The following is a 112,980-nucleotide window of genomic DNA, read 5'->3' on the forward strand; positions in this document are numbered from 1 at the left end:
TGGCCATATCTTTGGTGGCCTGATCCATCGAGCCGGATACGTCCATCAGGCAGAACATCACGGCCTGGCTGGAAGGGTCAGGGCGCTTTTCATAATTTTTGTAGCGTAAATCAAAGGTGTCGATAAAGGGGACACGGTCGATTTTTGCCCGCAGTTCGGCAATCTCTTTACGTAGCCGCTCCTCTTCCAGCAACTGCGCGGGTTCGCTTTTGGTGATGATGTCCAGGTCGTCCTCAAGCGCGCGCAGCTCCCGACGTTTACCCGCAGTCATCGCCGTGCGGCGCGCCAGAGAGTTTTGCAGGGAACGCACCACGCTGATGTTGGCCGGAACGCCGTTGGAGGTAAAACCCGCGCGGTGGGTTTTATACTCAGTAAGCTGCCGTTGCTGATTTTTTTTCAGATTAGGCAGCGCTAAATCTTCAAAGAGCAGATCCAGATACTCATCTTTGGAAATCTGAAAGACGAATTCATCCTGACCCTCACCATCCTGACTGGCCTGGCCTTGCCCACTCCCGGAACCACCGCCGCCACCTTGTGGACGCTCAATGCGATCGTTCTGTACGAAATGATCGTTGCCGGGGTGTACGCGATGGCGCAAGCCGCCCCGTCCCTGATGAAACATCGGTTCGCTGATGTCATCCGTCGGGATTGAAACGGACTCGCCGCTCTCTACATCGGTCACCGAACGTTTATTAATGGCCTCGGAGATCGACTGTTTAATTTGCGCTTTATAACGGCGTAAGAAGCGCTGGCGGTTCACCATGCTCTTGTTTTTACCGTTAAGACGCCGGTCAATAAACCAGGTCATAAGCCCCCCGTACTGCATTTGCCAACTTACGCTTCATCCTTCAAGTTGTCTCTGCGTTGGCTGTATTCGCTCACCCCAGTCACGTACTTATGTACGCTCCTGGGGATTCACTCATTTGCCGCCTTGATACCTCTTGAATGATTTCGCGTACAAAAGAATTGTTGGCCCGGTAAACGGATAAAATTTTCCGGGCCATTTATGCTGTTAAGACGATTTACGTACGCGCAGATACCATTCGCACAGCAGGCGAACCTGCTTACGGGTATAACCTTTCTCCATCATGCGGTCGACAAAATCGTCGTGTTTTTTCTGCTCGTCGGTTGAGGTTTTCGCGTTAAACGAAATCACCGGCAGCAGCTCCTCGGTATTCGAGAACATTTTCTTCTCAATAACCGTGCGCAGTTTTTCGTAACTGGTCCAGTTTGGATTGCGACCGCTGTTATTCGCTCTGGCACGCAGAACGAAGTTGACGATCTCGTTACGGAAATCTTTCGGGTTGCTGATGCCCGCCGGTTTTTCGATTTTCTCCAGTTCAGCGTTCAGTGACTCGCGGTCAAAGAGCTGGCCGGTATCCGGGTCGCGATATTCCTGATCCTGAATCCAGAAATCCGCATAGGTGACATAACGATCAAAAATGTTCTGTCCGTACTCGGAATAGGATTCCAGATAGGCGGTCTGGATCTCTTTGCCAATAAACTCGGCGTATTTCGGGATCAGATAACCTTTCAGGAACTCCAGATAGCGCTCAGCCAGCTCCTGCGGGAACTGTTCGCGCTCGATTTGCTGCTCCAGTACGTAGAACAAATGCACCGGGTTGGCGGCCACTTCGGCATGGTCAAAGTTAAACACGCGGGAGAGGATCTTAAACGCGAAACGCGTGGACAGACCGTTCATCCCTTCATCGACGCCGGCGTAGTCCCGGTATTCCTGATAGGACTTCGCTTTCGGGTCGGTATCTTTCAGGCTTTCGCCATCATAGACGCGCATTTTCGAGTAGATGCTCGAGTTTTCCGGCTCTTTCAGACGAGAAAGAATCGAGAAGCGCGACAGGGTTTCCAGCGTACCCGGCGCGCATGGCGCATGAGTCAGCTCACTGTGATTCAGCAGCTTCTCGTAGATTTTGATCTCTTCGGAAATGCGTAAGCAATACGGCACCTTCACGATGTAAACACGGTCGAGGAAGGCTTCGTTATTTTTGTTGTTGCGGAAAGTCACCCATTCGGATTCGTTCGAGTGGGCAAGAATAATACCGTTAAACGGCAGGGCGGAGATACCTTCCGTCCCGTTGTAGTTACCTTCCTGAGTGGCGGTCAGCAGAGGATGCAGCACTTTAATCGGTGCTTTAAACATCTCGACGAACTCCATGATCCCCTGGTTAGCGCGGCACAGCGCGCCGGAATAGCCATAGGCATCCGGGTCGTTTTGCGCGTGGTGTTCGAGTTTACGAATATCCACCTTGCCGACCAGCGCGGAAATATCCTGGTTGTTTTCATCGCCGGGTTCTGTTTTGGCGATAGCAATCTGTTCCAGAATGGACGGCCAGACTTTGATGACGCGGAATTTGGTAATATCCCCGCCGAACTCATGCAGACGTTTCGCGGCCCACGGCGACATAATGGTGCCGAGATAGCGGCGCGGAATGCCGTACTCTTTTTCCAGAATCTGCGCGTCCTCCTGCGGATTAAACAGGCATAACGGGTGATCGTTTACCGGACTACGCTCACCGTTGGCGCTCAGAACATAAATAGGCACATGCTGCATCAAAGATTTCAGTCGCTCGGCCAGCGACGATTTACCGCCCCCTACAGGCCCCAACAGATACAGGATCTGTTTCTTCTCTTCCAGCCCCTGAGCCGCGTGTTTCAGATAAGAGACAATCTGTTCAATCGCGTCTTCCATGCCGTAAAACTCTTCGAATGCGGGATAGCGAGCGATGACCCGGTTCGAAAAGAGTCGAGAAAGTCGAGGTTCCTGGGCAGTATCGACCATGACAGGCTCACCAATAGCCATCAGTAGCCGCTCTGCCGCGTTGGCATAAGCACTGCGATCTTGCCGACAAGTGGTAAGAAACTCCTGCAGTGTGAACTCTTCGTCCTTGGCAGCTTCATAGCGCTGGCGATAGTGATCGAATATATTCATGGTATGCCGTCCTTTCGTTTTTTAGCACATGGTAAGAGCCGTTCATATGAATAGTAGAGGCTCCCGGAAGAGGTAACTGAACGACGTCTCTACTGATAAACAGCAACTCTCATGCCACAACGCAGAGCAAGAGATCAACGTGCCCGGTGATACACCTTCTTAAAATTAAGCGTAGATGGCATTTGCAAAACTTGCCTGTGCGCATAAATGAATTTCAATGGCATATCAATAACTCATCCGCTAAAAGTGCATGGTTATGTAAAGAAAAGAGATGAAAGTCATCCCGAGTTCATCCGACTGCAAGCAAACTGTCATCCACTATTGAGAAATTAACCGGTTACAGAGAGTGAAACGAATAAGTAAAATAGTTGGGTTGAAACGTATTGGCAGTTACACTTTTGGCGCTAAACATTTGAATAAGGAATATGGATTGTGACCAAACTCAAACTTCTGGCATTTGGCGTGCTTATCGCCACATCAGCTGGCGTAGCGCAAGCTGAAAACGACTTGACGCTGGGCGCTGGCGTTGGTGTGGTTGAACATCCTTACAAAGATTACGATGCTGATGTGTATCCGGTGCCGGTTATCAACTATGAAAGTGATAACTTCTGGTTCCGGGGACTGGGCGGCGGATACTACCTGTGGAACGACAAAGCGGATAAATTGTCGATTACCGCGTACTGGTCTCCGCTGTACTTTAAGCCAGGCGACAGCGACGATCGCCGACTGCGTGAACTCGACAAGCGTAAGAGCACCATGATGGCGGGCCTGTCTTACATCCACAATACCGAATACGGTTTCCTGCGCACCACGCTGGCGGGCGATACGCTGGATAACAGCAACGGCATCGTGTGGGATCTGGCCTGGTTGTACCGCTATACCAATGGCGCGCTGACGCTGACGCCGGGTATTGGCGTGCAGTGGAACAGCGAAAACCAGAACGAATACTACTATGGCGTTTCGCGCAAAGAGTCCTCGCGCAGCGGCCTGCGTAGCTACGATCCAGAAAGCGGCTGGAACCCGTACCTGGAAATCAGCGCTAACTACAACTTCCTCGGGGACTGGAGCGTTTACGGTACAGCGCGTTATACCCGTTTGTCGGATGAAGTGACCGACAGCCCGATGGTTGATAAATCCTGGACCGGCCTAATCTCAACCGGGATCACCTATAAGTTCTGATTGTGCATTTTTACAGTGCAATTCGTGCATCAAAACAGGGCGCTTGCGCTCTGTTTTGCTTTGCGGTGGTGCATTGATGGGGAGGATGCGATGACAGGACGTGGTACATGGGTGAGAATGCCAGCGCAGAGATGTACGCAGACAGCGGCGCCGACAGGTTGCAGGCCGGATAAGATGCGTCAGCATCGTTATCCGGCATCAGTCAACCCTTAACGTTTTGCGACGCGAATTGTTTGCACCAGGCGAGACGGTTTTTCTTCGCTGGCTTTTTGCGGCGCGGTGGCGTAAGCCGTTTCCACACAGACAAAGGTTTTGTAGCCATCATCCGGCATGTCGCCCATGCTGGCGGCGAGTGCCGGGCCAGGGTTCCATCCCACAACGTTAATGTTGTGATGGTGGATGACGTCAATGTTGCGGTTCAGCGCATCATCATGGATAACGCTACAGGCTTCCGGGTTCAGGTAAACGCGGTCAGTACGATCCGGGAACGTCTGGACGCCGTCTGCCAGCACATCTTCTTTGGCGTCGTTCACTTTATCAATGAAACGGTCGCCAAGGCCGCTGACCTTAACTGCGGCGATATCGCCGACGTTAAAGTAGGTGTGCAGGGCAGATGTGGTTTCGAATTCGCCGTGGGCTTCCAGTTCGATCTCACAGGTTTTACCCACTTTGAAGCGCGCAAGCAGGGTGAAATCGTGCGGCCAGTACTGGCGAGTCGCCTCACTGCTCTGTAGTTCAAATGTCAGTACCGCGCCGTTGTCGTCTTCGTTGTGGGCTTTCAGCGCCCACGGCAGGTTACGGGCAAAGCCGTGAGACGGCAGACCCTGCTGCGCAGAGGGGCCAAACCACGGCCAGCAGATCGGTACGCCGCCACGCAGCGCAACGCCTGTTTTAAACGGCGTGTTGTTGCTCAGCCACAGCACTTCTTCGGCGCCTGCTGGTTTCCAGGAGAGCAAATGTGCGCCCTGGAGTGCAAAAGACGCCCTAACTTGCGGGTGATCGACGACGATCACGTCAAGCTCGTCGAGCTGGCGGCGGGAGAGGACAGGGGTAATTTGTTCGATGACCGGGAGAGCGAAAATTGTGTTAATCATGATGCAATCCTTGGAGTTGAAAACTCTTAGCCATAAAAAAAGGCGACCGGAGGTCGCCTTTTGGGATCAATTTCTCATCTCAACTTATTTGGAGATGTGAGCAATCAGATCCAGAACTTTGTTGGAGTAGCCGGTTTCGTTGTCGTACCAGGAGACCAGTTTCACGAAGTTGTCGTTCAGCGCGATACCTGCTTTAGCATCGAACACGGAAGTGCATACTTCGCCGTTGAAATCGGTAGATACTACGTCGTCTTCGGTGTAACCCAGAACGCCTTTCATCGGGCCTTCGGAAGCAGCTTTGATCGCTTTCTTAATGTCTTCGTAAGAAGCCGCTTTTTCCAGACGAACGGTCAGGTCAACAACGGATACGTTCGGAGTCGGAACGCGGAACGCCATACCAGTCAGTTTGCCGTTCAGTTCCGGCAGCACTTTACCTACCGCTTTAGCAGCACCGGTAGAGGACGGGATGATGTTCTGAGCCGCGCCACGGCCGCCGCGCCAGTCTTTGTGAGACGGGCCGTCAACGGTTTTCTGAGTAGCGGTGGTCGCGTGAACGGTGGTCATCAGACCTTCGATGATACCGAAGTTGTCGTTGATAACTTTAGCCAGCGGCGCCAGGCAGTTGGTGGTGCAGGATGCGTTGGAAACGATGTCCTGGCCTTCGTATTTGTCAAAGTTAGCGCCTTTAACAAACATCGGAGTGTTGTCTTTGGACGGGCCCGTCAGAACCACTTTTTTCGCGCCAGCAGTGATGTGCTTACGTGCGGTTTCGTCAGTCAGGAAGATACCGGTAGCTTCAGCAACTACGTCAACACCAACTTCGTCCCATTTCAGGTTAGCCGGATCACGTTCAGCGGTAACACGGATTTTTTTACCGTTAACGATCAGATGACCGTCTTTCACTTCAACGGTGCCATCGAAACGACCGTGAGTGGAGTCATATTTCAGCATGTAAGCCATGTATTCAGCGTCTAACAGATCGTTGATTGCAACAATCTCAATGTCAGAACGTTTCTGAGCAGCACGGAAAACAATGCGACCGATACGGCCAAAACCGTTGATACCTACTTTGATAGTCATATATTCCACCAGCTATTTGTTAGTGAATAAAAGGTTGCCTGTAAAATTACAAAAACCTTACGCAGCGTCAAGCGGAATCGTGTCAATCATTGCGACAAATCAATCCTCTGTACAAGCTTTGCACGGCTGACTCGCCTCACTCTTCCTTTCGGCTTGAAACCACATGGGGGCGGCGCCCCGAATTTTAAAGGGCAACTGAGATAAAAACGTGATTCCGATCACGATTCATAAGCTGCCATTTCGCAAGGATCAAGTTTAGAACAAAAGTTCACACTGGGGTGTTAATGTTTTGTTAGAATCGGTCACGCAATGTGAGTATGGCTAAAGCGAGATGTGAGCAAATGGCTAATCAACCCTCTGCGGAAGATCTGAAAAAAAAGTTGTCCGAAATGCAATTCTACGTGACGCAGAATCACGGTACAGAACCGCCATTTACCGGGCGTTTACTGCATAATAAGCGTGATGGCGTCTACCACTGTCTGGTCTGCGACGCGCCGCTGTTTCATTCCCAAACCAAGTATGATTCCGGCTGCGGCTGGCCGAGCTTTTACGAGCCGGTCAGTGAAGAGTCTATCCGTTACATTAAGGACTTTTCCCACGGGATGCAGCGTATAGAAATTCGCTGCGGCAACTGTGATGCGCACCTGGGACATGTCTTTTCGGATGGCCCACAGCCGACGGGTGAGCGTTATTGCGTCAATTCGGCCTCATTAAGCTTCACCGATGATGAAAACGGCGAACAAACTAAGGGCTGAAAAAACGATTCAGCAAATTATTCCACAGGAGCGGACTTATCATGAATCTTGATGAGATGATCGACAGCATGACGCCGGAAGTTTATCAGCGCTTATCTACCGCCGTTGAGCTGGGAAAATGGCCGGACGGCGTTGCGCTGACGCCGGAGCAAAAAGAGAACAGCATGCAACTGGTGATGCTCTGGCAGGCGCGGCACAATACCGACGCGCAGCATATGACCATTGATACCAACGGTCAGATGGTGATGAAAAGTAAGCAGCAGTTGAAAGAGGATTTTGGCATTGCGCCAAAATCGATTGCGACGCTGAAACTGTAATGTAGCCTTTTTTGTTGGTAGCCTGATGGCGCTTCGCTTATCAGGCCTACAAAGCGATGACCAGTAGGCCTGATAAGCGAAGCGCCATCAGGTAGTAAGAACACCTAACCCTGCGTCTCTTCCCAGTCAGCCAGCGTATACAGCGTGGCGCCGGCGGCCGCCATCTCCATAAAGGCGTGCGCGCTGTCCTGCGGCTGAATATTCACGCCGCGACAGCCGTCGGTAATCACATTCACCGTATAACCCAGTTGCAGCGCATCCAGCACGGTAAACTTCACGCAGTAATCGGTCGCCAGCCCCATCACGATCAGCGTCTGTACGCCGTTCTCACGAAGCCAGGCGTCCAGGGCGGTTTTCTGGCGGCGTCCGTTATCAAAAAAGGCGCTGTAGCTGTCCACCTGCGGATTCTCGCCTTTATGGAAAACCGCATCGATGGCGTTCTGCCTGAGCAGGGGATGCAAGGCCGCGCCGTCGCTATTTTGTACGCAGTGATCGGGCCAGAAGGTTTGCGCTAAACCGTCCAGTTGTCCCTGGCTGTAGGGCTGCGCCTGATGCTGGCTGGCGAAACTGCCGTGTCCGGCAGGATGCCAGTCCTGGCTGGCGATCACCGCGTCGCCGCGCGCTTTACACCAGGCGATAAGACGGTTTGCTACGTCCACGGTGCTGTCGCCTTCAGGGACGGCCAGTGCGCCGCCGGCGCAAAAATCATTCTGCAAATCAACCAGCAGTAAGGCCCGGGTCGTCATGAAAAGCTCCTTATTCGTCTGGCGTCAGTTCACCGCGCAGATTTTGCGTCATCGCGGTACGAATGGTCTGTGTATCCAGATTCTGGCTTAACAAGTAGTGCAGCTTAGTCAGCGTTGCTTCAACGGTCATATCCGCGCCGCCGATCACGCCCGCATGCGCCAGCGCGTTGCCGGTGGCATACCCACCCATATTCACCTTGCCGGACATGCATTGCGTCAGGTTAACCACCACGATACCGCGTGAACTCGCATCCTCCAGTTCTTTGAGGAACTCTTTGTTCTGCGGCGCGTTGCCGACGCCGTAAGAACGCAGGATCAGCGCTTTTACCGGCTGGCGCAGGAAGTTACGTACCACTTCGGCAGAAATTCCCGGATAAATGGTGACGACGCCAATAGGCTGCGGCGTGATTGGGTGAACAATCAGCTCGCCTTCGCCGTGCGGTGCGGGCGGCGTACTTAAGCGACGGATATGAATTCCGGCTTCCAGCAGCGGCTGAAGGTTGGGGGAGGCGAACGCGTCAAAGCCATCGGCATGCGCTTTTGTCGTGCGGTTGCCGCGAAACAGCCGATTATTGAAAAAGAGGGTGACCTCATTGATGGGGTAATTCGCGGCGACATACAGGGCATTCAGCAGATTAATCTGCCCATCGGAGCGCAGCTCCGCCAGCGGGATTTGTGACCCTGTCACAATTACCGGCTTACCCAGATTCTCCAGCATGAAGGAGAGCGCCGAGGCGGTGAACGCCATCGTGTCCGTGCCGTGGAGGATGACAAAGCCGTCATAGTCGGCGTAACGCGCTTTGATGTCTTCTGCGATATGCTGCCAGTCTTCCGGCGTCATATCGGATGAGTCCATCAGCGGGGCATATTCATGAATGGTGAAGTCCGGCATTTCCGGGCGGTGAAATTCGGGCATCAGCGCCAGCTGGCGCTGGAGATGGCCTGATACCGGAATGTAACCCTGTTCCGAGCGCTGCATACCAATCGTACCGCCGGTATAGGCAACGTAAATCGATTTCTTCTGCATGGCAATGTTCTTACGAAGTGAAGTCTCTTATATTGCCGGAGGCGGTTGCGCCTTATCCGGCCTACAAATTACGCGAAACTCGTAGGCCGGATAAGACGCGATAGCATCGCCATCCGGCAATGGCAATTTAGCGCACGTTCGCGCAGGTCAGGCAGAACGCATAACGGTTTTGCGGATCGTTAAAGGCAGCCAGTTTATCACTCTCTGCTTTTACCGCGCTGGCGGCTGTCGCCAGCGGCGCCGGGAGCATCGCCTGAATGGCTTCCGGCAGCATTGCGCGCACGGAGCCGGACATGCTGTCCATGATTCTGTCGAAGAATGTCGGTTCATCCTGATAATACTCAAGATGCCATTGCTTCAGTTTAGCCAGCTCTGCGGCTTTGGCGATGGCGTCGTCAAAGTCACCCAGACTGTCTACCAGACCATTCGCTTTTGCATCCTGACCGGTCCAGACATGCCCCTGTGCGATTTTATCAATCTGCGCCGGGGTGCTCTTACGCGCATCGGCAACCAGCGTGATAAAGCGTTTGTAGCCATTCTCAATGCTGAGCTGCATCATCTGCTGCACTTCAGGCGGCAGCGATTTGGTGACAGAAACGTCCGCCAGCGGCGAGGTGGCGACGCCATCGGTATGCACGCCGATCGAATCCAGGCTGTTCTCAACGGTGTTGATAACGCCAAAGATGCCGATTGAGCCTGTCAGGGTGCTCGGGTTCGCCACAATGTAGCTTGCCGGGGTGGAGATCCAGTAACCGCCGGATGCCGCCATTCCGCCCATCGACACCACAACCGGCTTGCCTGCGGCTTTCGCAGCGGCCAGTTCGGCGCGAATGACTTCAGAGGCGCTGACGCTGCCGCCGGGGCTGTTTACGCGCAGCACAATCGCTTTCACTTTCGGGTCCAGGCGCGCATCGCGGATTTGCGACGCTGTCGTGTCGCCGCCAACGTTGCCCGGCGTCTCTTCACCGTCCATAATCGCGCCATTGGCGAACACGACGCCAATACCGTCGCCGGTATCGGCAGGCGTTTTCAGCGAATAATCGTAATAGCTGATGGCCCGATAGTTGTTTTCTGCTTTGCTCCAGCCAAACTGTTTGGTCAGCGCTTTTTCCACTTCGGCGTTAGACGCCAGCGCATCCACCAGTTTGTTGTCGAGCGCGTATTTCGCGGTATCGCCATCCACTTTGCTCAGCCCGTCGAGCATAGCCTGCGCGCCAGGGAAGACCTGCTGCGCGGGGATCTGACGGTTCGCAGCAACGGTGTTCAGGTAGTTTTGCCACAGCTCGCCAATCCAGCGGCTGTCCGCTTCGCGCGCGGCAGGCGACATATCATCGCGGATAAACGGTTCCACGGCGGATTTATAAGTGCCGACGCGGAAGACATGCGTGGAGACTTTCAGCTTATCCAGCAAGGATTTGTAATACAGTCCGTTGGTTGCGAAGCCGTGCAGATCGACCGTACCCTGCGGAGAAAGCCAGATTTTATTGGCGAAGCTCGCCAGGTAATATTGCCCCTGACTGTAGCTGTCGCCTACGGCAAAGACCGGCTTGCCGCTATCGCGAAATTCGCGCAGCGCTTTCCCGATGTACTGCATGGAAGGCTGATCGGCGCCCGCGAAGTTTTTCAGATCCATCACGATGCCGGTGATATTGCGATCGTCTTTCGCCTGACGAATGGTGTTGACGATATCAAACAGTGAGTTTTCTTGCAGGCGGTCAGAGCTGGCGCCAAACAGCTGTCGGCCAATGACGCCCAGGCGGTTGGTGCTGGACGGTTTATCGACGATCACGCCGGAAATATCCAACAGCAGCGCGCCGCGTGCAGTTTGTTGGCTGGTGTTGCCATCGCTAAGCTGCATCCAGATACCGACGCCCACCAGAACCAGAAAGATGAAGAACAGGTTGAGCACCAGTTCCCGGACGAAATTCAGCAGTCGCCATGTCCACTTAAAAAATCCGGCAATAAATCGCCACAGGGTTCGCATGTATTCTCCCTACCAGATTAACATTCCGCTATCTCCGTCATACTCAGAGAGAAAGCGTATAAGATGTGGGTATCGTAATGACCAGGCAGGCACTTGTCAGCAGGAATCACTGCCTGTGCTGTAACTAAATCCCCTCTCGTGTTAATTTTGTGAATAAATATCATTGCTGGAGTTAACCAAATGGACGCACTCGAATTACTTGTAAACCGTCGTAGCGCCTCTCGTCTGGCCGAACCCGCGCCTGCGGGTGAACAGTTACAAAATATTCTGCGCGCGGGCATGCGCGTACCCGATCACAAATCCCTGCAACCCTGGCGTTTTTTTGTGATTGAAGGTGAGGGGCGTGAGCGCTTCAGCGCTGTTCTGGAGCAGGGCGCCATTGCGGCGGAAGGCGATGAGAAAGCGATAGAGAAAGCGCGCACCGCGCCATTTCGCGCGCCGCTGATCATCACGGTGGTGGCGAAATGCGAGGAGAACCACAAAGTGCCGCTGTGGGAGCAGGAGATGTCAGCAGGATGTGCGGTTATGGCGATGCAGATGGCGGCGATTGCGCAAGGCTTCAACGGCATCTGGCGCAGCGGCGCGTTAACCGAAAGCCCGGTGGTTCGCGAGGCGTTCGGCTGTCGCGCACAGGATAAAATTGTGGGCTTCCTCTATCTGGGCACGCCGCAGCTGAAAGCGTCAACGGCCATCAGCGTACCGGACCCGACGCCTTTCGTGACGTATTTCTAAGCGTCATGGCCCCGGCAGGCGGCTTTTTCGATGAGCGCCTGCCGATTATTCGGCAAAACTGTCTGGATTATGAGCAAAGACGCCGGAATTCAGACACTCTCTCTTACCACGTCATGGAATGAGCGCTACCATAGCCCGATTGCAATGACAGGAGATGTCCATGAGCGAGCACGCTATTCGTTTAACGCAATACAGCCACGGAGCCGGTTGCGGTTGTAAAATTTCCCCTAAAGTGTTGGAAACCATCCTGCACAGCGAGCAGGCGAAGTTTGTCGACCCGAACCTGCTTGTGGGCAATGAAACCCGCGATGACGCGGCGGTATACGACCTGGGTAATGGCACCAGTATCATCAGCACCACCGACTTCTTTATGCCGATTGTCGATAATCCGTTTGATTTTGGCCGTATTGCGGCGACCAACGCCATCAGCGATATCTTCGCGATGGGCGGCAAACCGATTATGGCGATCGCCATTCTGGGCTGGCCCATCAACAAACTGTCGCCGGAAATTGCCCGGGAAGTCACCGAAGGCGGGCGTTTTGCCTGTCGTCAGGCGGGTATTGCGCTGGCGGGCGGGCACTCTATCGACGCGCCTGAGCCCATCTTCGGTCTGGCTGTCACCGGCGTGGTGCCGACCGAGCGCGTGAAGAAAAACAGCACCGCGCAGGCCGGATGCAAACTGTTCCTCACCAAGCCGCTGGGCATTGGCGTGTTGACCACCGCCGAGAAAAAATCACTGCTCAAGCCGGAACATCAGGGGCTGGCGACAGAAGTGATGTGCCGGATGAACATTGCGGGGGCGTCGTTTGCCCATATCGACGGCGTGAAAGCGATGACCGACGTGACCGGTTTTGGTCTGCTGGGGCACCTCAGCGAAATGTGCCAGGGCGCAGGCGTGCAGGCGCGGATCTGCTATCAGGACATTCCAAAACTGCCGGGCGTCGAAGAGTACATTAAACTTGGCGCAGTGCCGGGGGGGACGGAGCGTAATTTCGCCAGCTACGGTCATCTGATGGGCGACATGCCGCGCGAGGTGCGTGATCTGCTGTGCGATCCGCAAACGTCTGGCGGCCTGCTGCTGGCGGTGACGCCGGAAGCGGTAGAGGAAGTGAAAGTCACCGCGGCGGAGTTTGGTATTGAACTGACGGCGATTGGTGAACTGGTTGACGCCCGTGGCGGTCGCGCCATGGTAGAGATCCGTTAATTCGATGCGGTTGTTTATTGCCGAAAAGCCGAGTCTGGGCCGCGCCATTGCGGATGTGCTGCCAAAGCCGCACCGCAAAGGCGACGGCTTTATCGAATGCGGGAATGGACAGGTGGTGACCTGGTGCATCGGCCATCTGCTTGAACAGGCGCAGCCGGACGCGTATGACGGTCGTTATGCGCGCTGGAATCTGGCCGATCTGCCGATTGTGCCGGAAAAGTGGCAGCTCCAGCCGCGTCCTTCCGTGACGAAGCAGCTCAATGTCATTAAGCGCTTTTTACATGACGCAAGCGAAGTGATTCACGCGGGAGACCCGGATCGCGAAGGGCAACTGCTGGTGGACGAGGTGCTGGATTATCTGCAACTGTCCCCGGAAAAACGCCAGCAGGTGCAGCGTTGCCTGATCAACGATCTTAACCCGCAGGCGGTGGAGCGTGCGATTTCCCGGCTGCGCGCCAACAGTGAATTTGTGCCGCTGTGCGTCTCCGCGCTGGCGCGTGCGCGCGCCGACTGGCTGTACGGCATTAACATGACCCGCGCGTATACCCTTCTCGGGCGCAACGCGGGCTACCAGGGCGTGCTCTCGGTAGGGCGTGTTCAGACACCGGTTCTCGGGCTGGTGGTTCGCCGCGATGAAGAGATCGAGAACTTCGTCGCCAAAGATTTCTTTGAAGTGAAAGCGCATATCGTCACGCCAGCTGAGGAGCGGTTTACCGCCATCTGGCAACCCAGTGAAGCGTGCGAACCGTATCAGGATGAAGAGGGGCGTTTGCTGCATCGTCCGCTGGCGGAGCATGTGGTGAATCGTATTAACGGTCAGCCCGCGATCGTCACCAGCTATAACGATAAACGGGAATCAGAATCTGCCCCGCTGCCGTTTTCGCTGTCGGCGTTGCAGATTGAAGCGGCGAAACGCTTTGGCCTGAGCGCGCAGAACGTGCTTGATATCTGCCAGAAGTTGTACGAAACCCACAAATTAATTACTTATCCGCGTTCCGACTGCCGCTATCTGCCGGAAGAACATTTTGCCGGACGCCATGCGGTGATGAACGCCATTGGCGTGCATGCCGCGGATTTGTTGCCGCAGCCGGTGGTTGACCCGGACACGCGAAACCGCTGCTGGGATGATAAAAAAGTCGACGCTCACCACGCGATCATCCCGACTGCGCGCAGTTCATCAATTTCCCTCAGCGACAATGAAGCGAAGGTGTACAACCTGATCGCACGCCAGTACCTGATGCAATTCTGCCCGGACGCGGTATTTCGCAAATGCGTCATTGAACTGGAAATTGCGAAGGGGAAATTCGTCGCCAAAGCGCGTTTTCTGGCGGAGGCCGGATGGCGAACGCTGTTGGGTAATAAAGAGCGTGACGAAGAGAACGACGGTACGCCGTTACCGGTGGTGGCGAAAGACGACGAACTGCTGTGCGAAAAGGGCGAGGTCGTTGAGCGTCAGACCCAGCCGCCACGCCATTTTACCGATGCTACGCTGCTGTCCGCCATGACCGGGATTGCCCGTTTCGTGCAGGATAAAGATCTGAAAAAGATCCTGCGAGCGACCGACGGACTGGGAACCGAAGCGACGCGCGCGGGCATTATCGAACTGCTGTTCAGGCGCGGATTCCTGACCAAGAAAGGGCGTTACATTCATTCAACGGATGCCGGGAAAGCCCTGATTCACTCGTTACCGGAGATGGCTGCCCGACCGGATATGACGGCGCACTGGGAGTCTGTCCTGACGCAAATCAGTGAAAAGCAGTGCCGCTATCAGGATTTTATGCAGCCGCTGGTCGGCACGCTGTTTCAGTTGATCGATCAGGCTAAACGCACGCCGGTACGTCAGTTCCGGGGCATTGTCGCGCCAGGCGGTGGCGGCGAGAAGAAAAAGAGCGCGCCTCGTAAGCGAGCGGCGAAAAAAAGCCCGCCGTCAGAAGAGGCGAGCGTATAACGCACAGGCCGGATAAGGCACTTACGCCGCCATCTGGCAATGCCTGATGGCGCTGCGCTTATCAGGCCTACAACGCTTATCAGGCCTGCATGCCACGGAAAATCAAATCACACCCTGCGCCAGCATCGCGTCGGCCACTTTGACGAAGCCTGCGATATTCGCCCCGCGAACATAGTTGGTATGTTTGTTTTCGCCGCCGTATTCCACACAGGCATGATGAATATCCAGCATGATGTGGTGCAGACGCGCATCCACTTTCTCGGCTTTCCAGCTCATTCGCGCGGCGTTCTGCGCCATCTCCAGACCGGAGGTCGCCACGCCGCCTGCGTTGGCCGCTTTACCTGGCGCGAACAGCACGCCGGCTTCAAGGAACAGATCGGTGGCTTCAATGGTGGTTGGCATATTGGCGCCTTCCGCCACCGCTTTCACGCCGTTGGCGATCAGCACGCGCGCGGCGTCCACGTCGAGTTCGTTCTGCGTTGCGCACGGCAGGGCGATATCAACCGGCACTGACCACGGCTGTTTGCCTTCCATATAGGGCAGGCCAAACTCGCGGGCGTAATCCGCCACGCGACCGTCACGGCTGGCTTTGATTTCGCACAGGCGCGCCAGTTTTTCTTCGGTGAAGCCGCTCTCATCCACGACGGTGCCGCTGGAGTCCGAAGCCGTCACCACACGAGCGCCGAACGCCATTGCTTTCTCGATAGCGTACTGCGCCACGTTGCCGGAACCGGACACCGCCACACGCATACCCTCAAAACCCAGACCGTGGCGTTTGAGCATCGCTTCGGTAAAGTACACCAGGCCATAACCGGTGGCTTCCGGGCGAATCAGGCTACCGCCAAACGAGAGGCCTTTCCCGGTGAACACGCAGGCGCTGTTGTTGGAGAGCTTACGCATCATACCGGCCATAAAGCCCACTTCACGTCCGCCCACGCCGATATCGCCAGCAGGTACGTCAGTGTCTGGCCCTAAATGGCGATAGAGCTCCGTCATCAGCGCCTGACAGAAACGCATCACTTCGCCTTCGCTCTTGCCTTTAGGATCGAAATCGCTGCCGCCTTTACCGCCGCCCATCGGCAGCGTGGTCAGCGCATTTTTAAACGTCTGCTCGAAGCCGAGGAATTTCAGGATTGAGAGGTTAACGGAAGGATGAAAACGCATCCCGCCCTTATACGGGCCGATGGCAGAATTAAACTGTACGCGCCAGGCACGGTTAACCTGCACCTGGTTACGATCGTCCACCCACACCACGCGGAACTGGATCACGCGTTCTGGCTCAACCAAACGTTCCAGCAATGACATCTGACGATAACGAGGATTTTGCTCAAGGAAAGGCCACAACGTGGTCATTACTTCACGAACGGCCTGCGCGAACTCGGTCTGATTGGGGTCACGCTGTTGAACATGGTTTAGAAACGACTCCAGAGAACATGTCTGATCCATAGATATAAGAACCTCTTATGTATTGATATGGTTATATTTATAATGTTGTGTTTCGTGTTTATGCAGTTTTTGACTATACCACCAGCAGTGTGACGGTAAGCAAGAAAAAAAAATGGCGTGCCAGGGAAATTAATAACGGCGCGCGCGTCATAATAAAAAGCGATGAATGGAGTGGCTAAAGTTTCAGTCGCTTACGACCGTTATACTGAAGGTAGGCTTCATAACAAGGAAACGCTATGCATCGTTTATTTATCGCGGCAGCAGCGGCGATGGTCTCTTTTGCCGCGCTGGCGAATCAGCATTATCGCCCGGATGTGGAGGTTAACGTCCCGCCCGAAGTGTTCAGCTCCAGCGGGCAGCGTGCGCAGCCCTGCAATCAGTGCTGCGTCTACCAGGATCAAAACTATTCGGAAGGGGCGGTGATTAAAGCCGAAGGCGTGCTGCTGCAATGCCAGCGCGACGAAAAAACGCTCAGTACGAATCCGTTGGTCTGGCGTCGCGTAAAGCCATAAACGCCTCTAACAGCGGAATGTCCGCAGGCGCAAGCGGGTAACGCAGCGCCTCTTTTGGCGAACACCAGATCATGTTCTGGTGATAATGCGCGGTGACGGCGCCGGTAAACGCCGGGACGTGCCAGGCGTGCAGATGGATCTGCCGGCCAGAGACTTCGCGCTGATGGCTGGCGATATAGCACCCGACAACCGCCTCAATACCCAACTCTTCACGCAGTTCGCGAATCAACGCCTGAGGTTGCGTCTCACTGGACTCCACTTTGCCTCCGGCAAACTCCCACATACCCGGCTGATCGGCGTGTTCCGGGCGTTGAGCCAGCAATATTTTGTCGTCACGCTCAATGATTGCGGCGACGACATCAATGGTTTTCATCATATTCATCAAGGTTCAACAACGGAAAGTGACATACTATCCTTATCTTTGCGTGACCTAAAGTCTTCAGGAGCAAGCGTTGAACGATCCACAACCCTGGGTTAGCCCATTGACCCATATCCCTTCCAGTCTGAAACCTCTCGTCGCTACGCAGAAAAAACATTACGGCGACGTTCTGCACCCCACGCGCTGGTGGGGGCGAATGCCGTTTCTGTTCTGGCTGGTGGCGCTGTTTGTCGGGTTTCTGGAACGTAAGCGCGCGCGGGTAACGCCGGTGATGCGCGCGTTGTTGATGACGCGCGTTTCGCAGGTGTGCCATTGCGCCTTCTGTGTGGATGCCAACAGTTTACGCCTGGCCGAACGGTGTGGGGCGCTGGATAAAGTACAGGCCGTTGCCGGGTGGCAATCGTCCACGCTGTTCAGCGAGGAGGAGCGTGTCGCACTGGCTTATGCCGAGGCCGTGACCGCCACGCCGCCGCAGGTTGATGAGTCGCTCAAGGCGATGATGAAACGCTATTTTACTGACGATGCGATTACCGAAATGACGGCGCTGATCGCCTTTCAGAACCTGTCGGCGCGTTTTAATGCCGCGCTGGATATTCCTTCGCAAGGGCTGTGTGACGCATTGAAAGGGGTGCCACATGTTTGACCGGCATCTGCACCCACGGGTTAAACCGCTCCTGCACCGCTGTGCCGCGTATCTCGATAAACCGGCGATCACCCCGGACGGCCTGACGCTGTTCGGATTTGCCATTGGCGTGCTGGCGCTGCCGTTTCTGGCGCTGGGCTGGTATCTGGCCGCGCTGGCGGCCATTGTGCTGAATCGCCTGTTCGACGGGCTGGATGGCGCGCTGGCACGGCGCAGAGGGTTAACCGATGCGGGGGGATTTCTTGATATCACCCTCGACTTTCTGTTTTACGCGCTGGTTCCGTTTGGCTTTATCCTGGCCGCACCGGAACAAAATGCGCTGGCAGGGGGCTGGCTGCTGTTTGCGTTTATCGGTACGGGCAGCAGTTTTCTGGCGTTTGCGGCGCTGGCGGCGAAGCATCAGATTGATAATCCGGGCTATGCGCACAAATCGTTTTACTATCTGGGCGGGTTGACCGAAGGCACCGAGACGATATTGCTTTTTGTCCTGAGCTGCCTGTTTCCGCGTTATTTCCCCGTTCTGGCGTGGGTATTTGGCGCGTTGTGCTGGATGACCACCCTGACAAGGGTCTGGAGTGGCTACCTGACGCTGAAGGTTATCCGGCCTGGAAAAAGATCCTCCCTGTAGGCCTGATAAGCGTAGCGCCATCAGGCATCAGGCATCAGTATGGCACGACGCTTTCCCGTAGGCCTGATAAGCGCAGCGCCATCAGGCGCATTACGACTACTTACTGCTGTCCGGGCCGCGCTCGCCGGTGGACACCGGATTTTTCGGATCGCTGCTCCATTCGTACCAACCGCCGTCATACACGGCGACGTTTTTCCAGCCCATCGCCCGCGCGTACATAAACGTTTCGGAGGCGCGCCAGCCGGTGCCGCAATAGAAGGCAACGTGCTGATCCGGCAGGATATCCCACTGCTTCCACATGGCGGCGATATCCTCTGCGCTGCGCATGGTGCCGTCCGGGTTATGGAAATCCTCCATATGCGTGGAGTCGCTGCCCGCATGTCCCCAACGCGCGCCGGCAATTTCGCCTTTTGGCTTGATATAGCTGTATCCGCTGGTGGTGCCGATAAATTCCGGCCAGGAACGGATACTGACCAGCGATGCGTCCTGACGGTGCAGCAGGGCGCGGGCCTGTTCCATATCCAGCATTAACTGCGGCTGCGCCGGGATCGCCACGCCAAAGTCGGGTTCCTGCTTCACGTCAGCCGGCATGCCGCGTTCAACCGGCAGACCCGCATCGGACCAGGTTTGCCAGCCGCCGTCGAGCAGACGAACGTCCTTCACGCCCGCATAGAGCATAATCTGCGCAACGCGCGCCGCAGCGTATACGTCGCAGCCATACAGAATAACCGTCGTGTCATGGCGAATACCGTGTTTCGCCAGCATCGCTTTCAACTGCGCGTCAGAGACTTTATTCCACAGCGGTTCGCTTTCCACCTCATTGGTGTCGATGTATCCGGCGCCGGGAATATGGCTGAGCAGATAATATTTCGGCGCGCCCCAGCCTGCTTCAATCACCTTCCAGTCTCCCGCCGGTTTAGCCGTAACCGGCTGGTTTTGTTGAAGGGCGTGCAACCACTGTGGGTATGCTAATTGCTCGAAGTGAGGGAGCTTTTGCAGTCGGGAAGGATCGGTCAGCGCATCGCTCAGCGTAGCAATCTGGCTGAAGCCTGTCTTCTGTAAACGTGATTTCACAGCCTGTACGCCACTGTCATTGCCATACAGCGCCAGCGGGGCGTCTTTCCTGAGCTGATGCAGTTGCAGCCAGGCGGCGAGCTGCTCGTCGCTCATTTTATCGAGCCAGGAGGCTGACAGATTCAGTGCGGAAGGTTCGTGACCGGAAGGGCCATTAAGGGTTTGCGGCCAGCCGTTGTAGAAAGCGCTCTGGCGCGTATCAATTGCGGCGCCCTGTTTTTGCTGTAGCTGGCTGAAGGTAAGCGACTGCGCCATATCAGCAGCCCAGGAGGAAGCGCAGGCGAGTCCTGAAGCCAGTGCCAGCGCGGTCATTTGAGAAACACGTTTCATCGAATAGCCCGACGTTAAAATAAGAGGGCGCCATTCTCTGCTGGCTGGCAGGGAAAAACTTTGCGTTAACGCAGTTTGTCGGCATATTCACGCCCACGCCTCCATCTGGAGCACCGTGCCGCCGGGAGGAACATCCTGGATATCGTGCGTCACCTGTACCACCGGAATATTTTGTTGCCGTACTTCGGCAAAGACCCACCGGCGGAAGGCGTCGCGGCGCCCGGCGTCCAGTCGGCTGAACGGCTCATCCAGCAGTAATGCCTGCGGTTGTGCCAGCAGCGCGCGAAGCAGGGCCACCCTGGCGCGCTGGCCGCCGGACAATGACGCCGGATCGCGGCGGCTGAACCCGTCCAGCCCGGCGCGCTCAAGAGCATGCCGCACTTCCGTTTGTCTGGCCGCCCCTTTTATCGCGGCAGGCAGCGCCAGCAGTAGGTTCTGCCCGACGCTGAAATGGTCAAACAGCAGGGCATCCTGAAACAAAATACCGATTTGACGTTGCGCGGTGGGGAGCGTATCGATGCGTCGTTCGTTGAGCCAAAGCTCGCCGGAGGCCTGAAACTGAGACGGCAGTGCGCCGACCATCCACGAAAACAGCGAAGACTTTCCGCTACCGGAGGGTCCCATTAACGTGACAATGTCACCTTTTTTGACCTGAAAGGCGACCTGATTCAATAAGCGGTGATTGTCCTGGCGCAGCGTGAGATGTTGAACGATGAGCATTAGCGGAGTCCTTGACGATAGTGGCCAATGACGCGTGAACATAGCGCCGTCAGCGCGAAAACCAGCAGGGGTAACAGCAGTTGCCATAGCGCCTGCGACGCAAGAATTGTGGTACTGCCGCCGCTGCTGAGCGCCACGGCTTCTGTGGTGAGCGTAGGATAGCGTCCGGCGCCCAGCCAGAGTGTCGGCATGTATTGGGCGATGCTGACGGAAAAACCGACCGCGAAGGCAAACAATGCGGGGCGCAGTAAAAGTGGGCACTTGATGCGCCAGAAGATACGAGCCCGCGTCCAGCCCAGCGTTTGCGCGATCAGCACCAGCCGTGGGTCAATGCGCTGCCAGGCGGGTTTGAGGACGAATAACATCCACGGGATAACCCACAGCAGGTGTCCCCAGATAACGGTAGCGTACTGGCCGTCTTGCCCGGCGAGCAGCGCCAGAGTGTATTGCCCGGCGACCAACGGCAGCGCAGGCAGCAATATTGGCAGCCAGACCCAGCGATGCCCGGTTTGCGGCCCCCATTCCAGCCATAAGAACAGCGTCATCAACCCCAGCACGGCGGACGCCAGCCCCATTTGCAGGCTGTTCATCAGCGCTTCGCGGTTCACCGACGCGGGTTCAGCCATACAGGCCAGCAGCGCCACGCACAGCATGCCGCTTAACGGCAGCGTTAGCGCCAACGTTTTTCCGCTTCTGCCTGATAAGCGCTGGCGGCGAAGACCGTTGATGGCAGGAAGGGGGCGTTGCCATCCCCGCCAGATGAGATAGCCGAACAGAGCAAAAAGCATAAGCAACGCCACGAGCAGTAAACTGGCGAGAGCGCCTTTGGCCTGTTGGTCGGCGTCGCCCTGGCTCAGCCATTGCCAGCTTAACACTGCCAGCGTAGGTGGATTGCCCGGCCCCAGAATCATCGCGACATCCACTGCCGATAATGACCAGGCGACAATCGCCAGCATCACCGCGCCTAATCCTGGCGCAACGGCGGGTAACAGCAGCCAGCTCAGGCATTGCAGACGGCTGTAGCCCAGGGTATCCAGCACGATGACCTGCTGCGAAAGCTGTTTTTCACTTAATAATGCCGACAGAACCCAGAGCAGAAAGGCGCTCTCTTTGACGGCCAGCGTGAGCCCAAGCCCGATGCCATAGCGATCCATCTGCGGCGTGAGCGAGGGGAAAAGGCGATAAAGCATCCCGCCTTCGGCAAAAAGCAGCAGGGCGCTGGCGGCAAAGGCCACATGGGGAATGGCCAGTAGCCAGGGGAGGCGGGCGCAAAGACGCGCCCATTTTGCGCCAGGCCACAACGCGACGACGATCGTCAGCGCAATAGCCAGCGCGCCGGTTGCCGCCAGGGTGACGGAGACCAGCGTTGCCCGCAGCGCCTGCGGAAGCTGCGGATCGCTAAACAGCGCCAGCCAGTGCGTAGCGGAGAGCGCGGGCGTGATAAGCGTGAATGCGGCAGGAACCAGCGGCAGCCAGATGACCGCCATCACGCCCCAGACCAGCAGGGTTACTGCGTACCGTAGCGGCGTAGCCATGCCTGTTCCAGCGCGTTCACCCATGCGGAATGCGGTTCCGCCAGCGTAGGCGGCAACCCGTCAGGAATGCGCGACCGTAACGCTTCCCGCTGCCCGGCGGGCAGCTTATGCGGGTCAAGCACGGAAGGATCGCCCCAGAACGCCGGATCGGCTTTGCGCAACTGCGCGTCGGGGGAGAGCAGAAAATTGGCAACCACCTTTGCGCCTGCGCTGGCGCGGGCGTTCGCCGGGATCGTGACAAAATGCACGTTGCCAATCATGCCTTGTGAAAAACCGAAACTGTAGCTGGTTTTGGGCAGTTCGCCGCTGGCAACCTTTTGCTGCGCATGAGCGGGATTAAACGTCAGAGACAGGCGCAGCGAACCGGCTTGCAGCAGCGCGTCCATCCGGGCGGGAGAGGGAGGGAAGTCTTTTCCCTTCCGCCACAGGCTGGGATGCAGCGCATCGAGGTATGCCCATAGCGGCGCGGTGACGGAATTGAACGTCGCGTCATCCGGCGCGACCTTGAGCGCATCCGGTTGAGGGGTTAACGCCAGTAACAGCTGTTCCAGAAACGCCGTCCCGGTAAAATCCGGCGGCCGTGGGTAGGTGACAGTACCGGGATGGGCTTTCGCAAAAGCGAGTAGCGCCTGCGGGCTTTGCGGCGGCTGCGGCGTAATATCCCGGTTAGCAATGAAGGTTAACTGCGCGCCGCCCCAGGGTGACTCCGCCCCTTGCGTCGGCATGGAAAAATCCTCGCGTACCGGTTTGCGCGTATCGACATAGCGCCAGTTTGGCAGCGTTTCCGCCCAGTGGGTTTGCAGCAGTCCGGCTTCTTTCAGCGTGCGGAAGTTTTCGCCATTTACCCACAGCAGATCGACGGAACCATCGGTTTTACGCCCGGCAGCGGACTCAGTCTGAATGCGTTTCACGGCATCGGCGGCATCCGCAAGCCGGACAATCCTGAGGTTAATGGCGTAATGCGTTTTCATCTCGCCGCTGACCCAGTCGAGATACTGATTAACGGCATTGTCGCCGCCCCAGGCGTTAAACCAGACGGTCTGGCCTTTGGCTTCATCTTTCACCGCCTGCCAGTTTTCGACGGCTTGCACATGGCCCGTCAACAGCAGACCCGCCAGTAATAGAGTACGACGCATGATCGCTCCTGAAATTAGGATCGTAAAAAACGCTTAACCAGCCAACGGGAGGCCAGTGGTAACAGCCCCAGCAGGGCAAAGGCCGCCAGCATACCGGGGGAAATGATGTCGCGTATTGATGTCAACTGGCTGAGCTGGCGTCCGGCGTTGAGATAAATCACCGTTGCCGGAAACATGCCCGCCTGACTGATCCACCAGTATTGACGTACGCGGATTGACGTCAACCCGGCGAGTAAATTAACGAGAACAAAGGGAAACAGCGGCATTACGCGTAGCGCAAACAGATAAAAGGCGCCGTCGCGCGCCATACCATGATTTACGGTTTGCATCTGGCGTGCGAACCGGCGGGAGATCCACTCCCGCAGCAGGTAGCGGCTGGCCAGCATGGCGAGCGTAGCGCCGAGGGTTGACGCGAAGGAGACCAGCAGCGTTCCTTGCCAGAGTCCGAATAGCGCGCCGCCGAGTAGCGTCAGCAGCGCAGCGCCGGGAATCGATAAGGCCGCCACCAGCGTATAGACCAGAAAATAGAGACCGGCGCTCAGGAATGGCGACTGTTGCTGCCAGGCCGCCAGCATCGTGTGATAGCGTTTCAGGGTATCAAGGGAGAGAAAACCGGGAGGCAAAGCCCACACCACCCCGGCGATACAGATGATTAAAAAACCTGAGAGCAGTCGTTTTTTCGCGTTCACCTGCGTTTATCAGACCCGGAATTTTGCCCAGACGGGCGCATGGTCGGAGGGTTTTTCCATGCTGCGGATTTCATAGTCAATGCCGGTTTCAACGCAGTGTTCGGCCAGCGGATTACTCGCCAGCAGCAGGTCGATGCGCAGCCCCCGGTTGTCGTCGAAACCTTTTGAGCGGTAATCAAACCATGAAAATTTATCGACCGTTTCCGGGTGCGCGTGACGGAAGGTATCCACCAGCCCCCAGTTAATCAGGCGATCCATCCACTCGCGCTCTTCCGGCAGGAAGGAGCACTTACCGGTACGCAGCCAGCGTTTGCGGTTCTCTTCGCCAATGCCGATGTCCAGATCGGTTGGGCTGATATTCATATCCCCCATGATCAACACCGGATTGTCGCGTTTCAGTTCGTTGTCCAGGTAGTTTTGCAGGTTCTGATAAAACTGCGCTTTTGCCGGAAATTTCAGCGGGTGGTCACGGCTTTCGCCCTGCGGGAAATAGCCGTTAATGACGGTGATACTGCCCAGCGGCGACGGGATTTCCGCCATGATGATACGGCGCTGCGCCTCTTCGCCGTCGTCGGGAAAACCACGGCGCACAGAAACAGGCGTCTCTTTGGTCAGTAGCGCGACGCCGTAATGGCCTTTCTGTCCGTGATAGAAGACGTTATAGCCGAGCTTTGCTACCTCTTCGAGAGGGAACATATCGTCGTGAACTTTTGTCTCCTGCAAGCCGATCACGTCAGGCTGGTGCTTGTCGACAATGGCTGACAGTTGATGAGGACGGGCGCGCAGGCCGTTGATATTAAAAGAGACAAATTTCATAGTCGCTGCCACTTTGCAAGGTGAATAGTGCAAGGATGGTAGCAGAAATTAGACGGGCTGACTGCCACTTGTCGCGCGAATCAAACGATAACTGCCAATGGCCTTAACGATGGAGCAAAAACTGCACTGTTTCAGGGCGGAGTGCGTCATAACGATGCAATAATTTCCGATAAATTTCGTCTACGATCACAATTCCAGAATTATATTTGGCGACTGAATAATATTTCGATTTTTCCTCTTATTTGTTCTTTTCTTCGCAAATATATTCACTTTTTATGCAGCAATAGTGAATACCGGCGGGTTGTAACCCGTTGATTTTTCGTTTCCAAAACCGGTTTATGCATTTTTTCCTCTGGCTGGCACGAACAGTGCAATCTACATTTACAGCGCAAACACTCATTTTATTAACATATAAATAACTTTTTATTTACCGGAAGAGGTCGCTATGTCTCTGTCAATTACGCGTGAAAATTTTGATGAATGGATGATGCCGGTCTATGCCCCGGCACCTTTTATTCCGGTTCGTGGAGAAGGCTCACGCCTGTGGGATCAGCAGGGGAAAGAGTATATCGACTTCGCCGGGGGAATTGCGGTGAATGCGCTCGGCCATGCGCACCCGGCTTTACGCGAGGCGCTGAATGAGCAGGCGAGCAAATTCTGGCATACCGGAAATGGCTACACCAATGAGCCGGTGCTGCGACTGGCGAAGATGCTGATTGACGCCACCTTTGCTGAACGCGTCTTCTTCTGTAACTCCGGCGCGGAGGCCAACGAAGCGGCGCTGAAACTGGCGCGTAAGTATGCGCACGATCGTTTTGGCACGCATAAAAGCGGGATTGTGGCATTCAAAAATGCCTTTCATGGCCGCACGCTGTTTACCGTCAGCGCAGGCGGGCAGCCCGCGTATTCACAGGATTTCGCTCCGCTGCCGCCGGATATCCGCCATGCCGTGTATAACGATCTCAACGCGGCCAGCGAACTGATTGATGACACGACATGCGCGGTGATCGTGGAGCCCATGCAGGGCGAAGGGGGCGTGCTCCCGGCCACGAAAGCATTCTTACAGGGGCTGCGCGAATTGTGCGACCGACACAATGCCTTGCTGATTTTTGATGAAGTACAGACGGGGGTTGGGCGTACCGGCGAGCTGTATGCCTACATGCATTATGGCGTCACCCCTGATCTGCTCACTACTGCGAAAGCGCTGGGCGGCGGTTTCCCCATCGGGGCGCTGTTGGCCACTGAAAAATGCGCCAGCGTGATGACAGTAGGCACTCACGGAACCACCTACGGTGGCAACCCGCTGGCTTCTGCGGTGGCGGGAAAGCTGCTGGAAATCGTCAATACGCCGGAAATGCTGAACGGCGTTAAGCAACGCCATGACGGGTTTGTCGAACGCCTGAACGCCATAAATGAACGCTTCGGATTGTTCAGTGAAATTCGTGGACTGGGGCTGCTTATTGGCTGTGTTCTGGAGGCTGAGTTTGCCGGAAAAGCTAAACTTATTTCACAGGAAGCCGCAAAAGCCGGAGTGATGGTGTTGATTGCGGGCGCTAACGTGGTGCGTTTCGCACCTGCGTTAAACGTCAGCAAAGAGGAAGTGGCAACCGGGCTGGATCGCTTTGCGCTGGCCTGTGAACGCATCAAAGCAGGAGGTTCGTCATGATGGTGATCCGCCCCGTCGAACGACGTGATGTCAGTGCGTTGATGCAGCTTGCCAGTAAAACCGGCGGCGGCCTGACCTCTCTGCCAGCAGATGAAGCGACGCTGACGTCGCGTATTGAGCGCGCGCTAAAAACGTGGCGTGGCGAACTGCCGAAAAGCGAACAGGGTTACGTGTTCGTGCTGGAGGACAGCGATACGGGAAGCGTTGCGGGAATTTGTGCGATTGAGGTGGCCGTGGGGTTGAACGATCCCTGGTACAACTATCGCGTTGGCACGCTGGTGCATGCTTCTAAAGAGCTGAATGTCTATAACGCGCTGCCGACGCTGTTTCTCAGTAACGATCACACCGGGAGCAGCGAACTGTGCACGCTGTTCCTCGATCCCGACTGGCGTAAAGAGGGCAACGGCTATTTGCTCTCTAAATCACGCTTTATGTTTATGGCGGCGTTTCGCGACAAATTTAATGAAAAGGTTGTGGCGGAAATGCGCGGCGTGATCGACGAACACGGCTACTCGCCGTTCTGGGAAAGCCTGGGAGAACGCTTTTTTTCCATGGAATTCAGCCGGGCAGACTATTTATGCGGCACCGGACAGAAGGCGTTTATTGCTGAACTGATGCCGAAGCACCCTATTTACACCCATTTCTTATCGGAAGAAGCGCAGGCGGTGATTGGCGAAGTACATCCGCAAACGTCGCCAGCCAGAACGGTACTGGAGAAAGAAGGTTTCCGCTACCGCAACTATATCGACATTTTCGACGGCGGCCCGACGCTGGAGTGCGACATTGATCGGGTTCGGGCAATCCGTAAAAGCCGCCTGCTGGACGTGGTGGAGGGCCAGCCCGCGCCGGGCGAGTTTCCGGCGTGTCTGGTCGCCAATGAAAATTATCATCACTTTCGCGCCATGCTGATTCGCACCGACCCGGATACGCAACGTCTGGTGCTGACTGCGGCGCAACTTGATGCGCTCAAATGCCACGCGGGAGATCGCGTTCGTCTGGTACGTCTTTGCGCTGAGGAGAAAACCGCATGACTTTATGGATAAATGGCGACTGGGTAACTGGTCAGGGTGAGCGTCGGGTCAAAACGAATCCGGTGAATGGTGAAGTGCTCTGGCAGGGCAGCGACGCGGATGCGACACAGGTTGCTGAGGCAGGGCGTGCGGCGCGTGCAGCGTTTCCGGCCTGGGCCAGGCTGCCTTTCGCCGCGCGACAGGCCATCGTGGAAAAATTTGCCGCCTTGCTGGAGGTTCATAAAGCGGAGTTGACGGCAATCATTGCGCGAGAAACCGGGAAGCCTCGCTGGGAAGCGGCGACGGAAGTGACGGCGATGATCAATAAAATCGCTATCTCGGTGAAGGCATACCATGCCCGGACGGGAGAACAACAAAGCGAATTGCCGGACGGGGCGGCGACATTGCGCCATCGACCGCATGGCGTGCTGGCGGTGTTTGGCCCATACAATTTTCCCGGCCATTTACCCAACGGCCATATCGTTCCGGCGCTGCTGGCCGGAAATACCCTGATTTTTAAACCGAGCGAGCTGACGCCGTGGACTGGCGAAGCGGTGATGAAACTGTGGCAACAGGCGGGGTTGCCGCCTGGCGTACTCAACCTGGTGCAAGGAGGGCGCGAAACGGGACAGGCGCTCAGCGCGCTGGACGCGCTTGACGGCCTGCTCTTTACCGGCAGCGCGAATACGGGGTATCAGTTGCACCGTCAGTTATCCGGGCAACCGGAAAAAATCCTGGCGCTGGAAATGGGAGGGAATAACCCGCTCATTATTGAGAATCCAGAGGACATTGATGCGGCGGTACACCTCACGATTCAGTCGGCGTTTGTCACCGCCGGACAGCGCTGCACCTGCGCCCGCCGTTTGCTGGTGAAACGCGGGGAACAGGGCGACGCGTTTCTGGCGCGCCTGCTGGAGGTGAGTCAGCGTTTAACGCCGGGTGAGTGGGATGATGAACCGCAGCCGTTTATCGGCGGGCTGATTTCCGAACCGGCTGCGCGTCATGTGTATGAGGCCTGGCAGCGTCTTGAGGCGATGGGCGGACGAACGCTGCTGGCCCCACGTATGCTGAAAGCGGGAACGTCCTTGTTGACGCCGGGCATTATCGAAATGACCGGCGTGAAGCAGGTCCCTGATGACGAGGTGTTTGGCCCGTTACTGAGCGTCTGGCGCTATGAGCGCTTTGATGAAGCCATTCGTATGGCGAATAACACCCGCTTCGGTTTGTCGTGCGGGCTGGTGTCTCCCGATCGTAAGCAGTTCGACCAGCTACTGCTGGAGGCGCGTGCGGGTATTGTTAACTGGAACAAACCGCTGACCGGAGCGGCCAGCACGGCGCCGTTTGGCGGCGTTGGCGCGTCGGGGAACCATCGCCCCAGCGCCTGGTATGCGGCAGATTATTGCGCCTGGCCGATGGCGAGCCTGGAATCGCCGACGCTTGTACTGCCCGATTCGCTCAGTCCGGGGCTGGACTTCTCTCGCGAGGAACCGGTATGAAAGCGCATGAAGTGAATTTTGACGGTCTGGTGGGGTTAACCCACCACTATGCCGGGCTGTCCTTTGGTAACGAGGCGTCGATACAGCACCGCTTTCAGGTGTCGAATCCCCGCCTCGCGGCGAAGCAGGGCTTACTCAAGATGAAAGCGCTGGCGGATGCGGGATTCCCTCAGGCGGTCATCCCCCCGCACGAGCGGCCGTTTATTCCCGTGCTTCGTCAGCTAGGTTTTAGCGGGCAGGACGAGCAGGTGCTGGAGAAGGTGGCGCGCCAGGCACCTCACTGGCTCTCCAGCGTCAGCTCCGCTGCGCCGATGTGGGTGGCGAATGCGGCGACGGTATGTCCTTCAGCGGACGCGCTTGACGGCAAAGTGCATCTGACGGTGGCGAACCTGAACAACAAATTTCACCGCGCGCTGGAGGCGCCGACCACGGCGTCTTTGTTGCGGGCCATCTTCCGCGACGCGCAGTTTTTCGCAGTGCACGACGCGCTGCCGCAGGTGGCGCTGCTGGGGGATGAAGGCGCTGCCAACCATAACCGGCTCGGCGGTGATTATGGCGCGCCGGGCATTCAGCTGTTTGTCTATGGGCGAGAAGAGGGCGTCGATACGCGTCCGGTGCGCTATCCGGCGCGGCAAACCCGCGAGGCCAGTGAAGCGGTGGCGCGTCTTAACCAGGTGAATCCGCATCAGGTTATCTTTGCCCGGCAGAACCCAGACGTTATCGATCTCGGCGTATTCCACAATGATGTGATTGCGGTGTCGAACCGCCAGGTGCTGTTCTGCCATGAACAGGCGTTCGCAAAGCAGGGCGAGCTGATGCGCCAGCTCCGGTCGCGCGTGGCGGGATTTATGCCGCTTGAGGTGCCTGCCCGGGAGGTTTCCGTGCAGGATGCCGTCGCCACGTACCTGTTTAATAGCCAGCTTTTAAGCCGCGATGACGGCTCGATGGCGCTGGTTCTGCCGCAGGAGTGCCGGGAACATGCCGGTGTGTGGCGGTATCTGAACACGTTGCTGGCGGCTGATAACCCCATCAGCGATCTGCGCGTGTTCGACCTGCGCGAAAGTATGGCGAACGGCGGCGGCCCGGCCTGTTTACGCTTGCGCGTGGTATTGACCGAGGATGAGCTGCGGGCGGTGAATCCGGCGGTGATGATGAACGATACCCTGTTCAGCACGCTCAATGACTGGGTGGATCGTTATTATCGCGACCGCCTCACCGCCGCCGATCTGGCCGATCCGCAATTGCTGCGTGAAGGGCGGGAGGCGCTTGATACGCTGACGCAACTGCTTAACCTGGGGTCGGTGTATCCCTTCCAGCAGGAGGGCGCAGGGAATGGATAACTTTCTGGCGCAGACGCTGGCAGGAATATCCCCCGATATTACGCAAGGGGAAACGGAGAGCTTTCACTGGCGCTGGCAGATGCCTGGTGTGCTTGAACTTACGCCTGCCGTTGAGGTTGACCGCGCTCTGGTGCTCTCTGCGGGCATCCACGGCAATGAAACGGCGCCTGTGGAAATGCTGGACGCACTCCTTTCGGCGCTGTTTGAAGGGAAAATCCCCCTGCGCTGGCGATTGCTGGTGATTCTGGGGAATCCTCCGGCGCTGGCCGAGGGGGTACGCTATTGCCATAGCGATATGAACCGTATGTTCGGCGGGCGCTGGCAGATGTTCGAGGAGAGCGGGGAAACGCTGCGCGCCCGCGAGCTGGAACAGCTGCTGGAGGATTTTTATTCCCGCCGCAAAACGCGGATACGCTGGCATCTCGATCTGCATACTGCGATTCGCGGCTCTCGCCACGTTCGGTTTGGCGTCTTGCCGCAACGGCCGATCCCCTGGGATGAACACTTTTTGTCATGGCTGGGGGCAGCAGGGCTGGAGGCGCTGGTTTTTCATCAAACGCCGGGCGGCACCTTTACGCATTTTAGCTGTGAGCATTTTGGCGCGTTGTCCTGCACGCTGGAGTTGGGCAAAGCGCTGCCGTTTGGGCACAACGATCTGACGCAATTTACCCCTACCGCGCAGGCGCTGGCGACGTTGCTGGCGGGAGAAAAGCCGATGGAAGGGGGAACGAGGCCGATTCGCTATCGCGTGGTGGCGCAAATTACACGCCGCAGCGATGCGTTTGTTCTCTGTATGGATAACCAGACGCTGAATTTCACGCCGTTCAAAGAAGGAACGCTACTGGCGCAGGATGGCGATGAGCAGGTGATCGTTACCCATGATGTTGAATATGTTCTCTTTCCTAACCCTAATGTGGCCTGTGGTTTACGCGCTGGCCTGATGCTGGAAAAACTCGCGTAATTATTTCTCCCCTCAGGCGAACGTCTGAGGGTCTTATTTTTGTGTGCTATCGCGATTTATTACGGATTAATCCTGGTAAACTGCTTTATTAATAGTCATCGGTCAGGTATAGTTCTTCATATTTCCTGCAAAATCATCTGCTTGCAATAAAATATTGCAACTCTCCTCGATTTATTCTTTTTTTCTTCATAATTGACGAAAAATTGTTTTTTACACTTTCATTGTTTTACCGTTGCTCTGACTAATTGACGATTAAGGCGGTAAAGTTTATCTCGTCAACACGGCGCTACGCCGAAAGAATAACTGAAAGGAAGGACATAGATTATGCGTAAATTAACTGCACTGTTTGTTGCCTCTACCCTGGCGCTGGGCGCTGCGAACCTGGCTCACGCGGCTGATACCACTACCGCTGCTCCGGCAGATGCGAAGCCGATGATGCACCACAAAGGAAAATTCGGTCCGCATCATGACATGATGTTCAAAGATTTGAACCTGACCGACGCGCAGAAACAGCAAATCCGCGACATCATGAAAGGTCAGCGTGACCAGATGAAACGTCCGCCGCTGGAAGAGCGCCGCGCAATGCACGATATCATCGCCAGCGACAGCTTCGATAAGGCGAAAGCTGAAGCGCAGATTGCGAAGATGGAAGAACAGCGCAAAGCCAATATGCTGGCGCACATGGAAACGCAGAATAAGATCTACAACATTCTGACGCCGGAACAGAAAAAACAGTTTAATGCCAATTTTGAGAAGCGTCTGACAGAACGTCCGGCGCCGGAAGGTAAAATGCCAACACCCCCTGCTGAGTAATCCCTCAGCGTTACGCTAACGCATTCAAGACCGCCGGTCCTGTTCACAACATCTCTTCTCGATGTGGACAGGATCGGCGGTTTTTCTTTTCTTCTCGTTAAGGTAAATCTTCACTGCTGCCGATAACAACAATGTGCCATATTATGGCGCTGCGTCCTTCTCGGGAGTGATAATGGAATACTTTGATATCCGTAAAATGCCGGTAAACCTCTGGCGCAATGGTGCGGGCGAAACGCGCGAGATTTGTTGTTTTCCTCCGGCGACGCGGGATTTTCACTGGCGCGCCAGTATTGCGTCTATCGCCGGGAACGGGGAGTTTTCCCTTTTTCCTGGGGTTGAGCGCGTTATTACGTTACTGGAAGGCGGAGAGGTGATGCTGGAAGGCGTGAATGCGTTTACCCATACCCTCAAGCGACATCAGCCGTTCACGTTTGCAGGCGATAGCGTCGTGAAAGCCACGCTGTCGGAAGGGCAAATGTCGATGGATCTCAATATCATGACCCGACGCGATCGTTGTAAGGCGAAGGTCAGGGTTGCCGATCGCACGTTTACGACCTTCGGTTCGCGCGGTGGCGTTGTGTTTGTTATTAGCGGCGCCTGGCAACTGGGAGACAAGCTCCTGACTGCCGATCAGGGCGCCTGCTGGCATGACGGGAAACACACGTTACGGTTGTTGAAGCCAGAAGGACAGCTGTTGTTTAGCGAGATTACGTGGTTGCCGGGTTATACGCCGGACACCGTCCAGTAAGTGTAACAGGACGGCGCCCGATGGCGCTTCGCTTATCGGGCCTACGGGAGTTATGCAGCGATGTAGGCCGGATAAGACGGTACGTCGCCATCCGGCGATTATGATCTCTTCCAGAAATCGTCAAACACCGTAATGGGTGTGCGACGCTTGTGTTCCGTTCGGATATACCAACCTTCGATGATTTTCGCGACGCTGGCATCCAGCGTTTTCCCTTCCAGATAATCATCAATGTTGTCATAGGTGACGCCCAGCGCCGCTTCGTCCGGCAGAGAAGGGCGATCGTCTTCGAGATCCGCCGTTGGCGCTTTCTTATATAAATGTTCCGGGCAACCCAACGCGGCGAGCAGCTGTTTTCCCTGGCGCTTGTTCAGACGGAAAAGCGGGTTAATATCGGTACCGCCGTCGCCATATTTAGTGAAGAAGCCCGTCACCGCTTCGGCGGCATGATCGGTGCCGACCACCACACCGTTGGTCATTCCGGCGATACTGTACTGTGCCTTCATGCGTTCGCGGGCTTTTTCGTTGCCGCGAACAAAATCGCTTAATTCAATGCCTGCTTCACGCAACGCCTGCTCGCTGGCCAGAACGGCGCCTTTAATATTGACGGTCAGGACTCTGTCCGGCTGAATAAACGCGATCGCATCCTGACAATCCTGCTCGTCGGCCTGCACGCCGAATGGCAGACGCACGGCAATAAATTGCAGGGCGTCGTTCCCTGTCTCTTCACGCAGTTCAGTAATTGCGGTCTGGCACAATTTGCCCGTCAGCGTCGAATCCTGCCCTCCGCTGATACCCAGTACCAGGGATTTCAGGAAGGGATATGTTTTCAGGTACGCTTTCAGGAAATCTACGCTGCGGCGAATTTCCTCTTCTGCATTAATGTGTGGTTTTGCGCCAAGCGCCCGGATTATCTCTTGCTGTAGCGTCATTTAACCCCTCCGAAGATTTTCAGAATAAATATACTGCGTTAAAGCTAACGCTTTGCTCTCTAAACGACAAGACTCCACGGCCTGAGTGGCGCAATTTACGGCATTAAAACGACATCGTTTTGTTTAATTGGAATTTTCTGAAAGATTTGTTGCATCGATTGTGGGCTTGAAAAAAGCCCTGATGTATTCCAGGCTTATATAACACGCTGATAAACAAGAGGACGGAAAATGAACAAGAATATAGCAGGAATTCTGAGTGCAGCGGCGGTAATGACTATGCTGGCAGGGTGTACGGCGTACGATCGTACAAAAGACCAATTTGTCCAGCCTGTAGTAAAAGATGTGAAAAAAGGGATGAGCCGGTCGCAGGTTGAGCAGATTGCCGGTAAGCCTTCATCTGAAGTGAGCATGATTCACGCGCGCGGTACTTGCCAGACCTACATCCTGGGTCAACGTGATGGTAAAGCTGAAACCTATTTTGTCGCGCTGGATGATACTGGCCATGTGATTAACTCCGGCTACCAGAGCTGTGCAGAGTATGACACCGATCCGCAGGCTCCGAAGCAGTAACAACTGTATATTGCCTGAGCATATGTATGAACCGGCCTGTGTGCCGGTTTTTTTGTTCCTGGGATAATCTTATTTATTGTCGCGAAATATTTGCCTGAAATGTGAGAGGGGTCATAACACCAGGTCAATGAGAGACAATTTTGTTAGTCAAAGAAATACCATCCGCCAGTTCTATCCCGTATACTCATTTCAGCCACCTAAAAAAGTAAATTCGGTTACGCAAGTTGTCCAGTGCATGGATGCAGGTTAAGGCTTGCGGAATGGCTGGCTAACAGATAATCGCATATGAGGATCGTTTTTATGGAAAAGAAACACATTTATCTGTTTTGTTCTGCGGGCATGTCGACTTCTTTACTGGTATCGAAGATGCGCGCTCAGGCTGAGAAATATGAAGTGCCGGTTATTATTGAAGCATTTCCTGAGACGCTGGCAGGAGAAAAAGGTCTTTCAGCGGATGTCGTGTTATTAGGCCCACAAATTGCTTATATGTTACCCGAAATTCAACGTTTGTTACCCAACAAACCTGTGGAAGTGATTGACTCGCTGCTGTACGGCAAAGTCGATGGTTTAGGCGTGCTTAAGGCTGCTGTCGCAGCAATTAAAAAAGCCGCCGCAAATTAATTTTTTTTGTTTTAATTTTTCCCGTCAAAGAGTTATTTCATAAACATTCACCGCAATATTTTATTGCGGTATTTAAGGGTATTTTTCTATGAGTAACGTCATTGCTTCACTTGAAAAGGTACTCCTTCCTTTTGCTGTTAAAATAGGAAAGCAGCCGCACGTTAATGCAATCAAAAACGGCTTTATTCGCTTAATGCCGTTAACCCTTGCGGGGGCCATGTTTGTATTAATCAACAACGTTTTCCTGAGCTTTGGGGAGGGGTCGTTTTTTTATTCTTTAGGCATTCGGCTTGATGCTTCCACCATTGAAACATTGAATGGCTTAAAAGGTATTGGCGGAAACGTCTATAACGGTACGCTCGGTATTATGTCGTTAATGGCGCCGTTCTTTATCGGAATGGCGCTGGCGGAAGAGCGTAAAGTTGATGCGCTGGCGGCGGGGCTGTTATCCGTGGCGGCATTTATGACCGTTACGCCATATAGCGTAGGCGAAGCTTATGCGGTTGGCGCGAACTGGCTGGGCGGTGCGAATATTATCTCCGGTATTATTATTGGTCTGGTCGTGGCGGAAATGTTTACCTTTATTGTGCGCCGCAACTGGGTCATTAGATTACCGGACAGCGTCCCGGCGTCGGTTTCCCGTTCATTCTCGGCGTTAATTCCAGGCTTTATTATTCTCTCCATTATGGGGATCATTGCGTGGGCGCTGGCGAACTACGGTTCTAACTTCCACCAGATCATTATGGATACCATTTCTACGCCGCTGGCATCGCTGGGCAGCGTGGTTGGCTGGGCCTATGTGCTGTTTGTTCCGCTACTGTGGTTCTTTGGTATTCACGGCTCGTTGGCATTGACCGCGCTGGACAGCGGTATTATGACCCCGTGGGCGCTGGAAAACATCGCCATCTATCAGCAGTTTGGTTCCGTGGATGCGGCGCTGGAAGCCGGGAAGACGTTCCACGTCTGGGCGAAACCGATGCTCGATTCCTATATTTTCCTCGGAGGGAGTGGCGCGACGCTGGGTCTGATTATCGCCATCTTCCTGGCCTCGCGTCGTGCGGATTACCGCCAGGTAGCAAAACTGGCGCTGCCGTCCGGTATCTTCCAGATTAACGAACCGATTCTGTTCGGCCTGCCGATTATTATGAACCCGGTGATGTTTATCCCGTTCATTCTGGTTCAGCCGATTCTGGCCGCCATTACGCTGATTGCGTATTACCTGGGGATTATCCCGCCGATTACCAACATCGCGCCGTGGACGATGCCAACCGGTCTGGGAGCGTTCTTTAACACCAACGGCAGCGTTGCCGCTCTGCTGGTCGCACTGTTCAACCTGGGCGTCGCGACGCTGATTTATCTGCCTTTCGTGGTTGTCGCCAACAAAGCGCAGAATGCAATTGAGCAAGAAGAAAGCGAAGAAGAAATCGCTAACGCACTGAAATTTTAAATTTAATCCGGCATGGTCTCCCCATGCCGGGCTGAACCAGAGGAAAACGTATGTTGGATCTCGAAAACGTAGCGGGTACGCCGTCAGAGGCTGAAGAACTCGAAGAAGTGGTGATGGGGCTTATCATCAACTCCGGTCAGGCGCGTAGCCTGGCTTATGCGGCGCTGAAACAGGCCAAGCAGGGCGATTTTGCTGCGGCAAAAACGATGATGGAGCAGTCGCGGATGGCGCTCAATGAAGCGCATCTCGTGCAGACGAAACTGATTGAAGGCGATCAGGGCGAAGGTAAAATGAAAGTCAGCCTGGTGCTGGTTCATGCTCAGGATCACCTGATGACGTCGATGTTAGCGCGGGAACTGGTTACAGAGTTAATCGAGCTTCATGAGAAGCTGGAACAGTGAGGAATAAATGATGCAGCTACAGGTTAACGCACCGGAGATCGCTACTGCTCGTGAGCAACAGCTTTTTAACGGCAAGAATTTCCATGTGTTTATCTATAACAAAACTGAGAGCATCAGTGGGCTGCATCAGCATGATTATTATGAATTTACCCTGGTGTTAACGGGGCGCTACTATCAGGAAATCAACGGTAAACGTGTGCTGCTGGAGCGTGGTGATTTCGTGTTTATCCCGTTGGGATCGCACCACCAGAGTTTCTATGAGTTCGGCGCCACGCGTATTCTTAACGTTGGTATCAGTAAGCGTTTTTTTGAACAACACTATCATCCTTTATTACCGTTTTGTTTTGTTGCGTCTCAGGTATACCGGGTCAACAGCGCTTTTCTGACTTATATTGAAACGGTTATCGCGTCGCTGAACTTCCGGGGAAACGGGTTAGATGAGTTTGTAGAAGTGGTCACCTTCTACATCATTAACCGACTGCGCCATCACCGTGAAGAGCAGGTGATTGACGATATTCCGCAATGGCTGAAAGCGACCGTGGAGACAATGCACGACAAAACGCAGTTTGGTGAAAACGCGCTGGAAAATATGGTGCACCTGTCCGCAAAATCTCAGGAGTATCTGACCCGCGCAACGCAGCGTTATTACAGCAAAACGCCAATGCAGATTATTAATGAGATCCGTATTAATTTTGCGAAAAAACAGCTGGAAATGACCAACTACTCCGTAACGGATATAGCGTATGAGGCGGGTTACAGTAGCCCAAGTCTGTTTATTAAAACGTTTAAAAAGCTGACCTCATTTACACCGAACAGTTATCGTAAAAAATTAACTGAATTTAATCAGTAAACAATATTGACCTGACAACACGATTTTATCGCTTGCCCTGAATAGCGCGGGACGTCCGCGCCATACCTGACGAACGGGCAGAGCGTAATACACGCCAGTGTTTTTACACTGAAGGGAGAAAGTATGAGCCAGAAATTAAAAGTCGTCACAATTGGTGGCGGGAGCAGCTACACCCCTGAATTACTGGAAGGTTTTATTAAGCGTTATCATGAATTGCCGGTTTCTGAATTATGGCTGGTGGATGTTGAAGACGGAAAAGAGAAGCTGGATATTATTTTTGACCTCTGCCAGCGCATGATCGACAAAGCCGGTGTCCCGCTGAAATTATACAAAACGCTGGATCGTCGCGAAGCTTTGCAAGGGGCGGATTTCGTCACTACGCAACTGCGCGTGGGCCAGCTGAAAGCCCGTGAACAGGATGAACGCATTCCGCTAAGTCACGGGTATCTGGGGCAAGAGACCAACGGCGCAGGCGGCCTGTTCAAAGGGTTGCGCACCATCCCGGTTATCTTTGATATCGTGAAAGATGTCGAAGAACTGTGCCCGAACGCGTGGGTCATTAACTTCACTAACCCGGCAGGCATGGTGACAGAAGCGGTTTATCGCCACACCCGCTTTAAGAAATTCATCGGCGTATGCAATATCCCCGTGGGGATGAAAATGTTCATCCATGACGTGCTGGCATTGCAAGACAGCGACGATCTGTCGATCGACCTGTTTGGCCTCAACCACATGGTGTTTATTAAAGACGTACTGGTGAATGGCGAATCGCGCTTTGCTGAACTGCTGGATGGCGTGGCGTCCGGGCAGTTAAAAGCGTCAACGGTGAAAAATATTTTTGACCTGCCGTTTAGCGAAGGGCTTATTCGCTCGCTGAATATGCTGCCGTGCTCCTACCTGCTTTACTACTTCAAGCAAAAAGAGATGCTGGCGATTGAAATGGGCGAATACTATAAAGGCGGCGCGCGCGCTCAGGTGGTGCAGAAGGTTGAGAAACAGCTCTTCGATCTTTATAAAAATCCAGAGCTGAACATCAAACCGAAAGAGCTGGAGCAGCGCGGCGGGGCTTACTATTCCGACGCCGCATGTGAAGTGATTAACGCTATCTATAACGATAAGCAGACGGAACACTACGTTAATATCCCACATCATGGTCATGTGGATAATATCCCTGCTGACTGGGCGGTGGAGATGACCTGCACATTAGGGCGGAATGGGGCGACGCCACACCCGCGCATCACGCATTTCGATGAAAAAGTGCTGGGCCTCATCTATACCATCAAAGGGTTTGAAATCGCAGCCAGTAAGGCGGCGCTGAGCGGCGAGTTCAATGATGTGCTGTTAGCGCTTAACCTGAGCCCGCTGGTGCACTCCGATCGCGATGCGGAAACCCTGGCGCGGGAGTTGATTCTGGCCCACGAGAAGTGGCTGCCGAATTTTGCGGAATGCATCGAGAAACTCAAAGGCGCACAACACTAACAGAGGTTGGGTATGGAACGCTTATTGATTGTGAATGCGGATGATTTTGGCCTGAGCAAGGGACAAAACTACGGCATTGTCGAGGCTTGTCGGAATGGCGTTGTGACGTCCACAACGGCGCTGGTCAATGGTGAAGCCATCGACCATGCGGCGCAATTGTGCCGTGACGTGCCGAAACTGGCGGTGGGGATGCATTTTGTGCTCACCTTAGGGAAGCCGCTGACGGCAATGCCGGGTTTGACGCGTGAAGGGCTGCTGGGAAAATGGATCTGGCAAATGGCCGAGGAAGAGACCTTGCCGCTGGATGAAATTTCGCATGAGCTGGAGTGTCAGTATCAGCGTTTTATCGACCTTTTTGGCCGTGAGCCAACACATCTGGACAGTCATCACCATGTGCATATGTTCCCGCAAATTTTTCCCATCGTGGCACAGTTTGCGGCAGAACGCGGCGTTGCTCTGCGTATCGATCGTCAGTCGGTGCTTAATGCTGACGATCTGCCGGTAGCGTTACGTAGCTCGCAGGGATTTAGCAGCGAGTTTTACGGCGACGCTATTTCAGAAGCGCTATTTCTTCGGGTGCTGGATGCCTCTGCTGACAGAGGCGAAAAGTCACTGGAAGTGATGTGTCATCCGGCGTTTATCGACAATATCATCCGTCAGAGCGCCTATTGTTACCCCCGCTTGACTGAGCTTGACGTGCTGACGTCTGCGTCGCTGAAGTATGCGATTGCGGAACGCGGGTATCGTCTCGGCAGTTTTCTTGATGTCTGACTCCTGAGTTTGCGGCGCATTGCTGCGCCGCATTTTTTATGCCGTCAGCCTGACGGCGCTTGTTTTACCCGCCCGTGACCAGACGCGGTGCGTCGCCATCAGCGTAAACCGCACATGCAAGGCGGGACGAACGGGGGCAAAATCAGCTAAGATAGTGTTTTTCTGATTTTTAGCATTTGCCTTTAGTGAAACAACTGATGATGAAACCTCTTCGCCAACAAAATCGCCCGGTTATCAGCTATGTTCCACGCGTGGAGCCCGCGCCGCCAGAACATGCGATAAAAATGGACGCGTTTCGTGACGTATGGATACTGCGCGGAAAGTATGTCGCTTTTATCTTAATGGGGGAGGCATTTCAGCGATCGCCTGCATTTACCGTTCCTGAGTCGGCGCAGCGATGGGCGAATCAGGTTCGCCAGGAAAATGAGATAGCCGAATAATTCGCATAAAAAAACCGCCTGATTAAGGCGGTTTGTTCATCACGCGGGATCAATGATGTGCCAGTTCGGCATCGTCTTCACTGTCCAGAAGGGTTTTGTCCGTCTGCTTCAGCCACTGGCTGGTCAGCGTACCGGCAGTCATTGAGCCGCTCACGTTCAGCGCGGTACGACCCATATCGATCAGCGGTTCAACGGAAATCAGCAGCGCGACCAGCGTGACCGGCAGGCCCATCGCAGGCAGGACGATCAGCGCAGCGAAGGTGGCGCCGCCGCCGACGCCCGCGACACCGGCAGAGCTGACGGTCACAATACCGACCAGGGTGGCAATCCAGACCGGATCAAGCGGGTTAATACCGACAGTCGGCGCAACCATCACCGCCAGCATAGCCGGGTACAGGCCTGCACAACCGTTCTGACCAATCGTCGCGCCAAAAGAGGCGGAGAAGCTGGCGATGGATTCCGGTACGCCCAGACGACGCGTTTGCGCTTCCACGTTCAGCGGAATGGACGCGGCGCTGGAGCGGCTGGTAAAGGCGAACGTCAGAACCGGCCATACTTTACGGAAATATTTCAGCGGGCTAACGCCGTTGACGCCCAGCAGGATACCGTGCACCACAAACATGATGATCAGGCCAAGATAAGACGCGACCACGAAGCTACCCAGTTTGATGATGTCCTGTAGGTTAGACCCTGCGACGACTTTGGTCATCAGCGCCAGTACGCCATATGGCGTCAGTTGCATTACCAGGCGCACCAGCTTCATCACCCAGCTTTGCAGGGTATCAATAGCGATTAACACGCGTTCGCCTTTCGGCGCGTCGTCTTTCAGCAGTTTCAGCGCCGCGACGCCAAGGAATGCCGCGAAGATCACCACGCTGATGATGGAGGTCGGGTTTGCGCCGGTCAGGTCAGCAAACGGGTTTTTCGGCACAAACGACAGCACCAGTTGCGGCACGCTGAGGTCGGCGACTTTTCCAACATAGTTGGTTTCGATGGCGTTCAGACGCGCGGTTTCCGCGCCGCCCTGCACCAGACCTTCCGCCGTCAGACCGAACAGGTTGGTGACCAGTACACCCACCAGTGCGGCAATCAGGGTAGTGAAAAGCAGCGTGCCAATGGTCAGAAAGCTGATCTTACCCAACTGAGACGCGTTATGCAGACGCGCAACGGCGCTGAGAATAGACGCGAAGACCAGCGGCATGACGATCATTTGCAGCAGTTGTACATAGCCGTTGCCGACGATGTTGAACCACTGAACGGAGTCTTTTAGTACCGGGCTGTCAGACCCGTAAACGGTGTGCAGGGCGAGACCGAAGATCACGCCCATCACCAGACCGACCAGCACTTTTTTTGCCAGACTCCACTGTTTGTGGCGAGTTTGCGCCAGCACGAACAGCAGTGCAACGAACACCACGATGTTCGCGATTAATGGAAAATTCATCCCCGTTCTCCTGATTTTTTTATACGTATCGCTGTGTGACAGCGATCCTGTTGGCGCAAGGTTAGCAGAACTGTGACCGACCTCTTATATTCAAATGGAATTGTTTATGCCAAAAATGACATTTATGCTGGTTTACTCAGCAATCTGGTGATTTATAAAGCGATCGAACTGCATTTGCAGCATATTAATCATCTGCGACGACCAACGTACTGCACTGTTTTCGGGCATTGTCTGCGGCATCCAGATAGCCCACACGAATAACGCCATGCATAAAAAACGCTCCAGTTGATTGCCTTTTTGCGGAACGAGGATCGGCAGACGAAAGCGCCAGCGGCAGGGCCAGAGCAGGGGAACGCCCGCCGGGGTCAACATATCGGCCAGAATATGGCTTAAATAACCGAGCACCATTCCTTGCAGGGCATCGGCCGGAATAATCCAGCTCTCCGGCACTTTCAGGTAGAAAAGGGCAAGCATAGCGAACACGGCGAACAGGCTGTGCGTAAACCCGCGATGGCCGAATGCGCGCGCGACAGGTTTTGATATCCATTTCAGACGCTGGCCAAGAAATGATTTTGGATGATCAATATCGGGCAGCAGGCAGGTCAGGATGGCCGAAGGGACAATATGCCACCAGTCGCCCTGAGCGAGAACCGGCGTCAATTCCGCATTTTTGGCAAACACTGCGCAGGCAATGGAAAAAAGAAGGTGGCCTTCCGCCGTCATGATAAAACCCAATAAACTGTCAATTCATACAGTATAGGGTTTTTATACAGTAGGCGGAAGAGGTGACGTTGTAACTCTATGTCACAAATGACATGAATTAGCGCGCCAGCCAGCCGCCATCGACGGCGAGGGTATAGCCGTGAACGTAATCAGACGCCGAAGAAGCGAGAAAGACAACCGGGCCTTGCAGATCGGCAGGTGTGCCCCAGCGTCCGGCCGGAATGCGGTCAACAATCTCTTTGCTGCGTGCGGCGTCATCCCGCAGCTGTTGCGTATTGTTCGTCGCCATATAACCGGGAGCGATGGCGTTCACGTTGATGTGATGTTCCGCCCATTCGTTCGCCAGCAACCGCGTGATGCCCAATACGCCGCTTTTCGACGCGGTATAAGAAGGCACGCGAATGCCGCCCTGGAATGAAAGCATTGAGGCGATATTAATAATCTTCCCGCCATCACCTTGCTTCAGGAATTGCCGTGCGACGGCCTGAGAGAGAAAGAACACGGATTTAAGATTCAGATTCATCACATCGTCCCAGTCTTTCTCGCTAAACGACAGCGCGTCTTCGCGGCGGATCGTCCCGGCGTTGTTCACCAGAATGTCGATTCGGCCAAGCTGTTCGACCGTTTGCGAGACAATAGCCGGGATAGCGCGTTGCTGGCTCAGGTCGGCCTGGATCGCCATAAAACGGCGTCCGAGCGCCTCCACTTTTGCTGCCGTATCGTGGGGGACTTTGCGATTAACGCCGACGATGTCGCAGCCTGCTTCCGCCAGCGCCAGCGTCATACCCTGCCCAAGCCCGGTATCGCATCCGGTCACTATCGCGACTTTACCTGCAAGACTAAACGCATCCAGAATCATGTTCACCTCGGCTATCGGTTTTTATCAGTTTTTTGCCCTGAGAAAAGGATAGAAGAGGCGGTGAAGGAATACAATAAAAAATGAAACGGTGTTTTATAAGTAGGATGTACGTAGCAAAACGGGCAATGTCGCCACTGCCCGTCGCTATTTAACCGCGCAGATGCGCTGCGGTCAGTTCAGCCAGCGAAGTCAGTTTGACGTTGGCAAGGGCAAAGCGCGGGTCGTGCTGGCCTTCTTCCGCCGGAACAACAATTGAGCGCATTCGCGCCGCTTTTGAGGCGACCATGCCGTTGACGGAGTCTTCCAGCGCAACGCAGGTTAACGGGTCAACGCCCAGTTTGGCCGCGCAATCGAGGTATACCTGCGGATGCGGCTTGCTGTAAGGCAGTTTTTCCGCAGAGGCCAGGGCATCGAAACTTTCACGCAGATCAAACATGGTCAGCACCTTTTCCAGCATATGCAGGGGGGAAGCGGAGGCCAGACCGACCATTAACCCCTGAGATTTGCACAGCGCGACCGCTTCGCGCACGCCGGGGAGCAGCGGGCGAGTTTCTTCAACCAGTGAGATGGCGCGGGTAATGATTCGGTCGGTAACCGCCTGACGGTCTGGCCCATTCCACGGTTGTTGGGTGTACCAGAGGTCAACAACCATATCGATGCGTAAACCCAGCGTATCCGGGAGTTCATGGCGGCGGGTAATATCTACGCCTAAACTTGCCATGACCTCCAGTTCAGCTTGATCCCAAAGCGGTTCGGAATCGATCAGTAGTCCATCCATATCGAAAATTGCAGCAAGAATCTGACGCGGGGTTGACATTACAACCTCTCCTTTTGAGGTGAAAACACAATGGATTAAGCGCTTATTATGGCTAATGACGTATCATAGCGCCTTTAAAGAACAGGCGAAATTGGTTATCAGCAGGTAGACTTAGGCCAAAACGACGCGTCTTTATCAAGGGGAACTCATGACGTATCAACAAGCTGGACGCATTGCTGTCTTAAAAAGGATTCTGGGATGGGTGATTTTTATCCCCGCGCTTATTTCCACACTGGTTTCATTGCTGAAGTTTATGTATGAGCACAGCGAAAAGCAGGAAGGGATTAACGCGGTGATGCTTGATTTTACTCACGTTATGATTGATATGATGCGGGCGAATACCGCGTTCCTGAACCTGTTCTGGTATAACTCGCCAACGCCGGATTTTCAACACAGTCTGAACATTGTTTTCTGGGTGATTTTTGTGTTGATTTTTGTTGGCCTGGCATTGCAGGACTCAGGCGCCAGGATGAGCCGCCAGGCGCGTTTTCTACGCGAAGGGGTTGAAGATCAGCTTATTCTGGAAAAAGCGAAAGGCAGCGAGGGGTTGTCACGCGAGCAAATTGAGTCGCGCATCGTGGTTCCGCATCACACGATCTTCTTACAGTTTTTCCCGCTTTATATCCTGCCGGTGATTATCATCGTGTTGGGCTACGTTTTCTTTTCGCTTCTTGGATTTGTGTAGCAATGAAGAATGCCCGATAGCGCTTCGCTTATCGGGCCTGTGGTTCAGTGCATTTGTAAGCTGTCATCCGGCAAAATGGCTATGCCGCCAGCAACCTTTCCATCGCTTTTTGCGCCACCACCAGGTGTTGCCCGCCAAACAGTCTCGCCCGATTGAGCAGGGTATAGAGCTGATAGATCGGCTGGCGATCCAGAAAATCCAGCGGTAGCGGAGAAACAGACTGGTAGCCATCATAGATCTGCGGAGGTTGGTCGGTATGCAGCGGCAGCATGGCCAGATCGCACTCCCTGTCGCCCCAGTAACAAGCGGGATCGAAAATGTAGGGGCCATCAGGCCCAAGCGCGCAGTTTCCTGACCATAAATCGCCGTGCAGCAGCGAAGGCTGCGGCTGATGCGAGGCCAGACGCTGCTGAACATGCTCAACGATCGCATCGATATTGCCAAATGCGATGCCTTTTTCTGCCGCCAGTTCAAGCTGCCAGCCAATGCGTTGTTCGGCAAAAAATGTTGACCAGCGTCGTTGCCAGGCATTGGGTTGAGGCGTGGTGGACAGGGCGTTATCAAAATCAAGGCCAAACTGGGGCTGGTCGCTCCATTCATGTAAATGGGCAAGTTGCTGACCGAGGATAAAAGCGTTGTGGGCATCCAGAGGACGGGGAGGGAGATAATCCATCACCAGAAAACTGTAGTCTCTGTCTGAGCCCTGCGCCCAGACTTTCGGGACGGTGACGGTTTTACTGCGGGAAAGCAGCTCCAGTTGGTCAGCTTCCGCCGTAAAGCCGGGAAGGAGCTCTCTTTCATCACATTTGACGAAAAAATCGCGTCCCGCATAGCGTAAATGCCATGCGGCATGGATCTCTCCGCCGGGCAGTTCATTACGCAGTTCGATTTCGCCTTCACCTAATTGCTCGCTTAAAAGACGACTGATAGCCTGCCACATGATGTCTCTCCCCATGTTGTCTGCCAGATCATAAGGTTAGCGCATAAATGCGGTGAAAAAACACGAGCTAACGCACACCGTAGACGCGTTTTTGCACAATGGCACTGATATTATCGGTCTTTAGTCCACTCCTCCCATGTCATGACCGATATTTCTGGTTTCTTATCTAAAGCGCTTTCCGCCAGCCCGGCGGTAAGCGCGGCGATCTCATCTTCGCTCAGGGCGCTGATAAAACCAAATGTGTTGGTACCCAGTTCATGCACATGCCCTTGCTCGTCGGTCATGGTGAGCAGAAAACCGCACCGCGTCAGATGGTTGTTCAACTCGTTAATCTCTGTCAGCGAGTCTTCATGAAATTTCACGGTTATGACATAGCGGATGACATCACCACTGGCCATAAATCACCTCTTTGTAATCACATGATTTTTTAGCATAGTCGGTTAATTCGTATGCTGATAGCTTTGCTGCTGAAACCCCCTCGTAATAAGGAGGGGGATGGCCGATCACTGAGAAAGCCAGGCGTAGATTTTCTGCGTATCGTCCCGGGAACACAGACGTGTTCCTTGATTCAACGTCGCCGCGCTGCCTGCCGAGACGCCGAAACGCACCATCTCTTCCAGCGAGGCGTTTTCCGCCAGTTTTAGCGTCATTGCGCCAACCATGCTGTCGCCCGCGCCGACGGTACTTTGACTTCTGACGGGAGGGGGAACAACCTGGACGCAGCTTTCGCTATCCACCGCCAGCGCCCCCTGCGGCCCCAGAGAAACAACGACGCGGCGCGCTTTGCCGCTCTTCACGATTTCCTGCGCCGCTTGGCGCACATCGTCAGGCTGCGTGAGTTCGCGATTGACCAGCGCGCTCAGCTCTTTTTGGTTCGGTTTGACCAGTTCAATATTGCCGAGAGATAACGCCGCGTTGAGCGCATCGCCCGAACTATCAATAATGCAGCGGATGCCCTGTTTCTGCGCGGCGGCAATAAGCTGCGTCAGTTTTTCCAGCTTGACGCCGGGCGGCAGACTCCCGCTGATAACCAAAATGGCGCCGGATTCGATCTCCAGAACCTGTTCTTCAATCTGGCGAAATTCGTCATCGTCGAGTGCGGCGCCGGGCATGACAAAGCGATATTGCTCCCCGCTGGACTCCACATGAACATGCAGGTTTTGTCGCGTCCAGTCTTTGGCATCGATGGTGACGACGGGGACGTTTTCATCGGCCAGAAGTGCGACCAGATGTTCGCCGGTCGCGCCGCCAGCGGGGAAAATCGCGGTTGCGGTTCCGCCAAGATGGGCAATCGCGCGGGCAACGTTGATTCCGCCGCCGCCGGGTTCAAAAACAGGTGATGAACAGCGAAGTTTCCCTTCGGGATAGAGTTGTGGGGTGATTGTTGCGCTATCGAGAGAGGGCGCAAGTGTTAACGTATAGATACGTATCATCTTTACCTCCTGTTAGGCTGACTTCAGTCTGGCACTGAATGCCCGGAAAGGGAAGTAATTAACAATATGATTTACTGGATATTTATTTAAAATTACCGGGAGAAAGATATATAAATAAATATCTGCTTTGGGAACTCTCTTATTCAAAAAATGAAATAAGAATTCATTGCTATGTTATTCGAGCCTTTTTATAATTTGTTACCTTTCCTGGATCGTTTGTCATTGATCCTTATGAAAGTTTCCGGGACCGTAACGGTCTCTTTTTTTGTTGTACGGACTCTTTATAAATGAAGCTTTTGAAGACAGTACCCGCTGCATTAATGTTGGCAGGGGGCGTATTTGCGTCAATGCATGCCGCTGCTGATGATTCCGTTTTTACTGTCATGGATGATCCCGCCACTGCGAAGAAACCCTTCGAAGGTAACCTGAATGCGGGCTACCTTGCTCAGTCAGGCAACACGAAAAGTTCTTCTTTAACGGCTGACACCACGATGACCTGGTACGGTGCAACCACCGCCTGGTCGCTGTGGGGGAATGCCAGCAATACATCCTCCAACGATGAACGCTCTTCGGAGAAATACGCGGTAGGCGGCCGTAGCCGTTTCAATATGACCGACTACGATTACCTGTTTGGCCAGGCAAGCTGGCTGACAGACCGTTACAACGGTTATCGTGAGCGTGACACACTGACCGCCGGTTATGGCCGTCAGTTCCTCAACGGGCCGGTGCACAGCTTCCGTTTTGAATTCGGTCCTGGCGTACGCTATGACGAACATACCGATGGAAAAACCGAGACCCAACCGCTGGGCTACGCTTCCGGTAGCTACGCCTGGCAGATGACGGATAACACCAAATTTACGCAGGGCGTGTCCGTTTTCGGCGCTGAAGATACCACCCTCAACTCAGAGACGGCGTTGAATGTCGCGATCAACGAACATTTTGGTTTAAAGGTGGCTTATAACCTGACCTGGAACTCCGAACCGCCCGCAACGGCGCCGGAACATACCGATCGCCGCACGACGGTATCGTTAGGGTATAAGATGTAATCGCCTGCCGGGTTGTTTTAAACACGACCCGGCTTTTTAAATTAGCGTTTTTATCGCGATTGCGCGCTAAGTGAAATTATATTTATATTTTCCGTGGCGAATGCCATTCATAAAAACGCGTTGAACGTGCATATTATTGATGTTTTCTATTCATTCGCAGGAATTAACTTTCGGCGAACGCTTCGGATATTAGCCCCAAATCATCGCCGCCCAGCGGAGCAGCAACATTGCGCCGCAAATGAGGAGCAATACGACAACCATCTTCCAGTGTTTTTTGGCAAAGCGGTTTGTTGGCATTTTCTCTCTTCCTGTCAAAATCGGACCGATGCTCCCAGTGTAACAAAAGCGATGGCGCGTCAGGGAATTGATTTACATCATACAGTTCGGCGTGATTGCGGCTTTGATCGGCAGTCAATGCCGTGTACACTGTCAAGCGGTGTTATCAAAAAACGGGTGTAGGTCCAGTCTCGCCATTCAGGCAGGCCGTGACATATTTCGCAGAGTGAAGCGGGAATCAGCCCATAACTTTTTGATAATTTTAAATATTGAAACTTTGTATGTGATCTTTCGTGTGGGTCACCACTGCAAATAAGGATATAACATGCCTGTTATTACTCTTCCTGATGGCAGCCAACGCCATTACGACCACGCTGTAAGCCCCATGGATGTTGCGCTGGACATTGGTCCAGGACTGGCGAAAGCCTGTATCGCAGGTCGCGTTAATGGCGAACTGGTTGACGCGTCCGATCTCATTGAAAACGACGCTCAACTGGCAATCATCACCGCGAAAGATGAAGAAGGTCTGGAGATCATTCGTCACTCCTGCGCGCACCTGTTAGGGCACGCGATTAAACAACTTTGGCCGAACACCAAAATGGCTATCGGTCCGGTTGTCGATAACGGTTTTTACTATGATATTGATCTCGACCGTACGTTAACCCAGGAAGATGTCGACGCGCTCGAAAAACGGATGCACGAGCTTGCTGAGAAAAACTACGACGTCATTAAGAAGAAAGTGAGCTGGCACGAAGCGCGTGAAACCTTCGTGAAGCGTGGCGAAACCTATAAGGTTTCTATTCTTGATGAGAATATTGCGCATGATGACAAGCCGGGCTTGTATCATCATGAAGAATATGTCGATATGTGCCGTGGCCCGCACGTGCCGAACATGCGTTTCTGCCATCACTTCAAACTGATGAAAACCGCAGGGGCATACTGGCGTGGCGACAGCGACAACAAGATGCTGCAACGTATTTATGGTACGGCGTGGGCGGATAAAAAATCCCTGAACGCCTATCTGCAACGCCTTGAAGAAGCCGCCAAGCGCGACCACCGTAAAATCGGTAAGCAGCTTGACCTGTATCATATGCAGGAAGAAGCGCCGGGTATGGTGTTCTGGCATAACGACGGCTGGACTATCTTCCGTGAACTGGAAGTCTTTGTGCGTTCTAAGCTCAAAGAATATCAGTATCAGGAAGTTAAAGGTCCGTTCATGATGGACCGTGTGCTGTGGGAAAAAACCGGGCACTGGGAAAACTACAAAGATGCGATGTTCACTACCTCTTCAGAGAACCGTGAATACTGCATCAAGCCGATGAACTGCCCGGGCCACGTGCAGATCTTCAACCAGGGTCTGAAGTCCTACCGCGATCTGCCGCTGCGTATGGCGGAATTCGGTAGCTGCCACCGTAACGAACCGTCAGGCGCCTTGCATGGCCTGATGCGCGTACGTGGCTTCACCCAGGATGATGCGCATATCTTCTGTACTGAAGAACAGATTCGCGATGAAGTGAACGCCTGTATTCGTATGGTCTACGATATGTACAGCACCTTTGGCTTCGAGAAAATCGTCGTCAAACTTTCCACTCGCCCCGAAAAACGTATCGGTAGCGATGAAATGTGGGATCGTGCTGAGGCGGATCTGGCCGTTGCGCTGGAAGAAAACAACATCCCGTTTGAGTATCAACTGGGTGAGGGCGCATTCTACGGTCCGAAAATTGAATTTACCCTGTATGACTGCCTCGATCGTGCATGGCAGTGCGGTACGGTACAGCTGGACTTCTCTCTGCCGTCTCGTCTGAACGCCTCTTATGTTGGCGAAAACAACGAGCGTCAGGTGCCGGTGATGATTCACCGCGCGATTCTTGGGTCAATGGAACGTTTCATCGGTATCCTGACTGAAGAGTTCGCAGGCTTCTTCCCGACCTGGCTTGCGCCGGTTCAGGTAGTGGTGATGAACATTACCGATACTCAGTCTGAATACGTTAACGAATTGACGCAGAAACTACAAAATGCGGGCATTCGTGTAAAAGCAGACTTGAGAAATGAGAAGATAGGCTTTAAAATCCGCGAGCACACTTTACGTCGTGTCCCTTACATGTTGGTCTGTGGCGACAAAGAGGTAGAAGCAGGCAAAGTAGCCGTGCGTACCCGTCGTGGCAAAGACTTGGGCAGCCTGGACGTAAATGAAGTTATCGAGAAGCTGCAACAAGAGATTCGCAGCCGCAGTCTTCAACAACTGGAGGAATAAAGTATTAAAGGCGGAAAACGAGTTCAAACGGCGCGTCCTAACCGTATCAATGGCGAAATTCGCGCCCAGGAAGTTCGCTTAACAGGTCTGGAAGGCGAGCAGCTTGGTATTGTGAGTCTGAGAGAAGCTCTGGAAAAAGCTGAAGAAGCTGGAGTAGACTTAGTCGAAATCAGCCCTAACGCCGAGCCGCCGGTTTGTCGTATAATGGATTACGGCAAATTCCTCTATGAAAAGAGTAAGTCTTCTAAGGAACAGAAGAAAAAGCAAAAAGTTATCCAGGTTAAGGAAATTAAATTCCGTCCTGGTACAGATGAAGGCGACTATCAGGTAAAACTCCGCAGCCTGATTCGCTTTCTCGAAGAGGGCGATAAGGCCAAGATCACGCTGCGTTTCCGCGGTCGTGAGATGGCCCACCAACAGATCGGTATGGAAGTGCTTAATCGCGTGAAAGAAGATCTGGCTGAACTGGCAGTTGTCGAATCCTTCCCTACGAAGATCGAAGGCCGTCAGATGATTATGGTGCTCGCTCCTAAGAAGAAACAGTAAGGCCTTCAAGTAGCAATTCCTGTGGAGCCTTCGGGCTTCACAGATTTTGTTCGCCTGGGTTTCGTTTATTAACAATGCGAAGTGGAAGTTATTAAAATGCCAAAAATTAAGACCGTACGCGGTGCTGCTAAGCGCTTCAAAAAAACCGGTAAAGGTGGTTTTAAGCACAAGCACGCTAACCTGCGTCATATTCTGACCAAAAAAGCGACCAAGCGTAAACGTCACCTGCGCCCGAAAGCCATGGTTTCCAAAGGCGATCTGGGTCTGGTAATCGCGTGCCTGCCGTACGCATAAGCCGTTAACGTTTTTTTTAACTTTTTTATGCCCAATAGATTTCGCATATCGCAAGGCGGTTAACGCCGCGAAAATGTGAAAGATGAAGGGCGAATCAGAATAGATACAGGAGAGCACTATGGCTCGCGTAAAACGTGGTGTAATTGCACGCGCACGTCACAAGAAAATTTTGAAACAAGCCAAAGGCTACTACGGTGCGCGTTCTCGCGTATACCGCGTTGCCTTCCAGGCAGTTATCAAAGCTGGTCAGTATGCTTACCGTGACCGTCGTCAACGTAAGCGTCAGTTCCGTCAACTGTGGATTGCGCGTATCAACGCAGCAGCACGTCAGAACGGTATTTCTTACAGCAAATTCATCAACGGCCTGAAAAAAGCCTCTGTTGAAATCGACCGTAAGATCCTGGCTGACATCGCAGTATTCGACAAAGTAGCGTTCACCGCTCTGGTTGAAAAAGCGAAAGCAGCTCTGGCATAAGCCAGTGAAAAGAGGGAGCCTGGCTCCCTCTCTTTTATTTGTAGTGCAATCAATCAGTTGACAATTTATCCGTAACCCTTTTCAATAAAGGTTGTCCGGTTTTACCACACAAGGTAACGCAAGCATGAATGCTGCTATTTTCCGCTTCTTTTTTTACTTTAGCACCTGACTCCAGGAGGCTAGCGCGTGAAAGAAGAAACGAAAAACAGCGCGAAAAAGCCTCCTGATGGAGGCTTTTTTTGTACCTGAAATCGAGAGATTAAGTCCAACGAACCGGTGTCTTCACCGACACAATGAGGAAAACCATGTCACATCTCGCAGAGCTGGTTGCCAGTGCGAAGGCAGCCATTAACCAGGCGTCAGATGTTGCCGCGTTAGACAATGTACGCGTCGAATATTTGGGCAAGAAAGGGCATTTAACCCTTCAGATGACGACCCTGCGTGAATTGCCGCCAGAAGAGCGTCCGGCAGCCGGCGCGGTTATCAATGAAGCAAAAGAGCAGGTACAACAAGCGCTGAACGCGCGCAAAGCGGATTTAGAAAACGCGGCGCTGAATGCACGTCTGGCGGCGGAAACCATCGACGTTTCTCTGCCTGGGCGTCGTATTGAGAACGGTGGTCTGCATCCGGTAACACGTACCATTGATCGTATTGAAAGTTTCTTCGGTGAGCTTGGTTTTACCGTGGCGACTGGCCCGGAGATCGAAGACGATTACCACAACTTCGATGCGCTGAACATTCCAGGCCATCACCCGGCCCGTGCTGACCACGACACTTTCTGGTTTGATGCCACCCGTCTGCTGCGTACGCAGACTTCCGGCGTGCAGATTCGTACCATGAAAGAACAGCAGCCGCCGATCCGTATTATTGCGCCGGGCCGGGTGTACCGTAACGACTACGATCAAACGCACACCCCGATGTTCCATCAGATGGAAGGGCTGATTGTTGACACCAACATCAGCTTCACCAACCTGAAAGGCACGCTGCACGACTTCCTGCGTAACTTCTTTGAAGAAGACCTGCAAATCCGTTTCCGTCCTTCTTACTTCCCGTTCACGGAACCGTCCGCAGAAGTGGATGTAATGGGCAAAAACGGCAAATGGTTGGAAGTGCTGGGTTGCGGGATGGTGCATCCGAACGTTCTGCGCAACGTGGGCATCGACCCGGAAATCTACTCTGGCTTCGCGTTTGGTATGGGGATGGAGCGTCTGACCATGCTGCGTTATGGCGTGACCGATCTGCGCTCATTCTTCGAAAACGATCTGCGTTTCCTCAAACAGTTTAAATAAAGGCAGGGTAAAACAATGAAATTCAGTGAACTGTGGTTACGCGAATGGGTGAACCCGGCAATCGACAGCGATGCGCTGTCGGATCAGATTACGATGGCGGGTCTGGAAGTGGATGGCGTTGACGCCGTCGCCGGTGAGTTCAACGGCGTGGTTGTGGGTGAAGTGGTGGAGTGCGGCCAGCACCCGAACGCAGATAAACTGCGCGTTACGAAAGTGAACGTGGGCGGCGAACGTCTGCTGGATATTGTCTGTGGCGCGCCTAACTGCCGTCAGGGGCTGAAAGTAGCCGTTGCAACTATCGGCGCGGTTCTGCCGGGCGATTTCAAAATCAAAGCCGCTAAACTGCGCGGCGAGCTGTCGGAAGGGATGCTGTGCTCCTTCTCCGAACTGGGGATTTCCGACGACCATAGCGGCATCATCGAATTGCCGACGGATGCGCCGATCGGAACCGATATCCGTGAATACCTGAAGCTTGACGATAACACCATTGAAATCAGCGTGACGCCGAACCGCGCCGACTGCTTAGGGATCATCGGTGTGGCGCGTGATGTCGCTGTCCTGAACAAAATCGCGCTGGTTGAGCCGGAGATCGCACCTGTTGCAGCCACCATCAATGACACGCTGCCGATCGCGGTTGAAGCGCCGGATGCCTGCCCGCGCTACCTGGGTCGCGTGGTGAAAGGCATTAATGTTAAAGCGCCTACGCCGCTGTGGATGAAAGAGAAGCTGCGTCGCTGCGGCATTCGTTCCATTGACGCTGTCGTTGACGTCACCAACTATGTACTGCTTGAACTGGGTCAGCCGATGCATGCCTTTGACAAAGACCGTATTGAAGGCGGTATTGTCGTGCGTATGGCCAAAGAGGGCGAAACCCTGGTGCTGCTGGACGGCACAGAAGCGAAGCTGAGCACCGATACGCTGGTGATTGCGGATCACCACAAAGCGCTGGCGATGGGCGGTATCTTTGGCGGCGAGCATTCCGGCGTGAATGAGGAAACGCAAAACGTGCTGCTGGAATGCGCGTTCTTTAGCCCGCTGTCTATTACCGGTCGTGCGCGTCGCCACGGTCTGCATACGGATGCTTCCCACCGCTATGAGCGTGGTGTGGACCCGGCGTTGCAGTACAAAGCAATGGAGCGCGCCACCCGCCTGTTGATCGACATTTGCGGCGGCGAAGCCGGTCCGGTTATCGACGTCACGAATGACGCCACGCTGCCGAAACGCGCGACCATTACGCTTCGTCGTAGCAAGCTGGATCGTCTGATCGGGCATCACATTGCCGATGAGCAGGTGAGCGATATTCTGCGTCGTCTGGGCTGCGAAGTGACTGAAGGTCAGGACGAGTGGAAAGCGGTCGCGCCGAGCTGGCGTTTCGACATGGAGATTGAAGAAGATCTGGTCGAAGAAGTGGCCCGCGTGTATGGCTATAACAACATTCCTGATGAGCCGATTCAGGCGGGTTTAATCATGGGGACTCACCGTGAAGCCAACTTGTCGCTGAAGCGTGTGAAAACCATGCTCAATGACAAAGGCTACCAGGAAGTGATCACCTATAGCTTTGTCGATCCGAAGGTTCAGCAACTGCTGCATCCGGGCGAAGAAGCGCTGTTGCTGCCAAGCCCGATCTCCATTGAGATGTCGGCGATGCGTCTCTCTCTGTGGACCGGCCTGCTGTCAACGGTGGTCTATAACCAGAACCGTCAGCAGAACCGCGTGCGTATCTTTGAAACCGGTCTGCGTTTCGTGCCGGATACCCAGGCAAATCTGGGCATTCGTCAGGATTTGATGCTGGCAGGGGTGATTTGCGGCAACCGTTATGACGAGCACTGGAATCTGGCGAAAGAGACCGTTGATTTCTATGATCTGAAAGGCGATCTGGAAGCGGTGCTGGATCTCACCGGCAAACTGGGCGACATTCAGTTCAGGGCGGAAGCGAATCCGGCGCTGCATCCTGGGCAGTCCGCGGCGATTTATCTGAAAGGTGAACGCATTGGTTTTATTGGGGTTGTTCATCCTGAGCTGGAACGTAAACTGGATCTGAACGGTCGCACTCTGGTGTTTGAACTGGAGTGGAATAAGCTCGCAGACCGCGTGGTGCCTCAGGCGCGCGAGATTTCGCGCTTCCCGGCTAACCGTCGCGACATCGCGGTGGTGGTCGCAGAAAACGTTCCCGCAGCGGATATTTTATCCGAGTGTAAGAAAGTTGGCGTAAATCAGGTAGTTGGCGTAAACTTATTTGACGTGTACCGCGGTAAGGGTGTTGCGGAGGGTTATAAGAGCCTCGCTATCAGCCTGATCCTTCAGGATACCAGCCGTACACTCGAAGAAGAGGAGATTGCCGCTACCGTCGCCAAATGTGTAGAGGCATTAAAAGAGCGATTCCAGGCATCATTGAGGGATTGAACCTATGGCGCTTACAAAAGCTGAAATGTCAGAATATCTGTTTGATAAGCTTGGGCTTAGCAAGCGGGATGCCAAAGAACTGGTCGAGCTGTTTTTCGAGGAGATTCGTCGTGCTCTGGAAAACGGTGAGCAGGTGAAACTCTCTGGTTTTGGTAACTTCGATCTGCGTGATAAGAATCAACGTCCGGGACGTAACCCGAAAACGGGCGAAGATATTCCCATTACAGCACGGCGCGTGGTGACCTTCAGACCCGGACAGAAGTTGAAAAGCCGGGTTGAAAACGCTTCGCCCAAAGAAGAGTAATCTGATCTAACTAAAAAGGCCGCTTTGCGGCCTTTTTTCTTTCCTGTGATGGTTACGCACCGTAAAATCAACATCATCCCTTTTCAGCTGAATGGAAAACATGCTGACTTTTGCCTGCCAACAACAGCGCCGCAATGTGCGCTGGTTATCCAGTCTGTCGGTGCTTATGCTGCTGGCAGTGGTATTAAGCCTGTGCGCCGGAGATCAGTGGATAGGCCCTGGCGACTGGTTCAGCGCCCGTGGTGAACTGTTTGTCTGGCAGATACGACTCCCTCGCACGCTTGCTGTTTTGCTGGTAGGCGCCGCGCTGGCGCTGTCAGGCGCGGTAATGCAGGCGTTATTTGAAAACCCGCTTGCCGAGCCCGGATTGCTTGGCGTCTCCAACGGCGCTGGCGTGGGCCTTATTGCCGCGGTGCTACTGGGGCAAGGTCAGTTACCCGGCTGGGCGCTGGGGGTTTGCGCCATTGCTGGCGCGCTTATCATCACACTTATTCTCCTGCGATTTGCCCGTCGACATTTATCAACCAGCCGCCTGCTGCTGGCGGGCGTTGCGCTTGGCATTATTTGCAGCGCGATGATGACGTGGGCCATCTATTTTTCAACCTCCTTCGATCTGCGCCAGTTGATGTACTGGATGATGGGAGGATTCGGCGGGGTGGACTGGCAGCAGACCTGGCTGATGATTGCCCTGATCCCGGTTTCACTCTGGATTTGCTGCCAGTCGCAGCCGATGAATATTCTGGCGCTGGGCGAAACGTCCGCGCGTCAGCTGGGGCTGCCGCTGTGGTTCTGGCGCAATTTGCTGGTGGTCGCTACGGGATGGATGGTCGGCGTTAGCGTTGCGCTCGCGGGTTCGATTGGGTTTATCGGCTTGGTGATCCCACATATATTACGGCTTTGCGGTCTGAGCGATCATCGCGCTTTGCTGCCGGGCTGTGCGCTGGCGGGGGCGATAGCTCTGCTGCTGGCGGATGTTATCGCCCGTCTGGCGCTGGCGTCGGCGGAACTGCCTATCGGCGTAGTGACGGCGACGATGGGGGCGCCGGTCTTCATCTGGCTATTATTAAAATCCAGGCGCTAGCCAAAATGAGAAACGAGGAAGTCATTAGTATGTGGCAACGGATGAAATGGGGTCTGTGTGTGCTGGCGGCACTCAGCGGTTCTGCGATGGCCGCACCGCTGACGGCGCAATACGTGTCGACTATCGCGACGCAGGAAGAACAGCGTCTTCATGCCCGGATTGGCATTGCGGTACTTGATATGGCGACCAACAGTATCACCCATTATCGGGGAGAAGAACGGTTCCCGTTAAACAGTACGCACAAGCCGCTGTTATGCGCAGCGTTATTACGCGAAGTCGACAGGAAGGCGCTGGCGCTTTCTGCTTCAACGCAGTTTGAACCCTCACAACTGGTGGAGTATTCGCCGATTACTGAAAAACATGTGGCGCCAGACGCCATGAGCTGGGCGCAATTGTGCAGCGCGGCGGTAAGCTACAGCGATAACACGGCCGCCAATCTCATCGCCAGGAAGCTCAACGGGCCGCAGGCCGTCACGCAGTTTTTGCGTGATTCGGGGGATACGATAACCCGCCTCGATCGCTATGAGCCTGAACTGAACAGCGCCATTCCCGGCGATGAACGCGACTCCACGACGCCTGTCGCGATAGCGCAGACGCTCAATACGCTACTGCTGGGGAATGTGTTGCAGCCATCCTCAAGAGAGCAGCTTATGCAATGGATGCGGGACGACAAAGTGGCTGACGGTCTGCTGCGTTCGGTCTTGCCGGACGGCTGGAAAATCGCGGATAAAACCGGGGCGGGCGACAATGGCTCGCGTTCTATTGTTAGCGTTGTCTGGCCGACATCACAAAAACCTCTGCTCGTGGTTATCTATATTACACAAACTCCGGCGACAATGGCGCAGCGTGACGCCGCGATTGTCCGCATCGGGGAGTCGTTGTTTTCAACACTCGCAGTCTATGATTAAAAGCTGATATTTGATCACTCACATCCGCCTGTTATATGGGAGACGCTATGCAAGATACCATTCTCAACACTGAAGTGACGACGATCGACGGGGATGTCACCACGCTTGAGAAGTACGCCGGAAACGTACTGCTGGTGGTTAATGTGGCCTCGAAATGTGGCTTAACGCCACAATACGAACAGCTGGAAAATATTCAGAAAGCCTGGGCCGATCAGGGCTTTACGGTGTTAGGTTTTCCCTGCAACCAGTTTCTTGGTCAGGAACCTGGCACTGAAGAGGAGATTAAAACCTATTGCAGCACCACCTGGGGCGTCACATTCCCGATGTTCAGCAAGGTTGACGTCAATGGTGAGAACCGCCATCTACTGTATCAGAAGTTGATTGCCGCAGCGCCTGCCGCCGTTGCGCCGGAAGGTAGCGGTTTCTATGAGCGCATGGCGAGTAAAGGCCGCGCACCGCTTTACCCGGACGATATTTTGTGGAACTTTGAGAAGTTTTTAATCGGCAGGGATGGACAGGTCGTACAGCGTTTCTCACCGGACATGACGCCTGAAGATCCGGGGATGGTGGAAAGTATCAAAATCGCGTTGGCAAAATAATGATCTCGTTGATGCAGTTACAGGATGTTGCCGAAACGACGCGTCTGGGACCGCTTTCCGGCGACGTTAAGCCTGGCGAGATTCTTCACCTCGTGGGGCCGAATGGGGCAGGGAAAAGTACGCTGCTGGCGCGTATGGCGGGCTTAACCTTCGGGGAAGGCACCGTCATATTCGACGGCGCGTCGCTGGAGACATGGCCTGCGGCGAAACTGGCTCAACATCGGGCCTATCTCGCGCAGCAGCAGAATCCCCCATTTTCAATGCCGGTCTGGCATTTCCTGACGCTGCATCAACCTGATAAAACGCAAACGAACCTGCTGAATGACATTGCGCAGGCGCTTGGGCTGAGCGACAAGCTGGGGCGGAGCGCGAATCAACTCTCCGGCGGCGAGTGGCAGCGTGTACGTCTGGCGGCGGTGATATTGCAAATTCACCCTCACGCTAACCCGCACGGGCAGCTTCTGCTACTGGATGAACCGATGAACAGTCTGGACGTTGCGCAACAAAACGCGCTGGATAGGCTGCTGAGCCAGCTATGCAGCCAGGGTATCGCCATCGTGATGAGCAGCCATGACCTTAACCATACTCTGCGCCACGCGCATCGCGCCTGGTTGCTGAAACAGGGGAAATTGATCGCCAGCGGGCGGCGTGACGAGGTGCTGACGCCGCCAAATCTGGCCCGGGCATACGGTATGAACTTCCGTCGGCTGGACGTTGAAGGCCACAGAATGCTCATATCAACCACTTAAGTTAAATGGGTTCTTGAAAAACACATAATTTCCACGCTAAATAGAAGCAAGAATAAAAAGATAGAGGATTCGTCCTGAATGCGCTTTTGGCTTCTTCTTATCGCAGCACTGTTTTTGGCAGGGTGTAGCAGCCATCGTGCGCCAGCACCTAACGCCAGGCTTTCGGATTCCATTATGGTTATCGCGGGCCTGAACGATCAGCTACAGTCCTGGAGAGGTACACCGTATCGCTATGGCGGAATGAGCCGTAGCGGGGTGGACTGCTCGGGATTTGTGTTGATGACGATGCGCGACAAATTTGATTTACAACTGCCGCGTGAAACGCGCCAACAGTCAAAAATTGGTACGGAAATCGACAAAGATGAACTGCTGCCCGGCGACCTGGTCTTTTTTAAAACCGGATCGGGGGAAAGTGGTTTGCACGTCGGCATTTATGATACCAACAATCAATTTATTCATGCGTCTACCAGCCGTGGCGTGATGCGCTCATCGCTCGACAATGTCTACTGGCGGAAAAATTTCTGGCAGGCGAGACGTATTTAATGCTATCGATGGTAAAGCGGATACCCAGCGGCCGCTTCATCATCTATATTTAAGAAATTGATTTCTCATTGTCTGAATGCCAGGGCTATCGTGAGTTATCAGAAATAGTTTTAACCCTACATTTTGCGAAAGTATTTTTAGTCAAAATGATTTATCCGGTGTCTTGCGGAAAATGCAAAACTGGATATTGGTTTATAATCGAGATAAGCTAAAAAAAGGACCCGGTTTACCGGCTAAAAAGGAAAAAATGAAAGCACCTCCAGTCGTATCAGAAATGACATCTTTCTTCGTTCTTTCTTACAGGATGCCGGATTACACCCATGCAGCGGGGCTGGCACAATGATTGTTTCACTGGATAACTTTTATCATTCTCACCTTTATTTTGTTCCTGCCCGAACCGAGAAAGAGAAACTCGTCGGCCTGGAGATTGTTGCAAACTTTGTCACTGAAGGCGGTAATGTCCGTATGCCGACGGAGCTGGTCATGCCGCGCCTGTCAGCAGAAGAACAGCGTTGTCTGTTCGAAGAAAAACTCGCATTGCTGGAAACGTGCCAACATTTTTTTATTCAACATAAACTTATTGCCTGGATTAATTTAACGCCAGCCGTCGTCGCATCATTATTATCAGACGGCGAGTTTGTATCCCATGTAAGGCGCTTTCCATTTTTGGAACTGATGATTAATGAGAATTATCCTGAATTAAGTCTTGGGAAAGAGAATCAAATTCTGGCTGAGTTAGCCGGACGATTTCCTCTCATCCTTGCCAATTTTGGCGCTGGCGATACATCGATAAAAGCGATCTTTGATGGTCTCTTCAAACGCGTCGCGCTGGATAAAAACTTTGTCCAGCAAAGATCCGCAAGTCTTTCTTTTGAACCCTTTATGCAGGCTATTATTTCGCAGATATCACCGTGCTGTGATTCGATAATGATTGCGGGTATTGATACTGAAGAGATGCTGGCGCGGATATCATCAATGGGATTTAGCGCGCTGCAAGGATGTTTATGGCCTGCCGTACCAGCGAGCCAGGTTACGACGCTGGTTCAGGGATAACCTTTTTATTTGCTGGTGTTTAAGCGGGTATTAACCGTCTACACTACAGGCAGGAGGCCCTATGACCCTGTCTTTTACATCCCGCTGGCGTGACGAACTGCCAGCCACATATACAGCACTTTCTCCAACTCCTCTGAGTCATGCCCGCCTGATTTGGCATAACGATGCGCTGGCGCAGCAGCTGGCGATACCACCTTCGTTGTTTGATATGGAAAACGGCGCAGGCGTGTGGGGTGGCGAGTCATTACTGCCCGGCATGTCGCCTTTGGCTCAGGTTTATAGCGGCCATCAGTTTGGCGTCTGGGCCGGCCAGCTCGGTGATGGACGCGGTATTCTGTTAGGCGAACAACTGCTGGCGGACGGCAGTACGCTTGACTGGCACCTGAAAGGCGCCGGACTAACGCCATACTCCCGCATGGGCGACGGGCGAGCAGTGCTGCGCTCAACGATCCGTGAAAGTCTGGCCAGCGAGGCGATGCACTATCTTGGCATCCCCACAACGCGGGCGCTGTCTATCGTCACCAGTGACACGCCTGTTTACAGGGAAACGGTTGAATCCGGCGCGATGCTCATGCGTCTGGCGCAGAGCCATATGCGTTTCGGTCATTTCGAACATTTTTACTATCGGCGTGAGCCGGATAAAGTCCGTCAGCTGGCCGATTTTGCGATTCGCCATTACTGGCCGCAATTTCAGACGGAAGAGGACAAGTATGCGCTCTGGTTCCGGGACGTAGTGGCGCGCACGGCGAGGTTGATTGCTGACTGGCAAACGGTAGGTTTTGCGCATGGCGTGATGAACACCGATAACATGTCTGTACTGGGGCTGACGATAGATTATGGTCCTTTCGGTTTCCTGGATGATTATCAGCCAGGGTTTATCTGTAACCACTCCGATCACCAGGGGCGCTATAGCTTCGATAATCAACCGGCTGTCGGATTGTGGAATCTGCAACGCCTGGCGCAAACCCTGTCGCCGTTTATGCCGGTCGATACGCTGAATGATGCGCTGGATGGCTATCAGCTGGCGTTGCTCACGCACTACGGGCAGCGCATGCGGCAAAAACTGGGCTTCTTTACCGAACAAAAAGAGGACAACGCGCTTCTCAACGAGCTTTTCGCCCTGATGGCACGCGAAGGCAGCGATTATAGCCGAACGTTCCGTATGTTGAGTCAGACTGAGCAACAGAGCGCGGCATCGCCGCTGCGTGACGAATTTATCGATCGCGCGGCCTTTGACGGGTGGTTCAGCCGTTACCGGGCGCGTTTACAGCAGGAGCAGGTGGATGATGCAACGCGTCAACAGCACATGCAGCGCGTGAATCCTGCGGTGGTGCTGCGCAACTGGCTGGCGCAACGCGCGATAGCCAGCGCTGAGCAGGGGGATATGGGCGAATTACATCAACTGCATCAGGTTCTGCGCGACCCCTTTACCGACAGAGATGACGATTATGTCAACCGTCCGCCGGACTGGGGTAAACGGCTGGAAGTCAGTTGCTCAAGCTGATTGCTACTTGGTCAACAGCAACTTACCTGCCTGCGTCTTGCGCAGCAGGTATTCCTGGCCGTCATGATCGATGATGACTTTGCCTTCAGGGCCTAGCAATGTCTGGCTGCTGATACGCCGCTCGGCAGCAGGGGAAGGGGGCACGCTGTCTCTTTCCTTAAAATGAAGTAACTCAATGTCGTCCATATGTGGCATATCGCTAATTAATAATAATCAGTTTAACAATGATTATTATTATCAATATTGTGTATAGCGACAGCAAGTGTTAATTCTGGTAGCAAATCAGGCGAGTGGGGAATGCGTGGAGGGGAAAGAAGCGCGCCCATCCCCGCGAGGATGGGCATGATGTCAAAAACGGCTATCAACCGCTGAGGCAAGTTTTTCTAACAGTAATTCAGTATCTTCCCAGTTCAGGCAAGGGTCGGTAATGGACTGACCGTACACCAGCGGCTGACCGCTGACGATTTTCTGCGTACCTTCACGCAGGAAACTTTCGGCCATGATCCCGGCAATTGCGGTAGAACCGTTACGGATTTGCTGGCAGATATCATCACAAACCTCTAACTGGCGGCGATGCTGCTTCTGGCAGTTACCGTGGCTGAAGTCCACCACCAGGTGTTCCGGCAGACTAAACTCATGCAGCGTATCGCAGGCGGCAGCGATGTCTTCCGCGTGGTAATTCGGTTTTTTACCGCCGCGCATGATGATATGGCCGTACGGGTTCCCGCTGGTCTGATAAATCGTCATCTGGCCTGTTTTATCCGGCGAGAGGAACATATGGCTGGCGCGCGACGCGCGAATCGCATCAACGGCGATGCGCGTGTTGCCATCTGTCCCGTTTTTAAACCCAACCGGGCAGGAGAGCGCGGAAGCCATTTCACGGTGAATCTGGCTTTCCGTCGTGCGCGCGCCAATGGCGCCCCAGCTGATCAAATCGGCAATAAACTGGCCGGTGACCATGTCGAGAAATTCGGTGGCGGTGGGGACACCCAGCTCATTGACCTGCAACAGCAGCTTGCGCGCCAGTTCGAGGCCATGATTTACGCGGTAACTGCCATTTAAATCGGGATCGGAGATGAGGCCTTTCCAGCCCACAACCGTGCGCGGTTTTTCAAAATAGGTGCGCATAACGATTTCCAGACGCGCCTGATGCGTGTTGCGCAACGTTTGCAAGCGCGTTGCGTATTCCATCGCAGCGTCCAGATCGTGAATCGAGCAGGGGCCGATGATCACCAGCAGGCGGCGATCCTCACCATTTAATATTTTTTCAATCCGGCGTCGGGAGTCAGTAACGTGGCTGGCGACGGAGGATGATACAGGATGACGTAGCGCTAGCTCAGCAGGGGTGACCAGGCTGTCAATACGCGCGGTACGCAGTTCGTCGGTTCTGTTCATTACAAGTCTCAGAAATTTGTTGCTTCAACGGCAGGACTACCGGGAAGTGATGGGCATCACAATAACACACTTCAACCTTCACCTGCTGATTTCAAATGCGAGGCGTTTCACACCTCGCAAGCAGAGCGGCATGATAGCAAAAAATTGAACTCTTGAACTAGTTTGTTAGTACATTCGACGATTCAGCCCCATGATGTCGAGAATCTTGGTGGCAATTTCTTCTACCGAATAGTTAGTACTGTTCAGGCAAGGGATCTGATTTTTACGATAGAGCGCTTCAACTTCCGCAACCTCCATCCGGCACTGGCGTAGCGATGCGTAGCGGCTGTTTTCACGGCGTTCCTCACGGATTGCCGCCAGGCGTTCCGGGTCAATGGTCAGGCCAAAAAGCTTATGCTGTAGCGGTTTAAGCGACGTGGGCAACACCAGGTTATCCATATCGTCAGCAATAAAGGGGTAGTTCGCCGCCCGGATGCCAAACTGCATCGCCAGATAGAGGCTGGTCGGCGTTTTTCCGCAGCGTGAAACCCCCAGCAGGATCACCTGCGCCTGATCCAGATTGCGCAAGGAGATCCCATCGTCGTGCGCAAGGGTATAGTCGATTGCCGCGATACGCGCGTCATACTTGTTGAGGTTCCCGGGGTTAAGCCCGTGGGTGCGATGCGCGATTGGCGTTGGGTCGAGCTTCATTTCCTGCTGTAGCGGCGCCACCAGCGCCTGCACGATGTCCTGACAGAACCCTTCGCTTTGTAAGATGATGGCGCGAATTTCCGGCAGAACAATCGAATAGAACACCAGCGGACGCACGCCAGTTTGCTGATAAATCGCGTCGATCTGATCTTTCACGGCCCTGGCGCGACTCTCGTTTTCAACGAACGGCAGCGTAATGCTGCTGATGGTCACAGGGAATTGCGACATCACCGCATGACCCAAAACCTCGGCGGTGATGGCCGTACCATCGGAAATATAAAAAACATGGCGATCAACAACATTATCCATTTTGTTTATCCTGAGGAGCAAACATAATTATCTGAAAGCATAAATTAAAATTTGCCAGAAGCGTATATCACGATGCTTATTTTATAAAATGAAACGCTATTTTTATATTAAGTGAAAAGTGCATTTCATTTTTCGGAACTTATGTTTATACCGACAGTTTTTGGGGAGATCGCCCGTCGCCCGCGGGTTTGCGCAAATGCGTAAACAATCTGAAAAAATAAAAAATAAATCTGCTTGAACGATTCACCGTTTTTTTCAGGGGTTTAAATATGCAAAGATAAATACGCAATAATGTAGTTTCTAAACTCGTTCATTTATCACAAAAGGATTGTTCGATGTCCAACAATGGCTCGTCACCGCTGGTGCTTTGGTATAACCAACTCGGCATGAATGATGTAGACAGAGTTGGGGGCAAAAATGCCTCCCTGGGTGAAATGATTACTAACCTTTCCGGTATGGGTGTTTCCGTACCGAATGGTTTTGCAACGACCGCCGATGCGTTTAACCAGTTTCTGGATCAAAGCGGCGTAAACCAGCGTATTTATGAACTGCTGGATCAAACGGATATTGACGATGTCACCGCGCTGGCGAAGGCCGGCGCGCAGATCCGCCAGTGGATTATCGACACTCCTTTCCAGCCAGAGCTGGAAAACGCTATTCGCGATGCCTATGCACAGCTCTCTGCGGATGATGTGCAGGCGTCTTTCGCCGTGCGCTCGTCCGCAACGGCTGAAGATATGCCGGATGCCTCTTTCGCCGGCCAGCAGGAAACCTTCCTCAACGTGCAGGGTTTCGATGCGGTGCTGGTGGCGGTGAAACATGTTTTTGCCTCGCTGTTTAATGACCGTGCTATCTCTTATCGCGTTCACCAGGGGTATGACCATCGCGGCGTCGCGCTCTCCGCTGGCGTACAGCGGATGGTGCGCTCCGACCTAGCCTCGTCCGGGGTTATGTTCTCTATTGATACCGAGTCCGGTTTCGATCAGGTGGTGTTTATCACTTCAGCCTGGGGTCTGGGCGAGATGGTAGTGCAGGGCGCAGTCAACCCGGATGAATTCTACGTGCATAAACCGACGCTGGCGGCGAATCGCCCGGCGATCGTTCGTCGCACGATGGGGTCGAAAAAAATCCGAATGGTTTACGCGCCAACCCAGGAGCACGGCAAGCAGGTCAAAATTGAAGATGTGCCGCAGGAACAGCGCGACATCTTTTCGCTGACCAACGAAGAAGTGCAGGAACTGGCGAAACAGGCCGTACAGATTGAGAAACACTACGGTCGCCCGATGGATATCGAATGGGCGAAAGACGGCCATACCGGCAAACTGTTTATTGTACAGGCTCGCCCGGAAACCGTCCGTTCTCGTGGTCAGGTAATGGAGCGCTACACGCTGCATGCGCAGGGGAAAGTGGTCGCGGAAGGCCGCGCCATCGGACATCGCATTGGCGCGGGGGCGGTTAAAGTCATTCACGACATTAGCGAAATGAACCGTATCCAGCCTGGCGACGTGCTGGTGACTGACATGACCGACCCGGACTGGGAACCGATCATGAAGAAAGCAGCGGCCATCGTGACCAACCGTGGCGGTCGTACCTGCCACGCGGCCATTATTGCCCGTGAACTGGGTATTCCGGCGGTTGTCGGCTGCGGCGACGCGACGGAACGCATGAAGGATGATGAAAACGTCACCGTTTCTTGCGCCGAAGGCGATACCGGCTATGTCTACGCAGACCTGCTCGACTTCAGCGTCAAAAGTTCAAGCGTGGACACCATGCCCGATCTGCCGTTGAAAGTCATGATGAACGTCGGTAACCCGGATCGCGCCTTTGACTTCGCCTGCCTGCCGAATGAAGGCGTTGGCCTGGCGCGTCTCGAATTTATTATCAACCGAATGATTGGCGTGCATCCTCGCGCACTGCTGGAATTTGATGACCAGGACGCGAAACTGCAAAACGAAATCCGCGAGATGATGAAAGGCTTCGATTCACCGCGTGAGTTCTATGTCGGTCGTCTGACAGAGGGCATTGCGACGCTGGGCGCGGCATTTTATCCGAAACGCGTTATCGTGCGCCTGTCGGATTTCAAATCGAATGAATACGCCAACCTGGTGGGCGGCGAGCGTTACGAACCCGATGAAGAGAACCCGATGCTGGGCTTCCGTGGCGCCGGTCGCTATGTCTCCGACAGCTTCCGCGATTGCTTCGCGCTGGAATGTGAAGCGGTGAAACGCGTGCGCAACGATATGGGACTGACCAACGTGGAGATCATGATCCCGTTCGTACGTACCGTTGAGCAGGCGAAAGCGGTAGTTGACGAGCTGGCGCGTCAGGGGCTGAAGCGGGGTGAGAACGGGCTGAAGATCATCATGATGTGTGAGATTCCGTCCAATGCCCTGCTGGCTGAACAATTCCTGGAGCACTTTGACGGCTTCTCGATTGGTTCTAACGACATGACGCAGCTGGCGCTGGGTCTGGATCGCGACTCCGGCGTGGTTTCTGAACTGTTCGATGAGCGTAACGAGGCGGTGAAAGCGCTGCTGTCGATGGCGATCCGCGCGGCGAAGAAACAAGGCAAGTATGTCGGCATCTGTGGTCAGGGGCCGTCCGATCACGAGGACTTCGCCGCCTGGCTGATGGAAGAGGGAATCGACAGCCTGTCGCTGAACCCGGACACCGTCGTACAGACCTGGTTGAGTCTGGCTGAACTGAAAAAATAAGCGTCAGCGCTGATTCTAATCCGCAACGGCTCCCGTAAAAAGGAGCCGTTTTTTTTGCGATACGCGCTATCACACCCGACGTTATGCGTGGGCATATCAGAATTGTTGGCGGTGGAGAAAAGGGGTGTGAGGGCAGGCACTTAAAAAAAGGCCCATCGTGGGAGATGGGCAAAGACTACACACAGCAATTCGTTGTTTCACTCAGGGGATTTCCATGCTTATAAATCAAGGCGTTGATTTATAACCGTGCTCTAATAGTAGGCGTGGAGATTTTTTGCGTCGATCAGATTCGTCCCAATAGTTTAAAAACTATGAAGAATTTGCGACGTAAATGAATTACGTAAGGAGGATTACGCCATAAGGCAGGTTGGTCAGGATGCTAATTGATGAGCAATGCTAAAGTATCGGCCGACCGAATGCGTCGATCGGCCGATGGGGGTTATTTATGGCTGTCCTCAATCTCCTCCAGTTCTTCGAGGAGTTCGTCAGGGTCGTTTCCCGGCGCGGGCACTTCATGCACCCATGCGGAGAACAGACGCCAGGAAACCGCCAGCAATACCGGACCGATAAACAGACCGATCATTCCAAAGGCAATCAGCCCGCCGATAACGCCAGAGAGAATCAGGATCAGCGGCAGGTCAGCGCCCATACGAATCAATACCGGGCGAATCACGTTATCCAGCGTACCGACCACGCAGCTCCACACCAGCAGCACCGTGCCCCAGGTCGTATCGCCCGTCCAGTACAGCCAAATGATTGCCGGGATTAACACCGGTAACGGCCCCAGTTGCACCAGGCAGGAGAGGATCATGACGACCGTCAGCAGCGTTGCGTAAGGCACGCCGGAAATGGCGAGGCCAATCCCGCCGAGAATTGCCTGAACCAGCGCGGTGACAACCACACCCAATGCAACGGCGCGGATGGCCTGAGCCGCCAGCAGCACGGCGGCATCGCCGCGTTTCGCGGCCAGACGACTGGCGAAGTGGCGGATGCCCAATGCCACCTGTTCGCCGCGCCAGTACAGCAGGGCGCTGAACAGCAGCATCAGACCACAGTGCATCATAAAGCGACCGATATGCGCGGCCTGACCCACAAACCAGGTCGTGGTGGTGCCAATATAAGGACGCACTTTCGCCATGATCGCCGTGCCGCCCATATCCAGCAGGTTGTGCCACCCGGCATACAATTTGGCGCCAATCAGCGGAATACTGTTTAACCAGGCCAGGTCGGGCAACGTCATGTCGCCGGCGGTGACGGCGTGGATGAGCGGGCCGCTACCGTCCACGATGCTGTTGACCAGCAGGGCGATGGGAATAATGAACAGCAGAACCAACAATAGCGTCATAACCAGAACGGCCAGAGAACGGCGGCCCCAGAGTATTTTCTGTAAACGTAACAAAACGGGCCAGGTCGCAATAACGATCGTTCCCGCCCATGCAAAACCAAGGACAAAGGGACGCACAATCCACAAGCAGGCCACGATCATGATGGCTAAAAACAGCACCGACAGCAGCACTTGCGCGATATCCCTGGGCTGACGAAGATTTACCATAAATACCTTTTCACCTTTTCTGTGCGTCAGAACGTTGACGCGACGCGAACACGCGAACCTTACCCCATAATGATGAGCAATTTCAGCGGTTTTTAACAGGCGGATTCTGCCTGTAATTCTGCTGGGCGTGTAAGAAAAAAATGTGATACAACAAACAGAGCAACACGCAAACGATTAAATTCACAATACAGACCGCAGGAAAGGGTCACTATAATGATTCCACAGATTTCTCAGGCACCTGGCGTCGTTCAGCTGGTGCTCAATTTTTTGCAGGCGCTGGAGCAGCAAGGGTTTACCGGCGATACGGCAACGAATTACGCCGATCGTCTGACAATGTCGACAGATAACAGTATCTATCAGCTTCTTCCTGATGCTGTGGTTTTCCCGCGTTCAACGGCGGATGTGGCGCTTATCGCCCGTCTGGCGGCAGAGTCGCGCTTCGCCTCATTGATTTTTACCCCGCGCGGCGGCGGCACCGGCACCAATGGTCAGGCGCTGAACCAGGGCATTATCGTTGATATGTCCCGCTATATGAGCCGCATTATTGAAATTAACCCGGAAGAGGGCTGGGTGCGGGTCGAAGCCGGGGTGATCAAAGATCAACTCAATCAGTATCTGAAGCCGTATGGCTATTTCTTTGCCCCGGAGCTTTCGACCAGCAACCGTGCGACCCTCGGGGGGATGATCAATACCGATGCGTCCGGTCAGGGGTCGTTAGTTTACGGTAAAACATCCGATCATGTGCTGGGCGTTCGCGCGGTACTGCTGGGTGGCGATATTCTGGATACCCAGGCAATGCCGGTCGAACTTGCGGAAACGCTCGGTAAAAGCAACACCGCGATCGGTCGCATCTATAACACCGTATACCAGCGTTGTCGGGAAAACCGACAGCTGATTATTGATAAGTTTCCCAGACTCAACCGCTTCTTAACGGGCTACGACTTACGCCATGTCTTTAACGATGAGATGACGGAGTTCGACTTAACGCGCGTGCTGACCGGTTCTGAAGGCACGCTGGCGTTTATCACGGAAGCGCGTCTGGATATTACTCCGCTGCCTAAAGTTCGCCGTCTGGTGAACGTCAAATATGACTCTTTTGATTCCGCGTTGCGTAACGCGCCCTTTATGGTCGAGGCGCGGGCGCTCTCGGTGGAAACCGTCGATTCTAAAGTGCTTAATCTGGCGAGGGAGGACATCGTCTGGCATTCCGTCAGTGAGCTGATTACCGATGTGCCTGATAAAGAGATGCTGGGCCTGAACATCGTCGAGTTCGCCGGGGATGACGAAGCGGCTATTGATGCTCAGGTGAGCGCGTTGTGCCAGCGTCTGGATGAGCTGATTGATCGCCAGGAAGCCGGAGTGATCGGCTGGCAGCTGTGCGCGGAGCTGGCGGGCGTGGAGCGTATCTATGCCATGCGGAAAAAAGCGGTTGGTCTGTTGGGTAATGCCAAAGGCGCGGCCAAACCGATTCCGTTTGCGGAAGATACCTGCGTGCCGCCGGAACATCTGGCCGACTATATTGCTGAATTCCGCGCGCTGCTCGACGGTCATGGCTTAAGTTATGGCATGTTCGGGCATGTTGATGCCGGGGTGCTGCACGTCAGACCCGCGCTGGATATGTGCGATCCGCAACAGGAAATTCTGATGAAGAGTCTTTCCGATGATGTGGTGGCGCTCACCGCGAAATATGGCGGTCTGCTGTGGGGCGAGCACGGTAAAGGTTTTCGCGCTGAATATAGCCCGGCGTTTTTTGGCGAGCAGCTTTATGGCGAACTACGCAAAGTGAAGGCGGCGTTCGACCCGCAAAACCGCCTGAACCCCGGAAAAATTTGTCCGCCGGAAGGCATTGATGCGCCGATGATGAAGGTCGATGCGGTGAAACGCGGTACTTACGATCGGCAGATTCCACTGGCGGTGCGTCAGGTCTGGCGCGGGGCGATGGAGTGTAACGGCAATGGCCTGTGCTTCAACTTTGACGCCAAAAGTCCGATGTGCCCGTCAATGAAAATCAGCCTGAATCGCATTCACTCTCCCAAAGGGCGTGCGACGCTGGTGCGTGAATGGTTGCGCCTGCTGGCCGACCGTGGGGTTGATCCGCTACAGCTGGAAAAAGATCTGCCGGAAAAACGCGCCAGTCTGCGGACGTTAATTGCCCGTACCCGCAACAGCTGGCACGCTCGTAAAGGCGAATATGATTTCTCCCATGAGGTGAAGGAGGCGATGTCGGGTTGCCTGGCGTGCAAAGCCTGCTCGACACAATGTCCGATTAAAATAGACGTGCCGGAGTTCCGCTCACGCTTCCTGGCGCTTTATCACACGCGCTACCTGCGTCCGCTGCGCGATCATATGGTGGCGACGGTCGAAAGCTATGCGCCATTAATGGCGCGGGCGCCGAAAACCTTTAACTTCTTTCTCAATCAGCCGTTGGTGCGAAACCTCGCGAAGAAACATATCGGCATGGTGGATTTGCCGCTACTTTCGACGCCGTCGCTGCAACAGCAAATGGTCGGGCACCGTTCCGCCAATATGACGCTGGAGCAGCTTGAACTCCTGAGCCAGGAGCAAAAAGAGCGTACGGTGCTGGTGGTGCAGGACCCGTTTACCAGTTACTACGATGCGCAGGTGGTGGCGGATTTTATCCGGCTGGTGGAAAAGCTCGGCATTCAGCCTGTATTGCTGCCGTTCTCGCCAAATGGCAAGGCCCAGCACATCAAAGGGTTCCTTAACCGATTTGCGAAGACGGCGAAGAAAACGGCCGAATTTCTCAATCGGGTGGCGCAGTTGCGTATCCCGATGGTCGGTGTCGACCCGGCGCTGGTGCTTTGCTATCGTGATGAATACAAACAAACCCTCGGCGAACAGCGTGGTGATTTCCACGTACAGCTGGTGAATGAGTGGCTGCCGACGGTGCTGGCGTCCCGACAGCCTCTTGCCGTGAGCGGTGAGCCCTGGTATTTCTTTGGGCATTGTACCGAAGTGACGGCATTGCCTGGCGCACCGGCGCAGTGGGCGGCCATTTTTGCACGCTTAGGGGCGAAGCTGGAGAGCGTCAGCGTAGGCTGCTGCGGCATGGCGGGTACTTACGGCCATGAAGTGAAAAATCATGAAAATTCGCTGGGGATCTATGCGCTGTCGTGGCAACAGGCGATGGCGCGACTGCCGCGCAATCGTTGCCTGGCGACCGGTTACTCTTGCCGCAGCCAGGTAAAACGCGTTGAAGGCACCGGGGTTCGCCATCCGTTACAGGCACTACTGGAGATTATTGGATGATCTGGAAACGTAAAGTCACGCTCGAAGCGCTGAACGCTCTGGGCGAAGGGAACATGGTGGGGCTACTGGATATTCGCTTTGAGCATATTAGCGACGATACGCTGGAAGCAACGATGCCGGTGGATAGCCGTACAAAGCAACCTTTTGGTCTGCTACACGGCGGCGCGTCCGTTGTGCTGGCTGAAAGTATCGGCTCGGTTGCGGGCTATCTGTGCACGCAGGGCGAACAGAAAGTCGTGGGGCTGGAGGTGAATGCCAACCACGTTCGCTCAGCGCGTGAAGGGCGCGTCAGAGGGGTGTGCAAAGCGCTGCATACCGGCTCTCGTCATCAGGTCTGGCAGATCGATATTTTTGATGAGCAGGGACGGCTGTGCTGTTCTTCACGTCTGACAACCGCCGTTGTGTGACGTTGTCACAAAATATCTTTATCGCAGACTGCTTTTGGTCAAAATGTGTGCAGAAAAAAGTGTTATACTGTGCACGTTTTGAACATAAGCGAGGATGATATGTCTACCGATTTAGACCCAACCCAACTGGCAATTGAATTTTTACGCCGTGATAAAACCGAGCTTTCTCCAGCCCAGTATTTGAAGCGCTTAAAACAATTAGAGCTGGAATTTGCCGATTTACTCACGCTCTCTTCCTCTGAGCTAAAAGAAGAGATTTACTTTGCCTGGCGTCTGGGCGTTCATTGATTCCGCACTGTTTTATCGCTCGGTGAATTAACACCAACAGAAAACCCCGACACGCTCTGCCGGGGTTATTTTTTGGCTATGAGCGGCGGTTTACCACTTCATTTCACCGGTATTCACTTTCGCGCTCAGCGTCAGGGAACTTTCGTCAGCGAGGCCAGGCCAGGCGGCGGTCATCGTTTTGATGACATACTCTGACCCTTTTTTCGCCTCAAGCGCTTGCTCAAAGGATTGCAGGTAATCCTGCGTGAAGCGTATAGCGGCGTCGCCTGCTGGACGTTCACCGATATAGTGACCCGGAATCACCTGGGTCGGCTGCAAACTGTGCATCTCTGTCAACACATGACGCCAGGCCGCACGCTGCTCAGGAGACTGGGTATCCGCCGTCCAGACATGGATACCGGATGCGATTCCCGTTCCGCCAAGTATTGCGCGGTTTGCCGGGACCCAGACGTAAGCGGCGTAATCGTTCGGGTGACGCAGTTCCAGCGTTTCCCCATCAATCGTAAATTGTGTCTCGGTAGTTGCCTGCGGGATGGTGAGCGCCGCTGGCGCGCCATCTTTCATTTGCGGGCCCCAGTATTGCAGTTTGGCGTCTTTCGTTGCGCGAATGTGTTCCACCACATGCGGCGTTGCCAGAACTTTCACGTTCGGGAAGGCTTTTACAATCGGTTCCAGACCAAAATAGAAATCTGGATCGCCGGAGGTAATCACGATGGCTTTCAGCGACTTGCCGCTCTTTTTAATCATTTCGACCAGCTTTTCCCCGTCTTTGGTACTGAACTGCGCGTCGAATAAAATGGCTTCTTTAGGGCCAGAGACCAGCGTGGAAGAGACCGGGAAAATCGCGTTTTCCTGCGGATTATAAACGTCGAGTTGCAGCGGGGCGGCGAACAATGGCGCGCTAGTCAGCGACAGCAGAAGTGCCAGCGTTTTGATTTTCATTCTGAGTGACCTTATCGGCAGATGATGTTGATTTATTTACGTGGCTTATTTTAAGCAAATCTCGATCTGTTAAAATTCCCCTATCAGGACATGCTGAGTTTCATAAAACGATCGGATGGAAGGTTATGGACAGAGTGATGGCGGCAACGGTGTTTAACCATATCTGCGATTTGGGTAGCCTGAGCGCGGCTGCGCGCGCATTAGGGATCTCCAGGCCGATGGTGAGCCGTTATCTGGATGAAATGGAGAAATGGGCCGGAGCCAGACTTATTCATCGTTCGTCGCGCCGCCTGACGATCACGCCTGCCGGAGAAGACGCGTTGATGAAAACGCGAACGCTGGCGCGGCTTTCCCTGGATATTGCGAGGGCGACCGGGCGAGAGGTGCCGTCCGGCACGTTGCGCGTCGCCTGCGCCCATTTCACCGCGATGCATATTCTTGCCCCGATGCTGCCCGCTTTTTTAGCGCGTTACCCTGAATTGCGCATTGAAGTGGAGATTAATAATCAGCCTGTCAGTTTAGTGGGGGAGCGTATTGATGTGGCGATACGCATTACCGATAACCCTGAGCCAGGGACAATTGCGCGTCGGCTTGGTGACTGTGAGTCTGTGCTCTGCGCGTCTCCTGACTATCTGCATCGCTATGGCACACCGCAGACGCCGGAGGCGCTGGCGCAACACAATTGCCTCTATTACAGCGGATTTGCTGGAAAATCCTGGCATTTTCTGGATGAGCAGGGAGAACCGCTCTCTGTTGCGATCAAGGGCAACCTGAGCGCCGGAATCTCTTCACTTTTGTGTGAAGCGGCGCTGGCAGGGATGGGGATTGCGCTGGTGCCGGAAAAAGAGGCGCGAGAGGGGCTGGCGCAGGAGAAACTGGTTCGTTTGTTGCCCCATCTACAACCGCGGCAATTGGCCGTATACGGGTTATACCTTTCCCGTGAGCATCAGCCCGCCGCGCTACGCCTGTTTCTTGAGGCGGTGCAGGGCGCGATGCGCGACGGTGAAGCCTGTTCCTGACGCAGCATAAAGCGTATAAAAATTGTGCAGAAAGCAAGATCTGTTAAATACGCGATGCAAACTTATGAGAATATTCTTACACCCCTTCAAGAGCTAAGCCTGAAATGAGTGCCGGAGATAAGCGCCGGGTGGGGCAACGAACGATCGGTGTTATTCATACAATACCGATCGTTCGTTGTTAATTACTCCGTTCTTTCTTTTTCACGTTAGTGGATTTGCTAATCCGACGGCTGTTTGAGCTATTGTTTAGCACCGTCATCGTCCGCTTTTGCCCCCCATTTTTATTGATAACCCTATCTCAAAAATAGGCATTTTCGATACATATTTAATTTTTTAACCTGCCGCGCTGTTTACTCTTCTTAAATGCTTTATCTATCAATGTATTGAATAAAATAATCCATCACTGATAACCCTCGTAACAAGGTCTATGCTTAGTAAAAGTGGTCAAAAAGGGCGGTTAACCCGAATGACCCTTCTGTCAGAGGGTTGAAGTGATAATCATTATCACTAACATGGTGTTATGCCCTGGTGGCTTATTACACGAGGTGGACCTATGGAATTGCATTCAGGAACATTTAATCCAGACGATTTTGCATGGCGTGGTCTGACGCTAACGCCTGAGGCGGCGGCGCATATTCGTGACCTGGTTGCGAAGCAACCCGGCATGCTTGGCGTGCGTTTAGGCGTGAAGCAGACGGGGTGCGCGGGATTTGGTTACGTGCTGGATACCGTCAGCGAGCCGGAAAAGGACGATCTGTTGTTTGAAACGGAGGGCGCGAGGTTGTACGTGCCGCTTCAGGCCATGCCGTTTATTGACGGGACAGAGGTCGATTATGTGCGCGAAGGATTAAACCAGTTATTTAAATTTCATAACCCGAAAGCCCAGAACGAATGCGGCTGTGGCGAAAGCTTCGGGGTATAGGCGGTACTATGTCTCGTAATACTGAAGCAACTGACGATGTCAAAACCTGGACCGGTGGTCCACTGAATTATAAAGAAGGCTTCTTCACCCAGTTACAGACTGACGAGCTGGCAAAAGGCATCAGCGAAGAGGTCGTGCGTGCGATTTCCACCAAGAGAAATGAGCCGGAGTGGATGCTGGAGTTTCGCCTTAATGCGTACAAAGCCTGGCTTGAGATGGAAGAGCCGCACTGGCTGAAAGCGCACTACGATAAGCTGAATTATCAGGATTACAGTTATTACTCTGCGCCATCGTGCGGTAACTGCGATGAGACGTGCGCGTCAGAACCGGGTGCCGTACAGCAAACCGGTGCGAATGCGTTTCTCAGCAAAGAGGTGGAAGACGCCTTCGAACAGCTTGGCGTACCGGTACGTGAGGGTAAAGAGGTGGCGGTGGATGCCATTTTCGACTCCGTTTCCGTTGCCACTACCTACCGGGAAAAGCTGGCGGAACAGGGCATCATCTTCTGTTCGTTTGGCGAGGCGATTCACGATCACCCTGAGCTGGTGAAGAAATATCTGGGCACCGTGGTGCCGGGTAATGACAACTTTTTTGCTGCGCTGAACGCTGCGGTAGCGTCTGACGGCACCTTCATTTATGTGCCGAAAGGCGTTCGTTGCCCGATGGAGCTGTCAACCTATTTCCGAATCAACGCGGAAAAAACAGGGCAGTTCGAACGCACCATTCTGGTGGCGGATGAGGGCAGCTACGTCAGCTACATCGAAGGGTGTTCTGCGCCAGTGCGCGACAGCTACCAGCTGCACGCGGCGGTGGTAGAGGTGATCATCCACAAAGATGCCGAAGTAAAATATTCCACCGTGCAAAACTGGTTCCCCGGCGATAACAACACCGGCGGGATACTGAACTTCGTCACCAAGCGCGCGCTGTGCGAAGGTGAAAACAGCAAGATGTCGTGGACGCAGTCCGAAACGGGATCGGCCATCACCTGGAAATACCCGAGCTGCATTCTGCGCGGCGATAACTCCATCGGTGAGTTTTACTCTGTGGCGCTGACCAGCGGTCATCAGCAGGCCGACACCGGCACCAAAATGATCCACATCGGTAAGAACACCAAATCGACCATTATTTCAAAAGGGATCTCCGCCGGGAATAGCCAGAACAGCTATCGCGGGCTGGTGAAGATCATGCCGACGGCAACCAACGCCCGTAACTTTACCCAGTGCGACTCAATGCTGATTGGCGCGGACTGCGGCGCGCACACCTTCCCGTATGTCGAGTGTCGTAATAACAGCGCCCAGCTTGAGCACGAGGCGACGACGTCGCGGATCGGTGAAGATCAGCTCTTTTACTGCCTGCAACGCGGCATCAGCGAAGAGGATGCCATCTCGATGATTGTTAATGGCTTCTGTAAAGACGTCTTCTCTGAACTGCCGCTGGAATTTGCCGTTGAAGCGCAAAAACTGCTGGCAATCAGCCTTGAACACAGCGTCGGTTAAGTATTAAGGAAAGCACATGTTAAGCATTAAAGATTTACAGGTCAGTGTGGAAGATAAAGCGATTCTGCGCGGTCTGGACCTCGACGTCAGACCCGGAGAAGTGCATGCCATTATGGGGCCGAACGGTTCCGGGAAGAGTACGCTTTCCGCGACGCTGGCGGGCCGTGAAGATTATGAAGTGGTTGGCGGCTCTGTCGAATTTAAAGGCAAAGATTTACTGGAACTGTCGCCAGAGGAGCGGGCGGGCGAAGGCATCTTTATGGCGTTCCAGTATCCGGTAGAAATTCCTGGCGTCAGCAACCAGTTTTTCCTGCAAACAGCGCTGAATGCCGTGCGCAGCTATCGTGGTCAGGAGTCGCTGGATCGTTTTGATTTTCAGGATCTGATGGAAGAGAAAATCGCGCTTTTAAAGATGCCGGAAGATTTGTTGACCCGTTCGGTAAACGTGGGCTTCTCCGGCGGTGAGAAGAAACGTAACGATATTCTGCAAATGGCGGTGCTGGAGCCGGAACTGTGCATTCTTGATGAGTCTGACTCCGGGCTGGATATTGATGCGCTGAAAATTGTCGCGGAAGGCGTCAACTCGCTGCGTGACGGTAAACGATCATTCATTATCGTGACGCACTATCAGCGTATTCTGGACTACATCAAACCTGATTACGTCCACGTCCTGTATCAGGGGCGGATTGTGAAGTCCGGCGATTTCACTCTGGTCAAACAACTGGAGGAGCAAGGATATGGCTGGCTTACCGAACAGCAGTAACGCGCTGCAACAATGGCACCATCTGTTTGAGGCGCAGGGCGAATCCCGCTCGGCGCACGCGCAGCAGCATTTACAACAGATGCTGCGCCTGGGGCTGCCGACGCGTAAGCATGAAAACTGGAAATACACGCCGCTGGAAGGGTTGGTCAGTAGCCAGTTTGTCAGCCGTTTTGCCGAGGTTACTCAGGAACAGCGCGACGCGCTGGCGCTGGATATCGACGCTGTGCGTCTGGTGTTTATTGACGGCCAGTTCAGCCCGCAGCTTAGCGACAGCGCTACAGCCAGCGGTTTCGACATTGCGATCAACGACGAACGTCAGGCGCTGGCCGCACCGGTTCAGCCGGAGGTTTTCCTGCATCTGACGGAAAGCCTGGCGCAGAGCGTGACGCACATCAGCGTTAAGCGCAACCAGCGGCCCTCTAAGCCGTTGCTGCTGATGCACATCACGCAGGGGCTGGAAGGCGATGAGGTCAACACTGCGCACTACCGCCACCACCTGGAACTGGCGGAAGGGGCAGAGGCGACGGTGATAGAGCACTATGTCAGCCTTAACGCGGCACGGCACTTCACTGGGGCGCGTCTGACCATGAACGTAGCGGCGAATGCGCATCTGCACCACATCAAACTGGCGTTTGAAAACCCGGTGAGCCATCACTTTGCCCATAACGACATTCTGCTGGCGGCGGATGCAAGCGCGCACAGCCACAGTTTCCTGTTGGGCGATGCCGTGCTGCGACATAACACCAGCACCCAGTTAAACGGTGAAAACACTACGTTGCGGATTAACAGCCTGGCGATGCCGGTGAAAAACGAAGTGTGTGATACCCGTACGTGGCTGGAGCACAACAAGGGTTACTGCAACAGCCGTCAGTTGCATAAAACCATTGTCAGCGATAAAGGTCGGGCGGTATTCAATGGCTTGATCAACGTGGCGCAGCACGCTATTAAAACCGACGGACAAATGACCAATAACAATCTGCTGCTCGGTAAACTTGCCGAGGTGGACACCAAACCGCAGCTGGAGATTTACGCCGATGACGTGAAATGCAGCCACGGGGCGACGGTAGGACGGATTGATGACGAACAGATGTTCTACCTGCGTTCACGCGGGATTGGAGAGCAGGATGCCAGACAGATGATTCTCTACGCGTTTGCCGCTGAGTTGACGGAAGCCCTCGGCGATGACGCGCTTAAACAACAGGTGCTGGCGCGAATAGGGCTTCGCCTGCCGGGAGGCATAGCATGACATTTCCCATCGAAAAAGTGCGGGCTGATTTTCCCGTCCTGACGCGTGAAGTCAACGGGCTGCCGCTGGCGTATCTGGATAGCGCGGCCAGTGCGCAAAAGCCCAACCAGGTGATTGACGCTGAGGCGGAGTTTTACCGTCATGGCTATGCGGCGGTGCACCGGGGCATCCATACGCTGAGCGCGCAGGCCACCGAGAAGATGGAAAATGTGCGTAAACAGGCATCGCTGTTCATTAACGCCCGTTCAGCGGAAGAGCTGGTGTTTGTGCGCGGGACGACAGAGGGCATCAACCTTGTTGCCAACAGCTGGGGGCCGGAGAATGTTCGGGCTGGCGATAACATCATCATCAGCGAGATGGAGCACCACGCCAATATCGTCCCCTGGCAGATGCTGTGCGCGCGTACAGGGGCGGAACTGCGCGTCATTCCGCTCAATACGGACGGCACGTTGCAGCTGGATACGCTCCCGTCGCTGTTTGATGAGCGTACCCGGCTGCTGGCTATCGCGCATGTGTCGAACGTGCTGGGAACGGAAAACCCGCTTCCTGAAATGATCGCGCTGGCGCATCAGTATGGCGCGAAAGTGCTGGTTGATGGCGCGCAGGCGGTAATGCACCATGCGGTGGATGTTCAGGCGCTGGATTGTGATTTTTACGTTTTCTCCGGGCATAAGCTGTATGGCCCCACCGGTATCGGCGTGCTGTATGTCCGGGAGGAACTGCTTCAGGATATGCCGCCGTGGGAAGGCGGCGGTTCGATGATTGCGACCGTTAGTCTGACGGAAGGGACGACCTGGACCAAAGCGCCCTGGCGTTTTGAGGCGGGGACGCCGAACACGGGCGGAATTATCGGCCTTGGTGCCGCCATTGAATACGTTTGCGCGTTAGGGCTGGCGGAAATCAGCGAATATGAACAAAACCTGATGCACTATGCGCTGGAACAGCTGGCGGACGTGCCGGAGTTGACGCTATATGGCCCGGCTAACCGGCTGGGGGTCATCGCCTTTAATCTGGGCAAACACCACGCCTATGACGTGGGCAGCTTCCTCGACAATTACGGTATCGCCGTGCGAACCGGCCATCACTGCGCAATGCCGCTGATGACGTATTACAACGTTCCCGCCATGTGCCGGGCGTCGATAGCAATGTATAACACCCATGAAGAAGTGGATCGTCTGGCAACCGGGCTAAAACGTATTCATCGCCTACTGGGATAACAGGGAGACGCTATGGCTGCGCTACCAGATAAAGAAAGATTGCTGCGTAATTTTCAGCGTTGCGCCAATTGGGAAGAAAAGTATCTGTACATTATTGAACTGGGGCAGCGTCTGGCGGAATTAAATGAGCAGGCTCGTCGCCCGGAAAATAGTATTCAGGGATGTCAGAGTCAGGTATGGATTGTTATGCGTCAGAACGCTGACGGCGTTATTGAATTGCAGGGCGACAGCGATGCAGCAATAGTAAAAGGGTTAATTGCCATCGTCTTCATTTTGTATCATCAGATGACGCCACAGGATATTGTGAATTTTGATGTGCGGCCGTGGTTTGAAAAAATGGCGCTGACGCAACATCTCACGCCCTCCCGTTCACAAGGACTGGAAGCAATGATTCGCGCGATCCGCGCCAGAGCCGCAACTCTTAGCTAAACTGAAAAGACGTAGAACGCCAGATGGCGTACAGCTCTACGTGACTCGTAGGCCGGATAAGGCATTTAACCGCCATCCGGCAAAACGCCAGGGGGGTGGATATGAAACGTGCGTCTCTCATTGCAGTTACACTTTTCGGCGCTTACAGCGCATTTCAGGCGGCCTGGGCAGTGGATTACCCCTTGCCGCCAGCAAACAGTCGCCTTGTCGGGCAGAATCAAACCTATACCGTGCAAGCGGGGGATAAAAACTTACAGGCGATTGCCCGGCGTTTTGATACTGCCGCAATGCTGATCCTGGAGGCAAATAATACCATCGCGCCGGTCCCTAAACCGGGGACGCCGATTATCATTCCATCTCAACTGTTATTACCCGATGCGCCGCGTGAAGGCATTATTGTGAACCTGGCGGAGTTACGACTCTATTATTTCCCGCCGGGTGAAAATAGTGTTCAGGTTTACCCTATCGGTATTGGTTTAGAGGGGCTGGAAACGCCGGTAATGGCGACGCGCGTCGGGCAAAAAATCCCGAATCCGACCTGGACGCCGACGGCAGGTATCCGCAAACGCTCGCTTGAACGCGGCATTACGCTGCCGCCGGTGGTGCCCGCCGGGCCAAATAACCCGTTAGGACGCTTCGCCCTGCGCCTGGCATACGGCAACGGTGAGTATCTCATTCACGGCACCAATGCCCCGGACAGCGTCGGGTTACGCGTCAGTTCCGGCTGTATTCGGATGAACGCGCCAGACATTAAAGCTCTGTTTGCGCAGGTCAGAACGGGAACGCCGGTACGGGTGATTAACGAACCGGTGAAATTCGCCGTGGAACCAAATGGAATGCGTTACGTTGAGGTACATCGCCCGCTGTCGCCTGAAGATGAGCAAAACGTACAGACGATGCCGTATGTGCTGCCAGCAGGCTTTACGCAGTTTAAGGCGACTCAGGAGGTGGATGAACGTCTGGTGGAAAACGCGCTGTATCGCCGGGCGGGATATCCGGTTGCCGTTACATCAGGGCAGGCGCCGATAGCTTCTGGTCGCTCTGTGGTGGAGTCCGCGCAAAACAGCCAACCCGGAAGCGGCGTTGAAACCCGGGCAACGCAGTAGCAGAGAAGGGAAAACACAGGCAAAAAAAATGGCGCACAATGTGCGCCATTTTTATTACACAGGTACTATTACTTACGGTATTTAGTAGCCTGGTTGTCCAGACGCTGGTTAGCGCGAGCTGCGTCGTCTTTAGCAGCCTGAACGTCGGAACGCATTGCGTTCACGTCGTTGCTCAGCTGGTCAACTTTAGCGTTCAGAGTCTGAACGTCAGAAGACAGCTGATCGATTTTAGCGTTGCTGGAGCAACCAGCCAGCAGAGTAGAACCCAGGATTACCGCGCCCAGTACCAGTTTAGTACGATTCATTATTAATACCCTCTAGATTGAGTTAATCTCCATGTAGCGTTACAAGTATTACACAAACTTTTTTAGGTTGAGAATATTTTTTTGACGGGAATGCACTTATTTTTGATCGTTCGCTCAAAGAAGCATCGAATTGAGCTAAAATGGCTAAAAAACCGAGTGAAAACAGAATCCTTCCATCGGATTCGTCTTAGATAATCTGCGATTAGATAGTGAAATCCGATTTGATTTTTTATTAAGAGTGGCTATCGATTAAATAAAAAAAGCGCCGCGAGGGCGCTTTTTATTCAGAAAATTAATTCACACAGGAATTATTACAGGACGTGAACAGATGCGGTGTTGGTCGTGCCGCTCGGTACCAGCGCGCCGGAAACCATGACCACAACGTCGCCTTTCTGGCCCAGACCGCTCTGTAGAGCGACTTCTTTACCCAGACGGTAGAAGTCGTCAGTAGAGTTAATTTCTTTCACCAGCTGCGGCACAATGCCTTTGCTCAGCACCAGCTGACGCGCGGTCACTTCGTTGGTGGTCAGCGCCAGAATGGTGGCGTCCGGGAAGTATTTACGCACTGCACGAGCAGATTTACCGCCCTGAGTCGCAACGACAATGACCGGCGCTTCCAGTTTTTCGGCAGTTTCAACCGCGCCGCGGCACACTGCTTCGGTGATGCGCAGTTTACGGCTGTCGTTATTGAAGTCCAGACGGCTGGTCATCACGCGGTCAGTACGTTCGCAGATGGTCGCCATGATGGTGACGGCTTCCAGCGGGTATTTTCCTTTTGCGGATTCGCCGGACAGCATCACTGCGTCGGTGCCGTCGAGGATGGCGTTCGCCACGTCGCCAGCTTCTGCGCGGGTCGGACGCGGGTTCTTGATCATGGAATCCAGCATCTGGGTCGCGGTGATAACGACTTTACGCGCGCGGATACATTTTTCGATGATCATCTTCTGCGCGAAGATAACTTCTTCAACCGGGATCTCAACGCCCATGTCGCCACGAGCAACCATGATGCCGTCAGACGCTTCGAGGATCTCATCGAAGTTGTTCAGGCCTTCCTGGTTTTCGATCTTGGAGATGATCTGGATGTTCTCGCCGCCGTGCGCTTTCAGGTGCTCACGGATTTCAACAACGTCAGAACGCTTACGGATAAAGGACGCGGCAACAAAGTCAACGCCTTGTTCGCAGCCGAAGATCAGATCCTGTTTGTCTTTTTCAGCCAGTGCTGGCAGCGCGATGGAAACGCCCGGCAGGTTAACGCCTTTGTTTTCGCCCAGGTCGCCGTTGTTCAGCACTTTACAGATAACCTTGTTACCTTCGATCGCGGTGACTTCCATGCCGATCAGACCATCGTCGACCAGTACGGTGTTGCCTACGGACAGGTCAGAAGTGAAACCTTCGTAAGTGACGGCAACCATTTCGCTGTTGCCGATAACGGATTTGTCCGTTGTGAAAGTGAAGGTCTGGCCCGCTTTCAGGGAGACGTCATTACCACCTTCCAGCTTAATGGTACGGATTTCCGGGCCTTTGGTATCGAGCAGGATTGCGGCTTTTTTACCGGTTTTGCTCATTACGTTGCGCAAATTCTTGATGCGCTGACCGTGTTCTGCATAGTCACCGTGAGAGAAGTTCAGACGCATAACGTTCATGCCTGCGTCCAGCATTTTGGTTAACATCTCTTCAGATTCGGTTTTCGGACCGATGGTGCAAACAATTTTCGTCTTTTTCATGACAGTCTTAGTCTTTAAGTTGAGAAGGATATGGAAATCTGGCTTCAGGGGCGCACGGCCTTGAAGCTAAACCTGTGTTGCGAAAGTGGTGTTGCCTCGCTCTAAGGATAGGTGACATCGAAAGAGCGTGCAGAGGAATGTGTGCTCGTGTTTCAGCCCAACGGGATGGCGTGTTTTTTAGTCGTTGAGTTTTGCAGTCCAATGCGCTGAAACCATTCAAGAGACAATTGGCGCGCATTATACGCTGAAATTTACACAAAAGGAAAATGAAAACAGCGTTTCAAAAAACATCTGTGCAGATTCACAACAAATTGTTATTAAAGCGTTAATTATGATCCTTGCGTTGTGCCGCCCGGGAAAGGGCGGCGTTGCGCAACTACCCGGCGAGCGCCTGAGCTAAATCGTCCTGCAAATCCTGAACATCTTCAATGCCCACTGACAGGCGAATCAACTGTGGGGTGATGCCATTCGCCAGACGCTGCTCAAGCGGAATAGAGGCGTGAGTCATGGTAAACGGCTGGCTGACGAGGCTTTCAACACCGCCCAGGCTTTCCGCCAGGGTGAATAATTTCAGCCGCGTGATAACGTCAGTGGCGCGCTGGTCATCGCCTTTTATGACGATGGAGATCATCCCGCCGAACTGTGACATCTGCTGGCGCGCAAGGGCATGCTGAGGATGCGACGCCAGCCCCGGATACCAGACGTGTTCTACCGCCGGATGTTTTTCCAGCCATTGCGCCAGCGTCAGCGCATTGCCGCTGTGCCGCTCAATTCGCAAGGCCAGCGTGCGAATACCGCGTAATGTCAGAAAACTGCTAAATGGGTCCAGTACGCCGCCGACGGCGTTTTGCAGATAACCCAGCTGTTGTGCGAGCGCCGGGTTGTCCCCGACGACCGCCAGTCCGGCGACGACGTCTGAATGGCCGTTCAGGTATTTCGTCGCGGAATGCACCACGATATCGAACCCCAGATCAAGAGGACGATGGATCAACGGCGAAGCGAAGGTGTTATCGGCCACGCTGATAAGCTGGTGGCGACGCGCGATATCGGCAATGGCCGCCAGATCGGCCAGTTTTAGTAACGGATTTGTCGGCGTTTCTACCCAGATCATGCGGGTATCAGGACGAATCGCGGCTTCAATACCGGCCAGATCGTCAGGTTTCACCCAGCTTACCTGTAATCCGGCGCTGCGACGGCGCACATTTTCAATCAGTCGATAGGTGCCGCCATAGACATCGTCAATCGCCACCAGATGGCTGTCTTTATCGAGAAGCTCAAGCACGGTAGCGATGCCCGCCAGACCGGACGCGAAGGCATAACCTTGCGTACCGCCTTCCAGTTCGGCAATGGCGGTTTCCAGCGCATGGCGCGTCGGGTTGCCGCTGCGTGAATATTCATATCCGGTATGCTGACCCGGCGCGGGTTGCGCAAACGTCGATGTCGCATAAATCGGCGGCATAACGGCGCCGTGCGCGTCAGAAAAGGTTCCGCTATGGACGCTAAGTGTGGAATACGATTTCATGAGAGTTCCTTATTTATCCAGGCGGTTGCGCCAGTGGGTGAGCACATCGCTACGGGTGACCAGGCCGAGGAACTGGTCGTTGTCGACAATCACAGCCACCTGGCCGCGATCAAAAATAGGTTTCAGCGCGCTTTCCGGTTCACGTTTATCAAGCCGGACCACCTCGCGCGTCATCGCTTCTTTTACCGGGAGGGAAAAACGCGGGTTATCGCCCTGAATATGCGTAATCAGATCCCATTCGTCGATAATGCCGATAAGCTGATCCTCCTGAAGAACCGGCAACTGCGAAATATCGTACAGGCGCATACGCGCCAGCACGGTCGCCAGCGTATCGTCCGGCGCGGCGGTTACGGTTGCCCCTTCGTCATGACGTAAGGCGATGAAGTCGCTCAGATCGCCAGCCTGTGGCCGGGTGATGAGCCCTTGCTGGCGCATCCAGTCATCGTTAAACATTTTCGAGAGATACTTATTGCCGCTATCGCAGGCGAAGGTCGCCACGCGCTTTGGCTGCGTCTGCGCCTGGCAGTAGCGCAGGGCGGCGGCGAGCAGCGTACCGGTCGATGAACCGGCAAGGATGCCTTCGGTTCTGAGCAACTCGCGCGCCGTGGCGAAGGCGTCTTTATCGCTGATGCGAAAGGCCTGTGAAACGGATTCGATGTGGGCGAGCGGCGGAATAAAGTCCTCGCCAATCCCTTCAACCAGCCAGGAACCGGCGGTGCCGAATGTGCCTGTCTCGACCTGATCGGCAAGGATTGAACCGGCGGGGTCGGCCAGCACGAACTCCGTGTGCGGGGAGTGTTCGCGAAACCATGCCTGTAAACCGCCCAGCGTGCCGCCGGAACCGACGCCGACCACGATGGCGTCAATGCGGCCATCCATCTGGGCAAACAATTCGGGGGCGGTGGTGGAAGCATGCGCCAGCGGGTTCGCGGCGTTGTTGAACTGATCAATATAGAAGGCGCCGGGCGTCTCCTGCGCCAGACGGCGTGCGTAATCCTGATAATAGGCCGGATGACCTTTGTTGACGTCTGAGCGGGTTAATACCACCTGTGCGCCAAGCGCGCGTAAATGGAAGATCTTCTCACGGCTCATTTTGTCCGGCACGACCAGCGTCAGGGCATAACCTTTTTGCGCGGCGATCAGTGCCAGCCCCAGCCCGGTGTTGCCCGCCGTCGCTTCAATAATCGTGCCGCCGGGTTTTAGCAGCCCCTGTCTTTCCGCTTCATTGATCATAGAAAGCGCGACGCGATCTTTAATCGAACCGCCCGGATTCTGGTTCTCCAGTTTCAAAAAGAGTTCGCTTACGCCGCTATTCAGCTTATGCAACTGAAGCAGCGGCGTATTGCCAATCAGTTCCGTTACGGAGTGAAACGTTGTCATGGTGAATATCCGTCAGTGAATAACATGACGAAATAATAGGGTTGCCAAAATGCACGCCTAAAGAATGTTTGTCTGTGAATAAGAACAGAATGGAATATAAAACGCTATTTGGATGGCAGGACGTTTAGCCGTGTGGTCGTCTGGCGGTATTGATGGCCGAATGGCCCTGTTTTTGTCGATTAATTCAACAGCTTACGCTGCTCGCGTTAAGGATAATGCCGCTCCCTGCATAAAGGTTGCCGAAATTGTACTAAAGCCATTTTCCCGCGCTACGCCTCTCTTATTCCTTGCGGATATATCAAATTCCTTTTTGGTCATTTAAAAGCAGAAACACCCTGATTACACTCGTTTGGACATCCATACTGCTAAACAGCTAAAAGCACTGGCAGGATAACCATAAGCAGCAGCGGATACGATAACGATATGATCGTCCTGAAAAATATTTCGAAAGTTTTTACGCCCGGCAAGCTGTCCATTACCGCAGTGGATAACGTTAATCTGACGGTTGAACAGGGACAAATTTACGGGATTATTGGCTACAGCGGCGCCGGAAAGAGTACGTTGATTCGTTTGCTGAACGGTCTGGAAAAACCGACCGTGGGCAGCGTGACCATCAATGGTCATGATATTTCAGCGGCGACAGGAGAATCCCTGCGCCAGGCGAGGCTGAAAATCAGCATGGTGTTTCAGCACTTTAATTTGCTGTGGTCGCGTACCGTCAGCGAAAACATCGCTTTTTCTATGCAAATCGCGGGCGCGCCAAAAGCAAAAATCAAGGCGCGGGTGGCGGAGCTGATCGACCTGGTGGGATTAACCGGGCGTGAGAATGCTTACCCATCCCAACTGAGCGGCGGGCAAAAGCAACGTGTGGGGATTGCCCGTGCGCTGGCAAATAACCCGGATGTGCTGCTCTGCGACGAGGCGACTTCCGCGCTGGACCCGCAAACCACCGATCAGATTCTGGATCTGCTGCTCGATATTAATCGCCGCTTCCAGCTCACGATTGTGCTTATTACCCACGAGATGCATGTGGTGCGCAAAATCTGCGATCGCGTTGCGGTGATGGAAAACGGCAGAGTGGTGGAGGAAGGCGATGTGCTGAACGTCTTTACTCATCCGCAACAGCCGATTACCCGGCAGTTTGTCCGCCAGGTAAGTCAGTATGCCGAAGAGGAGGCGTTTAACCCGCAGCTGGCGAGCGAGCTGGGCGGGACGGTGATTAAGCTGACCTTCACCGGGCACAGTACGCATCAGCCGATCGTAGGGGAGCTTACCCTGCGTTACGGCCTGCCTTTCAATATCTTACACGGCAAGATGACGCAAACCGCGCATGGCGTGTTTGGCCAACTGTGGCTGCACGTCGTGGCGACGGAAGAACAACTGAATAATATTCTGGCGGATTTGCGGCAGAGCGATATTGAAGGTGAGGTAGTACAACATGGTTGAGAATCTGTTTCCCCATCTGAAATGGGAACAACTTTTTGCGGCAACGCAGGAAACGCTCTATATGACGGCGCTTTCCGGTATCGCGACGTTTGTGCTGGGGATTGTACTGGGGCTGGCGTTATTTTTGACCGCGCGCGGCGGGCTGTTTCAGAACCGCACGCTGTATAGCGTCATTTCGCTGGTGGTGAATATTTTTCGCTCGATCCCGTTCATCATTTTGATCGTCTTGCTGATCCCGTTTACCAAAGCGCTGGTCGGCACCATTCTCGGCGCGAACGCTGCGCTGCCGGCGCTGATTGTCGGGGCGGCGCCGTTTTATGCGCGTCTGGTTGAAATCGCACTGCGCGAGGTTGACAGAGGAGTGATTGAAGCCACGCGTTCGATGGGCGCACGTCTCAGCACACTTATTTTTCGGGTTTTACTGCCTGAATCATCACCCGCACTGGTGTCCGGGATCACCGTGACGCTGATTGCGCTGGTCAGTTACAGCGCGATGGCCGGAGTGATTGGGGCAGGCGGTTTAGGGAACCTGGCTTATCTGGAAGGATTCCAGCGCAACCACAACGACGTCACGCTGGTGGCGACGGTGACTATCCTGATCATCGTCTTCATTATCCAGTTCTGCGGCGATGTGATCACCTCTCTGTTAGATAAACGCTAATAAAATACGGAAACCATTATCATGAAAAAATCACTGACATTACTCGCCGCAGCAACCTTAAGCGCCCTGAGCTTCGCCTCCTGGGCGGATACGCTGACCGTTGGCGCCTCTAACGTACCGCATGCGGAAATCCTTGAGCAGGCGAAACCGATTCTGGCGAAACAGGGGATCGATCTGGAGATTAAACCTTTCCAGGATTACATTCTGCCGAATACCGCGCTGGCCGGTCGTGAAATTGACGCCAACTACTTCCAGCATATCCCGTACCTGAATAGCGTGCTGAAAGATCATGCGGGTGATAAAACCTATGATTTCGTCAGCGCCGGGGCGATTCATATTGAGCCGATCGGCATCTACTCTAAAAAATACAAATCGCTGAAAGATCTGCCGGAAGGCGGCAGGATCATTATGCGTGACGCGGTCTCTGAAGAGGGACGTATTCTGTCGATTTTTGAAAAAGAGGGCGTGATCAAACTGAAGCCGGACGTGGATAAGGTCAGCGCGCGCATCAGCGATATCGTGGATAACCCGAAAAAACTGAAGTTCCTGCCGAACGTGGAAGCGGCGCTGTTACCACAGATGTACAACAACGATGAAGGCGATGCGGTGGTGATTAACGCCAACTACGCTATCGACGCAGGTCTGGACCCGGTTAACGATCCGATCGCCGTTGAGAGCGGAGAAAACAATCCGTACGCCAACATCATTACCGTACACCGTGGCGACGAGAAGAAAAAAGACATCGTGGCGTTGGTTGACGTTCTGCACTCAAAAGAGATTCAGGACTGGATCCGCACGAAGTACAAAGGCGCGGTGATTCCGGTCAATAACTAATACCACGTAGTGCCGGATAGCGTGACGCTTATCCGGCCTATAAAAGAGCCTGACTGAACGGGTGAGCAAGTTACAGAGTGTGAGGTGACGGATATCGGTTAAGTTGAATAGTCACTCTGTTTATTTGTTTGATTTATTTGAGTTTTGTCTTCATGGTTAGAGTGATATATGCTGTTTGTTTGTGCTGGCGATGAGAGACAATAATGGGAAACCTGACAAAAGACGACGAACTGTACCGTGAGATGTGCAGAGTGGTTGGCAAAGTGGTTCTGGAGATGCGCGACCTGGGGCAAGAGCCGAAGCATATCGTGATTGCGGGAGTGTTACGAACCGCCATGGCGAACCAGCGACTCCAGCGCAGCGAACTTGAAAAACAGGCGATGGAAACGGTTATCAAAGCCCTGGCAGGATAATTCTCTCAGGGATGGCGCTCGCTTCGTCATCCCTTATTCCCGGTATTTAAATTCTTCACCTTGTAAATAATCAGATATCGCGTTTATATTAATATCGATATGTATATTAATATATAACGAAGGCGATTGATATTAATAATGGGAACGAGGTCACATTATTAATTATTAATAGGTTGCCGTGTTTTATATCCTCTAAATGATAATAAATATCACTCCGCTTTTATTATTTCACTTCCGGTTTTTAATTGATAACGATCAAAGTTAATAGCACTGAATAACCACATTATTTATGCGCCTAACTCTTTAGGATTAGTCTATTTGTATTTAATGATATGACGTATGCGATCCGGTTAGGGCAAAACATCGGGTGTTGTCAGCACTGTGTTTGCGAAGAGGATGCGAAATAAATGAACCAGGTCGAACGTCCAATATTAGATTTTGGCTTAACGCGGCTCGAATTTCTGCGTATATCAGGAAAGGGTCTGGCAGGATTAACTATCGCTCCCGCGCTGCTGTCACTTTTTGGCTGCAAACAGGAAGACGTTGATAGCGGTACGGTAGGACTGATAAACACGCCCAAAGGGGTCTTAGTGACTCAACGCGCCCGCTGCACAGGCTGCCATCGCTGCGAAATCTCCTGCACCAATTACAACGATGGCGCCGTGGGCTCGTTCTTCTCCCGCATTAAGATTCACCGTAATTACTTCTTTGGCGACAACGGCGTCGGCTCCGGCGGCGGCCTGTATGGCGATTTAAACTACACCGCAGATACCTGTCGCCAGTGTAAGGACCCGCAGTGCATGAAGGTCTGCCCAATCGGCGCAATTACCTGGAAACAGGACGATGGCTGCATCGCGGTTGATCATAAGCGATGTATTGGCTGTAGCGCCTGTACCACTGCCTGCCCCTGGATGATGGCTACCGTAAACAGCGAAACGAAAAAATCGTCAAAATGTGTTTTATGCGGCGAGTGCGCCAGCGCCTGTCCAACAGGGGCGCTGAAAGTTATCGAGTGGAAAGATATTACTGTTTGAATCTTGCAAAGGAAAACATTATGGCTAACGGTTGGACAGGTAATATATTACGGGTCAATCTTACAACAGGCGATATTACCCTCGAAGATTCCAGTAAATATAAAAAATTTGTCGGCGGAATGGGGGTCGGCTACAAAATTATGTATGACGAAGTCCCGCCTGGCACGAAACCTTTCGATGAAGGAAATAAACTGGTATTTGCCACCGGCCCGCTGACCGGATCTGGCGCGCCCTGTAGTTCCCGCGTCAATATCACTTCGCTCTCTACGTTTACTAAAGGTAATTTGGTTGTCGACGCGCATATGGGCGGCTTCTTTGCGGCACAAATGAAATTTGCCGGGTACGACGCGATTATTATTGAGGGTAAATCCGCTTCGCCTGTGTGGATCAATATTAAAGATGACAAGGTCAGCCTCGAAAAAGCAGATTTTCTGTGGGGCAAAGGGACGCGCGCCACGACCGAAGAGATCTGCCGTATGACCAGCCCGGAGACCTGCGTGGCGGCCATTGGTCAGGCGGGTGAAAACCTGGTGCCGCTCTCCTGTATGCTCAACAGCCGTAACCACAGCGGCGGGGCGGGAACCGGCGCGGTGATGGGGTCGAAAAACCTCAAGGCCATTGCCGTTGAGGGCACCAAAGGGGTCAATATTGCCGATCGCAAAGAGATGAAGCGGCTGAATGACTACATGATGACGGAGCTGATTGGCGCTAATAATAATCATGTTGTGCCGAGCACTCCGCAGGCATGGGCGGAATTTTCCTCACCGGCCTCGCGCTGGACGGCGCGTAAAGGCTTGTTCTGGGGGGCCGCAGAGGGCGGGCCTGTTGAAACCGGCGAGATCCCGCCGGGTAATCAAAATACGGTCGGCTTTCGCACCTATAAATCCGTGTTTGACTTAGGTCCGGCGGCTGAAAAATACACCGTGAAAATGAGCGGTTGCCACTCATGCCCGATCCGCTGCATGTCGCAGCTCAATATTCCACGGGTAAAGGATTTTGGTGTACCGAGCACCGGGGGGAATACCTGCGTGGCAAACTTTGTCCATACCACGATCTTCCCGCACGGCCCGAAAGATTTTGACGACAAGGACGATGGCCGCGTTATCGGCAATCTGATCGGCCTGAACCTGTTTGACGACTACGGTATCTGGTGTAACTACGGGCAGTTGCACCGTGACTTCACGTATTGCTACAGCAAAGGCGTGTTCAAGCGCGTGCTGCCGGCTGAGGAATATGCGGAGATCCGCTGGGATCAACTGGAAGCGGGCGATCCCAACTTTATCAAGGATTTCTACTATCGCCTGGCGCATCGCAAAGGAGAGTTGAGCCATCTTGCGGATGGTTCATACGCCATTGCCGAGCGCTGGAATCTGGGTGAGGAATACTGGGCGTACGATAAAAACAAACTGTGGTCGCCGTTTGGCTATCCGGTACACCATGCTAACGAAGCGTCGGCGCAGGTGGGGGCAATTACCAACTGCATGTTTAACCGTGACTGCATGACCCACACCCACATCAACTTTATTGGTTCTGGTTTACCGCTGAAGCTACAGCGAGAGGTCGCGGCGGAACTGTTTGGTTCTGAAGACGCCTACGACGAGACTAAAAATTACACGCCGATCAACGCGGCGAAAATCAAGTATGCCAAATGGACGCTGCTCAAAGTTTGCCTGCATAACGCCGTGACGCTGTGCAACTGGGTCTGGCCGATGACCGTTTCGCCGTTAAAGAGCCGAAATTATCGTGGGGATCTGGACCTGGAAGCGAAATTTTTCCAGGCGGTGACCGGGGATGAAACCACCCAGGCGAGCCTTGATTTAGCCGCAGAACGTATCTTCACGCTCCATCGCGCCTATACCGTCAAACTGATGCAGACCAAAGACATGCGCAATGAACACGATCTCATCTGTTCGTGGGTTTTTGACAAGGACCCCAACATTCCGGTGTTCACTGAAGGGACTGACAAAATGGATCGCGACGATATGCGTGAATCCCTGACGCTCTTTTATACCGAGATGGGCTGGGACCCTGAACTGGGATGCCCGACGCGAGAAACGTTGCATCGCCTCGGTCTTGAGGATGTCGCCGCCGATCTGGCCGCGCAGAATCTGCTGCCAGCGTAAGGAAGGTGAGATGAGTCATTCAGAGGGCGAACACTCCACGCCTGAGGTGGATATTGAAAAGCGGCAGTGGCTGCAAGGCTTACATCAGCATGAAAGGCGAGTGGATGAACCAACGCCTCCCGCGAGTCCGGCAGAGATCATGGCGGAGTTCATCCGCCAGCATTCTGCTTCAGGCCAGCTAGTGGCTCGCGCGCTTTTCCTGCAACCGCCGTATTCAGTGGAGGAAGAGGCGTTAATGCCGCTGCTGGAGACGCTGCTTCAGAGCGAGACAGGGGCGGATATCGCCTGCGTACAGGGTGCTCAGGATGATTATTACTACTCGACGCAAACCATGACCGCTAACTATGCCGACATGTGTGTGCAGGTGGTGGAGAACGATATTTGCCGGGCTATCGCACAGGCGGTGCGTTTTGATTGCCAGACCTATCCGCGACCCTACAAGGTCGCCATGCTGGAACAACCGCCATACCGCTTTGCGCCGCAGCAAATAGAGACAGCCCTTGCCGCGATCGACACGCACCCGGATTACGCGGATATTCGCCGTGTGGCGTCGTCCAACGACGTGCCGTATCTGTTTAGCGAACGTTTTATGAGCTACGGCAAGGCATATGGCTTATGCGAATGGCTTGAGGTTGAGCAGTTTCAGAATCCCTGATTGTTCAGGGTGATGTCATGGAAAGCGTGGGCGATCGCTGCCACCGGATTAGAGGATAACCAGATGTCCTTCACTCGACGAAAATTTGTGCTTGGTATGGGGACGGTGATTTTTTTCAGCGGGCCCGGCCAAAATTTGTTAGCGAACACGAAGAATAGCAAAGCGGTGCGTTATGCCATGATTCATGACGAATCCCGGTGTAACGGCTGCAATCTCTGTGCCCGGGCGTGTCGCAAGACCAACCACGTTCCGGCTCAGGGCAGTCGTTTATCCATCGCGCATATTCCTGTTTCGGATAATGAAAACGAAACCGTTTATCACTATTTCCGCCAGTCCTGCCAGCACTGTGAAGATGCGCCCTGTATTGATGTTTGCCCGACCGGCGCCTCCTGGCGTGATGAGCGCGGTATTGTGCGGGTAGATGAATCGCGCTGTATCGGCTGTAGCTACTGTATAGGCGCTTGTCCGTATCAGGTGCGTTATCTCGATCCACAAACCAAAGTGGCGGATAAATGCGACTTTTGCGCCGAATCTCGCCTGGCAAAGGGGTTCCCGCCGATTTGCGTGAATGCTTGCCCGGAGCACGCATTGATTTTTGGTCGTGAAGACAGCCCGGAAATTCAGACCTGGCTGAAGGAGAACAAATTCTATCAACACCAACTCGCAGGCGCCGGAAAACCGCATCTGTATCGCCGGTTCGGTCAACATTTGATTAAAAAGGAAAATGTATGAACGCGTCGCAGAATGCTGAACAGTTCCATGCCCAACTGGCGAACTATGTCCCCGTGTTTTCTCCCGAATACTGGCCTGTCTGGTTAGTCATCGCCGGACTGATGCTGGTAGCGATGTGGCTGGTGTTGGGGCTGCATGCCATGCTGCGGTTTCGCGCCGCCAACAAAGCCGCGGCCGGTCACGGTGAAAAGGTTTACCTGTACTCAAAAGCGGTGAGATTGTGGCACTGGTCGAATGCGCTACTGTTTGTGCTCCTGCTTGGCAGCGGGCTGATCAATCATTTCTCGCTGGTTGGCGCGTCGGTGATGAAGAGCCTGCTGACGGTGCATGAGATCTGCGGTTTTCTGCTGCTGGCGTGTTGGCTGGGTTTTGTTTTGATCAACATGCTGGGCGGCAACGGACACCATTATATTATTCGCCGCGAGGGCTGGATTGGCCGGGCGATGAAGCAGACCCGCTTCTATCTGTTCGGCATTATGCAGGGTGAGGAACATCCGTTTCCCGCCACCACACAGTCTAAATTCAACCCGTTACAGCAGGCCGCTTATCTCGGGGTGATGTACGGCCTGGTGCCGCTGTTGCTGATAACCGGACTACTGTCGCTTTATCCGCAGGCGGCGAGCGATCTGTTCCCCGGCGTGCGTTACTGGCTGTTGCAGGCGCATTTCGCGCTGGCGATCGTTAGCCTCTTTTTTATCTTCGGTCATCTTTACCTTTGCACGACAGGTCGTACGCCCGGTGAGACCTTCCGCTGCATGGTTGATGGCTATCATCGGCACTAACGGATGATCATTACGCGAGAGGATTTACGTACCTGGCGAGTCGGGCCCGTCATGTATCGTTGGTTTGTCCGTCGCTTTCCGAATGGCGGCAGCTACGCCGACGTGCATCGGGCGCTGAGCGGTGAAGGCTATCTCGACTGGGCAAATAGTCTGGTGGAATATGCCTGGTCACGCTGGCTGGATGAGGAGAGCTTTGCGCGTCAGGATATCAGCGCGATGGACAGCCTGGTGAGTGCGCAGTCGCACCACGGTAATAGCGAACACATTGCCTGCGCGGACGATAACGTTCATCTGGGATGTGCGGGCGATAACATCAAAATTGCCAGCGTGGGGTACGCTTCGCAGATTGCCAGCGCGGGGTACTGCGCGCGCATTGGCAGCGCAGGCTACAACACGCATATAGGCTGTTCCGGCGATCGCGCGCGGGTGGCGGTGGCAGGGAACTCAACCCGCGTAAGCTGCGCCGGTGACGGGAGTCGTATTGCCAGCGCGGGAATGCGGGTGCGCATCAGCACGCTGGGTGACAGGAGCAATATTGCCAGCAATGGCGATCTGGCGCAGGTTGTCAGCTTTGGCGCCAATGCCAGAATTGCCAACAGCGGAGAGAATGTTCATCTCGTTACCAGCGGTGACAATGCGGTCATCGCCAGCACCGGGCACGTTGACTCCCTGATACTGGGGCCCGGCGGCTGTGCCGCGCTGGCGTATCACGATGGCGAACGTACCCGTTTCGCCGTTGCCATTGAAGGCGAGAACAACATACGCGCCGGGGTAAAATATCGCCTCAACGAACAACATCAGTTTGTTGAGTGTTGAGCCGTTTATCGGATAGCGAATCGTCGACGGGTGAATCTCTCCAGGCCAAAACAGAGCAGGTAATAGACCAGTCCGGTAAAGATAAAAATGGCCGCCGGGTAAATCTGTACCCGGTTATTCACCTGACCGGCGACGGTAGTCAGTTCAGGAACATTGACGATAAACGCCAGCGACGTGTCTTTCAGCAGGCCGATAAAAATGCCGGTCAATGACGGCATTACATTGCGTAGCACTTGGGGAAGCAGAATGAGCCATAATGCCTGAAACGGGCGAAATCCCTGCACTACCGAGGCGTCGTACTGCCCGGCAGGAAGCGCGTTTATGCCAGCATAAACGGAGTGCATCACCGATGCCGCAGTAAACCAGGCCAGCGCCAGCGTGACGGTAACGGCGCCGGGAAGATCGCTTCCGGTAAGCATTGGCAGCAAATACCACATCCAGAAGATCACGAAGATCAGCGGAATGCCGCGAATAAATTCCGCCCAGAGAAACAGCCCATTACGGATAACGCCCGGAAATCGCCAGGCAAGACAGGCGAGAACCACCCCGCCGGGAAGCGCCAGCACGCCAGCACCCAGCGCCATCAACAACGTGAGAAGCACGCCGCCGGGTTGACCATCAGCAGCGCGTCCCCACAGTAGGTAATCCAGATTGTCGGTAATGACCGAAATATTAGCGATCATGGTGTGGACTCCTGAGGCTGAAAATACGCGTTTTGGGCTTCACTCTTTTGGCCGGGGCGGGGTTTAGCCGCGCCAGTAGCAGACCCAATACAATGCCGGTCAGCAAATAGAGCGCGGTGCCGACGGCAAAAGCTTCCAGAGCATGGGCGTTATAGCTTTCAATTTGTCGTACCTGATAGGTCAGTTCGGCAAAGCCGATACCGCTGGCAAGCGATGAGAGTTTCATCAGGTTAAGGTATTGCCCCACGATGGGTTGCCAGGCGTTTGCCAGCCCCTGGGGGAGCAGAATATGGCGGAGGGTCGTCCACGCGGAAAAACCTTGCGATACCGCGGCCTCTCGCTGCCCGGCGGATACCGCCTGCAACCCCGAGGCGATCTCCTCAACCAGGAAGGCCGATGTGAATACCCCCAGCCCCCATGCGGAGCAGAGAAATTCTGGCGTCAGCCACCAGACATCGCCAGGCAGGATCGACCAAAAATGATCGGTATTAACGAAATCAATCACGTCACGGGGCAGAAAATTCCACGCTGCGAAGTACCAGAACATCAACTGCACAAGCAGAGGCGTATTGCGAAACAGCGAGACCCAGGCAGCGACCAGACGGCGACCGAATGCGTTGCCGGAGAGACGTAGCGCGAGCAGGATAATCGCCAGCAGTGTCGACAGCAAAACGCCTGCCAGCGTGACCCAGAGCGTGGTCAAAAAACCCGAGATGACCCATTGCAGAGGTTGCCCGCTCAGCACCCCCTGCCAGTCCAGAGTAAGCATTATAACGATGACTCCTGGTGTAACGGATCGAGCACTTTCTTCAGGAAGCGCTGGGTTCTGGGGTGCTGCGGACGGGTAAAAAATACTTCCGGCGAGGCGACTTCCAGAATATCGCCGCCGTCGATAAACACGACACGGTCGGCAATTTCGCGCGCGAAGTGCATCTCGTGCGTAACGACGATCATGGTGATCCCGCTGTGGGCAAGGTTCTTCATGACCTGTAAGACTTCGCCGATCATTTCCGGGTCCAGCGCGGATGTTGGCTCATCAAAAAGGATAATTTGCGGGGAGGAGGCCAGCGCGCGGGCAATGGCGACGCGCTGCTGCTGTCCACCAGAGAGCTGGGCGGCAAATGCGTCGGCTTTTTCAGCCAGACCCACCTGGTCCAGCAACTCGCGGGCTCGCTGCCGGGCGGCCTCTTTATTCCAGCCATGCACATATTCCAGCGCCAGAGTAATGTTCTGCTGCGCCGTCAGATGGGCGTAAAGGTTGAATTGCTGGAATACGAATCCAATGCGGCTGCGTAACTGGCGCAGCGCTGCGCCCTTGAGCTGACCAATGGGCTTATCATCGATAAAAATATCGCCGCCGCTTAATGACTCAAGCTGGTTGATGAGTCGAATAAGCGTGGATTTTCCCGAACCGGATGGCCCAAGGATGGTAACGACTTCTCCGGGTTCCACCGTCAGATTGACACCGTTTAATACCCGGTGCCCGTCGTACTGTTTGATCACATCGCGCAGTTCAACGCGTGCCTGACGCAAATGCGTAAAATCCGCAGCCGAAGCTGCGGAGCGGGTAAACAAACCTGAGAGCATATTACTTCGCTTCTATTTTAAAGGCGCGCGGTTGTGGATTTTTGGTTTCGGGGCCGAACCAGACGTCATAGATTTTGGCCGCCTGTCCGGTGGACTCGAGCTTCAGCAGTTCATCGTTCACCGCCTTTAACAGCGCGGGTTCGCCTTTTTTCACCCCGACGCCGATTTCCTCTTTGCTCAGCAGGTCGGGTAGGATTTTAAAGTTGGCTTTGTCCGGCGCCCCGCTTAACAGGCCCGCCAGAATGGTGCTGTCCTGGGTGATCGCCTGAACGTTGCCATTACGCAGCGCGGTCAGCGCCAGCGGGATATCATCATAGGCCAGCACGCGGGATTGCGGGAAACGCTGGTGCAGCGCCTGTTCCCCCGTTGTTCCTTTCACCGCGCCAATTCGCGCGCGGCTGTACTCATCCAGCTTGTCGGGGGAGGTCGCCGGAACCAGGAATTGTTGCCCGGTGACAAAATAGGGAACGGAAAAGTCGATAACCTGGGCGCGCTCCGGGGTGATGGTAATATCCGCGACGATCAGATCGGCCTTACCCGATTGCAGTAACGGGATACGGTTGGCTGGGTTGGTGGCGACCAGTTCCAGTTTGACTCCCAACGATTTGGCCAGCGCTTCGGCAAAATCAACGTCGTAGCCAACGATTTTATGCGTTTGCGGATCGACGGAGCCAAACGGCGGGTTTGCATCGAACGTGGCCACTTTCACTACGCCGGCGGCTTTAATATCCGCCAGTTGATCGGCCTGGGCGGGTAACGCGGCAATACCGGATGCGAATAGCGCACTGAATGCCAGTAATGTTTTTTTAGTGCTGTGAATTGTCGTTGCCATCATCTTCTTTGATATCCCTGTAGAGACGCTAAATAATTCATGTCGCGGTCAAAAAGGCCGCTACATTCGCGACATGATTGGGTTTGTCTTTTTACGCTCCCACAACTCGCCGTCGTCACCAAATAAGAAAAGATTCTTATCTATATACAAAAAGATATTAGTAAAACAGATGTTAATGGTCGGTGAATTAAGATGGGCTGGTCTAATGCAATAAATGCACAAGGATGGCAGGATTTCGTATTTCATTTTTTCACGCGAATGCGCTGCAATAAAACGCATCCAGCATACAGACAGAGGGGCGGAGAAGATGAATGGGTTTAAACGTCTTTGGCATACTGTGGTGAAGGCACGTCCACAGACCCGACAGTACGATGCGGAGCCTCATCTTCAGCGTATTGTTGAGTCTGTTCTTCCTGTCGCCAGCCTGTATGGCGTGGATATCGCCAACATTGATCCGGAGTGGTTCCGTGATAAAACAGAACGCTGAACATCGACAAACGCGCGAGGCATACTGGAACGAAATCTGCGCGCTTTCTGCGGCTTAATCCTGAATAAAAAAACCGGCATCACGCCGGTTCTGTCGTTATATTTTGCAGGCATCGCCGCAGTCATCATCCGCAATAACCGCCTGGGCTTTTTTATCTGCGTCTTCCACACGTTCAGCGTTACGCTCTTGCGCTTCCTCCAGTCCGTCAAAGACCAGATTGTCGAGATCAATATCCATCAATCACCTGTTTAGTTCAGTGTTTGCCAGCTTTCCAGTATAGGGCAAAATCTGTGATTGATGCACCTTGCGCTATTGGCGATCGGTGCGGTTGCCAGCAGGGAAAGCGGAAATCCCGCCATCCCTGCCAATAGGTTACTGCTCGGTGAGTTCCATATCCGCGATAAAGGGGAGATGATCGCTTGCCGACGACCAGGTGAAAGCAGGGGAGTTATGCGGAATGTCTATTTTCTTCACATCCCATTTTTGCCCCTTGAAAGTGAAGATGTGGTCAATATCAATCGCCGGGTTAACCGCAGGCCATGTACGATAATCCGTCCCCTGTTTCTCAACCGGATTAAAGAAATAGCCAATTTCTTTTAACGGCTGTTCGTCACGGGTAGAGTTGAAATCGCCAGCCAGAATTTTTATTGAAGAGGCGATATCTTTAAAATCGGATGACGCATCGCCAATACTGACATCCAGCAGATGGCGGACTTGCTCAATTCGCATGGTGGGATCTTTTTGCCAGTCAAGGTGGGTAACCATGACCAGTACCGGCGTATCGAAACCCGGAACCTCAATTTGCGCCAGTAATGCTACCCGTTGTTCTGCATCGCCTGAGGGTAAATTGATAACCTGAGTATGCTGAATTTTGTATTTCGATAAAATGCCGAGTCCGTATTCACCACCGTCAAAATCCAGCGCCTTACCAAAGGCATAGTGATAGTTATTTGCATCGGCGATCGTTTTCAATTGATCAATCTTTTGGCTTCTTGCGGTTTTATTATCAACCTCTGGTACCGCAATGATATCGGCTGCAATTTTTTTGATAGCGGCGTTAAGCGACGTAAAATCAGCTACATTTTCGGACGCTTCATTTTTGCCGATGTTATAGGTCGCAATTCTTAAATGAGGCTTGTTGTTTTCATAAATCTTATCCGGGACACCGCCTTTCTGAACGGCGAGAATTTCATTACCGGCAAGTTTTTCACTGGCTATAGCGTGCGTGGAAAGGCAGCTTAGCGCGAGGAATGTCAGTGTAAAGATGTTTTTCATAACGAATAGAGGCCTTGTTTATTTGCTGTTGCCGCCACTATAACGTGCATAAAAATAGGTTACTGTGAGACTTTGCACAAACTTATATTGTTTTGCGAAATAAGTGATTAAAGTACATTCACCAGAATTTTAAATGTGAATGAAGGCCGTAACGGTTTACTTGACCCACAGGGCCTTTCGGGTAACTGTATGTAATGTTGTAAAAATCTGAATTTCACCTGTAAAAAAGGAATAACGAAGAGATGTATGGCCGTGAGTATCGAAATGGGCGTCGTCGCATGGCGCCGTTTTTAGCGATCTCTTGCATTACTTTGCTGTATGGCGCGAAAGGGTACGCCAGGCCGGATATGGAGCCGCTGGGACCGAATATCGCCGATCGGGGTTCCGCGTTTTACCATTTCAGGGTTGAAAATTTCGACTCCGCCGACGGAAAAAGGCACTACAAGGTCTGGACCGGCGTTCCTGATAAAACGCTGCCAGCGTCGGGTTATCCGGTTCTGTATATGCTGGATGGCAACGCGGTGATGGACCGCCTGACGGAGGACTTGCTGAAACAACTGGCGGAAAAAACGCCCCCCGTTATTGTCGCCATCGGCTACCAGACCCACTTACCCTTTGATCTGAACGGCAGAGCCTATGATTATACGCCCGCGCTGGAAGTGAAAAGCGGGGCGGAGGGGCGCTACCGTCGACCGGGTGGCGGCAGTGGGGACTTCCGTCGACTGCTGGAGACGCGTATCGCGCCGCAAACGGAACAAGGACTCAACATCGATCCTGAACGACGCGGCGTATGGGGACACTCCTACGGCGGCTTATTCGTCCTTGATTCGTGGCTGTCGTCGTCATTTTTTCGGTTTTACTACAGCGCCAGCCCATCGCTGGGAAGAGACAATTCCTCGTTGTTAACCCGGTTAACCACAATGGATGCCGCGAAAAATTGCCATAAGCGTTTATTTTTCATGGAAGGTTCCGCTTCACCGGGGAAAAATGCGCAGACTCCGGTTTCCGATATCCTGAATAAAACCCGCGACGCCGTTTCCGCCCTGCAAAAAGACGGGCTTGCGGTTGCCTGGTGGAATTACCCGGGATTGACGCACGGGCCGATGTTCACCGCCTCTTTTCAGAGCGCGTTACTGAATATGAGCGCGGAGGAGACTCCCGGGGCAGCGCGCTGCGATTAACCGGGCAGTGAGTGAAGAGGGCGGCGGGAAGCCGCCCTTAGCCATTACGCTATGATGCGAGTCTGGTGGTCGTCAGAAGTGTAGCCCCACCTGCATGTAGTAGGTGCGGCCAGGTTCGTTATAGGTGTTCGCACCGGCTCCCCACAGATACGCGCCCGTGGTGGCGTTACCGGTAGTCTGGGCATTTCCTTCACGGAAGTGGCGCTTGTCGAACAGGTTATCGATCCCTGCGGTTACATCCACATATTTCGTCACCGCGTAAGTCGCACTCATGCCCACCAGCGCATAAGGCGATACCTGTCGGGTTTCGCTGCCCGAAGTGGGGTTCCCTTGATAAGTGTATTTTTTCGGTTTCTGGCGGCCATACCACGTCAGCGTACCCTGCACCGACAGATCGTTAGCGGCCTGCCACTCCAGCGTTGAGTTGATGGTGTATTTGGGAATAACCGACAGGTAATCTCCACTCTTCTTATTCTTGTTCTCGATGATATAGGTGAAGTTATTTTTCATCTTCAGCGTATCGGCGAGCGGGAAATTGAACGTCCCTTCCAGCCCCTGAACGACGGCTTTTGGCACGTTTTCCCATTGATAAATATTTGCGGAGGTGGCTTTGCCCGCAACCGAGTCACCGGCTGCAATCTTGTCATGGTAGTCGTTGCGATACCAGGTCAGCCCGGCCTGCACTTCATCATGATTATATTCAATCCCTACCTCTTTATTGACGCTGGTTTCTGCTTTCAGATCGCGGTTGCCTTGCAGATAGCAGGCGCCGCCGCCGTAGCATCCCTGGCCTTTACTGAACAACAGGTAGTTGGGGTTGGTTTGATACAGGTTTGGTGCTTTCCATGCGCGGGCAATACCCAGTTTTAACGTGAAGTCACCGCCCAGTTCCTGGGAGAGGTTCAGTGACGGACTCCAGTTACTGCCGCTAATACTCTGGTGGTTGAAGCGAACGGCAGGGGTCAGACGAGTGCTGTCCGTCAGTTCAAGGTTATCTTCCGCAAAGATGCCGTAAATATCCGCTGAGCTGTATTTGCTGCGCCCGGTATCGGCAATCCCCGGAACCGAGCCCCCGCCGGTGGTGGATTCGGTATTCGACGACGGATCTTTCATCGCCTGGTGGTTAAATTCCGCGCCAAAGGTCAGCGTCTGGCTAACCCACAGGTCAAGCGGGATATTCACTTCCGAGTGCAGGTTGGTGTCATACAACGAAATGGTCGAGAACCCTTCATTTGACGGGCTGAAAATCCCCGAGATGCCGCCAGAGAGGCCTTCATTGAGGCGGGTATTACGCGTTTTTTCAAACTGCACATAGTTATTGGTGGTGACGCCGCTGTCCCAGGCGCCGGTATATTTCAGGCTGAGCGTCTGGCGGTAGAGAACGTTTGTTTCTTTGCCATAATATTTTTTTACCAGCGCGTTGCTGTTAGTGTTTTGCGTATCACCGGCATACAGGTTGCCGTGGCGACTGTAGCCGGCCCCCAGTTCCAGCGCCTGCATCGGCATAAATTCCCAGCGCAGAGCTGAATTGATATCTTTATTGATAAAACCTTCACGGCCAGCGGGGTAGCTACCGGCATAAGAACCGATACGCGGGGTCGTGTGGTTTTCGTTGATATCCTGGGCATCAGCCTGCGTTTTATTCCAGTTACCGTAGACCCGCAGGGTCAGATTATCCGCCAGCGCGCCGCTTAAACTGCCGTTATAGCGTTTGGTGCTGCCTTCGGATTTGTGCTGTGGAAAGTTGTAATAGGTATTTAAACTGCCGTGCCATTCGTCCGTCGCCGGTTTGGTGATGATATTGACGACCCCGCCCATTGCGCCACTGCCGTACATCGCGGCGGCCGGGCCACGGATGACCTCAATGCGCTCGATCATTTCTGGCGGCACCCAGTTGGTGTCGCCACGGGTATCGCGCTCATCGCTCCAGCCATAGCGCACCGAGTTGCGGCTGGAGACAGGCATACCGTCAATCAGAATCAGAGTGTTCTCCGGCCCCATGCCGCGGATATCAATCTGGCGGTTATTCCCGCGTTGTCCGCTGTTAGAGTTCCCGGTGAGATTGACGCCCGGCATGGTGCGAATGATCTCAGCGACGTCGCGCTGTATTGGCCGTTTTTTAATGGCCTCGCTGTCAATGATAGAGACGCCGGGGGCCTGGAGCGTCTGTTCTTTGGCCGTCACGACCATGGTTTCGCCGCTGTTTATTTCTTTGTCGCGGGCAGCCTGTTTCTCCGGTGGGTTACTGGCGTTTGTTTGTTCTGCTTTCTGGTTTGCCGCTGTTTTGATGTCGTCAGCCTGTACCGCAGGAATTGCCAGACTCCCTGCAATAAGCGAACTCAAAAGCGATAATTTATATGCCTTTTTTATCATGATATTAATCACTTGCCATTGTTAAAAGAGAAATTGCGTGAAATAAATTATTAGCAATATTTCTCATTTGCAACACAATAATGATTATCATTTACATTTTTAGGCGTGTGAGCGCGCTGCCGTTAGCGGCAATTTCAGGTTATTAAATAGAATAAAATCAGTAAGATAATTAATATCAGGGCAGCAGGCGTGAAGGGACAGTTGCGGTTGTTGGTCTGTACAACGGTCAAACCATGAATTCAGGAAAGATTTGTGGGGACAATGCGCTGTGGGAACAATGTGCTGTGTGGATAAAGAATGGTGCGTCTGAATGGACTCGAACCATCGACCCCCACCATGTCAAGGTGGTGCTCTAACCAACTGAGCTACAGACGCAGGATGGTGCGTTCAATTGGACTCGAACCAACGACCCCCACCATGTCAAGGTGGTGCTCTAACCAACTGAGCTATGAACGCAATGTTGCAGGTGACAACGGGGACGAATATTAGCGGCAGAGCCGGAATGAGGCAAGAGGGAAAACGTAATTTTCTTCCTGATTTCACTCGATTGCAGAGGAAACGCGCAAAATGTCGAGAGAATAGCCGCCATCCGGCGGCTATTGCTGATTTATCGCGCAGCGCGCTGCAAAATAATCGCTGATGACTGGCGTTGCAGGTATCGCATACGCAGCATCATCATAATAGCCGCAGACGTCAGGCCGATAATAAAGCCCATCCAGAACCCGGCCGGTCCCATGCGATCCACCACCAGATCGGTCAGCGCGAGGATATAACCGCTCGGTAATCCCAGCACCCAGTAAGCTGTAAAGGTAATAAAGAAAATCGATCGCGTATCTTTATAACCACGCAAAATACCGCTGCCGATAACCTGGATCGAATCGGAAATTTGATACACCGCCGCCAGCAGCATCAGTTGCGCGGCGAGCGTGACCACTTCAGGATTGTCGTTATAGAGCAGGGCGATAGGCTCACGCAGCGTCACGGTAAAAATTGCGGTGATAACGGCCATGCAAACCCCGACGCCCAGTCCGGTTCTGGCGGCTGTCTGGGCATCCAGCGTTGAGCCCTGGCCAAGTCGATAGCCCACGCGGATGGTAACCGCAGCCGCTAGCGACATCGGCAATACGAACATCAGCGAACTGAAGTTCAGGGCAATCTGGTGGCCTGCGACATCCACAATACCCAGCGGTGAAACCAACAGCGCCACCACGGCAAACAGGGTGACTTCAAAAAACAGCGCCAGGGCGATCGGCAAACCTAGCTGTACCAGACGTTTCATGACCGCCGTATCCGGCTTGCTGAATCCGCGCTCGTTGCGAATATCGCGCATTGAACGCGCACGTTTCACATACGAGGCCATCGCGATAAACATCACCCAATAGACCGCCGCCGTGGCAACGCCGCAGCCCACGCCGCCGAGTTCCGGCATGCCGAAGTGACCGTAGATGAATATATAGTTCACCGGAATGTTGACCAGCAGGCCAAGGAAGCCTATGACCATGCCGGGTTTGGTTTTTGCCAGACCTTCGCACTGGTTACGCGCAACCTGAAAGAACAGGTATCCCGGCGCGCCCCACAGGAGCGCGCGAAGATAGCCCACGGCTTTATCCGCCAGCGCAGGATCAATGTTATGCATAGAACGGATAATGTATCCGGCATTCCATAGCACAAACATAATGAGAACGGACACACAGCCCGCCAGCCAGAAGCCTTGTCGCACCTGGTGAGCGATGCGTTCGCGGCGGCCAGATCCGTTGAGCTGCGCGATAACCGGGGTCAGAGCCAGTAACAGCCCATGACCAAACAGAATGGCGGGCAGCCAGATAGATGTGCCGATAGCGACGGCAGCCATATCCGTGGCGCTGTACCCGCCAGCCATCACGGTATCGACGAATCCCATCGCGGTTTGGGCGATTTGCGCAAGAATCACCGGTATTGCCAGAGCTAATAACTGACGCGCTTCACTGATATACTTCTGCACGTATACACCTATTATTTGTTGTTATTTGAGAGACTAAAAAAGCCGCCTTAAATGGCAGCAAGAAGAAAATGCAGGGGAAATTTCAGTCTATTGTAGCGAGGAATACGTAATTCTCCAGTGAAAAAACAGGTGCTTTTAGCGCTTTGCTGGCAACCTGATTTTCCACCTGCTATTGTGCTGGGCAGAGATGTATTAACTGATTTCAGGAGTTGCAGGTATGTTTACAGGTATTGTGCAGGGCACCGCGAAACTGGTGTCGATTGATGAAAAACCGAATTTCCGCACGCATGTCGTGGAATTACCTGAACACATGCTGGACGCGCTGGAGACGGGCGCATCGGTGGCGCACAACGGCTGTTGCCTGACCGTCACTGAAATAAACGGTAATCAGATCAGCTTTGACCTGATGAAAGAGACGTTACGCATTACCAATCTTGGCGATCTGAGCGTCGGCGATCTCGTTAACGTGGAGCGTGCGGCGAAATTCAGCGATGAGATTGGCGGGCATTTAATGTCGGGTCACATTATGACCACGGCTGAAATTTCGAAAATTCTGACCTCTGAGAATAATCGTCAGGTCTGGTTTAAAGTTCAGGACCCGCAGCTGATGAAATATATCCTGTATAAGGGATTCATCGGCATCGATGGCATCAGTCTGACGGTAGGGGAAGTGACGCCAACGCGTTTTTGCGTTCATCTGATCCCGGAGACGCTGGAACGCACCACGCTGGGTAAGAAAAAACTGGGCGCTCGCGTTAATATCGAAATTGATCCGCAAACCCAGGCGGTTGTTGACACCGTCGAGCGCGTGCTGGCGGCACGGGAAAGCGCGGCGAATCTGCATGCAGGCGACGCGTAACCCGACGTAAAAACCCCCGCAGCGCGGGGGTTATCAGGATTAGCGGGGAATACGCAGGCCGTGTTCGACGCCGCGAGAAAAAACCACCTGCCATAGCTGTATATCACGGGCGCGAAACGCCCCGGCGCATGCATTCAGATAATAACTGAACATGCGTTTAAACCGTTCGGTGTAATTATCTGCAATTTCCGGCCAGCCGTTGATAAAGCGAGAATACCAGGCCATCAGGGTGGTGTCGTAATCTGCGCCAAAATTGTGCCAGTCTTCCATCACGAAATGCGATTCGCTGGCATTCGCAATCTGGCGAACAGACGGCAGGCACCCGTTCGGAAAAATATACTTATTGATCCACGGATCGACGTTATTATCCGTCTTTTTGGAACCGATAGTATGGAGCAGGAAAATACCGTCCGGTTTCAAATTACGGTCGACCACTTCAAAATAGGTTTTATAGTTCTTCGGCCCGACGTGCTCAAACATACCAACGGACACAATGCGATCAAACTGCTCGTTAAGGTCGCGGTAATCCTGTAGCCGAATAGAAACGTTCAGACCTGCGCAACGTTCCTGGGCCATCTTTTGCTGCTCGGCGGAAATCGTGACGCCAACGACGCTGACGTCATAATTGGACGCCATAAACTGGGACAAGCCGCCCCAGCCGCATCCGATATCCAGCACGCGCATACCCGGCTGCAACTGTAGTTTTTCACAAATGAGCTTCAGCTTCGCTTGCTGGGCGGATTCCAGTGTGTCGGCATCTTTCCAGTAAGCGCAGGAATATTGCATATACGGGTCGAGCATGCGGGAGAAAAGATCGTTGCCGAGATCGTAATGTTCTTTCCCGACTATCCAGGCGCGTTTTTTACTTTGTAAGTTGAACAGGCGCGCGCCCGCGATACGCAGCGTATCTTTGAAATGGTGGGGGAGTTGGTTTTCGAGCCCGGCTCGTAAGACTTTACTAAAAAACATGTCCAGTCGGTCGCATTCCCACCAGCCATCCATATAACTTTCACCTAACCCCAGCGATCCTTCCTGTAATACACGTTTGAAAAAATCGGGGTTTTTAACACGAATATCTGCCGGGGCAGTGCCATTGATGGCGATACCCGCACGGCCCAGCAATTCGTTGGTGATACGATACCAGTCATCATCTGGTACGCTGACTTCTTCTATACACGATGAACTCATAGCTTCTCCATCACTTGGTCGGTGATCAGAACCTTAAAACAGCGTAGACGCTTTTTGGGCTTTGTGAGAAATCTCACGGAATAATTCCGCGAGTCTATTATCCGACGTAGAACAGAGGAAGGGAGGAACCCTTACCGAAAAGGCCATCCGTGGTGAAACGGGAACACTCCGGTTCCCGTTAACGCATAATAATTATCGTAATATTAACAACCGAAATTTAGTATAGGCCTCAAAATTCGATGATACAACCGAAAATTGTTAGCGAGCTAATTACCTGTTGTTGAACATTTTTAGTGAGATTCGCTGTGCGCAACTTCGGTGTTTGCTGCGCGCGCGGCCGGTTCCTGCGCCTGAAGTTGCAGCCAGTATCCCAGTGCCGCCAGAGCCACCGTCGACAGCATTACGCTGGTGGTGGTAAGCAGCGGCGTGCTGATCAGCCACGAAACGACCAGGCTTGCCAGGAAACACAGACCCAGTTGCAGCGTGTTCTGTAAGGCTGCTGCGCGTCCGGTCGCTTGCGGGAAGGGGCGCAGCGCCTGGGCGACCACGATAGGGTAGATCGCGCCGTTCGCGATAGCCATCACACAGAATGGAATCAGGATCTCTGTCAGCGAAACATGGCTGATGAAACTGGCGCCCCAGGTGGCGACCACGCTCAGCGCATAGAGAACCAGTAACCAGGGCAACAGCTGTTGACCCTGCCATTTTTGCAGCGCCGCGCGGCAACCGTAACCGCCCACCAGGAACGCGATGGTCTGCGGTACATAGCTCAGACCAATCACCGCCGGGCTATAGCCCATTTCGCTGAGGATAAACGGGGAACCCGTCAGCCAGGCAAAAAAGCTGGCGGAGCAGGCGGCGTAAATCAGGACGTTGCCGCGATAAGTTTGTGAACGTAGCAGGTTGGCGAAGGTCAGTTTTTCCTGGCTGTGGTCATGTGCTTTTGTTGTTGGCTTTAAGCGTAAGGCGGGCAGCATCAATATCAGCGTAATGATGAACAGCGTGGCAAAAATGGCCTGCCAGGAAAAATGCGTCAGGATCCAACTGCCGAGTAAAGGCGCAAGGGCGGGCGATAAACCGACCAGCGGCATAATGGTGGCGAAGATGCGATTAATTTTTTGCGTTGGATAATAATCCGTCACCAGCGCCTGCCAGATCACCGTAGCGGCACAAACTCCCACCGCCTGAATAAAACGCAGTACCAGTAGTCCGGTAGCGCTTTCGACCCACATCATCCCCAGACTGCCCAGCGCAAAGATGGAGAGACCCAGCAGCAAAATGGGTTTACGCCCGTAACGATCTGACAGCGGCCCCCACAGCAGTTGCGCGACGGCGAAACCGGCCAGGAACAGACTGAGGCTGGCGCTGACAGCCGCCGCCGGTGTTTGCAGGTCGGCCTGAATTGCCGCGAACGCGGGCAGATACATATCTGTTGCCAGAAAGCCCAGCACGCTGAGACCCGCCAGCCAGACTAAAAAACCTTTTCCGGGTTGCATAATTGTTTCTCTTTTCCAGAAGTAAGACATTGCCGCTGAGTGTAGGGAGTGAAATTCTGCTTGTGAAACGTTAATATTTGGCTACTGGATTCAAAATTTTTGCAGGCAGAATATGTGGTCAGAATATTCACTCGAAGTGGTTGATGCCGTTGCCCGTAATGGCAGCTTTAGTTCTGCGGCGCAGGAGTTGCACCGCGTGCCTTCTGCGGTGAGCTACACCGTCCGTCAACTGGAAGAGTGGCTGGCGGTGCCGCTTTTCGAACGACGCCATCGGGACGTTGAACTGACCCCCGCCGGGGCATGGTTTTTAAAGGAAGGGCGCTCTGTTATCAAAAAAATGCAGATCACCCGGCAGCAGTGCCAGCAGATAGCCAACGGTTGGCGGGGGCAACTGGCGATTGCGGTCGACAATATTGTTAAGCCGGAGCGCACCCGGCAGATGATTGTTGATTTCTATCGTCATTTTGATGATGTGGAATTGCTGGTATTTCAGGAAGTATTTAACGGCGTCTGGGATGCGCTGTCGGACGGGCGCGTGGAGCTGGCTATCGGCGCGACGCAGGCCATTCCGGTTGGAGGACGCTACACCTTTCGCGATATGGGGATGCTGAGCTGGAGCTGCGTGGTCGCCCGCCATCATCCGCTGGCGTCAATGGCTGGCCCGCTCAGTGACGACACGTTGCGCAACTGGCCGTCGCTGGTCCGGGAGGATACCTCGCGTACGCTTCCGAAGCGCATCACCTGGCTGCTGGATAATCAAAAACGCGTGGTGGTGCCGGACTGGGAATCTTCAGCGACCTGCCTTTCCGCGGGACTGTGTGTGGGAATGGTGCCGACCCACTTTGCTAAGCCGTGGATCGACAGCGGGAAATGGGTGGCGCTACAGCTTGAGAATCCGTTTCCTGATGCGGCGTGCTGTCTGACGTGGCAGCAGAACGACACGTCGCCCGCGCTGGCCTGGCTACTGGACTATCTGGGCGACAGCGAAACGCTGAATAAAGAGTGGTTACGGGAGCCGGAAGAGGCTCCCGCAGAAGGGGATTAACGGCGATAGTCGCGGAACGGGCCATCGGCGACAGAGCGACGCTCAATCAGACGCGGATGCACCTCAATGGACTGCGACTCTTCGCGTTTATTGACGATACGGTCAAGCAGCATATTGAAGGCCGTTTCACCCAGAGAATCTTTCGGCTGGTGAATCGTCGTCAGCGCAGGCGTAAAGTAACGCGCGTTGCGTACGTTGTCGTAGCCGATGACCGAGATATCCTGCGGTACGCGCAGCCCCATCTCGTCAGCGGCGCACAACGCGCCCATCGCCATAATGTCGCCACCGCAGAATACGGCCGTCGGGCGGTGAGACTGGGAGATCATTTGCTGCATCGCGCGGTAGCCTGATTCCGGCTCGAAATCACCCTGAACGATCCAGTTTTCCGGCACGTTTATCAGCGCTTCTTCCATCGCTTTCATAAAGCCAGCCAGACGACCTGCGCCGGTGTTGCGTTCCATCGGGCCGGGGATCACGCCAATTTCACGGTGGCCGCGTTCAACCAGATAACGGCCGGCCATATAGCCGCCTGCAAAGGCGTTATCAATGACCGTATCGGTAAAGTCCGCTTTGGCTTCGCCCCAGTCCATCACCACCATCGGGATATGACGATACTCTTCAAGCATAGAGAGCAGGGACTCAGGGTATTCGGAACACATGACCAGCAGGCCATCCACGCGTTTTTGCGCCATCATGGAGAGGTACGCGCGCTGTTTTTCCAGGTTGTTCCAGGCGTTGCCCAGAATCAGCGTATATCCTTTCTGGAAGCAGTTCTTTTCAACGGCTTCGATAATTTCAGCAAAATAGGCGGCTTCGCTGCTGGTCGCCAGCAAACCAATCGATTTGGTGTGGTTAACCTTCAGGCTGCGGGCAACCGCGCTGGGAGAGTAGTGCAACTCTTTAATGGCTGCCCATACCGCGTTGCGCGTCTCTTCCGCAACGAAGCGCGTTTTGTTAATTACGTGTGATACGGTTGTAGTGGAAACGTTTGCTCGCTTCGCCACATCTTTAATTGTTGCCATTACATCTCACTCCAGACCATATCCTGAACTCCTGAAAATACTGTAAGTAAACGTTTGCCTTTACACACCTTGATCGCAACGTCAGGGTTGCGGC

113 protein-coding genes, 2 tRNA genes, 1 other RNA gene and 1 other annotated feature (1 of these 117 only partly in view) are annotated in these 112,980 nt (G+C 53.9%); of the genes, 68 read left to right on the forward strand and 48 right to left on the reverse strand.

Going from position 1 to position 112,980, the window contains the following annotated elements; all coding sequences use genetic code 11:
• A protein-coding gene (locus tag OGX84_RS08485; protein WP_058669020.1) for a YeaH/YhbH family protein crosses the window boundary here: on the reverse strand, positions 1-808 show its 5' portion. Its footprint begins 476 nt before the window's first position; only the first 808 of its 1,284 coding nucleotides appear in the window; its start codon is at positions 806-808; its stop codon lies off the left edge, out of view.
• A gap of 204 nt (positions 809-1,012) precedes the next feature.
• Positions 1,013-2,947 carry a protein kinase YeaG gene (gene yeaG, locus OGX84_RS08490; protein WP_012132672.1) on the reverse strand — a complete coding sequence of 645 codons (1,935 nt, stop codon included), beginning with the start codon at positions 2,945-2,947 and terminating at the stop codon, positions 1,013-1,015.
• Positions 2,948-3,379: 432 nt separating this feature from the next.
• On the opposite strand from yeaG, the gene OGX84_RS08495 reads away from it, so the two are divergent.
• The gene (locus tag OGX84_RS08495; RefSeq protein WP_012132670.1) at positions 3,380-4,126 is read left to right on the forward strand and encodes a MipA/OmpV family protein; all 747 of its coding nucleotides are present in this window, start codon (positions 3,380-3,382) and stop codon (positions 4,124-4,126) included.
• 209 nt (positions 4,127-4,335) lie between these two features.
• On the opposite strand, the gene OGX84_RS08500 is transcribed toward OGX84_RS08495, so the two are convergent.
• Together OGX84_RS08500 and gapA are read right to left on the reverse strand one after the other, a co-directional pair.
• The gene (locus OGX84_RS08500) at positions 4,336-5,220 is read right to left on the reverse strand and encodes a D-hexose-6-phosphate mutarotase (protein ID WP_112002366.1); all 885 of its coding nucleotides are present in this window, start codon (positions 5,218-5,220) and stop codon (positions 4,336-4,338) included.
• Positions 5,221-5,304: 84 nt separating this feature from the next.
• Positions 5,305-6,300, reverse strand: coding sequence for a glyceraldehyde-3-phosphate dehydrogenase (gapA, locus tag OGX84_RS08505; protein WP_012132666.1), 996 nt, complete (start codon positions 6,298-6,300; stop codon positions 5,305-5,307).
• Positions 6,301-6,641: 341 nt separating this feature from the next.
• Here gapA and msrB point away from each other — a divergent pair, with 341 nt between their 5' ends.
• On the forward strand, positions 6,642-7,055 hold the full coding sequence (gene msrB, locus OGX84_RS08510; RefSeq protein WP_047457431.1) for a peptide-methionine (R)-S-oxide reductase MsrB: 414 nt from the start codon (positions 6,642-6,644) through the stop codon (positions 7,053-7,055).
• A gap of 41 nt (positions 7,056-7,096) precedes the next feature.
• Positions 7,097-7,372: a YeaC family protein gene (locus OGX84_RS08515; protein ID WP_012132664.1), complete on the forward strand. Its 276-nt coding sequence runs from the start codon at positions 7,097-7,099 to the stop codon at positions 7,370-7,372.
• 104 nt (positions 7,373-7,476) lie between these two features.
• On the opposite strand, the gene pncA is transcribed toward OGX84_RS08515, so the two are convergent.
• From pncA to sppA, 3 genes are all read right to left on the reverse strand, one after another.
• The gene (gene pncA, locus OGX84_RS08520) at positions 7,477-8,118 is read right to left on the reverse strand and encodes a bifunctional nicotinamidase/pyrazinamidase (RefSeq protein ID WP_115626625.1); all 642 of its coding nucleotides are present in this window, start codon (positions 8,116-8,118) and stop codon (positions 7,477-7,479) included.
• 10 nt (positions 8,119-8,128) lie between these two features.
• Positions 8,129-9,145: an asparaginase gene (gene ansA / locus OGX84_RS08525; protein ID WP_049008792.1), complete on the reverse strand. Its 1,017-nt coding sequence runs from the start codon at positions 9,143-9,145 to the stop codon at positions 8,129-8,131.
• Positions 9,146-9,272: 127 nt separating this feature from the next.
• Positions 9,273-11,129 carry a signal peptide peptidase SppA gene (sppA, locus tag OGX84_RS08530; RefSeq protein WP_012132659.1) on the reverse strand — a complete coding sequence of 619 codons (1,857 nt, stop codon included), beginning with the start codon at positions 11,127-11,129 and terminating at the stop codon, positions 9,273-9,275.
• 180 nt (positions 11,130-11,309) lie between these two features.
• Between sppA and OGX84_RS08535 the strand changes: the two genes are divergently transcribed.
• From OGX84_RS08535 to topB, 3 genes are all read left to right on the forward strand, one after another.
• Positions 11,310-11,861, forward strand: a complete 552-nt coding sequence (locus OGX84_RS08535) for an NAD(P)H nitroreductase (protein WP_286457823.1) — start codon at positions 11,310-11,312, stop codon at positions 11,859-11,861.
• Between the two features lie 160 nt (positions 11,862-12,021).
• Positions 12,022-13,065, forward strand: a complete 1,044-nt coding sequence (selD, locus tag OGX84_RS08540) for a selenide, water dikinase SelD (protein WP_024130393.1) — start codon at positions 12,022-12,024, stop codon at positions 13,063-13,065.
• A gap of 4 nt (positions 13,066-13,069) precedes the next feature.
• Complete coding sequence (gene topB, locus OGX84_RS08545) at positions 13,070-15,013, forward strand: DNA topoisomerase III (protein WP_012132656.1); 1,944 nt, start codon at positions 13,070-13,072, stop codon at positions 15,011-15,013.
• A 102-nt stretch (positions 15,014-15,115) separates the two neighbouring features.
• On the opposite strand, the gene gdhA is transcribed toward topB, so the two are convergent.
• Positions 15,116-16,459 carry an NADP-specific glutamate dehydrogenase gene (gene gdhA, locus OGX84_RS08550; protein ID WP_012132655.1) on the reverse strand — a complete coding sequence of 448 codons (1,344 nt, stop codon included), beginning with the start codon at positions 16,457-16,459 and terminating at the stop codon, positions 15,116-15,118.
• A 269-nt stretch (positions 16,460-16,728) separates the two neighbouring features.
• Between gdhA and OGX84_RS08555 the strand changes: the two genes are divergently transcribed.
• Complete coding sequence (locus tag OGX84_RS08555) at positions 16,729-16,971, forward strand: YnjH family protein (protein ID WP_172773950.1); 243 nt, start codon at positions 16,729-16,731, stop codon at positions 16,969-16,971.
• On the opposite strand, the gene OGX84_RS08560 is transcribed toward OGX84_RS08555, so the two are convergent.
• The gene (locus OGX84_RS08560; RefSeq protein WP_286457877.1) at positions 16,931-17,347 is read right to left on the reverse strand and encodes a pyrimidine (deoxy)nucleoside triphosphate diphosphatase; all 417 of its coding nucleotides are present in this window, start codon (positions 17,345-17,347) and stop codon (positions 16,931-16,933) included. The two genes, OGX84_RS08555 and OGX84_RS08560, sit on opposite strands and share 41 nt — an antisense overlap.
• A 76-nt stretch (positions 17,348-17,423) precedes the next feature.
• On the opposite strand from OGX84_RS08560, the gene OGX84_RS08565 reads away from it, so the two are divergent.
• A complete protein-coding gene (locus OGX84_RS08565; protein WP_286457824.1) occupies positions 17,424-17,993 on the forward strand; it encodes a carboxymuconolactone decarboxylase family protein in 570 nt (189 codons plus the stop codon).
• Entirely contained in the window at positions 17,986-18,621 is a 636-nt protein-coding gene (locus OGX84_RS08570; protein ID WP_198448242.1) for a CDP-alcohol phosphatidyltransferase family protein, read from the forward strand. Before OGX84_RS08565 ends, OGX84_RS08570 begins: the two co-directional genes overlap by 8 nt.
• A 96-nt stretch (positions 18,622-18,717) precedes the next feature.
• On the opposite strand, the gene OGX84_RS08575 is transcribed toward OGX84_RS08570, so the two are convergent.
• The 6 genes from OGX84_RS08575 to xthA form a co-directional block, all read right to left on the reverse strand.
• Positions 18,718-20,025: a sulfurtransferase gene (locus OGX84_RS08575; protein WP_286457826.1), complete on the reverse strand. Its 1,308-nt coding sequence runs from the start codon at positions 20,023-20,025 to the stop codon at positions 18,718-18,720.
• 87 nt (positions 20,026-20,112) lie between these two features.
• On the reverse strand, positions 20,113-20,745 hold the full coding sequence (locus OGX84_RS08580; RefSeq protein ID WP_012132647.1) for an ATP-binding cassette domain-containing protein: 633 nt from the start codon (positions 20,743-20,745) through the stop codon (positions 20,113-20,115).
• The gene (locus OGX84_RS08585; protein ID WP_286457829.1) at positions 20,745-22,280 is read right to left on the reverse strand and encodes an ABC transporter permease family protein; all 1,536 of its coding nucleotides are present in this window, start codon (positions 22,278-22,280) and stop codon (positions 20,745-20,747) included. Before OGX84_RS08585 ends, OGX84_RS08580 begins: the two co-directional genes overlap by 1 nt.
• Entirely contained in the window at positions 22,253-23,416 is a 1,164-nt protein-coding gene (locus tag OGX84_RS08590; RefSeq protein WP_286457831.1) for an ABC transporter substrate-binding protein, read from the reverse strand. The genes OGX84_RS08585 and OGX84_RS08590 overlap by 28 nt, the downstream gene beginning before the upstream one ends.
• Positions 23,417-23,430: 14 nt before the next feature.
• On the reverse strand, positions 23,431-24,105 hold the full coding sequence (locus tag OGX84_RS08595) for a TVP38/TMEM64 family protein (RefSeq protein WP_012132644.1): 675 nt from the start codon (positions 24,103-24,105) through the stop codon (positions 23,431-23,433).
• 9 nt (positions 24,106-24,114) lie between these two features.
• Positions 24,115-24,921 carry an exodeoxyribonuclease III gene (gene xthA / locus OGX84_RS08600; protein WP_012132643.1) on the reverse strand — a complete coding sequence of 269 codons (807 nt, stop codon included), beginning with the start codon at positions 24,919-24,921 and terminating at the stop codon, positions 24,115-24,117.
• Between the two features lie 445 nt (positions 24,922-25,366).
• On the opposite strand from xthA, the gene astC reads away from it, so the two are divergent.
• From astC to ves, 7 genes are all read left to right on the forward strand, one after another.
• Positions 25,367-26,587 (forward strand): succinylornithine/acetylornithine transaminase, encoded by a 1,221-nt coding sequence (gene astC, locus OGX84_RS08605; protein WP_012132640.1) that lies wholly within the window; start codon positions 25,367-25,369, stop codon positions 26,585-26,587.
• Positions 26,584-27,618: an arginine N-succinyltransferase gene (gene astA, locus OGX84_RS08610; protein ID WP_286457835.1), complete on the forward strand. Its 1,035-nt coding sequence runs from the start codon at positions 26,584-26,586 to the stop codon at positions 27,616-27,618. Before astC ends, astA begins: the two co-directional genes overlap by 4 nt.
• On the forward strand, positions 27,615-29,093 hold the full coding sequence (gene astD, locus OGX84_RS08615; protein ID WP_071258196.1) for a succinylglutamate-semialdehyde dehydrogenase: 1,479 nt from the start codon (positions 27,615-27,617) through the stop codon (positions 29,091-29,093). The genes astA and astD overlap by 4 nt, the downstream gene beginning before the upstream one ends.
• Entirely contained in the window at positions 29,090-30,433 is a 1,344-nt protein-coding gene (astB, locus tag OGX84_RS08620) for an N-succinylarginine dihydrolase (protein WP_286457837.1), read from the forward strand. The genes astD and astB overlap by 4 nt, the downstream gene beginning before the upstream one ends.
• Positions 30,426-31,394: a succinylglutamate desuccinylase gene (gene astE / locus OGX84_RS08625; protein WP_112002379.1), complete on the forward strand. Its 969-nt coding sequence runs from the start codon at positions 30,426-30,428 to the stop codon at positions 31,392-31,394. The genes astB and astE overlap by 8 nt, the downstream gene beginning before the upstream one ends.
• A 324-nt stretch (positions 31,395-31,718) precedes the next feature.
• Positions 31,719-32,207: an ATP-independent periplasmic protein-refolding chaperone Spy gene (gene spy / locus OGX84_RS08630; RefSeq protein ID WP_047457387.1), complete on the forward strand. Its 489-nt coding sequence runs from the start codon at positions 31,719-31,721 to the stop codon at positions 32,205-32,207.
• A 172-nt stretch (positions 32,208-32,379) separates the two neighbouring features.
• Positions 32,380-32,955: an environmental stress-induced protein Ves gene (gene ves, locus OGX84_RS08635; RefSeq protein WP_012132633.1), complete on the forward strand. Its 576-nt coding sequence runs from the start codon at positions 32,380-32,382 to the stop codon at positions 32,953-32,955.
• A gap of 98 nt (positions 32,956-33,053) precedes the next feature.
• On the opposite strand, the gene nadE is transcribed toward ves, so the two are convergent.
• Positions 33,054-33,884 (reverse strand): NAD(+) synthase, encoded by an 831-nt coding sequence (gene nadE, locus OGX84_RS08640; protein WP_049008582.1) that lies wholly within the window; start codon positions 33,882-33,884, stop codon positions 33,054-33,056.
• Between the two features lie 228 nt (positions 33,885-34,112).
• On the opposite strand from nadE, the gene osmE reads away from it, so the two are divergent.
• The 8 genes from osmE (at position 34,113) to cedA (ending at position 40,463) form a co-directional block, all read left to right on the forward strand.
• Positions 34,113-34,454: an osmotically-inducible lipoprotein OsmE gene (gene osmE / locus OGX84_RS08645; RefSeq protein WP_012132630.1), complete on the forward strand. Its 342-nt coding sequence runs from the start codon at positions 34,113-34,115 to the stop codon at positions 34,452-34,454.
• A gap of 300 nt (positions 34,455-34,754) precedes the next feature.
• Positions 34,755-35,075: a PTS N,N'-diacetylchitobiose transporter subunit IIB gene (gene chbB / locus OGX84_RS08650; RefSeq protein WP_024130389.1), complete on the forward strand. Its 321-nt coding sequence runs from the start codon at positions 34,755-34,757 to the stop codon at positions 35,073-35,075.
• 88 nt (positions 35,076-35,163) lie between these two features.
• Positions 35,164-36,522 carry a PTS N,N'-diacetylchitobiose transporter subunit IIC gene (chbC, locus tag OGX84_RS08655; protein ID WP_012132628.1) on the forward strand — a complete coding sequence of 453 codons (1,359 nt, stop codon included), beginning with the start codon at positions 35,164-35,166 and terminating at the stop codon, positions 36,520-36,522.
• Positions 36,523-36,572: 50 nt separating this feature from the next.
• A complete protein-coding gene (chbA, locus tag OGX84_RS08660) occupies positions 36,573-36,923 on the forward strand; it encodes a PTS N,N'-diacetylchitobiose transporter subunit IIA (protein ID WP_012132627.1) in 351 nt (116 codons plus the stop codon).
• A 7-nt stretch (positions 36,924-36,930) separates the two neighbouring features.
• On the forward strand, positions 36,931-37,773 hold the full coding sequence (gene chbR, locus OGX84_RS08665; RefSeq protein ID WP_012132626.1) for a transcriptional regulator ChbR: 843 nt from the start codon (positions 36,931-36,933) through the stop codon (positions 37,771-37,773).
• 123 nt (positions 37,774-37,896) lie between these two features.
• Positions 37,897-39,252 carry a 6-phospho-beta-glucosidase gene (locus OGX84_RS08670; RefSeq protein ID WP_286457840.1) on the forward strand — a complete coding sequence of 452 codons (1,356 nt, stop codon included), beginning with the start codon at positions 37,897-37,899 and terminating at the stop codon, positions 39,250-39,252.
• 12 nt (positions 39,253-39,264) lie between these two features.
• Positions 39,265-40,023: a chitin disaccharide deacetylase gene (chbG, locus tag OGX84_RS08675; protein ID WP_153258449.1), complete on the forward strand. Its 759-nt coding sequence runs from the start codon at positions 39,265-39,267 to the stop codon at positions 40,021-40,023.
• A gap of 176 nt (positions 40,024-40,199) precedes the next feature.
• A complete protein-coding gene (gene cedA, locus OGX84_RS08680) occupies positions 40,200-40,463 on the forward strand; it encodes a cell division activator CedA (protein ID WP_196050445.1) in 264 nt (87 codons plus the stop codon).
• Between the two features lie 49 nt (positions 40,464-40,512).
• Here the strand turns inward: cedA and tcyP are convergent, their stop codons facing one another.
• The 4 genes from tcyP to hxpB all read right to left on the reverse strand — a co-directional run bounded on the left by tcyP (position 40,513) and on the right by hxpB (position 44,303).
• Entirely contained in the window at positions 40,513-41,904 is a 1,392-nt protein-coding gene (gene tcyP / locus OGX84_RS08685) for a cystine/sulfocysteine:cation symporter (protein WP_047457375.1), read from the reverse strand.
• A 132-nt stretch (positions 41,905-42,036) separates the two neighbouring features.
• Positions 42,037-42,639 carry a metal-dependent hydrolase gene (locus tag OGX84_RS08690; protein WP_077956894.1) on the reverse strand — a complete coding sequence of 201 codons (603 nt, stop codon included), beginning with the start codon at positions 42,637-42,639 and terminating at the stop codon, positions 42,037-42,039.
• Positions 42,640-42,724: 85 nt separating this feature from the next.
• The gene (gene kduD / locus OGX84_RS08695) at positions 42,725-43,486 is read right to left on the reverse strand and encodes a 2-dehydro-3-deoxy-D-gluconate 5-dehydrogenase KduD (RefSeq protein ID WP_200097054.1); all 762 of its coding nucleotides are present in this window, start codon (positions 43,484-43,486) and stop codon (positions 42,725-42,727) included.
• A 148-nt stretch (positions 43,487-43,634) separates the two neighbouring features.
• Positions 43,635-44,303, reverse strand: coding sequence for a hexitol phosphatase HxpB (gene hxpB, locus OGX84_RS08700; protein ID WP_071258192.1), 669 nt, complete (start codon positions 44,301-44,303; stop codon positions 43,635-43,637).
• A gap of 148 nt (positions 44,304-44,451) precedes the next feature.
• Between hxpB and OGX84_RS08705 the strand changes: the two genes are divergently transcribed.
• The gene (locus OGX84_RS08705) at positions 44,452-44,988 is read left to right on the forward strand and encodes a YniB family protein (protein WP_012132617.1); all 537 of its coding nucleotides are present in this window, start codon (positions 44,452-44,454) and stop codon (positions 44,986-44,988) included.
• Between the two features lie 79 nt (positions 44,989-45,067).
• On the opposite strand, the gene OGX84_RS08710 is transcribed toward OGX84_RS08705, so the two are convergent.
• The 3 genes from OGX84_RS08710 to pfkB all read right to left on the reverse strand — a co-directional run bounded on the left by OGX84_RS08710 (position 45,068) and on the right by pfkB (position 47,361).
• Positions 45,068-45,928: a fructosamine kinase family protein gene (locus OGX84_RS08710; protein WP_024130386.1), complete on the reverse strand. Its 861-nt coding sequence runs from the start codon at positions 45,926-45,928 to the stop codon at positions 45,068-45,070.
• A 110-nt stretch (positions 45,929-46,038) separates the two neighbouring features.
• Positions 46,039-46,326 (reverse strand): type V toxin-antitoxin system endoribonuclease antitoxin GhoS, encoded by a 288-nt coding sequence (locus OGX84_RS08715; RefSeq protein ID WP_012132615.1) that lies wholly within the window; start codon positions 46,324-46,326, stop codon positions 46,039-46,041.
• 105 nt (positions 46,327-46,431) lie between these two features.
• Complete coding sequence (pfkB, locus tag OGX84_RS08720) at positions 46,432-47,361, reverse strand: 6-phosphofructokinase II (protein WP_012132614.1); 930 nt, start codon at positions 47,359-47,361, stop codon at positions 46,432-46,434.
• A gap of 287 nt (positions 47,362-47,648) precedes the next feature.
• Between pfkB and OGX84_RS08725 the strand changes: the two genes are divergently transcribed.
• Complete coding sequence (locus OGX84_RS08725) at positions 47,649-48,407, forward strand: DUF481 domain-containing protein (protein WP_012132613.1); 759 nt, start codon at positions 47,649-47,651, stop codon at positions 48,405-48,407.
• A gap of 189 nt (positions 48,408-48,596) precedes the next feature.
• On the opposite strand, the gene yniD is transcribed toward OGX84_RS08725, so the two are convergent.
• Complete coding sequence (gene yniD, locus OGX84_RS08730) at positions 48,597-48,704, reverse strand: small membrane protein YniD (RefSeq protein WP_096753848.1); 108 nt, start codon at positions 48,702-48,704, stop codon at positions 48,597-48,599.
• Between the two features lie 304 nt (positions 48,705-49,008).
• Between yniD and thrS the strand changes: the two genes are divergently transcribed.
• From thrS to selO, 16 genes are all read left to right on the forward strand, one after another.
• Positions 49,009-50,937 (forward strand): threonine--tRNA ligase, encoded by a 1,929-nt coding sequence (thrS, locus tag OGX84_RS08735; protein WP_047457364.1) that lies wholly within the window; start codon positions 49,009-49,011, stop codon positions 50,935-50,937.
• Positions 50,938-50,940: 3 nt separating this feature from the next.
• Positions 50,941-51,483 carry a translation initiation factor IF-3 gene (infC, locus tag OGX84_RS08740; RefSeq protein ID WP_047457361.1) on the forward strand — a complete coding sequence of 181 codons (543 nt, stop codon included), beginning with the start codon at positions 50,941-50,943 and terminating at the stop codon, positions 51,481-51,483.
• A gap of 96 nt (positions 51,484-51,579) precedes the next feature.
• Positions 51,580-51,777, forward strand: a complete 198-nt coding sequence (gene rpmI, locus OGX84_RS08745; RefSeq protein ID WP_001124225.1) for a 50S ribosomal protein L35 — start codon at positions 51,580-51,582, stop codon at positions 51,775-51,777.
• A gap of 118 nt (positions 51,778-51,895) precedes the next feature.
• Positions 51,896-52,252 carry a 50S ribosomal protein L20 gene (gene rplT, locus OGX84_RS08750; protein ID WP_000124850.1) on the forward strand — a complete coding sequence of 119 codons (357 nt, stop codon included), beginning with the start codon at positions 51,896-51,898 and terminating at the stop codon, positions 52,250-52,252.
• A gap of 119 nt (positions 52,253-52,371) precedes the next feature.
• Positions 52,372-52,495 (forward strand) — a sequence feature (Phe leader region).
• Positions 52,377-52,421 carry a pheST operon leader peptide PheM gene (gene pheM / locus OGX84_RS08755; RefSeq protein WP_001386830.1) on the forward strand — a complete coding sequence of 15 codons (45 nt, stop codon included), beginning with the start codon at positions 52,377-52,379 and terminating at the stop codon, positions 52,419-52,421. It overlaps the preceding feature by 45 nt.
• A 62-nt stretch (positions 52,496-52,557) precedes the next feature.
• Complete coding sequence (gene pheS, locus OGX84_RS08760) at positions 52,558-53,541, forward strand: phenylalanine--tRNA ligase subunit alpha (RefSeq protein ID WP_024130384.1); 984 nt, start codon at positions 52,558-52,560, stop codon at positions 53,539-53,541.
• A gap of 15 nt (positions 53,542-53,556) precedes the next feature.
• Positions 53,557-55,944, forward strand: a complete 2,388-nt coding sequence (gene pheT, locus OGX84_RS08765; RefSeq protein WP_286457843.1) for a phenylalanine--tRNA ligase subunit beta — start codon at positions 53,557-53,559, stop codon at positions 55,942-55,944.
• Positions 55,945-55,948: 4 nt separating this feature from the next.
• Positions 55,949-56,248 carry an integration host factor subunit alpha gene (gene ihfA, locus OGX84_RS08770; RefSeq protein WP_001229266.1) on the forward strand — a complete coding sequence of 100 codons (300 nt, stop codon included), beginning with the start codon at positions 55,949-55,951 and terminating at the stop codon, positions 56,246-56,248.
• 100 nt (positions 56,249-56,348) lie between these two features.
• On the forward strand, positions 56,349-57,329 hold the full coding sequence (gene btuC, locus OGX84_RS08775) for a vitamin B12 ABC transporter permease BtuC (RefSeq protein WP_199977115.1): 981 nt from the start codon (positions 56,349-56,351) through the stop codon (positions 57,327-57,329).
• A 41-nt stretch (positions 57,330-57,370) separates the two neighbouring features.
• Entirely contained in the window at positions 57,371-58,237 is an 867-nt protein-coding gene (gene bla, locus OGX84_RS08780) for a class A beta-lactamase (RefSeq protein WP_502873615.1), read from the forward strand.
• A 47-nt stretch (positions 58,238-58,284) separates the two neighbouring features.
• The gene (locus OGX84_RS08785) at positions 58,285-58,836 is read left to right on the forward strand and encodes a glutathione peroxidase (protein WP_286457847.1); all 552 of its coding nucleotides are present in this window, start codon (positions 58,285-58,287) and stop codon (positions 58,834-58,836) included.
• Complete coding sequence (btuD, locus tag OGX84_RS08790) at positions 58,836-59,585, forward strand: vitamin B12 ABC transporter ATP-binding protein BtuD (RefSeq protein ID WP_286457848.1); 750 nt, start codon at positions 58,836-58,838, stop codon at positions 59,583-59,585. The genes OGX84_RS08785 and btuD overlap by 1 nt, the downstream gene beginning before the upstream one ends.
• Before the next feature lie 78 nt (positions 59,586-59,663).
• Complete coding sequence (locus OGX84_RS08795; RefSeq protein ID WP_012132602.1) at positions 59,664-60,128, forward strand: C40 family peptidase; 465 nt, start codon at positions 59,664-59,666, stop codon at positions 60,126-60,128.
• Positions 60,129-60,300: 172 nt separating this feature from the next.
• Positions 60,301-60,471 carry a hypothetical protein gene (locus OGX84_RS08800; protein WP_153257548.1) on the forward strand — a complete coding sequence of 57 codons (171 nt, stop codon included), beginning with the start codon at positions 60,301-60,303 and terminating at the stop codon, positions 60,469-60,471.
• Positions 60,468-61,181, forward strand: coding sequence for an EAL domain-containing protein (locus OGX84_RS08805; protein ID WP_286457849.1), 714 nt, complete (start codon positions 60,468-60,470; stop codon positions 61,179-61,181). Before OGX84_RS08800 ends, OGX84_RS08805 begins: the two co-directional genes overlap by 4 nt.
• Before the next feature lie 61 nt (positions 61,182-61,242).
• On the forward strand, positions 61,243-62,685 hold the full coding sequence (selO, locus tag OGX84_RS08810) for a protein adenylyltransferase SelO (protein ID WP_199977112.1): 1,443 nt from the start codon (positions 61,243-61,245) through the stop codon (positions 62,683-62,685).
• A 3-nt stretch (positions 62,686-62,688) separates the two neighbouring features.
• Here selO and hemP read toward each other — a convergent pair whose 3' ends face one another.
• The 3 genes from hemP to ppsR all read right to left on the reverse strand — a co-directional run bounded on the left by hemP (position 62,689) and on the right by ppsR (position 65,079).
• Positions 62,689-62,880, reverse strand: coding sequence for a hemin uptake protein HemP (gene hemP, locus OGX84_RS08815; RefSeq protein WP_047457344.1), 192 nt, complete (start codon positions 62,878-62,880; stop codon positions 62,689-62,691).
• 153 nt (positions 62,881-63,033) lie between these two features.
• Positions 63,034-64,080: a 3-deoxy-7-phosphoheptulonate synthase AroH gene (gene aroH / locus OGX84_RS08820; protein WP_112002390.1), complete on the reverse strand. Its 1,047-nt coding sequence runs from the start codon at positions 64,078-64,080 to the stop codon at positions 63,034-63,036.
• 165 nt (positions 64,081-64,245) lie between these two features.
• On the reverse strand, positions 64,246-65,079 hold the full coding sequence (gene ppsR, locus OGX84_RS08825) for a posphoenolpyruvate synthetase regulatory kinase/phosphorylase PpsR (protein WP_012132595.1): 834 nt from the start codon (positions 65,077-65,079) through the stop codon (positions 64,246-64,248).
• 335 nt (positions 65,080-65,414) lie between these two features.
• Between ppsR and ppsA the strand changes: the two genes are divergently transcribed.
• Positions 65,415-67,793, forward strand: a complete 2,379-nt coding sequence (gene ppsA / locus OGX84_RS08830; RefSeq protein ID WP_112002391.1) for a phosphoenolpyruvate synthase — start codon at positions 65,415-65,417, stop codon at positions 67,791-67,793.
• Positions 67,794-67,933: 140 nt separating this feature from the next.
• On the opposite strand, the gene rprA is transcribed toward ppsA, so the two are convergent.
• Positions 67,934-68,041, reverse strand: an RNA gene (rprA, locus tag OGX84_RS08835) — antisense sRNA RprA.
• 191 nt (positions 68,042-68,232) lie between these two features.
• Positions 68,233-69,345, reverse strand: coding sequence for an AI-2E family transporter YdiK (gene ydiK, locus OGX84_RS08840; protein WP_112002392.1), 1,113 nt, complete (start codon positions 69,343-69,345; stop codon positions 68,233-68,235).
• Positions 69,346-69,558: 213 nt separating this feature from the next.
• Between ydiK and ydiJ the strand changes: the two genes are divergently transcribed.
• From ydiJ to OGX84_RS08855, 3 genes are all read left to right on the forward strand, one after another.
• The gene (gene ydiJ / locus OGX84_RS08845) at positions 69,559-72,615 is read left to right on the forward strand and encodes a D-2-hydroxyglutarate dehydrogenase YdiJ (RefSeq protein ID WP_112002393.1); all 3,057 of its coding nucleotides are present in this window, start codon (positions 69,559-69,561) and stop codon (positions 72,613-72,615) included.
• Positions 72,612-73,022, forward strand: coding sequence for a 1,4-dihydroxy-2-naphthoyl-CoA hydrolase (gene menI, locus OGX84_RS08850; protein WP_012132590.1), 411 nt, complete (start codon positions 72,612-72,614; stop codon positions 73,020-73,022). Before ydiJ ends, menI begins: the two co-directional genes overlap by 4 nt.
• Before the next feature lie 99 nt (positions 73,023-73,121).
• Positions 73,122-73,310, forward strand: coding sequence for a YdiH family protein (locus tag OGX84_RS08855; protein ID WP_024130379.1), 189 nt, complete (start codon positions 73,122-73,124; stop codon positions 73,308-73,310).
• A 90-nt stretch (positions 73,311-73,400) separates the two neighbouring features.
• Here the strand turns inward: OGX84_RS08855 and OGX84_RS08860 are convergent, their stop codons facing one another.
• Positions 73,401-74,252, reverse strand: coding sequence for a Vmh family MBL fold metallo-hydrolase (locus OGX84_RS08860; protein ID WP_012132588.1), 852 nt, complete (start codon positions 74,250-74,252; stop codon positions 73,401-73,403).
• A 125-nt stretch (positions 74,253-74,377) separates the two neighbouring features.
• Between OGX84_RS08860 and OGX84_RS08865 the strand changes: the two genes are divergently transcribed.
• The 8 genes from OGX84_RS08865 to ldtE all read left to right on the forward strand — a co-directional run bounded on the left by OGX84_RS08865 (position 74,378) and on the right by ldtE (position 82,450).
• Positions 74,378-75,271, forward strand: a complete 894-nt coding sequence (locus OGX84_RS08865; RefSeq protein ID WP_286457850.1) for a LysR family transcriptional regulator — start codon at positions 74,378-74,380, stop codon at positions 75,269-75,271.
• A 553-nt stretch (positions 75,272-75,824) separates the two neighbouring features.
• Positions 75,825-76,193 (forward strand): Fe-S cluster assembly scaffold SufA, encoded by a 369-nt coding sequence (gene sufA / locus OGX84_RS08870; RefSeq protein WP_012132586.1) that lies wholly within the window; start codon positions 75,825-75,827, stop codon positions 76,191-76,193.
• Positions 76,194-76,201: 8 nt separating this feature from the next.
• Positions 76,202-77,689: a Fe-S cluster assembly protein SufB gene (sufB, locus tag OGX84_RS08875; protein WP_049011809.1), complete on the forward strand. Its 1,488-nt coding sequence runs from the start codon at positions 76,202-76,204 to the stop codon at positions 77,687-77,689.
• A gap of 16 nt (positions 77,690-77,705) precedes the next feature.
• Entirely contained in the window at positions 77,706-78,452 is a 747-nt protein-coding gene (gene sufC / locus OGX84_RS08880) for a Fe-S cluster assembly ATPase SufC (RefSeq protein WP_286457852.1), read from the forward strand.
• Positions 78,427-79,698, forward strand: coding sequence for a Fe-S cluster assembly protein SufD (gene sufD / locus OGX84_RS08885; protein WP_047457329.1), 1,272 nt, complete (start codon positions 78,427-78,429; stop codon positions 79,696-79,698). Before sufC ends, sufD begins: the two co-directional genes overlap by 26 nt.
• Positions 79,695-80,915, forward strand: coding sequence for a cysteine desulfurase SufS (sufS, locus tag OGX84_RS08890; protein WP_012132582.1), 1,221 nt, complete (start codon positions 79,695-79,697; stop codon positions 80,913-80,915). Before sufD ends, sufS begins: the two co-directional genes overlap by 4 nt.
• Before the next feature lie 12 nt (positions 80,916-80,927).
• Positions 80,928-81,344 carry a cysteine desulfuration protein SufE gene (gene sufE / locus OGX84_RS08895; RefSeq protein WP_275375448.1) on the forward strand — a complete coding sequence of 139 codons (417 nt, stop codon included), beginning with the start codon at positions 80,928-80,930 and terminating at the stop codon, positions 81,342-81,344.
• A gap of 101 nt (positions 81,345-81,445) precedes the next feature.
• The gene (ldtE, locus tag OGX84_RS08900; protein ID WP_286457854.1) at positions 81,446-82,450 is read left to right on the forward strand and encodes a L,D-transpeptidase LdtE; all 1,005 of its coding nucleotides are present in this window, start codon (positions 81,446-81,448) and stop codon (positions 82,448-82,450) included.
• Positions 82,451-82,518: 68 nt separating this feature from the next.
• Here ldtE and lpp read toward each other — a convergent pair whose 3' ends face one another.
• The 5 genes from lpp to OGX84_RS08925 form a co-directional block, all read right to left on the reverse strand.
• Complete coding sequence (gene lpp, locus OGX84_RS08905; protein WP_001082307.1) at positions 82,519-82,755, reverse strand: murein lipoprotein Lpp; 237 nt, start codon at positions 82,753-82,755, stop codon at positions 82,519-82,521.
• Positions 82,756-83,066: 311 nt separating this feature from the next.
• Entirely contained in the window at positions 83,067-84,479 is a 1,413-nt protein-coding gene (gene pykF / locus OGX84_RS08910) for a pyruvate kinase PykF (RefSeq protein WP_012132579.1), read from the reverse strand.
• Between the two features lie 7 nt (positions 84,480-84,486).
• Positions 84,487-84,681 (reverse strand): protein YnhH, encoded by a 195-nt coding sequence (gene ynhH / locus OGX84_RS08915; RefSeq protein WP_244264181.1) that lies wholly within the window; start codon positions 84,679-84,681, stop codon positions 84,487-84,489.
• A gap of 174 nt (positions 84,682-84,855) precedes the next feature.
• Positions 84,856-86,001 carry a trans-sulfuration enzyme family protein gene (locus OGX84_RS08920; RefSeq protein ID WP_012132577.1) on the reverse strand — a complete coding sequence of 382 codons (1,146 nt, stop codon included), beginning with the start codon at positions 85,999-86,001 and terminating at the stop codon, positions 84,856-84,858.
• 9 nt (positions 86,002-86,010) lie between these two features.
• Entirely contained in the window at positions 86,011-87,381 is a 1,371-nt protein-coding gene (locus OGX84_RS08925; RefSeq protein WP_071258175.1) for a pyridoxal-phosphate dependent enzyme, read from the reverse strand.
• A 423-nt stretch (positions 87,382-87,804) separates the two neighbouring features.
• Between OGX84_RS08925 and OGX84_RS08930 the strand changes: the two genes are divergently transcribed.
• The 10 genes from OGX84_RS08930 (at position 87,805) to ydhT (ending at position 96,877) form a co-directional block, all read left to right on the forward strand.
• Complete coding sequence (locus OGX84_RS08930) at positions 87,805-88,827, forward strand: methionine ABC transporter ATP-binding protein (RefSeq protein WP_047457318.1); 1,023 nt, start codon at positions 87,805-87,807, stop codon at positions 88,825-88,827.
• On the forward strand, positions 88,820-89,488 hold the full coding sequence (locus OGX84_RS08935; RefSeq protein ID WP_012132573.1) for a methionine ABC transporter permease: 669 nt from the start codon (positions 88,820-88,822) through the stop codon (positions 89,486-89,488). Before OGX84_RS08930 ends, OGX84_RS08935 begins: the two co-directional genes overlap by 8 nt.
• Positions 89,489-89,509: 21 nt before the next feature.
• The gene (locus OGX84_RS08940; RefSeq protein ID WP_012132572.1) at positions 89,510-90,322 is read left to right on the forward strand and encodes a MetQ/NlpA family ABC transporter substrate-binding protein; all 813 of its coding nucleotides are present in this window, start codon (positions 89,510-89,512) and stop codon (positions 90,320-90,322) included.
• A gap of 203 nt (positions 90,323-90,525) precedes the next feature.
• Positions 90,526-90,735, forward strand: coding sequence for a fumarate hydratase FumD (gene fumD / locus OGX84_RS08945; protein ID WP_012132570.1), 210 nt, complete (start codon positions 90,526-90,528; stop codon positions 90,733-90,735).
• A 407-nt stretch (positions 90,736-91,142) separates the two neighbouring features.
• Complete coding sequence (locus OGX84_RS08950; protein ID WP_012132569.1) at positions 91,143-91,769, forward strand: ferredoxin-like protein; 627 nt, start codon at positions 91,143-91,145, stop codon at positions 91,767-91,769.
• Between the two features lie 20 nt (positions 91,770-91,789).
• Positions 91,790-93,892, forward strand: coding sequence for an aldehyde ferredoxin oxidoreductase (locus tag OGX84_RS08955; protein ID WP_286457856.1), 2,103 nt, complete (start codon positions 91,790-91,792; stop codon positions 93,890-93,892).
• A gap of 10 nt (positions 93,893-93,902) precedes the next feature.
• Complete coding sequence (locus OGX84_RS08960) at positions 93,903-94,547, forward strand: YdhW family putative oxidoreductase system protein (protein ID WP_115181689.1); 645 nt, start codon at positions 93,903-93,905, stop codon at positions 94,545-94,547.
• 63 nt (positions 94,548-94,610) lie between these two features.
• Positions 94,611-95,279, forward strand: a complete 669-nt coding sequence (locus OGX84_RS08965; RefSeq protein ID WP_286457858.1) for a 4Fe-4S dicluster domain-containing protein — start codon at positions 94,611-94,613, stop codon at positions 95,277-95,279.
• A complete protein-coding gene (phsC, locus tag OGX84_RS08970) occupies positions 95,276-96,061 on the forward strand; it encodes a thiosulfate reductase cytochrome B subunit (protein WP_286457859.1) in 786 nt (261 codons plus the stop codon). Before OGX84_RS08965 ends, phsC begins: the two co-directional genes overlap by 4 nt.
• 51 nt (positions 96,062-96,112) lie before the next feature.
• A complete protein-coding gene (gene ydhT, locus OGX84_RS08975) occupies positions 96,113-96,877 on the forward strand; it encodes a protein YdhT (protein ID WP_502873616.1) in 765 nt (254 codons plus the stop codon).
• 5 nt (positions 96,878-96,882) lie between these two features.
• On the opposite strand, the gene OGX84_RS08980 is transcribed toward ydhT, so the two are convergent.
• The 4 genes from OGX84_RS08980 to OGX84_RS08995 are packed head-to-tail and all read right to left on the reverse strand — an operon-like array spanning position 96,883 to position 99,982.
• Entirely contained in the window at positions 96,883-97,560 is a 678-nt protein-coding gene (locus OGX84_RS08980; RefSeq protein WP_012132563.1) for an amino acid ABC transporter permease, read from the reverse strand.
• On the reverse strand, positions 97,550-98,329 hold the full coding sequence (locus OGX84_RS08985; RefSeq protein WP_112002402.1) for an amino acid ABC transporter permease: 780 nt from the start codon (positions 98,327-98,329) through the stop codon (positions 97,550-97,552). Before OGX84_RS08985 ends, OGX84_RS08980 begins: the two co-directional genes overlap by 11 nt.
• Positions 98,329-99,147 (reverse strand): amino acid ABC transporter ATP-binding protein, encoded by an 819-nt coding sequence (locus tag OGX84_RS08990; protein ID WP_112002403.1) that lies wholly within the window; start codon positions 99,145-99,147, stop codon positions 98,329-98,331. The genes OGX84_RS08985 and OGX84_RS08990 overlap by 1 nt, the downstream gene beginning before the upstream one ends.
• A 1-nt stretch (position 99,148) precedes the next feature.
• On the reverse strand, positions 99,149-99,982 hold the full coding sequence (locus tag OGX84_RS08995; RefSeq protein WP_058669054.1) for an ABC transporter substrate-binding protein: 834 nt from the start codon (positions 99,980-99,982) through the stop codon (positions 99,149-99,151).
• 304 nt (positions 99,983-100,286) lie between these two features.
• Here OGX84_RS08995 and OGX84_RS09000 point away from each other — a divergent pair, with 304 nt between their 5' ends.
• Positions 100,287-100,466 carry a hypothetical protein gene (locus OGX84_RS09000; protein WP_024130375.1) on the forward strand — a complete coding sequence of 60 codons (180 nt, stop codon included), beginning with the start codon at positions 100,287-100,289 and terminating at the stop codon, positions 100,464-100,466.
• 96 nt (positions 100,467-100,562) lie between these two features.
• Here OGX84_RS09000 and OGX84_RS09005 read toward each other — a convergent pair whose 3' ends face one another.
• Both OGX84_RS09005 and OGX84_RS09010 read right to left on the reverse strand, forming a co-directional pair.
• Positions 100,563-100,703, reverse strand: a complete 141-nt coding sequence (locus OGX84_RS09005; protein WP_096753850.1) for a hypothetical protein — start codon at positions 100,701-100,703, stop codon at positions 100,563-100,565.
• Positions 100,704-100,838: 135 nt separating this feature from the next.
• Complete coding sequence (locus tag OGX84_RS09010) at positions 100,839-101,741, reverse strand: endonuclease/exonuclease/phosphatase family protein (RefSeq protein WP_110494299.1); 903 nt, start codon at positions 101,739-101,741, stop codon at positions 100,839-100,841.
• A 242-nt stretch (positions 101,742-101,983) separates the two neighbouring features.
• On the opposite strand from OGX84_RS09010, the gene OGX84_RS09015 reads away from it, so the two are divergent.
• Positions 101,984-102,922, forward strand: a complete 939-nt coding sequence (locus tag OGX84_RS09015) for an alpha/beta hydrolase (protein ID WP_112002404.1) — start codon at positions 101,984-101,986, stop codon at positions 102,920-102,922.
• A 72-nt stretch (positions 102,923-102,994) separates the two neighbouring features.
• Here the strand turns inward: OGX84_RS09015 and OGX84_RS09020 are convergent, their stop codons facing one another.
• The 4 genes from OGX84_RS09020 to mdtK all read right to left on the reverse strand — a co-directional run bounded on the left by OGX84_RS09020 (position 102,995) and on the right by mdtK (position 107,276).
• A complete protein-coding gene (locus tag OGX84_RS09020) occupies positions 102,995-105,295 on the reverse strand; it encodes a TonB-dependent siderophore receptor (RefSeq protein WP_012132552.1) in 2,301 nt (766 codons plus the stop codon).
• A gap of 298 nt (positions 105,296-105,593) precedes the next feature.
• A tRNA-Val gene (locus OGX84_RS09025) sits at positions 105,594-105,670 on the reverse strand.
• A 4-nt stretch (positions 105,671-105,674) separates the two neighbouring features.
• Positions 105,675-105,751: transfer RNA gene (locus tag OGX84_RS09030), tRNA-Val, on the reverse strand.
• Between the two features lie 151 nt (positions 105,752-105,902).
• Complete coding sequence (gene mdtK / locus OGX84_RS09035; protein ID WP_012132551.1) at positions 105,903-107,276, reverse strand: multidrug efflux MATE transporter MdtK; 1,374 nt, start codon at positions 107,274-107,276, stop codon at positions 105,903-105,905.
• Positions 107,277-107,493: 217 nt separating this feature from the next.
• On the opposite strand from mdtK, the gene OGX84_RS09040 reads away from it, so the two are divergent.
• Positions 107,494-108,135: a riboflavin synthase gene (locus tag OGX84_RS09040; protein WP_012132549.1), complete on the forward strand. Its 642-nt coding sequence runs from the start codon at positions 107,494-107,496 to the stop codon at positions 108,133-108,135.
• A gap of 39 nt (positions 108,136-108,174) precedes the next feature.
• On the opposite strand, the gene cfa is transcribed toward OGX84_RS09040, so the two are convergent.
• Entirely contained in the window at positions 108,175-109,323 is a 1,149-nt protein-coding gene (cfa, locus tag OGX84_RS09045; RefSeq protein WP_112002406.1) for a cyclopropane fatty acyl phospholipid synthase, read from the reverse strand.
• 290 nt (positions 109,324-109,613) lie between these two features.
• Complete coding sequence (punC, locus tag OGX84_RS09050; protein WP_112002407.1) at positions 109,614-110,819, reverse strand: purine nucleoside transporter PunC; 1,206 nt, start codon at positions 110,817-110,819, stop codon at positions 109,614-109,616.
• A 112-nt stretch (positions 110,820-110,931) separates the two neighbouring features.
• Here punC and punR point away from each other — a divergent pair, with 112 nt between their 5' ends.
• Entirely contained in the window at positions 110,932-111,864 is a 933-nt protein-coding gene (gene punR, locus OGX84_RS09055; RefSeq protein ID WP_012132545.1) for a DNA-binding transcriptional activator PunR, read from the forward strand.
• Here the strand turns inward: punR and purR are convergent.
• Positions 111,861-112,886, reverse strand: coding sequence for an HTH-type transcriptional repressor PurR (gene purR / locus OGX84_RS09060; RefSeq protein ID WP_012132544.1), 1,026 nt, complete (start codon positions 112,884-112,886; stop codon positions 111,861-111,863). The two genes, punR and purR, sit on opposite strands and share 4 nt — an antisense overlap.
• Positions 112,887-112,980: the final 94 nt, after the last annotated feature.

It is taken from the genome of Citrobacter sp. CK202 (assembly GCF_030333225.1).
Lineage (GTDB): Bacteria > Pseudomonadota > Gammaproteobacteria > Enterobacterales > Enterobacteriaceae > Citrobacter_B > Citrobacter_B koseri.

What these genes read in the sequence shown, in the direction of transcription:
- btuC (WP_199977115.1), top strand. Translation starts at nt 56,349, where the DNA reads ATGCTGACTTTTGCCTGCCAACAACAGCGCCGCAATGTGCGCTGGTTA.
- yeaG (WP_012132672.1), bottom strand. Translation starts at nt 2,947, where the DNA reads ATGAATATATTCGATCACTATCGCCAGCGCTATGAAGCTGCCAAGGAC.
- aroH (WP_112002390.1), bottom strand. Translation starts at nt 64,080, where the DNA reads ATGAACAGAACCGACGAACTGCGTACCGCGCGTATTGACAGCCTGGTC.
- OGX84_RS08710 (WP_024130386.1), bottom strand. Translation starts at nt 45,928, where the DNA reads ATGTGGCAGGCTATCAGTCGTCTTTTAAGCGAGCAATTAGGTGAAGGC.
- selD (WP_024130393.1), top strand. Translation starts at nt 12,022, where the DNA reads ATGAGCGAGCACGCTATTCGTTTAACGCAATACAGCCACGGAGCCGGT.
- fumD (WP_012132570.1), top strand. Translation starts at nt 90,526, where the DNA reads ATGGGAAACCTGACAAAAGACGACGAACTGTACCGTGAGATGTGCAGA.
- chbG (WP_153258449.1), top strand. Translation starts at nt 39,265, where the DNA reads ATGGAACGCTTATTGATTGTGAATGCGGATGATTTTGGCCTGAGCAAG.
- OGX84_RS08940 (WP_012132572.1), top strand. Translation starts at nt 89,510, where the DNA reads ATGAAAAAATCACTGACATTACTCGCCGCAGCAACCTTAAGCGCCCTG.
- OGX84_RS08860 (WP_012132588.1), bottom strand. Translation starts at nt 74,252, where the DNA reads ATGAAAATCAAAACGCTGGCACTTCTGCTGTCGCTGACTAGCGCGCCA.
- OGX84_RS08990 (WP_112002403.1), bottom strand. Translation starts at nt 99,147, where the DNA reads ATGCTCTCAGGTTTGTTTACCCGCTCCGCAGCTTCGGCTGCGGATTTT.
- astB (WP_286457837.1), top strand. Translation starts at nt 29,090, where the DNA reads ATGAAAGCGCATGAAGTGAATTTTGACGGTCTGGTGGGGTTAACCCAC.
- OGX84_RS08725 (WP_012132613.1), top strand. Translation starts at nt 47,649, where the DNA reads ATGAAGCTTTTGAAGACAGTACCCGCTGCATTAATGTTGGCAGGGGGC.
- pncA (WP_115626625.1), bottom strand. Translation starts at nt 8,118, where the DNA reads ATGACGACCCGGGCCTTACTGCTGGTTGATTTGCAGAATGATTTTTGC.
- OGX84_RS08535 (WP_286457823.1), top strand. Translation starts at nt 11,310, where the DNA reads ATGGACGCACTCGAATTACTTGTAAACCGTCGTAGCGCCTCTCGTCTG.
- OGX84_RS08955 (WP_286457856.1), top strand. Translation starts at nt 91,790, where the DNA reads ATGGCTAACGGTTGGACAGGTAATATATTACGGGTCAATCTTACAACA.
- astA (WP_286457835.1), top strand. Translation starts at nt 26,584, where the DNA reads ATGATGGTGATCCGCCCCGTCGAACGACGTGATGTCAGTGCGTTGATG.
- sufB (WP_049011809.1), top strand. Translation starts at nt 76,202, where the DNA reads ATGTCTCGTAATACTGAAGCAACTGACGATGTCAAAACCTGGACCGGT.
- rplT (WP_000124850.1), top strand. Translation starts at nt 51,896, where the DNA reads ATGGCTCGCGTAAAACGTGGTGTAATTGCACGCGCACGTCACAAGAAA.
- gapA (WP_012132666.1), bottom strand. Translation starts at nt 6,300, where the DNA reads ATGACTATCAAAGTAGGTATCAACGGTTTTGGCCGTATCGGTCGCATT.
- OGX84_RS08795 (WP_012132602.1), top strand. Translation starts at nt 59,664, where the DNA reads ATGCGCTTTTGGCTTCTTCTTATCGCAGCACTGTTTTTGGCAGGGTGT.
- OGX84_RS09010 (WP_110494299.1), bottom strand. Translation starts at nt 101,741, where the DNA reads ATGAAAAACATCTTTACACTGACATTCCTCGCGCTAAGCTGCCTTTCC.
- OGX84_RS08705 (WP_012132617.1), top strand. Translation starts at nt 44,452, where the DNA reads ATGACGTATCAACAAGCTGGACGCATTGCTGTCTTAAAAAGGATTCTG.
- OGX84_RS08925 (WP_071258175.1), bottom strand. Translation starts at nt 87,381, where the DNA reads ATGACAACGTTTCACTCCGTAACGGAACTGATTGGCAATACGCCGCTG.
- rpmI (WP_001124225.1), top strand. Translation starts at nt 51,580, where the DNA reads ATGCCAAAAATTAAGACCGTACGCGGTGCTGCTAAGCGCTTCAAAAAA.
- ppsA (WP_112002391.1), top strand. Translation starts at nt 65,415, where the DNA reads ATGTCCAACAATGGCTCGTCACCGCTGGTGCTTTGGTATAACCAACTC.
- gdhA (WP_012132655.1), bottom strand. Translation starts at nt 16,459, where the DNA reads ATGGATCAGACATGTTCTCTGGAGTCGTTTCTAAACCATGTTCAACAG.
- OGX84_RS09040 (WP_012132549.1), top strand. Translation starts at nt 107,494, where the DNA reads ATGTTTACAGGTATTGTGCAGGGCACCGCGAAACTGGTGTCGATTGAT.
- OGX84_RS08670 (WP_286457840.1), top strand. Translation starts at nt 37,897, where the DNA reads ATGAGCCAGAAATTAAAAGTCGTCACAATTGGTGGCGGGAGCAGCTAC.
- ansA (WP_049008792.1), bottom strand. Translation starts at nt 9,145, where the DNA reads ATGCAGAAGAAATCGATTTACGTTGCCTATACCGGCGGTACGATTGGT.
- thrS (WP_047457364.1), top strand. Translation starts at nt 49,009, where the DNA reads ATGCCTGTTATTACTCTTCCTGATGGCAGCCAACGCCATTACGACCAC.
- OGX84_RS08865 (WP_286457850.1), top strand. Translation starts at nt 74,378, where the DNA reads ATGGACAGAGTGATGGCGGCAACGGTGTTTAACCATATCTGCGATTTG.
- OGX84_RS08800 (WP_153257548.1), top strand. Translation starts at nt 60,301, where the DNA reads ATGCAAAACTGGATATTGGTTTATAATCGAGATAAGCTAAAAAAAGGA.
- astE (WP_112002379.1), top strand. Translation starts at nt 30,426, where the DNA reads ATGGATAACTTTCTGGCGCAGACGCTGGCAGGAATATCCCCCGATATT.
- punR (WP_012132545.1), top strand. Translation starts at nt 110,932, where the DNA reads ATGTGGTCAGAATATTCACTCGAAGTGGTTGATGCCGTTGCCCGTAAT.
- OGX84_RS08715 (WP_012132615.1), bottom strand. Translation starts at nt 46,326, where the DNA reads ATGGCCAGTGGTGATGTCATCCGCTATGTCATAACCGTGAAATTTCAT.
- ves (WP_012132633.1), top strand. Translation starts at nt 32,380, where the DNA reads ATGGAATACTTTGATATCCGTAAAATGCCGGTAAACCTCTGGCGCAAT.
- yniD (WP_096753848.1), bottom strand. Translation starts at nt 48,704, where the DNA reads ATGCCAACAAACCGCTTTGCCAAAAAACACTGGAAGATGGTTGTCGTA.
- pheT (WP_286457843.1), top strand. Translation starts at nt 53,557, where the DNA reads ATGAAATTCAGTGAACTGTGGTTACGCGAATGGGTGAACCCGGCAATC.
- OGX84_RS08580 (WP_012132647.1), bottom strand. Translation starts at nt 20,745, where the DNA reads ATGCTCATCGTTCAACATCTCACGCTGCGCCAGGACAATCACCGCTTA.
- sppA (WP_012132659.1), bottom strand. Translation starts at nt 11,129, where the DNA reads ATGCGAACCCTGTGGCGATTTATTGCCGGATTTTTTAAGTGGACATGG.
- OGX84_RS08515 (WP_012132664.1), top strand. Translation starts at nt 7,097, where the DNA reads ATGAATCTTGATGAGATGATCGACAGCATGACGCCGGAAGTTTATCAG.
- sufA (WP_012132586.1), top strand. Translation starts at nt 75,825, where the DNA reads ATGGAATTGCATTCAGGAACATTTAATCCAGACGATTTTGCATGGCGT.
- chbC (WP_012132628.1), top strand. Translation starts at nt 35,164, where the DNA reads ATGAGTAACGTCATTGCTTCACTTGAAAAGGTACTCCTTCCTTTTGCT.
- btuD (WP_286457848.1), top strand. Translation starts at nt 58,836, where the DNA reads ATGATCTCGTTGATGCAGTTACAGGATGTTGCCGAAACGACGCGTCTG.
- pykF (WP_012132579.1), bottom strand. Translation starts at nt 84,479, where the DNA reads ATGAAAAAGACGAAAATTGTTTGCACCATCGGTCCGAAAACCGAATCT.
- phsC (WP_286457859.1), top strand. Translation starts at nt 95,276, where the DNA reads ATGAACGCGTCGCAGAATGCTGAACAGTTCCATGCCCAACTGGCGAAC.
- OGX84_RS08785 (WP_286457847.1), top strand. Translation starts at nt 58,285, where the DNA reads ATGCAAGATACCATTCTCAACACTGAAGTGACGACGATCGACGGGGAT.
- kduD (WP_200097054.1), bottom strand. Translation starts at nt 43,486, where the DNA reads ATGATTCTGGATGCGTTTAGTCTTGCAGGTAAAGTCGCGATAGTGACC.
- OGX84_RS08920 (WP_012132577.1), bottom strand. Translation starts at nt 86,001, where the DNA reads ATGAAATCGTATTCCACACTTAGCGTCCATAGCGGAACCTTTTCTGAC.
- ihfA (WP_001229266.1), top strand. Translation starts at nt 55,949, where the DNA reads ATGGCGCTTACAAAAGCTGAAATGTCAGAATATCTGTTTGATAAGCTT.
- sufE (WP_275375448.1), top strand. Translation starts at nt 80,928, where the DNA reads ATGGCTGCGCTACCAGATAAAGAAAGATTGCTGCGTAATTTTCAGCGT.
- astD (WP_071258196.1), top strand. Translation starts at nt 27,615, where the DNA reads ATGACTTTATGGATAAATGGCGACTGGGTAACTGGTCAGGGTGAGCGT.
- hemP (WP_047457344.1), bottom strand. Translation starts at nt 62,880, where the DNA reads ATGCCACATATGGACGACATTGAGTTACTTCATTTTAAGGAAAGAGAC.
- selO (WP_199977112.1), top strand. Translation starts at nt 61,243, where the DNA reads ATGACCCTGTCTTTTACATCCCGCTGGCGTGACGAACTGCCAGCCACA.
- chbB (WP_024130389.1), top strand. Translation starts at nt 34,755, where the DNA reads ATGGAAAAGAAACACATTTATCTGTTTTGTTCTGCGGGCATGTCGACT.
- OGX84_RS08995 (WP_058669054.1), bottom strand. Translation starts at nt 99,982, where the DNA reads ATGATGGCAACGACAATTCACAGCACTAAAAAAACATTACTGGCATTC.
- OGX84_RS09005 (WP_096753850.1), bottom strand. Translation starts at nt 100,703, where the DNA reads ATGGATATTGATCTCGACAATCTGGTCTTTGACGGACTGGAGGAAGCG.
- nadE (WP_049008582.1), bottom strand. Translation starts at nt 33,884, where the DNA reads ATGACGCTACAGCAAGAGATAATCCGGGCGCTTGGCGCAAAACCACAC.
- punC (WP_112002407.1), bottom strand. Translation starts at nt 110,819, where the DNA reads ATGCAACCCGGAAAAGGTTTTTTAGTCTGGCTGGCGGGTCTCAGCGTG.
- ydhT (WP_502873616.1), top strand. Translation starts at nt 96,113, where the DNA reads ATGTATCGTTGGTTTGTCCGTCGCTTTCCGAATGGCGGCAGCTACGCC.
- OGX84_RS08500 (WP_112002366.1), bottom strand. Translation starts at nt 5,220, where the DNA reads ATGATTAACACAATTTTCGCTCTCCCGGTCATCGAACAAATTACCCCT.
- OGX84_RS08585 (WP_286457829.1), bottom strand. Translation starts at nt 22,280, where the DNA reads ATGGCTACGCCGCTACGGTACGCAGTAACCCTGCTGGTCTGGGGCGTG.
- purR (WP_012132544.1), bottom strand. Translation starts at nt 112,886, where the DNA reads ATGGCAACAATTAAAGATGTGGCGAAGCGAGCAAACGTTTCCACTACA.
- OGX84_RS08935 (WP_012132573.1), top strand. Translation starts at nt 88,820, where the DNA reads ATGGTTGAGAATCTGTTTCCCCATCTGAAATGGGAACAACTTTTTGCG.
- ydiK (WP_112002392.1), bottom strand. Translation starts at nt 69,345, where the DNA reads ATGGTAAATCTTCGTCAGCCCAGGGATATCGCGCAAGTGCTGCTGTCG.
- msrB (WP_047457431.1), top strand. Translation starts at nt 6,642, where the DNA reads ATGGCTAATCAACCCTCTGCGGAAGATCTGAAAAAAAAGTTGTCCGAA.
- hxpB (WP_071258192.1), bottom strand. Translation starts at nt 44,303, where the DNA reads ATGTCAACCCCGCGTCAGATTCTTGCTGCAATTTTCGATATGGATGGA.
- pheS (WP_024130384.1), top strand. Translation starts at nt 52,558, where the DNA reads ATGTCACATCTCGCAGAGCTGGTTGCCAGTGCGAAGGCAGCCATTAAC.
- OGX84_RS08555 (WP_172773950.1), top strand. Translation starts at nt 16,729, where the DNA reads ATGGTCTCTTTTGCCGCGCTGGCGAATCAGCATTATCGCCCGGATGTG.
- OGX84_RS08930 (WP_047457318.1), top strand. Translation starts at nt 87,805, where the DNA reads ATGATCGTCCTGAAAAATATTTCGAAAGTTTTTACGCCCGGCAAGCTG.
- OGX84_RS08985 (WP_112002402.1), bottom strand. Translation starts at nt 98,329, where the DNA reads ATGCTTACTCTGGACTGGCAGGGGGTGCTGAGCGGGCAACCTCTGCAA.
- xthA (WP_012132643.1), bottom strand. Translation starts at nt 24,921, where the DNA reads ATGAAATTTGTCTCTTTTAATATCAACGGCCTGCGCGCCCGTCCTCAT.
- sufC (WP_286457852.1), top strand. Translation starts at nt 77,706, where the DNA reads ATGTTAAGCATTAAAGATTTACAGGTCAGTGTGGAAGATAAAGCGATT.
- OGX84_RS08960 (WP_115181689.1), top strand. Translation starts at nt 93,903, where the DNA reads ATGAGTCATTCAGAGGGCGAACACTCCACGCCTGAGGTGGATATTGAA.
- astC (WP_012132640.1), top strand. Translation starts at nt 25,367, where the DNA reads ATGTCTCTGTCAATTACGCGTGAAAATTTTGATGAATGGATGATGCCG.
- OGX84_RS08590 (WP_286457831.1), bottom strand. Translation starts at nt 23,416, where the DNA reads ATGCGTCGTACTCTATTACTGGCGGGTCTGCTGTTGACGGGCCATGTG.
- ppsR (WP_012132595.1), bottom strand. Translation starts at nt 65,079, where the DNA reads ATGGATAATGTTGTTGATCGCCATGTTTTTTATATTTCCGATGGTACG.
- OGX84_RS09000 (WP_024130375.1), top strand. Translation starts at nt 100,287, where the DNA reads ATGAATGGGTTTAAACGTCTTTGGCATACTGTGGTGAAGGCACGTCCA.
- sufS (WP_012132582.1), top strand. Translation starts at nt 79,695, where the DNA reads ATGACATTTCCCATCGAAAAAGTGCGGGCTGATTTTCCCGTCCTGACG.
- cfa (WP_112002406.1), bottom strand. Translation starts at nt 109,323, where the DNA reads ATGAGTTCATCGTGTATAGAAGAAGTCAGCGTACCAGATGATGACTGG.
- topB (WP_012132656.1), top strand. Translation starts at nt 13,070, where the DNA reads ATGCGGTTGTTTATTGCCGAAAAGCCGAGTCTGGGCCGCGCCATTGCG.
- chbR (WP_012132626.1), top strand. Translation starts at nt 36,931, where the DNA reads ATGATGCAGCTACAGGTTAACGCACCGGAGATCGCTACTGCTCGTGAG.
- bla (WP_502873615.1), top strand. Translation starts at nt 57,371, where the DNA reads ATGAAATGGGGTCTGTGTGTGCTGGCGGCACTCAGCGGTTCTGCGATG.
- ldtE (WP_286457854.1), top strand. Translation starts at nt 81,446, where the DNA reads ATGAAACGTGCGTCTCTCATTGCAGTTACACTTTTCGGCGCTTACAGC.
- sufD (WP_047457329.1), top strand. Translation starts at nt 78,427, where the DNA reads ATGGCTGGCTTACCGAACAGCAGTAACGCGCTGCAACAATGGCACCAT.
- lpp (WP_001082307.1), bottom strand. Translation starts at nt 82,755, where the DNA reads ATGAATCGTACTAAACTGGTACTGGGCGCGGTAATCCTGGGTTCTACT.
- OGX84_RS08575 (WP_286457826.1), bottom strand. Translation starts at nt 20,025, where the DNA reads ATGAAACGTGTTTCTCAAATGACCGCGCTGGCACTGGCTTCAGGACTC.
- OGX84_RS08805 (WP_286457849.1), top strand. Translation starts at nt 60,468, where the DNA reads ATGATTGTTTCACTGGATAACTTTTATCATTCTCACCTTTATTTTGTT.
- menI (WP_012132590.1), top strand. Translation starts at nt 72,612, where the DNA reads ATGATCTGGAAACGTAAAGTCACGCTCGAAGCGCTGAACGCTCTGGGC.
- OGX84_RS09020 (WP_012132552.1), bottom strand. Translation starts at nt 105,295, where the DNA reads ATGATAAAAAAGGCATATAAATTATCGCTTTTGAGTTCGCTTATTGCA.
- OGX84_RS08980 (WP_012132563.1), bottom strand. Translation starts at nt 97,560, where the DNA reads ATGATCGCTAATATTTCGGTCATTACCGACAATCTGGATTACCTACTG.
- OGX84_RS08950 (WP_012132569.1), top strand. Translation starts at nt 91,143, where the DNA reads ATGAACCAGGTCGAACGTCCAATATTAGATTTTGGCTTAACGCGGCTC.
- spy (WP_047457387.1), top strand. Translation starts at nt 31,719, where the DNA reads ATGCGTAAATTAACTGCACTGTTTGTTGCCTCTACCCTGGCGCTGGGC.
- OGX84_RS08855 (WP_024130379.1), top strand. Translation starts at nt 73,122, where the DNA reads ATGTCTACCGATTTAGACCCAACCCAACTGGCAATTGAATTTTTACGC.
- pfkB (WP_012132614.1), bottom strand. Translation starts at nt 47,361, where the DNA reads ATGATACGTATCTATACGTTAACACTTGCGCCCTCTCTCGATAGCGCA.
- tcyP (WP_047457375.1), bottom strand. Translation starts at nt 41,904, where the DNA reads ATGAATTTTCCATTAATCGCGAACATCGTGGTGTTCGTTGCACTGCTG.
- OGX84_RS08560 (WP_286457877.1), bottom strand. Translation starts at nt 17,347, where the DNA reads ATGATGAAAACCATTGATGTCGTCGCCGCAATCATTGAGCGTGACGAC.
- ydiJ (WP_112002393.1), top strand. Translation starts at nt 69,559, where the DNA reads ATGATTCCACAGATTTCTCAGGCACCTGGCGTCGTTCAGCTGGTGCTC.
- OGX84_RS08965 (WP_286457858.1), top strand. Translation starts at nt 94,611, where the DNA reads ATGTCCTTCACTCGACGAAAATTTGTGCTTGGTATGGGGACGGTGATT.
- osmE (WP_012132630.1), top strand. Translation starts at nt 34,113, where the DNA reads ATGAACAAGAATATAGCAGGAATTCTGAGTGCAGCGGCGGTAATGACT.
- chbA (WP_012132627.1), top strand. Translation starts at nt 36,573, where the DNA reads ATGTTGGATCTCGAAAACGTAGCGGGTACGCCGTCAGAGGCTGAAGAA.
- OGX84_RS08570 (WP_198448242.1), top strand. Translation starts at nt 17,986, where the DNA reads ATGTTTGACCGGCATCTGCACCCACGGGTTAAACCGCTCCTGCACCGC.
- OGX84_RS09015 (WP_112002404.1), top strand. Translation starts at nt 101,984, where the DNA reads ATGTATGGCCGTGAGTATCGAAATGGGCGTCGTCGCATGGCGCCGTTT.